Raw genomic sequence first — 94,771 nt, 5'->3', positions numbered from 1 at the left:
GACGCCCTCGGCACGGTCGATTACCGGCTGATCGGCGTGCCGGCCTCGGTCACCTACGATTCCACCGACAGCCTCCTCGACCCGACGCGGGGCGTCCGGGCCATCGCGTCGCTGGCGGTCTATCCCGGCGCGATCTCCTCGCCCGGCATCGTCGTGGCCAAGGCGCAGGGATCGACATACTACGCCCTCGACGACGAGGCCCGCATGATCCTGGCCGGCCGCATCGGCTTCGGTTCGGTCTCGGGCGCGCCGCTGGGGGAGATCCCCGACAATTTCAGGTTCTTCGCGGGCGGCGGCGGCTCGGTGCGGGGCTACCCGTATCGCACCCTCGGACCGATCGGCCCCTTCAACCTGCCGATCGGCGGCCGCAGCCTGCTGGAGGCCTCGCTCGAGGCGCGCATCAAGGTCACCGACACGATCGGCGTGGTGCCGTTCTTCGACGCGGGCACCGCCTTCGCCTCGGCGACGCCGGATTTCGACGAGAAGATCCGCAAATCCGTGGGCATCGGCCTGCGCTACTACACCGGCATCGGCCCGATCCGCGCGGACGTCGCCTTCCCGCTCGACCCCTACAAGGGCGGACACGTGCGTCCCGCCGTCCTGTATCTCAGCCTGGGGCAGGCTTTCTGAATGGCGTTCCGAACCGGACCGACGCAGCGCGCCGCGCATCCGACCGCCCGTCACGGCCGGTGGGACCTGGTGCTCGTCCTGGTCGGCCTCGCCCTGCTGCTGCCCTGCACCCTCGCGGCGACGCGCGCCGACGAGGGCGACAAGTCCGTGCTGGGCGGCCTCCTGTCCCGCGCCCTGTCGACGCCCTCCTCGCGGGTGGCGATCGGTGCCGTCGACGGCGCCCTGTCCTCCGACGCCACCATCCGGGACGTGGCGATCAGCGACCGCGACGGCGTCTGGCTGAAACTCGACCGGGCCCGCATCGTCTGGCGGCGGCTCGCCCTCCTGTCGGGCCGGCTGGAGGTCGACAGCCTCGAGATCGGGCATCTCGACGTCCTGCGCCGGCCGGTCCCCGGCCCGCCGCCGCCCGAGGCCAAGCCCGACGGGCGGCTCCTCCCGGACCTCCCGGTCAAGGTCGAGATCAAGGGATTCAAGCTGGCCGAGCTGACGCTGGGCGAGGCGGTGGCCGGGCAGCCGGCGCGGCTCTCGGCCGAGGGCCGGGCGAAGCTCGGCGCCGCCAGCGAGGGGCTCGACCTCCAGGCCCGGGCGCAGCGCCTCGACGCGCCGGGCCGCTTCCTGCTGTCGCTGCTGTTCGTGCCGAACGGCGAGCGGCTGGAGTTGAAGGCGAACCTCGTCGAGCCGGCCGGCGGCCTGCTCTCGAAGGCCGCCAACCTGCCCGGCACCCCGCCGATCGACTTCGAGCTCGACGGAACGGGCACGCTGGACGCCTGGGGCGCCAAGCTGGACTTCACGGCGGGACCCGACATCGGCGCCAAGGGCGGGGCGAAGATCTCCCGGATCGGGGCCGAGCGGCGGCTCGCCCTCGACCTCGCGGCGCGAATCGAGGGGCTGATGCCCGGTCCGGCGGCGGCGATCTTCGCCGGCACCACCAAGCTCGACGGCGGCCTGTCCTTCGCGGACAGCGGCGCCTTCCGGATTGACCGGCTGGAACTGACCTCCCGCACGGCGCGCCTGGCGGCCGGCGGCAGCCTCACCCGCGACCGGGTCGCCGACCTGACCCTGCAGGCGCGTGCCCTGCCGACGGAGGGCGACGTCACCCGGGCCGGAGAGGCCGAGATTGGCAAGCTCGTCTTCGACGGCAGCCTCAAGGGGCCTCTGGCGGCGCCCACCGTCCGGGGCCACCTCGACGCGGCCGCCCTGCGCAGCCGCGATTCCAGCCTGGACCGGATCGAGGCGAGCCTCGGCATCGACCCGCAGGGCGAGCCGTCGGCGCAGCGCTTCGCCGTCACGGCGGACGGCCGGATCGACGGGCTGACGCTCTCCGACCCGGCCCTGCGCCGGGCCATCGGCAGCCGGGCGACCGTGACGCTCCGGGCCTCGGCCGGTGCCGACGGCGTGGTCGACGTCGCGGCGCTCAAGCTCGATTCCGACACGGCGCGGGCCGCCTATGCCGGCCGGGTCGGCCAGAACACCCTGACCGGCACCCTCGACGCGGCGCTGCCGGACCTGTCCGTCTTCTCGGGCCTCGCGGGCCAGGGCCTCGCGGGCAGCCTCGACGCCAAGGCGCGGCTCAGCGGCGATCCGGCGCGCAAGGCCGTCGCCGCCGACCTCGCCGTGACGACGAGCGGTCTCGTCACCGGCATCCGGGCGGCGGACCGCGCCCTCGGCCGCGCGCCGAGCCTTCAGGGACGCGTGTCCCAGACCTTCGACGGGTACGGCTTCGACCATCTGCGCCTGGAAGGCTCCGGCGTCACCGCCACCCTGCAGGGCGAGGCGACGACGACCCGTGCCGACGTCGCCGGACGGGTCGACCTCAAGAGCCTCGCGGATCTCGACGGGCGCCTCACCGGCAAGGCCGGCGTCGACGCGCGCCTGACCGGATCCCTGGAGCATCCGGACGTGACCGCGACCCTGACGGCGCCCGCCGCCACCGCGGCCGGCAAGCCGATCCGGGATCTGCGCGTCGAGGCCGTCCTGCGGGACGCGCTCCTCGCGCCGGACGGCACGGTCCGGCTCGGCGGCGACGTCGGCGGCAAGGCGCTGACCGGCGGCGCGCACCTCGCGCGCGTCGGCCCGGACTGGGTCCTCGACCGGCTCGGCCTCGATCTCGGTTCGGTCTCCGTCGCCGGCCAGGCGACGGTCGCGGCCGACACGTGGCTGTCGGCGGGCGCGCTCACCGTGCGGGCCGGCGACCTGACGGACATCGCGCCCCTGGTCCCGGAACCGGTCTCGGGCCGCCTCGACGCCGCGCTGACTCTCGCCCGCGACGGCGGGCGCCAGGACGTGACCGTCCGCGCCACCGGGGCCGGTCTCCGCTACGGCGATACGGCCCTCGCGCGGCTCGACGCCGACCTCTCGGGACGGGACCTGCGCGCCCACCCCGTCCTCGACGGGCGCGTCGAGGCCGACCGGCTCGTGGCCGCCGGCCAGCAGGTCGACACGATCCGGCTCCTCGCGAACGGCACGCCCGCCTTCAGCGACGTGAGCCTCACCGCCCGGGCGCGCGGCTTCACCCTCGACGGTGCCGCGCGGGTCGTCCCGGCCGCGGACACGCGGATCGAGATCCAGCGCCTGTCGGCGGCCCGCGGCAACGACCGCTTCGCCCTCACCGGGCCGGCGGCGATCACCCTCCGGGACGGCGGCGCGGTGATCGACGGCCTGTCGATCGCGGCGGGCTCCGGCCGCGTCACGGTCGCGGGCCGCGCCGGGCGGGATCTCGACCTCAGAGTGGCGATCCGGTCCCTGCCCCTGTCGCTCGCCCGGATCGCCGCGCCGGATCTGGCCCTCTCGGGGACCCTGGACGGCGAGGCGGACCTCCGCGGCCCCGCGACGCGACCGGAGGGGCGCTACGCGGTCAGCGTCGCCAAGCTGGTCGCTCCGCAGACGCGGCAGGCCGGGCTGCCGGCGATCGACGCGGCCGCGAAGGGCACGCTGTCCGACGGACAGGCGAGCCTGGACGGCCGGGTGACGGCGGGGCGCGGCGTCGCCCTGACGGTCTCCGGGTCGCTGCCCGTGGAGGCCGGGGGGCCGCTCGACCTGCGCGCGCGCGGGACGCTCGACGCCGCCCTCGCCAATTCCCTCCTGAGCGTCGGCGGCCAGAGCGTGACCGGCAAGGTCGCCATCGACGGCGGCGTCACCGGCACCCTGGCGGCGCCGCGGGCGCAGGGCGCGGCGGTGCTGAGCGGCGGGAGCTTCACCGATCCGCTGAACGGGCTCCGCTTCACCGGGATCGAGGGTCGGGTCACCGGCCGCGGCGACAGCGTCGTGGTCGAGCGCCTGACCGCGACCGCCCGCAACGGCGGCCAGGTCTCCGTCACCGGCCGCGTCTCCCTCGCGCCCGACTTCCCGGGCAATTTCCACGTCGTCGCCGACAAGGCCGAGCTCGTGTCGAGTCCGCTGATGACGGCCGTGTCGAGCCTCGACATCACGCTGGCGGGGCCGCTGGCGCGGACGCCGCGGATCGGCGGCCGGGTGAACGTCGTGTCGATCGACGTCGCGGTTCCGGACCGGCTGCCGGCCACGATCCGGCCGCTGCCGGGTGTCCGGCACGTCAACACGCCGCCGGCCCTGCGGGCGCGCCTGGCGCAGCGGGCGGAGCGGAAGGCCGCGACCCGGCATGGGCGGCGGGGCGGGAAGCCGGCCGTGCCGTTCGACGCCACCCTCGACGTGACGATCGACGCGCCGAGCCGCATCTTCGTGCGCGGGCGCGGCATCGACGCCGAACTCGGCGGGGCGCTGCGCGTCACCGGCACCTCCGCGTCGCCCATCGCCAACGGCGCCTTCTCGCTGCGCCGCGGACAGTTCGAGCTCGTCGGCCAGCGCCTGGATTTCAGCCGCGGCCGGCTGACCTTCGCCGGCAGCCTGACCACGCCGGAACTCGATTTCGTCGCGGAGACCAAGGCCACCGACGTGACCGCCCGCATCGCCGTCTCGGGCTTCGCGGACGCCCCGCAATTCTCCCTGACTTCGGACCCGGTCCTGCCGCAGGACGAGATCCTGTCGCGGATCCTGTTCAAGAAGGCGTCGGCCGGCCTGTCGCCGTTCCAGGCGCTGCAGCTCGCCCAGGCGGTCGCCCAGCTCTCCGGGGGCGCCGCCGGTCCGGACATGTTCGAGCAGGCGCGCAAGAGCCTCGGCCTCGACAGCCTCGACGTCTCCACCGGCGCGAGCGGCGGGCCGGCGATCGGCGCCTCGCGCTACATCTCGGATCGGGTCAGCGTCGGCGTGAAGGCCGGGGCGAAGCCCGCCGACACCGCCGTCGGCGTCGACGTCGACGTCACCCGCCGGATCAAGCTGAAGGGCGAGGCCGGGAGCGACGGCCGCACCAGCCTCGGCGTCGGCGCCGAGTACGAGTGGTAGCCGGCGAGGGCACACGGCCGCCCGCTCGCCCGCGCCCCGGGCACTGCGGGATCGACATGCCCGGTCAATGGTTTAGGTTCAGCGCAGGCGGCCGCCAGGGCCGCCGTTCGGGCGGGAAACACCACGGGCGATGGACGAGCTTTTCGAGACCGATGACGATCCGCCGGTTCCGGAGGGCGGCCTTCTCCGCAAGCTCCCGATCATCAACCGGCGCGGCCTCCACGCCCGCGCCTCCGCGAAGTTCGTGCAGACCGTCGAGCGCTACGACGCCGCCGTGACGGTCACCCGGGCCGGCGAGACGGTCGGCGGGCGCTCGATCATGGGCCTGCTGACGCTCGGGGCCGCCATGGGCACGCACGTCGCCGTCACCGCCGTCGGCCCGGACGCGGAGAGCTGCCTCGACGCCATCGAGGCCCTGCTGGCCAACCGCTTCGGCGAGGACGAGTAGCGTCTAGGCCGTCGCCTTGCTCGGCCACGCGCACAGGTCCGAGACGGGGCATCGGGGGCAGGCGGGATTCCGCGCCGTGCAGATGTCGCGCCCGTGCCGGAACAGCCAGACATGGGCGTTGTCCTTGAACGCGTCGGGCACGATCCGGGCGAGACCGTCGGCCACCGCGTCGACCGTCGGGCCCGGGGCGAGCGGGATCCGGTTCGAGATCCGGAAGATGTGGGTATCGACCGCGATCACCGGTTCGTGGAAGGCGAAGTTCGCCGTGACCTCGGCGCTCTTGCGGCCGATCCCCGGCAGGCGACGCATCTCCGCGGCGCTGCACGGGACGGCGCCGCCGTGTTCCGCGAGCAGGACCGCCGACAGCTTGACGATGTTGCGCGCCTTGGATGGCCCGAGACCGACCGGCCGGACGATCTCCGTGATCCGGGCCTCCCCCAGCGCCGCCATGCCGGCGGGATCGCGGGCCTCGGAGAACAGCGCCTCCGCGATCCGCGAGACGGTCGGGCCGGTGGACTGGGCCGAGAGCAGCACGGTCACGAGCAGGCGGAACGGGTCGGTGCGGTCGAATCCGGCCTTCGGATCCGGGTCCCTCTCGGCGAGGCGCGCGAGGATCGTGGCCACCCGGTCGGCCTCGCCTGCCTCGCGCGGCCGCCGTGCCGTCCGTGCGGCCGCCTTCCGGCGCGGAGCGGGTCGAACGCCGTGGGGCAGGTCGCGGGTCATGGAGGCCAGCTAGGGCCGCCCGCCCCCGTCGACAGGCGTACCGGACGCGGCGGATTGACCGCTCGTCGACCGCTCGTTGACCGCCCGTCGACCGCTCAGGCCCGAACGCGGCGCCAGGGCACAGCGTTGGCGCCGGCGCAGAGGTGGAGCGTTCCGGCGACGACCGCGCCGGCCCGGCGGCGGAACTCGACCCGCAGCGCGCCGCGGCGGGCGAACAGCCGGGTGACCACCCGGACCAGCGACGCCTCGGCCGGGTCGGCGATGATCGGCCGCGCGGCGGTGCGGGCGTCGAGGGCGAGGAAGGTCTCGACCGCGTCGCGGACCGCTCCCGGCTCGGTGACGGCGAGCATCTCGGTCTCCGCCGGCTCCCAGCCGTCGGGACGCACGCCGATCAGGTTCCCGGCCGGGATCGGCCGCGCGCGCGCCGGGCGGCCGGCCGCCAGGACGGGGCGCCGCGGCTGCGGATCCCGGGCGGGCGCGGGATCGCCGACCAGTCGGACCGGGCGGCGCAGCGCCCCGAGCCGCTCCCGCAGCGCCCGGTCGACGGCCTCCGCGGCGGCGCGCTCCACGAGGGCGGCCGCGTCGGGCTCCGCGGGCTGCCAGGGCCGGGCGCGGCTGCCCCAGACCGGATGCGGCATCGCCAGCGGGACGACGCCGCGCAGAGTCTCGTGGCCGTCGCGCGCGTCCCGGCTCCAGGCGAGGGCGACCGCGACGGGACGACCGGACGGGCGGTGCTGGGCGAGCGGGAGGAGGTGGTCCGGGTCGCGCAGCGGGTCGGTGACCGCGTTCCGCACCAGCAGGGCCCGCCACGCGGCGACGGAGGCCCCGTCGACCGCGCCGGGTCGCCGCAGATCGACCCGCCAGGTCCCGGCCTCGGGGCCGGCATCGGGCTCCGGCGCGGCCGCGAGGTCCGGCCGCTCGGACAGCCCGCCCTGTATCACGGTGAAGCGTCGCACCATCCGCCTGTCCTGCCTCTCGACGATCCGTCCCGATCCGGGACGACCCGGCGCCTCCGGGGCGCCCTTCGCGTCGAGGGCTTCAAGGACGGTGCCGACCGCCGGCGTCAGGGGCCGGGGATCGCCAGGGGGTTGTCGGTGAGGGCGGCGGCATCCGGCGCGTCGACCCGGGGGCGGCCGAGGAAGGCGTCCCAGAGCTGGCGCACGAAGGCGGGATCGAGATCGCGCAGGATCAGGACGAGCCGCGACGTGTGGTCGGGATCCGGCCATTCCGGCAGGGTGACCGGGGCGTGGAACACGTGCTGGACCCCGTGGACGACGAGGGGACGCCCGGGATCGTCGGCGAGGGCGACCAGGCCCTTGAGCCGGAGCAGCTTCGGCCCGTGGCCGGAGCGCAGGAGATCCATGAACATCTCGAAGGCGGGGCGCGGGATGGGCGCCGCGCTGGTCAGGCAGATCGCCCGGATCGACGCGTCGTGGCGGTTCACGTCGGCGTGGTGATGGTCCGCCTGCGCCAGCGCCGCGTCGCCGAGCCACGCGCGCACGTCGGCGGTCTTGCCGTCGAGGCCGAACAGGCCGCCGAGGAGCGTCTCCGCGGGGGCATCCGGGGCGACGATCGGGGCGGCCGGATTGAGCGCCGTCAGGCGCGCGCGGATCCCCGACAGGTCACCCGCGAGGTCGGCCTTGGTCAGCACGATCCGGTCGGCGACCGCGGCCTGCCGCAGGGCCTCCGGATGGGCGTCGAGGGTCGCGGCGCCGTTAGCCGCGTCCACCACCGTCACCACGGCCTGGAGGCGGTACCGCAGCACGAGGTAGGGGTGGTAGATCAGCGCGTGCAGGATCGGCGCCGGATCGGCGAGGCCCGTCGTCTCGATGACGACCCGCCGGAACGGCCGGATCCGGCCGTTGTCGCGCTTGCGCAGCAGATCCTCGAGGGTCGCGATCAGGTCGCCGCGCACCGTGCAGCACAGGCAGCCGGCGCCGAGCAGGATCATGTCCTCGTCGACGGTCTCGATCAGCAGGTGGTCCAGGCCGATCTCGCCGAACTCGTTGACGATCACCACCGTGTCGGCGAGGGCGGGATCGCGCAGCAGCCGGTTCAGCAGGGTGGTCTTCCCGGCTCCGAGGAAGCCGGTGAGCACGGTCAGCGGGATCGGCTCCGGGCGGCGCGGGTCCGTAGTGGGGGCGGAAGACTCTGACATAGGCGGCGAAGTGGGGTGTGCCGGCGTCCGCGGCAACGCGGCGGGCGGCCGGACACCCGCGCGGGCCTACTCGTCGGCCGCCGCCTTCTTGGCGGCCGGCTTCCTGGCCGGAGCCTTCGCGGCCGCCTTGTCGGACTTCGTCTCGGGCTTCGTCTCGGCCTTGGCGGGCGCCGGCTTGTGGGCGGCCGCCTTCGGCGGCGGCTTGGTCAGGCCCTTCCCGGGCTTCGCCTCCGGCATCCCGGGCGTGACGTCCGACGTGTAGGCGCTGGCGTTCCGGGGCACGCCGTGGGCCGGCTTCGCGGCGACCTTCGGGGCGGTCTTGGCGGCGGCCTTCGCGGCCTCGGCCCGCTCCAGGCGCGCCGCGCGCGCCTGCTTGGCCGCCTCCAGGGCCGCCGCGCGCTTGGCCTTGGCGGCCTCGAGCTTGGCGGCGCGGGTGTTGGCGGCGGCGGCCTTCTGCTCGGCCTCCTGCGCCTCGAGGATCTGCTGGCCCTCGGCCGGGTTGCGGCCGACCCACACGGCGATCGGCTGGAGCGGCGCCCGCGGCGGCAGGGACCGCGCCCGCAGGGCCGGGTTGGAGAACGCGGCGAGCGCCAGGGCCGGCGAGTTCGCCGCCGAGCCGCCGATCAGCTGCGCGGCCGAGCCGGGGGTGCTCAGCGCGCCGGGACCGTCCTCGATGGCCGGGGGCTTCTTGCCGCCGCACACGAAGGGACGCATGTCCGGGGGCGCCGGGATCGCGGAGGCCGGGAGCGCGTCGAGGGTGGGGCTCGACCAGCCGGCGCTCTGGCCGAAGGCGTAGTCGAACAGGTCGGCGGTCTTCACGTCGCGCTCGCGCGGGCTCGGCTGCCCCATCACGATGGTGACGATCCGCCGGCCGTTGCGCGTGGCGGTCGCCACGACGTTGAAGCCGCCCGAGCAGATGAAGCCCGTCTTCATCCCGTCCGTGCCGGGATAGCGCCCGAGCAGGCCGTTGTGATTCGCCATGACGGCGCGGCCGAACTGGATCGCCGAGATCGAGAACAGGTCGTGGGAATCCGGGAAGTCGCGGATCAGCGCCCGGGCGAGGACCGCCATGTCGCGGGCCGAGGTCCACTGGCGCGGGTCGGGCAGGCCGTTGGGATTGTACCAGCGGCTGTCGTGCATGCCGATCCGCTGCGCGGTCTCGTTCATCAGGGCGGCGAAGTTCTCGACGGATCCCCCGAGCGACTCGCCGATCGCGTAGGCGACGTCGTTCGCCGACTTGACCATGATGATCTTCAGGGCGTTGTCGAGGGTGAGCTGCGTCCCCGGCTTGAAGCCCATCTTCGAGGGCGGCTCGGCCGCGGCGGCGGCCGAGATGGTGATCATCGAGTCGAGCGAGACCTTGCCCTGCCGGACGAGGTCCAGGGCGACGTAGGTCGTCATCAGCTTCGTGATCGAGGCCGGGTACCAGGGATCGGTCGGCGCCTGCGCGTAGATGACCTTGCCGGAATTCACGTCGGCCACGAGGATCGGCACGGTCACGGCGTTCGCTGCGCCGATCCCGACCAGGCCCGCCCCGAGCAGACCCGTCAGCGCCGCAAGCCCGACGGTGAGGCGTCGGTAGAGAGAAGAGGACATTCGAGCCCGACTCGTCAGAGGATCGCCTGGATCGACGCCGGGGGGCGTCGGATTTCCGGCCGGCCAGCCGGAGAGCGGCGCAACCCGGTCGGCCTGAGGCGGTCGCCGGACTGCATCTCGGCATGAACGAGCCCACCGTGGCAAGAGCAAGGCGAGATCACATCGCGGGTCTGCACGGCGCGGTTGTCGGTGGCCCGCGGGCGCGGCACGGCTTATGTGCAGGCCGAGCGCGCGGGCCGGATCGCGCGCGGCGGTGACTGGGACGGTTGTGGCTTACGCGGTCAAGGAGATCTTCCACACGCTCCAGGGGGAGGGCGCGCAGGCGGGCCGTGCCGCCGTGTTCTGCCGCTTCACCGGATGCAACCTCTGGTCCGGGCGCGAGGCCGATCGCGCCGCCGCGGCCTGCCGGTTCTGCGACACCGACTTCGTCGGGATGGACGGGGAGGGCGGCGGGCGGTTCGCGGACGCGGCCTCCCTCGCCGACGCGATCGCCGCCACCTGGGCGGGCGGCGCCGAGAATCGCTACGTCGTCTTCACCGGCGGCGAGCCGCTGCTGCAGCTCGACACGCCGCTGATCGAGGCCGTCCACGCGGCCGGGTTCGAGATCGCGATCGAGACCAACGGCACGCTGCCGGCCCCGCCGGGGATCGACTGGATCTGCGTCAGCCCCAAGGGGAGCAACGCCCTCGCGCAGGTTTCCGGCCACGAGTTGAAGCTCGTCTACCCGCAGGCGGACGCCGATCCGGCGGCCTTCGTGGGTCTCGCCTTCCAGCACCGCTTCCTCCAGCCCATGGACGGCCCGGACCGGGCCGCCAGCACCGAGGCGGCGATCGCCTATTGCCGCCGGGACGCCCGCTGGCGGCTCTCGCTGCAGACCCACAAGATGATCGGCATTCCCTGAGCGGCCCGGATTCGGTCCCGGGATCGGGTTCGGACGACGTGATCGCCGAGCCGGTGCCGCACGAGGCGCCGGTCCCCTCTCCCGTGCGGGAGAGGGACAGGGTGAGGGATCAGGGCCATCCGGACGAGTCGCGGCCTGTCGGCAACCCGAGAGCGCGCCTGATCCTGAAGCTTCTCGTCCCTCACCCCGACCCTCTCCCGCACGGGAGAGGGGATTACGGCGCGGTTGTCTCGACCAGGATCGCCGTCTCTCCGAACCGTCAGGACGCGATCGGGGACGGCACTACCTGACGACAGCCCTCAGCTGGGCGCGCGCCGCGCGGATCGCCGAGCGCGCGAACCGTCCGTCCGCCCGCGGCGGATCGGGATCCTGGCCGTCCAGCACTGCGCGGCGCAGGGCCACCAACGCGGGATCACCCCATCGGTCGAGGACGCGTCCGAACGCGGCGTGGCGCCCGGCATCGAACGGGACCGGTCGCCCTGTCCCGTCCCGCGCGGGATGGGCCGGATGCAGCGTCCCGCAGGGTATCCAACCCGGCGGGATCGGCGCGGTGGCCGCATGCGTGCGTGCGAGCCGCAGGAGTTGCGGCAGCGCGTGGCACCGCGGCCCGGGCCCCGCGGCGGCCCGATCGGCCTCCGGCGCGAACACTTCGACGCGACCGATGCGGGTGATGACGATCTGGTCCAGGCCCGAGATGACAGCGGACGGCATCGCCGCGGCGCCGGCGGCGAGGAGCGGTCGGCCCGCCAGCGCCCGCAAGCGGGCGATCCGCGCGGGGTCGGCGGTCCGGATGCAGGCATCCGCGGCGCGCAGACCAAGTCCGAGATCGAACAGGCGCGCGGCGCGGTCCTCCGGCCGGATTGCCGCCCCGTCGGGACCCAGCTCGGTCAGGACGGCGCGCCGGCCCATCGCGCAGGCGGCCTCGGGAAGGCAGAGCGCGACCGCCTGGCTCCAGCCATCGGCGAAGCCGGTCTCGTAGGCGAACGGCCTGAGATCCGGATACGCCCGGATCGCGAGCGCGCCGCGGGCCGTGACGAGGCCGACCGCTTCGTCCCCGAGGGGCCACGCCGGCTCGTCGGGCTCCCGCGCGAAGACGGCGCCGGCGCCGTAGCCGCCGAGGCTCCACGCGCAGGCCGGATCGGCCAGCTGGGCGCGCAGCAGGCCGTCCACAGCGGGTCCGGCTCCGCCCGTCATCGGTCCCTCTCGTGAACGCCACCGCAGCCGGCACGCCTTGACACGGACGGCGAATGACCGGAAGTCGCGGGGCATCACCGAGGTTGTGGTCGGCGAGGCGGGCGCGCGACCCGGAACGACCGACGCGGAGACGTCCGCTGGACCTCCCGACGGGATCCGCAAGAGGGGCGCTGGCATGGACGTCATCGAGACCGAGATCCCGGACGTGAAGCGCATCGTCCTGAAGCGCTTCGGCGACGCGCGGGGCTGGTTCTCGGAGACCTTCCGGGCCGACACCCTGGCGCGGGCCGGGATCACCACGCCGTTCATCCAGGACAACCAGTCCTTCTCGGCCCCGCAGGGGACGGTCCGCGGCCTGCACTTCCAGATCGCCCCCCGCGCGCAGGCCAAGCTGATCCGCGTGCTGCAGGGCGCGATCCTCGACGTGGCGGTCGATATCCGCAGCGACTCGCCGACCTACGGGAAGTACGTCGCCGTCACCCTCGACGCCGAGAAGGGCGAGCAACTCTACATCCCGCACGGCTTCGCGCACGGCTTCTGCACCCTGACCCCCGACGTGATGGTCGCCTACAAGGTCGACGACTACTACAGCCCCGAGCACGACCGCGCGCTGTTCTGGAACGATCCGGCGATCGGGATCCCGTGGCCGGTCTCGGGAGAGGCGGCGATCCTGTCCGACAAGGATCGCCGGGCGCCCAAGCTCGCCGATCTCGGCCGCGTCTTCTGAAGAGCGCGGCCCGGCCGCAATTTTGTCACGTCGGCCGGTCTTAGGCTGCCCCGGCTTTCTCAGTTCTCGATCGATCCGAAGAGGTAACCCGCCATGCGCATCCTGGTGACCGGAGGCTGCGGCTTCATCGGCTCGGCGCTGGTGCTGCACCTCGTCAACGATCTCGGCCACGACGTCTGCACCCTCGACGCGATGACCTACGCGGCCAACCCGGTCTCGCTGGCGCCGCTCGCCGACAACCCGCGCCATCGCCTGGTCGAGGCCGACATCTGCGACCGCGCCGCCGTGCAGAAGGCTTACGCGGACTTCAAGCCCGAGGCGGTGATGCACCTGGCCGCCGAGAGCCACGTCGACCGCTCGATCACCGACCCGGGCGCCTTCGTGCGCACCAACGTGATCGGCACGCAGACCATGCTGGACGGCGCCCGCGGCCATTACGAGACCCTGCCGGAGGCCGAGAAGAGGACCTTCCGCTTCCTCCACGTCTCCACCGACGAGGTCTACGGCTCGCTGCCGCCCGACGCGTTCTTCACGGAGGAGAGCCGCTACGATCCGCGCTCGCCCTACTCGGCCTCGAAGGCGGCCTCCGACCACCTCGCCCGCGCCTGGCACGAGACCTACGGGCTGCCGGTCCTGGTGACCAACTGCTCGAACAATTACGGGCCGCGCCACTTCCCCGAGAAGCTGATCCCGCTGATGATCCTCAACGCCCTCGAGGGCAAGAAGCTGCCCGTCTACGGCGACGGCCTGAACGAGCGCGACTGGATCCACGTGGAGGACCACGCCAAGGGCCTCGTCGCCGTGCTGGAGCGCGGGCGGATCGGCGAGACCTACCTGCTCGGCGGCCGCGCGGTGCGCAACAACCTCGCGGTGGTCAAGGCGCTGTGCGCGGCCTTCGACCGGCTGCGCCCGCAGGGCGCCCCGCACGAGCAGCTGATCAGCTTCGTGGCCGACCGCCCGGGCCACGACCGGCGCTACGCGATCGACTGCACCAAGGCCGAGACCGAGCTCGGCTGGCGCCCGCAGAAGACCTTCGAGCAGGCGCTTGAGGAGACCGTTGCGTGGTACCTCGGGAACGAGGGCTGGTGGCGCCCGATCCGCGAGGGCCGCTACAAGGGCGAGCGCCTGGGGCTCAACGGCTGATGGACGTCCTCGTCCTCGGCGGCGCCGGGCAGGTCGGCACCGAGCTGCAGGCCCTGGCTTGGCCGGACGGCGTCACCGTCCACGCGCCCGGCCGCGCGGAGCTCGACATCACCGACGCGGACGCCGTCGCGGCGGCGCTCGCGGCCCGCGCCTACCGGGCGGTGATCAACACCGCCGCCTACACGGCGGTCGACAAGGCCGAGTCCGACGTGGTGGCGGCGTGGCGCCTCAACGCCCTCGCCCCGGCGATCCTGGCGGCCGCCACGGCGGCCCGATCCATCCCGCTGGTGCACGTCTCGACCGACTACGTCTTCGCCGGGACCAAGCCCGACGGGGCCTACGCGCCCGACGCTCCGATCGACCCGCAGAGCGTCTACGGCGCCAGCAAGGCCGCCGGCGAGCTGGCGGTGCGCACCGGCAACCCGCGCCACGCCGTCGTCCGGACCGCCTGGGTGGTGAGCCCGCACCGGGGCAACTTCGTCAAGACGATGCTGCGGCTCGCGGCCGAGCGCGACGCCCTGACCGTGGTGAACGACCAGCACGGCTGCCCGACCTCGGCCGCCGACCTCGCCGCCGCCCTCGCGACGATCGCGCAGGCCATGGCGGCGGATCCGGAGACGCCCGCCGGCACGTTCCACTGCGTGAACCGGGGCGACACCACGTGGTGCGGCTTCGCCGAGGCGATCGTGGCGGGCTCGGCCCGGCGCGGCGGCCGCGCCGTGCCGGTCAAGGGCATCCCGACCTCCGCCTACCCGACACCGGCCCGGCGGCCGGCCAATTCGCGCCTGTCCACCGACAGCCTCACGGCCGCCTACGGCATCGCGCCGCGGCCCTGGCAGGCGGCGCTCGACGACATCCTGGACCGGCTCGTCGGGCCGGTCTCAGAGGGAGTTTCCAAGCCATGAAGGGCATCGTCCTGGCCGGCGGATCCGGCACGCGCCTGCACCCGGCCACGCTGTCGATCAACAAGCAGCTCCTGCCGGTCTACGACAAGCCGATGATCTACTACCCGGTCTCGGTGCTGATGCTCGCCGGCATCCGCGAGATCCTGATCATCTCGTCGCCGGAGCACCTCGACAACTACAAGCGCCTGTTCGGCACCGGCGAGCAGTTCGGCCTCAAGTTCTCCTACGCCCTGCAGCCGCGGCCGGAGGGCCTCGCCCAGGCCTTCGTGATCGGGCGCGACTTCGTCGGCGACGACGACGTGGCGCTGATCCTCGGCGACAACCTGTTCTTCGGCGCCGGCATGGGCGAGCTCCTGGAGCGCGCGTCGAGCCGCAAGCAGGGCGCGACGGTCTTCGCCTACCACGTCGACAACCCGCAGGCCTACGGCGTCGTCAACCTCGACAAGTCGGGGCGGCCGACGAAGATCGTCGAGAAGCCGCAGAACCCGGAATCGACCTGGGCGGTGACCGGCCTGTACTTCTACGACAACCAGGTGCTCGACATCGCCGCCGACGTGAAGCCCTCGGCCCGCGGCGAGCTGGAGATCACCAGCGTCAACGAGGCCTACCTGCAGCGCGGCCAGCTGCACGTGGAGCGCATGTCGCGCGGCTACGCGTGGCTCGACACCGGGACCCACGACAGCCTGCTCGAGGCGAGCGAGTTCGTCCGCACCCTGCAGAACCGGCAGGGCCTTCAGGTGGCCTGCCTGGAGGAGATCGCCTACCTGCAGAAGTTCATCACCCGCGACCAGCTCGTGGCCCGCGGCGAGATGTTCGCCAAGACCGCCTACGGGCAGAACCTGCTGCGCCTCTCCCGCGAGAGCGAGGACGATCTGCGCCTGCGCCGGGGCAAGTAGTCCCGCCGGCGGCGCTCGGTCGCCGCCCCTCTAGCGGGGGGCGCAGCCGATGCAGATGCCGCGCATGAGCCTGTCGTTCTTCGCCTCGCGCGGCGTGCGCACGCGCCGGTCGTCCGGCGTCGCCGCGCCGGCCCCGCGGCTCGGCATCACGCGGCCGACCGACGAGGTGTTCGGCGCCGTCGCGGTCGAGGCGGGGCCGCCGCCGGTGCCGGTCTGGGCCTGCGCCGCCGCGGCGGTGGCCGCCAGGAGCGGAAGGACGAGCGCGAGGCCGAGGGTCGTGAGCGGGCGGATCATCGGTCGGGAACTCCGTGCCGGGCCATAACGCGGGTGTGACCCTCCGGTTCGATCGGGCCGCGCGATCCCCACCTTTGTTCGCCTTTGCAGAACCGATGCGGCGCCGTATCAGGGGCCGCGTTCCCGCCGCCGCCATCCTGAAGCGTCGAAACCCGGAGCCGCCGCGACGATGCGGGACCCCAACGCGATCGACTTCTGGCGCGGCTTCGCCCTGATCACGATCTTCATCAACCACATCCCGGGCAACACCTTCGAGCGCTACACCTTCTCGCAGTACGGCATCTCGGACGCGGCCGAGCTGTTCGTGTTCCTGGCCGGCTGGTCGATCGGGATCGCCACCCGCGGGCGCGACGGCACCCCCGAGCCGCCGGGCCGGAGCGTGGTGCGGCTCCTCGCCCGCACCGTCGAGGTCTACCGGGCGCAGCTCACCGTGATGCTGCTGGCGCTCGCCATCATCGCCGGCGCGGCGCTGCTGCTCGACAACCCGCTGATCCTCGAGTGGCACAACGCCGGCGGTTTCTTCGCGGACCCGATCCAGTCGGTCTGCGGGATGGCGCTGCTGACCTACCAGCTCGGCTACTTCAACATCCTGCCGCTCTACGTGCTGCTGATCGGCATCGCGCCGGTCTTCGTTCTGGTCGGCCGCTTCAGCCTCCTCGCGGCCCTGGGGCTGTCGGTCAGCCTCTATCTCGCGAGCCTCGTCTTCGGGTGGAACGTGCCGTCCTGGCCGGGCGAGGGCGACTGGTTCTTCGACCCGCTGTGCTGGCAGCTCCTGCTGGTGCTGGGCTTCGTCCTGCAGGGCTGGAACCTGCGCTCCGACGCCCTGCGCCGCTGGTCGCGGCGCCTGTTCCCGGCGGGCGTCGTCATCGTCCTCCTCGGGATCGTGCTCGCGGTGACGGAGATCCGCCCGGATCCGATGCTCGTTCCGGAGCCGCGGCTGCTCTTCACGTTCGAGAAGACCTACCTGACCCCGGCGCGACTGCTTCATTTTCTGGGGGTATTGTTAGCGTTTGCACCGCTTTACGCAGGGCTGGCCCCCCGAATCGGCCGCGTCGTCGGCTATCTGACTCAGATGGGCCGGAATTCACTGGCTGTCTTCTCGATGGGCTCGATCCTGAGCCTGATCGGGCAGCTCGTGCGTTTCCAGACGGGCGGCGGCGCGCTGATCGATATGCTGGTCGCCGGCTCGGGCCTGGTCGGGCTGGGGTTTACGGCATGGTTCGTCGAATGGCGCAGCCGCAGCAGATCGGCGCGACCCCGCGCATGACGCGGACCCGGCTCGCCGCGGCGCTGGCCGCTGTGCTGCTGTCGGGCACCGCCGGCGGAGCGGCCGAGCAGGCGGCCGTCCCGGCGGCGGACGATCCGGCCCTGTCGCAGGAATGCCGGGTCCCCGGCGCGCAGCTCTACACCGTCGCCCAGCTCGGCGCCGTCAAGGCGGCGCTGGCGGAGAACCGTCCCCTCAGGATCCTGGCGATCGGCGGCAGCGCGGCCCCCGGGGCCTCGGCCTCCTACCCGGCCAAGCTCGAGGCCGCCCTGGAGCACGCCCTGCCGAGGGTCGACGTGGTGATCGACCACCGCGGCCTGCCGGGCGAGATCGCCTCCGGGGCCGCCGAGCGCCTGCGCACCATGGTGGCCGAGGCCGAGCCCGACCTCGTCGTGTGGCAGGTCGGCACCCACGACGCCATCGCCCGCGTCGACGTCGACGCCTTCGCGAGCGCGCTCACCGAGGCCGTGGGCTGGATGCGGTCCCACGGGATCGACGTGGTGCTGGTCGACCCGATCTACACGGCCAGCATGGCGGCCGACGTCGACTACAACCGGATCGTCGAGGCGGTGCGGAGCGTCGCGACCCAGCAGGGCGTTCCGCTGGTCCGCCGCTACGAGGCGCTGCAGTACCTGTCGCGCCGCAGCGACAAGGGCGAGGGCCACATGCTCGGCCGCCAGTTCCGGCTCAACGACCTCGGCCTGCGCTGCATGGCCGAGCACGTGGCCCTGACGATCGCCACCTCGCTGACGCGGACGGAGGCGCCCAAGGAGCCGAAGGCGGCCCCGGCCCAGCCGCCCTTAACCGAGCCGCAACGCGCCCCGGGCTAGACCGGACGGCCAGAGATCGGCTTCCCGCCGAGTTCAGGACCGGCGCGGAGCGCGTAGTGTCAGCCACGGCCCTCCCTGTCCTCGCGTTCCGGCACCTCCGGGCGCTGCGCGGCGGTCCGCAGCGGGCTGCCCTGACGGTCTTCGCGATCCGCGTCGGCTCGGCCGGTTTCGCCTACGGCGCCCAGGTGCTCGCGGCGCGGCTGATGGGCTGGGACGCCTACGGGATCTTCGCGTCGGTCTGGGTCTGGACCGCGATGCTCGGCCACACCCTGACCCTCGGCCTGTCGCAGGGCGCCTGCCGGTTCGTGCCGGGCGACCAGGCGCAGGGCGACCTCGACCTCGCGCGGGGCTACATCCGGGCCGGCGCCCTGGTGACCGGCGGCGCCGCGCTCGCCGTCGCCTGCCTCGGCGCGGCGCTGCTCGCGCTCGAGCCCGACCTGTTCGCCCCAGCCTACCGGGCACCGATCGTGGTCGCACTCTGCGTGATGCCGCTGTTCGCGCTCCAGGATTACCTCGAGGGCGTGGCGCGCAGCCAGAACTGGGTCGGGCTCGCCATCGCGCCGCCCTACCTCCTGCGCCAGACCCTGATGATGGCCTGCATGGTCGCGGCGATCCTGCTCGGCGCGCCGCCCCGGGCCGAGGTCGCGATGGCCTGCATGCTGATCGCCGCCGCCGTGGCGACCGCCCTGCAGGCCGGCCTGCTCGCCGCCCGGCTCCGGCGGGACCTGCCGCCCGGGCCGCACCGCTACCGGTGGCGCACGTGGCTCGGCACGGGCCTGCCGATCGCCGCGATCGACCTCGCCAATGCCGGCTTCACCTTCGTCGACGTGGTCGTGCTCGGCGCCCTGGTGAGTCCGGCGGAGGTCGGGGTCTACTTCGCGGCGACGCGCATCCAGCAGTTCGTCGTGTTCGTCCACTACGCGGTCAGCGCGGCGACGCTCCAGCGCTACAGCGCCGCCCAGGCGCGGGCCAACCGCTTCCTCCTCGCCGAACTGGTCCGGCGCCAGGGCCGCCTGACGGCGGCCGCGACGCTCGTGGTCGGCGGCGCGATCCTGGCCGTCAGCCCCCTGCTGCTGGCCATGTTCGGACCGGGGCTCGGCGACAGCGTCCCGATCCTGTGCATCCTGATCGCCGGCAGCGTCGGGGCGAGCCTGTTCGGTCCGGGCGAGGATCTCCTGACCATGCTGGGCGGAGAGCGGCTCTGCGCCGGCCTCACGGCGGGGAGCCTCCTCGCCGCCGCCGGCCTGTGCCTCGCCCTGGTCCCGGCCCTCGGGACCCTCGGCGCGGCCGTGGCGGTGGCGGTGGCGAGCGTGGGCCGGGCCGGCCTCCTGGCGCGGGCCGCGGGGCGGATCCACGGGCTGCCGACGCCGGTCTGGGCCGCCGGGACCGTCCGATGATCCCGGCGAGCCCCCCCCGCGCGCCGTCCGGAGGCGCGATCACCCTCGGCGACGCGCCGGAGCCGGAGGCCTGGGACGCGCTGGTCGCGGCGAGCGCCGCGCCGCACCCGCATTTCTCGCGGCACGTCATCGAGGCCCATCGGGCCGCCGGGCTGCTGCCGGCGGCCCTCCGCTACGTCACGGTCCGCGAGGGCGGCCGGCTGGTCGCGCTGCTGCCGTACCGGACGGCCCGGGACCTGTCGGGACTCGGTGGCCGGATCCTGCGGCCCTTCCTCTCGCCCTACGTGACCGCCACGGCGCCCCTGATCGCCGACGGCCCGGACCGGGCCGCCCACGCGCTTGCCCTGGTGGCCGGCCTCGAAGCCGCCGCCGGCGGATCCGCCTGGCGCTGGCCGCTGCTGCCGACCGGGGAGGGCGCCGTGCCGGAGATGCTGGCGGCGATGCGCGCGCGCGGCTGGGCCATCGGCACGGTGGCGGGCTTCGACCGCCCGGTCATGGACCGGCGCGCCGATCACGCGGCGTTCCTCGCCGATCACCCCGATCGGGCGCGGTTCAAGGATCTGCGCCGCCGGGCGCGCCGCCTGGCGGAGGCCGGAACCGTCGCCCACGCGTGCGCCACGGCCGGCGCCGACCTCGCCCGCCTCGTGACTTCCTTCCTCGACCTGGAGCGCGCCGGGTGGAAGGGGCGGGCCGGCACCGCCATGGCCTGCCGGCCCGAGAGCGCCGCGCTGGCCCGGGCGCTGTTCACAGCGGCTCCGGGTCCGGTCGGCGTCCGGGCCGACGCGCTGACCCTCGACGGCCGGCCGGTCGCCGTCAGCCTCGCCCTGGTCCACGGCGGCACCGCGACCCTGCTGAAGACCGCCTACGACGAGGACCTGCGCAGCCACGCCCCGGGCCTGCTGCTGGAAGCCGAGATCGTGCGCGCCTGCCACGAGACCGCCTTCGCCGACCGGCTCGACTCGGCGACGTCGGAGGGATCGGCCCTGGAAGGTCTCTACCGCGACCGGGTTCCGGTCGCCGAGATCATCGCCGTCCCGCCCGGTCGGCAGGTGATCGCGCTGGAGCGGCGCCTCCGGCTCGCACGGTTCGAGCGGGACGCGCGGGCGGCCGCGAGGCGGGCCCTGCGGCGGCGCTAGCGCCGTTCCCGACCGCATCGCGACGGTTTGGAAGGACGCGATTCCGGTCGCGGCAGACGCGCCGCGCGCCATCTCTCCCGTGCGGGAGACGGGACCCGCGCCCCGCTCGGCACCGGACCGACCATCGCCCCCGCCGCGATCCGAGCGGAAGCGGCACTAGCGGCCCCGGTACGGACCGTCGCCCTGCACCTGGTCGTAGACGCCTTGGCCAGTCCGGGCACGGTAGGCGCGACCCGCGATCGCGCCTGGGGTCGGCGGCGTGCCGGGCTGGGCGAAGCTCGTCTCCGGCCGGTAGGCCGGCCCCCAGCCGATCTCCTCGTCGCCGGCGGGATCCTTGCCCGGGAAGCCGGTGACGTAGCCCGTGCTCTGCGCGAGGGCGGGTCCGGCGGCGAGCCCGAGCAGGAGCGCCAGGGCGCAGCGGTACGTTGTTCTGGATCGCATCGGCCGTATTCTCCACCTCCGGTCCGCCGAGCGGACCACCTGCGGAGCAAACCCGGGTCCGGACCGGAGGGTTTTCCGGCGTGTACTCATGCCGCGGGAGAGACGGTGAGGGGGCTGCTAGGGATACCGGCAGCCGGCGCGGGGCGCGCGATGATCGCGGAGGCGGGCATCATGGACGATTGGAAGGCGGGGCTCCGGGCGGAGATGCGGGCCATCGACATCGCCACGGGCGACGCAGCCTCGGCGCAGCTGCCGGACCTGCTGCGACGCCTCAGCCGCCATCAGGCCGGCCTCGGCGGCAACCCGATCCTGTCGCTCTACCGGCGCTGGCGCATCCGGCGCCTCGCGCGCGCTGTCGCCGATGCGCGCTGGCACGCGGAACAGGGGCGTCTCGCACGCCGCGGCGGGCTCGATCCGCGACCCTGAGCGGCTCTGCTCAGGGTTCCGCTCAGGCGACGGCGGTGCGGCCCGCCGCGGTCCGGCCCGCCCGCGGCGCCTCGCGCGTCGGCGACGCGGAACCGGCCGTCGCAGGATTGGCTGACGCGGCCGGAACGTGGGCGTCCGGACGCTCGGCCGGCGTGGCCGGCAGCCGCACGAGCACGATGGTGCCCACCGTCTCCTCGGAGCGGATTCGGAGCGAGCCGCCGTGCAGCTCGACCATCGAGCGGGTGATGGCGAGGCCGAGGCCCGAACCCTTGTGGCAGCGGGTCATCTGTCGCTCGACCTGCGTGAAGGGCCGGCCAAGGCGGGCGAGGTCGGTGCGCGGGATGCCGATGCCGTTGTCCTCGATGTAGAGGTGTGTGCAGGCGCCGGCGCGGCGGCCGCGGACCGCGACGCGGCCGCCGGCCGGCGTGAACTTCACGGCGTTCTGCACGAGATTGGCGAGGATCTGCCCGATCGCCTGCGGGTCGGCCAGCAGCTCGAGCCCCGGCACGACGTCGACGCTGACGGTGATCGCCTTCTCGCGGGCGGCCGCCTCGACGGGCGCGAGGGCCGCGCTGACGGCGGTCTCGGCGGAGATCGCCCGCGGGCTCAGGCGCACGCGCCGGGCCTCGAGCCGGGCCATGTCGAGGATGTCGTCGATCATGGACAGCAGGTGCGAACCGCTCTCGCGGATGTCGCGGCAGTACTCGGTGTAGCGCGGGGTGCCGAGCGGGCCGAGCACGGCGTTCTCCATCACGTCGGCGAAGCCGATGATGGCGTTGAGCGGCGTGCGTAGCTCGTGGCTCATATTGGCCAGGAACTCGGCCTTGGCCTGGTTGGCCGCCTCGGCGGCCGCCTTCTGGTCGAGGTAGCGCTCGGCGAGGTCCGCGAGCTGCTGGGTCTGGAGCTCGAGGGTGCGGCGGGACCGTTTGAGGTCCTTCACGGTCTCGATGAGCTCGCGCTCGGAGGCGAGGAGCTGTTCCTGATTCCGCTTCAGGCTGGTGATGTCGGTCCCGACCGAGACGTAACCCCCGTCCTTGGTGCGCCGCTCGCTGATCTGCAGCCAGCGGCCGTCGCTGAGCTCGGCCTCGAAGGTGCGGGCCGCCATGCCGGTCAGCGCCATCCCGGCCTCGGGCGATTCCCGCCGGACCTGGGGCAGCACGCCGCGGCCCATGACGTCGGTGTAGCTCCGGCCGGCCTGCGCATCCTCGGGGCTCAGCGCGTGGAGGTGGCGGAACTTCGAATTGCACAGGACCAGGCGGTTGCCGGTATCCCAGAGCACGAAGGCCTCCGAGATCGCCTCGACGGCGTCGCGCAGACGCATGTCGGCCGCGGCGTTGGTCTCCTCCAGGGCCCGCTGCTCGCTGATGTCGTTGGCGATGCCGACGAGGTGGCGGCCGCCGTCGGCGGCGTCGGCCACGACCTCGGCGCGGGCGCGCAACCAGACATAGGCCCCGTCGGCGCCGCGCATGCGGAAGGCGTGGTCGACATGCGTCTGGTTGGCCGCGAGCCCCCGGGCGAGGCTGTACAGGTCGCCGTCGTCGGGATGGACGAGGCCGTTGACGTCCCCGAACGAGAGGTACTCGTGCTGCCGCCTGTAGCCGAGAAGGGTGTACATCGAATCCGACCAGTAGATCCGGCCGCGCGCGATGTCCCAGTCCCACAGTCCGCAGGCGCCCCGGCGCAGGGCGGTCTCCAGGCGACCGCGGATCTGCTCGCGGGCGCGGTCGGCGCGGGCGGCTTGGCGGGTCTGGAGGCCGTAGGCGAGCCCGACGCCGACGATGACGATCGCGGCGGCGGCGATCAGGACGATCTGGTCGCGGGTGCGCGCGCTCCAGCCGCGCAGCAGCGGCTCGACGGGCTGGAGCACCGCCACCTGTCCCGCGCCGCCGGGCAGGCTGTGCATGGCGGCGAGCACGCTCTCGCCGCCGGGAAGTTCGAGGGCCATGGCGCCGGCGCGCTCGCCGAGGCCGGAGAGCGGCTCGCTGTCGCCGAGCACCGCCGCGAGGGTCGTCCGGTCGGCGGGCAGCGGCGGATGAGCGGCGACGATCCGGGTATCGGGGCGGACCACCAGCAGGCGGCGGCCGGGATGCCGCTCGCTCTCGGGCATCAGGGCGCGCAGGTCCTCGGCCACGGTGCCGGCCGGACCCACCGCCCGGGCGGCCAGCCGGGCGAAGCCCTCGACCTCGGCCTTCGCGCCCGCCAGGATCTCGGCCCGCTGGCCCTGGATGTGGAGCGCGGCCAGCCCGACGAGACAGGCCAGGAACACCGCGAGCGTTCCCGGCACGGCGTAGCGCAGCCAGCGCTCGGCTTGGCCGAGACGCGGGTCCGGGCTCCGCATGGGCCAGGAGATCGTGAGACTCGAATCCGCACGCGCGGAGAAGGAAGCGGAAGCCGCCTCCGGCATGGCCGAACCTCGCCCGTGGGAACTGTGATCCGGTGCGGGCACCCGGCCCCCGAAGGCCCCCCGAATCTGACTGAATACAATCACTTCGGGGGGCAGTTTGTCCACGGATTTTTTACCATAAGGGCTTGACGAAAGCCGGGTGTTGCCCGGCCGCCCGAGAATCGATTTCTACCGCAGGTTCAGACGCTTAGCCGTCTCCGAGGGTGCGCGCGAGGATGTCGGCCGTGTCCCGGGAAAGCCCCGGGATCGCCTTGATCCCATTCAGCATTTCGACCGCTCTGGCGCCGCGTGATTTTTCCAGCCGGCGCCAGGATCCGAAGGCCGTGAGGAGCCTCGCGGCAACCTGTGGGTTGGTCGAATCGAGCGCCGCGACCGTGTCGGTCACGCGGGCGAACCCCGCCCCGTCGCGCCGGGCGAACTGGGTCGGATTGCCGAACGCGAAGCTCCCGATCAGCGCCCGCACGCGGTTCGGGTTGGTCATGGTGAAGGCCGGGTGTTCCTGCAGCCGCGCGATCCGGTCGAGGGTGCCGGGCTCCGGGATCTGGGCCTGGATGGCGAACCACTTGTCGAGGACGAGGGGCTCGTCGGCGTAGCGGGCCGCGAACGCCGCGAAGGCGGCCTCGCGGGTCTCCCCCGGGATCAGCGCCAGCGTGCCGAGGGCGGCGAGCCGGTCGGTCATGTTGGTGGCCTCGGCCAGGCGCTCGGCGGCGCGGGCGGCGCCCGCCCGGGGATCGCCGGCGGCGATCAGGTCGAGGGCCGCGTTGCGGAGCGACCGGCGTCCCGCCGAGGCGGCGTCGGGGCTGTAGGGCGCGCCGGCCTCCGGCGCGAGCGCCGCGTCGATCGATTCGAGTCGCGGCCGCAGGGCCTGGCCGAGACGCGCCCGCAGGTCGAACCGCGCGCGGTGGATCGCGTCGGGATCGACGTCGGCCGGGACCGCGTCGGCGGCCTCGCCCTCGCTCGGCAGCGCCAGGACCAGGGCGGCGAAGGCCGGGTCGGCCAGGGCCTCGGCGTCGAGGAACCGGCCGAGGGCCGCGGCGAAAGCCTCGATCCGGTCGGCGTCGGGCTCGAGGATCAGCCGCAATGCCACGTCCTGCGCGGCCTGCCAGCGGTTGAACGGATCGCTGTCCTGCGCGAGGAGCCGCATCCGCTCCGCGTCGGTCAGGGTGAGGTCGAGCCGCACCGGCGCCGAGAAGTCGCGCAGGAGCGAGGGGACCGGCTCCTCGGCGACCGCGTCGAACACGATCTCGGCCTCCGGGCGGTCGAGAACGTAGACGCCGTCCCGGACGTCCGGGCAGGTCGCGCCGTCCAGCGGCCCGGACGCCCCGACGAGACCGAGGGCCACGGGGATCACCAGGGGCGGCCCGTCGGGCTCCGCGCTCCCGCCGGGCAGGCTCTGGGCGAACCGGAGCGTGTAGCGCGCGGCGGCCGGATCGTACGCGGTCGTGACGGCGAGGCGGGGCGTGCCGGGACGCTCGTACCAGCGGGCGAAGGCGTCGAGACCGCGCCCGGTCACCGCCGCGAAGGCGGCGAGGAAGTCCTCCACGGTGGCGGCGCGCCCGTCATTGTCGGCGTAGTACCGGTCCATGCCGGCCCGGAAGGCCTCGGGACCGATCAGCGTCCGCAGCATCCGGACGATCTCGGCACCCTTGTCGTAGACGGTCGCCGTGTAGAAGTTGTTGATCTCGGCATAGGCCCGCGGCCGCACCGGGTGCCGCAGCGGCCCGGCATCCTCGGGGAACTGGCGCGCCCGCAGGGAGCGCACCTCGGCGATGCGGTGCACCGGCCGGGAGCGCATGTCGGAGGAGAATTCCTGGTCGCGGAAGACCGTGAGCCCTTCCTTCAGGCAGAGCTGGAACCAGTCCCGGCACGTGACGCGGTTGCCGGACCAGTTGTGGAAGTACTCGTGGGCGATGATCGCCTCGATGGCGGCGTAGTCGCCGTCTGTCGCGGTCTCGGGACTCGCCAGGACGTATTTGTCGTTGAAGATGTTGAGACCCTTGTTCTCCATGGCGCCCATGTTGAAGTCGGACACCGCGACGACGTTGAACACGTCGAGGTCGTAGGCGCGGCCGAAGGCGGTCTCGTCCCAGGCCATGGAGCGGATGACGGCGTCGAGGGCGTAGCCCGCCCGATCTTCCTTGCCGGGCTCGACGTAGACCGCGCAGGTGACGGGGCGGCCCTCCATCGTGGTGAAGCGCGTCTCGACCTTCCCGAGCCGGCCGCCCACGAGGGCGAACAGGTAGGCGGGCTTCGGGTGGGGATCGTGCCAGATCGCGAAGTGGCGGTCCGGCCCGGCCTCGCCGGTCTCGACGGGATTGCCGTTGCCGAGCAGGACCGGCGCGTCGGCCCGGTCGGCCTCGATGCGCGTGGTGTAGACCGACAACACGTCCGGCCGATCGAGGAAGTATGTGATCCGCCGGAAACCGTCGGCCTCGCACTGGGTGCAGTAGACGCCGTTCGACCGGTAGAGGCCCATCAGCTTCGTGTTGGCGGTCGGGTCCACCTCCGTGACGAGACGCAGCGCGAAGGGCCGCCGCGGCGGATCGCGGAGGATGAGGCCGGACGGCGTCGCCGCGTAGGCGTCGGGCGGCAGCGGCGCGCCGTCGAGTTCGGCCGAGACCAGGCGGAGATCGTCGCCGTCGAGAGTGAGCGGCGCCGCCGGCACACCGGCCGGGTTCGGCCGCAGCGTCAGCGTCGCGTCGATGCGGGTCGCGTGCGGATCGAGACGGATGTCGAGGTCGACGCGATCGATCAGGTAGTCGCTGGGCCGGTATTCCTCGAGGCGGATCAGCGGCGGCGTCTCGGTGCGCATTCGGCTCACTCCGGGTGCGGGACGAGCCCGTTCTGGTCCCTCGGAGCGCGCGGCGCAACGATCGGAGCCGTCGAAGCGGCGCGGGTGGGGCGGTCTTCGGTCGGCTCAGAGCCCCGGGGCGTGGCGGCCCTCCGCGAGGAGAGGGCGATCGAGGCCGATCCTGTCGAGCGCGGCGGACAGGCAGCCCCGGACGAACGGCTCGGCCCAGCGCATGACGGCGAAGCTCGTGAGAAGCATGGCGCAGCAGGCGACCACGAGCGCCGCGTGGGGCGGAACCCCGGCGCCGACGAGGCGATGGATCAGGGCGGCACCGTCGACGTTGTGCAGGAGGTAGAGCGGGTAGGTCATCAGCCCGAGCCGCCGGGCCAGCGCGCAGCCCCGCTCGCCGAGCCGCGCGCGGAGCCACGCGTTGCCGCGCACGCTGGCGACGATCATCAGGACGCAGGCCGCGAAGACGAGGCGCGGGAGGAGCGGAGACTCGCTCCGGCTCATCTGGAACAGGAACGACTCGGCCGCGTCGCCGATCTCGATGAGTGTCCCGACCGCGCAGGCGGCGATCACGCAGAGGCGTCCAGCCGTCGGGCCCTTGACCAGCGACAGCCACAGGAAGACGCCGAGCGCGAAGAAGCAGCCGTGGCGCAGGAGCGTCAGCTCGGCCACGCGGCTCGCCGCGACGGTGCCGAGACTCGGCACAGCCAGGGTCGCGACCCAGAAGAGAGTGCTGGCTCCGCCGACCGCCGCGCAGACCGGGCCGACGCTCCGGAATCGCCCGAGCCGCAGCAGCGCGAAGACGAGCGCGTAGAACGCGATCTCCACGCCGAGGGTCCAGTAGACCCCGTCCAGCCACGGCTCGACCGGAACGAACAGCACGCAGTCGAGATAGGCCCGCAGCACGTGCGGGACGGATCCCATGCGGCCGATGGCGAGCGAGACGAGGGCGGTGAGCGTGGCGCAGATCCAGACCGCGGGCACGAGGCGCAGGAGGCGGCTGCGCAGGAAGGCGCGCGCGGTCGCATGCTCGGCCGAGTAGGCGATCACGAAGCCCGAGATGACGAAGAACAGCTCGACCCCGATCCATCCGAACCACGTCCAGGCGAACAGGCCGGGGTAGGCCGCGGCGGAGTCGAAGGCGCGCCCGGCCGTCGAGAGCGGCGCCTGCCAAGCGTAGGCGCCAAGATGAAACGTCATGACCAGCATTGCGGCGATAAATCGCGCCGCATCGAGACCGATCATCTGTGCATCATGCCTGCCGCGCCGAGAATTCTGGGTTATCATCGCGGGCTCCGACGTTCGAAACCGCTCTCATCATCCCACCGAATAGATCGAATCCGTCGCGGCGGGGCTACATCTTGCTGAGTAAGACGCGCACCATCGTTCGGCTTAAGGATCTCTCCACCGACGGATCCGGAGAGTGCGGCCGGGCCGATCAGAAACAGACGGCCGTCCGGCGGCTGCCTCCGGGGCCTGCCGCCGAAGCGGCAACGTGGGCTCGACAGATCCCGATCCGCGCGAACGCCCGGGCCGTTTTGTCCCGAGTCTGCACCGGGCGGCCTTCTCACCGCGGGAGTGGCCGCTAGCTAGCGGGACGAGTCAGCCGGGGACGGGCCAGCGGTCCGTTTTCGAAGATCACAGGACAGGTCCCGATGGAATTTCTGCACACCATGGTCCGCGTCGCCGACCTCGACCGGGCGCTCGCCTTCTACGTCGACACGTTCGGCCTGAAGGAGGTGCGCCGGGTCGAGAACGAGAAGGGCCGCTTCACCCTCGTGTTCCTCGCCGCGCCCGGTGATGTCGAGCGGGCCGCGGCGACCAAGTCGCCGCTGATCGAGCTCACGTACAACTGGGATCCGGAGACCTACTCGGGCGGGCGCAATTTCGGCCATCTCGCCTATCAGGTCGACGACATCTACGGCTTCTGCGCCAGGCTGCAGGAGAAGGGCGTCACCATCAACCGGCCACCGCGCGACGGCTACATGGCCTTCGTGAAGTCGCCGGACGGCATTTCCATCGAGATCCTCCAGAAGGGCGGCGCCAAGGAGCCGCAGGAGCCGTGGAAGTCGATGGAGAACACCGGCACCTGGTAGCGGGCCCGCACCCTTGACCCGGACGGCCCCGCGGGCGCATCTGCCCGCGGATCAGCCGGCCGGGCAGCCGCTCCGGACGCGCGAGCGTTCGGGGAGGAAAGTCCGGGCTCCATGGAGAGACGGTGCCGGATAACCTCCGGCGGGGGCGACCCCAGGGACAGTGCCACAGAGAGCAGACCGCCCCGGATCCGTCCGGGGTCAGGGTGAAAGGGTGCGGTAAGAGCGCACCGCGGACGCGGCAACGCGGACGGCACGGCAAACCCCACCGGGAGCAAGACCGAATAGGGGCGGCGCGCCCTTCGCGAGAAGGGCAGGCCGGCTCTCCAGGCCAGTCGCCCGGGTTGGTTGCTCGAGGCGGTCGGCAACGATCGTCCCAGAGGAATGGCTGCCACGTCGGCGCGCGCGAGCGCTCCGGCCCTACAGAACCCGGCTTACAGGCCGGCTGATCCACCGCCCGATAAGACCTGCTTCTTCAACGCCTTATCGATCCGGCGCCCGTCCGCGGCCGCCGGGCGCGCGCCGAAAATTCCGGTGCGGCAAAAACCTTCGGTTAACCTTGCCGGGTTCAGATCGGTCCGCGCGGCAGTGCCAAGCTTGTGCGTTGACGATCCTCCGAGGCCCATGATACCCGGCATCCTCCCGTCAACGGCGTGTATCGGATCGCCGGGCGCACCCTGCCATCGCGCAGGTCCCGTCCGTGCGCGGCGTGTTGCGCGCTCAGCATCCGGTGCCGTTCCCGTCACGCGCGCCGCGCTCGCGCGGCCCGGCACAGGGCACCATGAGACGCACGAGCCGCATCCGCGCCCGGATTTCCGGGACGCGCCGACAATCCGCCCGTCCTCGCGCGCCGCGCCGCGCCGCCCCCCTGAGGCGGTCATGAGCCGGCGCCGCCCCGCTCCCGAGAGTTCGCCCCGTCACGACGGCGCCGATGCGCCGCCCGAGCCGCACGTGCCCGTCCTCCTCGCGGAGGTCGTTGAGGCGCTCGGCACCGAGGGCGGGACCGCGGTCGACGGCACGTTCGGTGCCGGCGGCTACACCCGCGCGCTGCTCGCGGCCGATCCGGCCCTGCAGGTCGTCGCGATCGATCGCGACCCCACGGCGATCGCGGGCGGGCAGGCGCTCGTCGCCGAGTCCGGCGGGCGCCTGCGCCTCCTGCCCGGCCGCTTCGGCGACCTCGACGGCCTCCTCGCGGAGGCCGGTATCGCGCAGGTCGACCGGGTCGTCCTCGATATCGGGGTCTCGTCGATGCAGCTCGACGCGCCGGAGCGGGGCTTCTCGTTCCGCAGCGACGGCCCCCTCGACATGCGCATGGCCTGCGACGGGCCGAGCGCCGCCGACCTCGTGAACGAGGCCGACGAGACCGTTCTGGCCGACATCATCTACCATTTCGGCGAGGAGCGGCGCTCGCGGGCGGTCGCGCGGACGATCCTCGAGGCGCGCCGCCGGGGGCGGATCGAGACCACCGCGCAGCTGGCCGAGCTCGTCGCCGGCGTGGTGCGGACCGAGCCCGGCAGCCACATCCACCCGGCGACGCGGACCTTCCAGGGCCTGCGGATCGCCGTCAACGACGAGCTCGGCGAGCTGGTCCGTGCCCTGCACGCGGCCGAGCGCGTGCTCAGGCCCGGCGGCCGGCTCGCCGTCGTGACGTTCCACTCGCTCGAGGATCGGATCGTCAAGCAGTTCTTCGCGGCGCGCAGCGGCCGCTCAGCGCAGGGCTCGCGCCATCTGCCCGGCGGCCCCGTCGAGACCGTCCGCAGCTTCCGCCCCGTCACCAAGGGTCCGGTCCTGCCGGGCGAGGCCGAGACTGCCCGGAACCCGCGCGCCCGCTCGGCCAAGCTCCGGGCCGCGGAGCGCACCGAATCCGACGTTCCCGAACCGCTGGCCGCGCTGACCGCGCTGGCGAGCCTGCCCGACGCGGCCCGAGGCCATCGCCGATGATCCGCCTCCTGAACCTGCTGGCGGTGGCCGGCCTCGTCGCCTCGGCGATCTACGCCTACTCGATCAAGTACGACACGCTCTACCAGGGCGGCCAGGTCTCGAAGCTGCAGACGGCCCTGCACAAGGAGCGGCAGGCGATCGCCGTGCTGCGCGCCGAGTGGCAGCTCCTGACGCGGCCGGATCGCCTCCAGGCGGCCGTCGACAAGCACCTCGCCCTGGAGCCGATCGGCACCAGCCACTTGGCGCGCCTCTCGGACCTGCCCGCCCGGCCGGAGCGCGGGGACGAGATCGGCCGCCTGCTCGCCGCCACGGCGACGCCCAAGGACAAGGGTGCGATCGAGCCGCGCACGACCGGTTCGATCACCCGCACCGTCACCACGACCCGCACCCCGACGACGGCTTCGAGGTAAATCCCCGTGTCCGATGACGCCGACCAGACCCTAGACCCGGCGGTCGAGCCCGCCGTGTCGGACCACGAGGCGGCGCTGCTCGAAGCCGCCGCGCTGGCGCATGCCGCCGGCGCGCCACGCCCCCTGGAAGAGGAGGCGCGCGTGCCCGAGCCGCGCGCCGAGCGCGCCAAGGCGCTCCTGCGCAGCATGTTCCGGCTGGCGATCGAGCGCTCGCATATGCGCGTCGCGATGGTCGGGTTGGTCTTCGTCGGCGTGTTCGGGACGATCTCGGCCAAACTCCTGATGATGGCGATCTTCGGGGAGCCGCCCAGCCAGGAGCACCGGGTCGCGGCGGCGTCCTCGACCGCCTTCCGGCCCGACATCATCGACCGCAACGGCGAGATCCTGGCCACCGACATCCGTACGGTCTCGGTCTTCGCCGAGCCGGGCAACATCTACGACAAGGACGAGGCGGTCGAGCTGCTCACCGCCGTCCTGCCGGAACTCAACGCGTCCGAGCTGCGCGCGAAGCTGACGCAACGCAAGGACAAGAAGGGCGCGGGCTTCGTCTGGGTGAAGCGCGAGCTCACGCCGAAGCAGCAGGCCGAGGTTCACCGGCTCGGCATCCCGGGCATCGGCTTCCTGCCCGACCACAAGCGGGTCTACCCGAACGGCGTCGCCGCCGCCCACATCCTGGGCGCGACGAACCTCGACGGCGTCGGCATCGCCGGCATGGAGAAATACATCGACTCCACCGGCCTGCAGGCCCTCAACAGCTTCGGGCTGATCAACAAGCAGGCCGACCTGAAGCCGGTGCAGCTGTCGATCGACCTGCGGGCGCAGTTCGCCGTGCGCGACGAGCTGGCCTGGGGCATCGACCACTTCAAGGCCAAGGCCGGCGCCTCGATGATCCTCGACGTGAAGACCGGCGAAGTCATCGCCCTCGTCTCCATGCCGGATTTCGACCCGAACGATCCGAAGGACGCGCTCTCGCCCGACCGGATCAACCGGATGAATGTCGGCGTCTACGAGATGGGCTCGACCTTCAAGGCGATGACCCTCGCCATGGCGCTCGATTCGGGCAAGTACAACGTCAACTCGACCTTCGACACCCGGGGCGGCGTGCTGAACTGGGGCCGGCAGAAGATCCACGAGTACCACGGCACCAACCGCGTCATCACCATGCCGGAGGTCTTCACGCACTCCTCCAACATCGGCTCCGCCAAGATGGCGCTCGGCGTGGGCGTGCCCGGCCACAAGGCCTTCCTGAAGAAGATGGGCCTGCTCGACCGGCTGCGCACCGAGCTGCCCGAGAGCGCGGCGCCGATCGTCCCGTCGCGCTGGACCGAGATCAACACCATCACCATCGCGTTCGGCCACGGCATCGCGGTGGCGCCGATCCAGGCGGCGGCCGCGGTGGCGGCCATCGCCAACGGCGGCGACCTGATGACGCCGACCTTCCTCAAGACGACGCCCGAGGCGGCGAAGGCCCGCGCCGCGCACGTGCTCTCCGGCCAGACCTCCGAGGCGATGCGCTACATCATGCGGCTCAACGCCTCCGAGGGGTCGGCCAAGAAGGCGGCGATCCCGTACTACTTCGTCGGCGGCAAGACCGGCACCGCCGAGAAGGTCATCGGCGGCCGCTACATCCACAACCGCCTGTTCACGACCTTCATGGCGGCCGCGCCGATGAACGATCCGAAGTACCTGTTCGTCACGATCATGGACGAGCCGCAGGGCCTGCCGGAATCGGGCGGCTACGCCACGGCGGCCTGGAATTCCGGCGTGGTCACCGGCAAGGTGATCGAGCGCGTGGCGCCGATCCTCGGCCTGCCGCCGCAATTCGAGCCGCCGGTGAGGCCGTTCCCGCAGATGGTCAAGCTCAACGCCTACCACGTCAACCAGCTCGGCGGCCCGTGAGATTGGATCGATGAGAGTGGATCGATGAGGGTGGATCGATGAGCGCGCGGCTCGCCGACCTCTTCCCCGAGGCCGCCGGCCCCGCCGCGGACCTGACCGTCTCGGACCTCACGGCCGACAGCCGGCAGGTCGCGACCGGCACGGTGTTCGTCGCCGTGCCGGGCACGAAGGCCGACGGCCGCCGCTTCGCCGCGCAGGCCGCCCAGCGCGGCGCCGCCGCGGTGGCCGGTGAGGGGACCCGTCCCGCCGACCTGCCGGACGCGGTCGCCTGGATCCCGGTCGCCGACGCGCGCCGGGCGCTCGCCCTGGCCGCGGCCCGTCTCGCGGGTCCGCAGCCCGAGACCGTCGTAGCGGTGACCGGCACCGCCGGGAAGAGCTCGGTGGCGGACTTCGTCCGCCAGATCCTGGCGCGCCTCGGCCGCGACGCCGCGAGCCTCGGCACCGTCGGCATCGTCACCGGTCGCGGCGCGCAGTACGGCTCCCTCACCACCCCGGACCCGGTGACGCTGCACCGGACGCTGGCGCGGCTCGCCGCGGAAGGCGTCACCGACCTCGCCATGGAGGCGTCCTCCCACGGGATCGAGCAGCGCCGGCTCGACGGCGTGCGGCTGGACGCGGCCGGCTTCACCAATCTCGGCCGCGATCATCTCGACTATCACGCGAGCATCGAGGAGTACCTCGCGGCCAAGCTGCGCCTGTTCACCGACCTGCTGCCGCCGGGACGCCCCGCCATCGTCAACGCCGACGGCGCCTATGCCGAGCGGGTGATCGCCGCGGCCGGGGCCGCCGGCCGGCCGGTCCGCACGGTCGGGCGCGGCGGCCGGGACCTGCGCGTCGAGGCGGTCCGCACGGAGGGGTTCGCGCAGGCCGCCCGCGTCCTGTTCGCGGGCCGGGCTCGGGACCTGCGTCTGCCGCTCGTCGGCGAGTTCCAGGTCGAGAACGCCCTGGTGGCGGCCGGCCTCGCGCTGGCCACCCCGGCGGGGGCGGCCGATCCCGACGGGGTCTTCGCGGCCCTCGACCACCTCACGGGCGTCCCCGGCCGCATGGAGCGGATCGGCGAGGCGCGGGGCGGACTCTGTCTCGTCGACTACGCGCACAAGCCCGAGGCCCTGGAGAGCGTCCTGACCGCCCTGCGGCCCTTCGCGACCGGCCGGCTGGTCGCGGTGTTCGGCTGCGGCGGCGACCGCGACCGGGGCAAGCGGCCCCTGATGGGCGCCATCGCGCAGCGGCTCGCCGACGTCGTGATCGTCACGGACGACAACCCGCGCACAGAGGACGCGGCCGCCATCCGCCGGGCCATCCTGGACGCGGCGCCGGGCGCGGAGGAGATCGGCGACCGGTCGGAGGCGATTCACAGCGCCGTCAGCCGGCTCGGACCGGGCGACGTGCTGGTCGTGGCCGGCAAGGGTCATGAAACCGGCCAGATCGTGGGAGATCGCACGCTGCCGTTCTCGGACCACGCGGTCCTGCGCGCCGCGATCGCCGCGGCGGCCTGAGGACGACGGGGGACCGACGATGACCGCACTCTGGACGCGGGAGGAGCTGGAATCCGCGACGGGCGGCTGCCTGACCGGCGCCGAGCGCGCCATCTCGGGCGCCTCGATCGACACCCGCACGCTCCAGCCCGGCGACCTGTTCTTCGCGATCCGCGGCGATGCCCGCGACGGCCACGACTTCGTCCCCGACGCCCTGGGGCGCGGGGCCGGTGCCGCGGTGGTGAGCGCCGCGCGCGCCGAGGCGCTCGCCGCCCACGGCCCCGTCCTGGCGGTGCCCGAGGGGGGCGCCGACCCGGTCCTGACCGCCATGGTGCGGCTCGGCGCCGCCGCCCGGGCCCGGACGTCCGCGCAGGTCGTGGCGGTCACCGGCTCGGTCGGCAAGACCGGGACCAAGGAAGCGTTGCGCCACGTCCTGTCCGAGCAGGGCGAGACTCACGCCTCGGCGGCCTCCTACAACAACCACTGGGGCGTGCCCCTGACCCTGACGCGGATGCCGCGCTCCGCGCGCTACGGCGTGTTCGAGATCGGCATGAACCACGGCGCCGAGATCGTGCCGCTGACCGCCCAGGTCCGGCCGGACATCGCGCTGATCACCACGATCGCGCCCGCCCATATCGAGCACTTCGCCTCGCTCGCCGCGATCGCGGACGCCAAGGGCGAGATCTTCTCCGGCCTCCGGCCCGGCGGGGTGGCGATCCTGAACCGCGACGCCCCGCATTTCGACCGGCTGGCCGCCCACGCCCAAGCCTCCCGGGCGGGCCGGGTGGTGACCTTCGGCGAGCACCCGGATGCCGATGTCCGCGCCCTGAAGATCGTGCTCCGGCCCGACCTGTCGGTGATCGACGCGGCGGTGATGGGCCAGCCCGTCACCTACAAGCTCGGCACGGCCGGCCGGCACGCGGCGCTGAACTCGCTGGGCGTCATGGCGGTGGTCCACAGCCTCGGGGCCGACCTCGCCCGCGCGGCCCTGTCGCTCGGCGGGCTGACACCGCCGGCGGGGCGCGGCGAGCGCACCGCCCTCGAGATCGGCGGCGGCACCGCCTACCTCGTGGACGAGAGCTACAACGCCAATCCCGTCGCGGTCCGCGCGGCGCTGGCGACCCTGGCGGGGATCGAGACCGGGCCCCGCGGCCGCCGGATCGCGGTGCTGGGCGACATGCTGGAGCTCGGCGCCGCCGCGCCCGACCTGCATCGCGGCCTGGCGGAGGCGATCGAGGCGGCCCGGGTCGACCTGGTCTTCACGGCCGGTCCGCTCATGCGCCACCTGTTCGAGGCCCTTCCGGTGAGCCGCCGCGGCGCGGTGGCCGACACCGCGGCCGACCTGCTCGAGCCGCTCGCCCGGACCCTGCGGTCCGGCGACGCCGTCATGGTGAAGGGATCGAACGGCAGCCGCATGGGCCGGATTGTCGAGGCGCTGAAAGCCCGCTACGCGGTCGATCCGGCCCAGCGGACCCAGGCCGCCCCGTGACCGGCACGCCTGCGCGTTCGGCGCCGTCCCCCGAAACCTGAGCCTGAACAAGGGGGCCGAGCGCCCGGATGCTGTACCTTCTCTCGGACCTGAGCAGCAGCTTCACGCCGCTCAACGTGTTCCGCTACATCACCTTCCGCACCGGCGGCGCGCTGTTCACGGCGGGCCTGTTCGTGTTCTGGTTCGGACCCTGGATCATCTCGCTGCTGCGGATCCGCCAGGGCAAGGGCCAGCCGATCCGCGAGGACGGGCCGCAGACCCATCTGCTGACCAAGCGCGGCACGCCGACCATGGGCGGCCTGATGATCCTGGCCGGTGCCGTGGTGGCGATCCTGCTCTGGGCCAACCCGCGCAACCACTATGTCTGGGTGACGCTGACCGTCACCCTCGGCTTCGGCGCGATCGGCTTCTACGACGATTACCTCAAGGTCACGAAGCAGTCGCACAAGGGCTTCTCGGGCAAGTTCCGCCTCGCCCTCGAGGCGGTGATCGCCATGGCGGCCTGCGTGACCATCGCGGTCTACTCGCCCGCCGCGCTCCAGAACCAGCTCGCCTTCCCGGTGTTCAAGGACGCGCTCCTCAATCTGGGCTGGTTCTACCCGCTGTTCGGCGCCTTCGTGATCGTCGGGGCGGGCAATTCCGTGAATATGACCGACGGCCTCGACGGCCTCGCGATCGTGCCGGTGATGATCGCCTGCGGTACGTTCGGCTTCATCGCCTACCTCGTCGGCAACTCGTTCACCGCCAGCTATCTGCAGGTGAACTACGTCCGCGACACGGGCGAGCTCGCTGTGGTCTGCGGCGCGGTCATCGGCGCCGGGCTCGGCTTCCTCTGGTTCAACGCGCCGCCGGCCCAGATCTTCATGGGCGACACCGGCTCGCTGGCGCTGGGCGGCCTGCTGGGCTCCATCGCGGTGGCGACGAAGCACGAGATCGTCCTGGCGATCGTCGGCGGCCTGTTCGTGCTGGAGATGATGTCGGTGATCATCCAGGTCGCGTCGTTCAAGCTGACGGGCAAGCGCGTCTTCCGCATGGCGCCGATCCACCACCATTTCGAGCAGAAGGGCTGGAAGGAGCCGCAGGTCGTGATCCGCTTCTGGATCATCGCGGTGATCCTGGCGATGGCCGGTCTGGCGACGCTGAAGCTGCGCTGAGAATCTGTGCTAGAGGGGCGACCTGAGAGGTCGATCCGACCCTCGCCCTCACCCTGAGGTGCGGCCGCGGAGCGCGGGCCTCGAAGGAGGCTCCGGGTCGGCCGCGCGATCCCTGGAGCCCGCCTTCGGGGTCCGCCGACGCGGTCACCTCGGGATGACGGTCCGGTTCGGATCGGCCGGGTTCGGCCGCCGCATCCAGAGTTCCGCATGACCCCCGTCACCGTCTTCCAGGACAAGACCGTCGCCCTGTTCGGACTCGGCGGCTCGGGGCTCGCCACGGCGCTGGCGCTGAAGGCGGGTGGCGCGGCCGTGCAGGCCTGGGACGACAATGCCGACAGCCTCGCCCGCGCGCGGGAGGCCGGCATCGAGACGCGGGACCTCCGGGAGGCCGACTGGTCCGGCGTCGCCGCCTTCGTGCTGAGCCCGGGCGTGCCGCTGACCCATCCCGAGCCGCACTGGAGCGTCCGGCTCGCCCGGGACGCCCGCGTCGCGATCATCGGCGACATCGAGCTGTTCTGCCGGGAGCGGCGGGCGCAGGCGCCGGGGGCGCCGTTCGTGGCGATCACCGGCACGAACGGCAAGTCGACCACCACGGCGCTGATCGCCCACGTGCTCGCGCAGGGGGGCCGCGACGTGCAGATGGGTGGCAATATCGGCACGGCGATCCTGTCGCTGGAGCCGCCGGCCGCCGACCGCGTCCACGTGATCGAGATGTCGTCGTTCCAGATCGACCTGACGCCGAGCCTCGACCCGAGCGTCGGCGTGCTGATGAACATCACGCCGGACCATCTCGACCGGCACGGCACGATGGAGCAGTACGCGGCCATCAAGGAGCGCCTGATCCAGGGCGCGGGCCTCGCGGTGGTCGGCGTCGACGACGCCCCGAGCCGCGCCATCGCCGATCGGCGCGGCGCCGACCTCGTGCGCGTCCACGTGCCCCACGGCGACGTGCTGTGCACCGACGCGCTCACGGTGCGCGACGGGATCGTCCGGGAGCCGGACGGCACGGCGCTCGCCGACGTCAACGGGATCGGATCGCTCCGGGGAGCTCACAACTGGCAGAACGCGGCGGTAGCGGTGGCCGTCGCGCGGGCCCTCGGCCTGTCGCCGGAGCAGATCCAGGCCGGTCTGACCTCGTTCCCGGGCCTGCCGCACCGCATGGAGGAGGTCGGGCGGCGCGGCCACGTGCTGTTCGTCAACGACTCCAAGGCGACGAACGCGGACTCAACCGAGAAGGCCCTCACCGCCTTCCGCGACATCCACTGGATCCTCGGCGGCAAGGCCAAGGAGGGCGGCATCTTCCCGCTGGTGCCGTATTTCGAGCGGGTCGCCCACGCCTACCTGATCGGCGCGGCCTCGGACGCCTTCGCGGCGACCCTGGAGGGCGCCGTGCCCTATACCCGCTGCGAGACCCTCGAGAACGCTGTCCCGAAGGCCGCCGAGAACGCCGCCGCCTCGGGCGCGCCGGAGCCGGTGGTGCTGCTGTCGCCGGCCTGCGCGTCCTACGATCAGTTCCGGAACTTCGAGATCCGCGGCAACCGCTTCCGCGAGCTGGTGCAGGCGCTGCCCTGAGGCAGCGCCGGCCTCAGCGCGCCAGAACCTTGGCGGCGTCGCGGGTGGTGTCGACCGCCTGCGAGACGTTGGCCACCGACTGGACGATCGACCCGATATTCCCGGTGATCGCCGTGACGGCGCCCGCGGCGCTCTGCATGCTCTCGGCGAGGTCCCGGGTCACGGCGCTCTGCTCCTCGATGGCGGCGGCGGTCGCCACCACCGTCTCGCGCATCACCGCGACCGAGGACCCGATCGAGCTGAGAGCCTGCACGACCTCCTGCGAGACGCGCTGCACGCTGGCGATCTCGCCGTTGATCTGGCCGGTGGCGCGCGCCGCCTGGTCGGCCAGAGCCTTCACCTCCGAGGCGACGACCGCGAAGCCGCGGCCCGCCGCGCCCGCGCGGGCGGCCTCGATCGTGGCGTTCAGCGCCAGCAGGTTGATCTGGCCGGCGATGTCCTGGATCAGGCCGACGATGCCGGTCATGGCGGTGGCGGTCTCGGCGAGCCGCTTGGTGTGGCCGTCCGCGTCCTGGACGCAGGCATAGGCGGTGTCGGTGGCGCTCTGGGAGCGCACGATGCTCTGGGACATCTCGGCCACCGAGGCCGCCAGCTCCTCGGCCGCCGCCGCCACGGTCTGGACGTTGCCGGAGGTCGAGTCCGCCGCCGAGGAGGCCAGAGCGGCCGCCTTGGTCGAGTGCGTCACCGCCTGCTCGATCTCGCCGAAGTTCCGGTCGATGAGCGTCCGCAGGTTGGCGAACAGCCGGACCTGATCGCTGATGTCGGTGGCGAATTTCACGACCTTGTAGGGCCGGCCGGCGGCGTCGAGGATCGGGTTGTAGGAGGCCTGGATCCAGACCTCGCGCCCGTCCTTGCCGATCCGCCGGAACTGGGCCGCCTGATAGGTGCCGTTCCGCAGGGCGGCCCAGAAGGCCCGGTAGGCCTCGCTCTCGCGGTAGGCGGGCTCCACGAACAGGCTGTGATGCTGCCCGATCACCTCGGCGCGGCTGTAGCCCATCGCGGCGAGGAAATTGTCGTTCACCGCGATCACCGTGCCGTCGAGGTCGAAGGCGATGACCGCCTGCACCTTGTCGATCGCGGCGATCTGCCCGGCGCGCTCGGCCTCCTCGGTGCGCTGCTGCGTGATGTCGGTGGCGAATTTCACGACCTTGTAGGGCCGCCCGCGGACGTCGAGCATCGGGTTGTAGGAGGCCTGGATCCAGATCTGCCGGCCACCCCGGCCGACCCGCTGGAACTGGCCCGATTCGAACGCGCCGGAGCGCAGGCGCTCCCAGAAGGCCCGGTAGTCCGGGGCGTCCCGCTCGGCCGGCTCCACGAACATGCTGTGGTGCTGGCCGACGATCTCCGGCAGCGTGTACCCGACCGCGTCGAGGAAATTCTGGTTCGCCGACAGGATCCGCCCCGCGAGATCGAACTCGATCACGCCCTGAACCCGGTCGAGGGCCGCGAGCTTGGCATTCGCTTCACGGACGTTCAGGGAAGAAAACATGGCGCATCGGCTTCCGCTGGGCGGATCGGGCGCGGCGCACCGGGACCCGCCGGGGGGATACATCCGGAAGTTGCAGTAGGAAGATTAACATAGAGTATCTTTTTACTAGTATCTCGCCGGCCTAATACAGCATTCCCGCAGTTGCCGGTGACGCGGCCGGCGCGCACGGATGCGTCGGCCATAAGGCTCCGTTTACCATTCCTGCCGAGGATCCGGGCCGACCCGCGCGGATCGGCATCCGCGCGGCCTGGAGTCGTTGCCCGGCATGATGTCACGCGCGGAACGCACCCCCCTGACGGACTGGTGGTGGACGGTGGACCGCGGCCTGCTCGCGGCGCTGTTCGCGCTGATGGTCGCGGGCCTCGTCTTCCTGATGGGCGGCGGCCCGCCCGTCGCCGAGCGGATCGGCCTGCCGACCTTCTACTTCCTCAACCGACAGGCGATGTACCTCGCGCCGACCATCCTGCTGATCTGCGCGGTCTCGTTCCTGTCGCTGCGCGGCATCCGGCGGCTCGCGCTCGTCACGTGGATCCTGGGCGTCGTCCTGTGCCTGCTCGCCGGCAAGTTCGGGCCCGAGATCAAGGGCGCGCACCGCTGGATCCAGTTCGGCTCCTTCGGCCTGCAGCCCTCGGAGTTCGTGAAGCCGGCCTTCGTGGTCGTCGCCGCCTGGGCCTTCTCGGAGGGCGCCCAGCGCCGCGACATGCCCGGCGGCATCCTGGCGCTGCTGCTCCTGCCGATCACCATCGTGCCGCTGCTGCTCCAGCCCGATTTCGGCCAGACCATGTTGATTACCATGGTGTGGTGCGCGCTGTTCTTCGTGGCCGGCCTCCACCTGATCTGGGTGGCCGTCCTGGGCGTGCTGGGCCTCGGAGGTGTGTTCGCTGCCTACCTGTTCTTCCACCACGTCCGCGAGCGCTTCAACAAGTTCCTCGACCGGGATTCCGGCGGCGGCTTCCAGGACTTCTGGTCGCGCGAGTCGTTCCGCTCGGGCGGCTGGTTCGGAACCGGGCCGGGCGAGGGCGTGGCCAAGCGCCACCTGCCGGACGCGCATACCGACTTCATCTTCTCGGTCACCGGCGAGGAGTTCGGCGTGATCGTCTGCCTGTGCCTCGTGGCCCTCTTCGCCTTCATCGTGCTGCGCGGCCTCAAGCTCGCGCGGCGCACGGACGACACCTTCTCGCGGCTGGCGATCACCGGGCTGACCACGCTGTTCGGCCTCCAGGCCTGCATCAACATGGCGGTGAACACCCAGCTTATGCCCGCCAAGGGCATGACCCTGCCGTTCGTCTCCTACGGCGGCTCCTCGCTGATCTCGCTGGCGCTCGGCACCGGCTTCCTCGTCGCCCTGACCCGCAAGCGCCCCCGCACCGTGATGCTCAGCCAGAAGCCCCCCGGCACCGCGCCCGCCACCGTCGCCGGAGTGATGCGGTGACGGTCTTCACGCCCACGATCCTGCTCTGTGCCGGCGGCACCGGCGGCCATCTCTTCCCCGCCGAGAGTCTCGCCCACGCGCTGCGGGCCCGCGGCGTCCGGGTGGCCCTCGCCACCGACGCCCGGGTCGATTCCATCGCGTCCGAGTTCCCGGCCTCCGAGGTGGTGACCATCGCCTCGGCGACGCCGTCCGGCCGCTCGCCGCTCAAGCGGGCCGGCGCCGTGCTGACCCTCGGCCGCGGGTTCGGCGTGGCCGCGAAGGAGATCCGCCGGATCAACCCGGCCGCCATCGTGGGTTTCGGTGGCTACCCGACAGTCCCACCGGTGCTCGCCGGCCAGATCCTGCGCGTGCCGACGATCCTGCACGAGCAGAACGCCGTGATGGGCCGGGCCAACGCTTTCCTGGCGCGGGGCGCCCGCACCATCGCCACCGGCTTCAAGGTCGTGCGCGGCGTGCCCGACAAGGCGAGAGCTCCGCGGATCCACACCGGCAACCCGCTCCGCCCGGCGGTGATTGAGGCGGCGAAGGTCCCGTATCCCGCTTTCGGACCGGACGACGCCCTGCGGCTCCTGGTGTTCGGCGGCAGCCAGGGCGCCCGGGTCATGGGCGAGGTCGTGCCCGAGGCGATCGCCCGCCTGCCCGACGCACTGCGCGCCCGGCTGCACCTCGTCCAGCAGGTCCGCCCCGAGGACCTGACGGCGGTGCAGAACCGCTACCTCGCCATGGGGCTCGCCGGGATCGAGGCGGCGCCGTTCTTCAAGGACCTGCCGGCACGGATGGCCGCGAGCCACCTCGTGGTCTCGCGCTCGGGCGCCTCGACGGTCTCGGAACTGGCGGCGATCGGCCGCCCGGCGATCCTCGTGCCGCTGCCCGGCTCCCTCGACCAGGACCAGGCCACCAACGCCGCGACCCTCGACGCGATCGGCGCGGCGCTGGCCGTGAAGCAGCCGGATTTCACGCCGGAGCGCCTCGCCGCGGAGCTGACCGCCTGCTTCGCGACGCCGGCAAAATTGACCGCGGCGGCCGATGCGGCCAGAAGCGCGGGCATCCACGACGCCGCCGAGCGGCTGGCCGAGGTCGTCGTCGAGACGGCCGCCCGCACCTGATCCTCAAGGGATTCCGCACCGGCGGTCCCGCCACCAGACGGTTCGACCCATGAAGCTGCCCGACAAGCTCGGCCCCATCCACTTCATCGGCATCGGCGGCATCGGCATGTCCGGCATCGCCGAGGTGATGCACAACCTCGGCTACACGGTGCAGGGCTCGGACGCGTCCGACAACGCCAATGTCCGCCGTCTCGCCGAGAAGGGCATGCGCACCTTCGTGGGCCACGACGCCAAGAACGTCGAGGAGGCCGCCCTCGTCGTCGTCTCGACCGCGATCCGGCGCGACAACCCCGAGTTGCAGGCCGCCCGCGAGCGACGCCTGCCCGTGGTGCGACGGGCCGAGATGCTGGCCGAGCTGATGCGCTTCAAGTCCTGCGTGGCGATCGCCGGCACGCACGGGAAGACCACGACCACGTCGCTCGTCGCCACCCTGCTCGACGCCGGCAACCTCGACCCGACCGTGATCAACGGCGGCATCATCAACGCCTACGGCACCAACGCCCGCATGGGCGCGGGCGAGTGGATGGTGGTGGAGGCCGACGAGTCCGACGGCACCTTCCTGAAGCTGCCGGCCGACGTCGCGATCGTCACCAACATCGACCCCGAGCACCTCGACCATTTCGGCTCGTTCGACGCGATCAAGGACGCGTTCCGGCGCTTCATCGACAACATCCCGTTCTACGGCTTCGCGGTGATGTGCATCGACCACCCGGTGGTGCAGGATCTCGTCGGCCATATCGAGGACCGGCGGATCATCACCTACGGTGAGAACCCGCAGGCCGATGTGCGCCTCATCGACGTGGACCTGCGCGGCGGCCAGAGCCGCTTCCGGGTGATGATCCGCGACCGTCGCCCCGGCTACCGGATGGAGATGGAGGATCTCGTCCTGCCGATGCCCGGCAAGCACAACGCGCTCAACGCCACCGCGGCGCTCGCCGTCGCGCACGAGCTCGGCGTGAAGCCGGACGCGATCCGCCAGGCACTCGCGGGCTTCGGCGGCGTGAAGCGGCGCTTCACCCGCACCGGCGAGTGGAACGGCGCGACGATCTTCGACGATTACGGACACCACCCGGTGGAGATCAAGGCGGTGCTCAAGGCCGCCCGTGCCTCGACCGAGCACGGCGTCATCGCGGTGGTGCAGCCGCACCGCTACACCCGGCTGCAGTCGCTCTTCGACGATTTCTGCACCTGCTTCAACGATGCCGACACGGTCATCGTCGCGCCGGTCTACGCGGCCGGCGAGCAGCCGATCGAGGGGTTCGACCGCGACAGCCTCGTGGCCGGCCTGCGCTCCCGCGGCCATCGGGACGCCCGGGCCCTGGAGCGGCCGGAGGAACTGGCCGGGATCATCGCGGACCTCGCCAAGCCCGGCGATTACGTGGTCTGCCTCGGCGCCGGCACGATCACGCAGTGGGCCTACGCCCTGCCGGACGAACTCGCCGCGCGGGGACGGTAGGCGCGATGCGTGAGCCCGCCCCGGGAGGCGTCTCGGGTCGGCCACGCCGTCGGCCGTCCACACTGGGCTGCGCTCTGAGGATGAACCCGGCGGTGACTCTCCGGACCCCGGCCTCGCAGCGTCCGCTGCCACCCCGATGCGACGACACCAGGATCGCCGCATCCCTCTCCCCGCGGGCGGGGCGAGGGGAGACACACAGATGACCGCCTCTCTGCACGATCGCATCCGGGCCGCTGCGCCCGACCTCCGCGGGCGCCTGCTCGCCGACCAGCCGCTCGCCGACCTCACGTGGTTTAGGGTCGGCGGACCGGCCGAGGTCCTGTTCACCCCGGCCGACGAGGAGGATCTCGCCCGCCTTCTCGCGACCCTCGATCCGGACGTGCCAATCACGGTGATCGGGCTCGGCTCGAACCTGATCGTGCGGGACGGCGGCGTGCCGGGCGTCGTGGTCCGCCTCGGCGGCAAGGCCTTCGGCAGCATCGCGATCGACGGCGACGCGCTGACCGTCGGCACCGCGGTCCCGGACATGCGCCTCGCCAAGGCGGCCGCCGAGGCCGGGCTCGACGGGCTCGCCTTCTATCGCGGCATCCCCGGGTCGATCGGCGGCGCGCTCCGCATGAACGCGGGCGCGCATGGCGGCGAGACCACCGACGTGCTGGTGGAAGCCCGCGGGATCGACCGCGGGGGCGCGCTGCGCACCTTCAGCCACGCCGACATGGGCTTCTCCTACCGGCATTCGGACGCCCCAGAGGACGTGATCTTCACGCGCGCCGTCTTCCGCGGCCGGACCGGCGACCGCAGGGCGATCGAGGCCGAGATGGAACGGGTCACGGCCGCCCGGGAGGCCGCGCAGCCGATCCGCGAGCGGACCGGCGGCTCGACCTTCGCCAACCCGGACGGCGGCAAGGCGTGGCAGCTGATCGACGCCGCCGGCTGCCGCGGGCTGAGGCGGGGGGGCGCCCAGGTCAGCGAGATGCACTGCAACTTCCTGATCAATACCGGTGACGCGACCGCGGCCGACATCGAGGGGCTGGGCGAGGAGGTTCGCCGCCGCGTCCGCGACACCAGCGGGGTCGAGCTGCGCTGGGAGATCCGGCGCATCGGCCGGCCCACCGGCGCCGAGTGAGAGCGGTCTTCCGGACGCGCCGACGCGGCCGAGATACGATGCTCGGCCGGCGCAGCGACCGTTCGGGTGCGTTCAGATCCTGATTGAAGCCGACCTTTTCGAGGTGCCCTGATGTCCAAGCACGTCGCCGTCCTCCTGGGCGGCACCTCCGCCGAGCGCGAGGTCTCCCTCAATTCCGGCAAGGCCTGCGCCGACGCGCTCGAAGGGGAGGGCTACCGGGTCACCCGGGTCGATGTCGGCCCCGACATCGCCTCCGTGCTGACGGCGCTCCGGCCGGACGCGGCGTTCAACGCGCTCCACGGACCTGACGGCGAGGACGGCACGATCCAGGGCCTGCTGGAGATCCTCAAGATCCCCTACACCCATTCCGGCGTCCTCGCCTCGGCGCTGGCCATGAACAAGGAGCGGGCCAAGACCGTCATGCGCGCCGCCGGCGTCGACGTGCCGGAGGGCCGGATCGTTAACCGTCGTGAGGCCGCCAGGACACACCCCCTGCCGCCACCCTACGTGGTGAAACCGATCGCCGAAGGCTCATCGGTGGGTGTGATCATCGTGCGCGACGGCCGCTCGCACCCGCCCCAGATCCTCGCCTCCGAGGAATGGACGTTCGGCGAGCAAGTCCTTGCAGAACCTTACATTGCTGGCCGCGAACTCACCTGCGGCGTGATGGGCGACAAGGCCCTCGGGGTGATCGAGGTGAAGGCCGCCACGGGGGATTGGTACGATTACGACGCCAAGTACGCTCCGGGGGGCTCGGTTCACGTGCTCCCGGCCGAACTTAAACCAAATGTTTACCAGCGTGTCCAAGAACTGTCGTTAACGGCGCATCAAGCACTGGGCTGTCGGGGCGTCAGCCGTGCCGACCTTCGCTACGACGACACACCGGGTGGAACCGGTCTGCTCGTGGTGCTGGAGGTCAACACGCAACCCGGCATGACCCAGACGAGCCTTGTGCCGGAGATGGCGGCCCATGCGGGCCTGAGTTTCGGTGAGCTCGTCCGATGGATGGTGGAGGACGCTTCCCTGAATCGCTGAGCGGCGACGCCGCCGGCCGGAGCGGTCCCGCGCGCCTCGCCGGCGCGATCCTGGGCCGGCTCGCCGGCCGCGCCACGTCCCGGTCGCTCTCGGTTCGTCGGGCCCGCCCGAGTCAGCGGCTGAGCGAGCGCCTGCCCCGCGGCGCCGGAATCGTGGCGGTCGCCGTGTCCGCCGCCGCCGTGGCGCTCGCCGGCTTCGTGGCGAGCGGCCGCTACGACGCGTTCGTGGCCGAGCAGGGCCGCCCCCTCGACATCGCCGCGCGCATCGCCGGCTTCGGCGTCGAGCGCGTCACCATCTCGGGCATCTCCCGCATGTACGAGCGCGAGGTCCTGGCGGCCGCCGGGATCGACTGGCGCTCCTCCGTTCCCTTCCTCGACGTCAACGACGTGCGCGAGCGGCTGCTCCGCGTGCCGCTGATCGCGCAGGCCTCGGTCCGGAAGATCTACCCCAACGAGATCGCCATCACCCAGGTGGAGCGCGAGCCCGCGGCCCTATGGCAGAAGAACGGCGAGATCAACGTGATCGCCGCCGACGGCACCGTCATCGACGCCATGCGCGACGACCGTTACGCGAGCCTGCCCCTGGTGGTCGGCGAAGACGCCAACACCAAGCTTCCGGAATATCTCGCCCTCATCGCCGCCGCCGGGCCGCTCGCCGAGCGGATCAAGGCCGGCACCTACGTGTCCGGCCGGCGCTGGACCCTCAAGTTCGACGGCATCGACGTGCGCCTGCCCGAGGCCGACCCGGCCGCGGCGCTCGCCCGCCTCGTGCGGTTCGAGCGCGAGGCCCACCTGCTCGAGAAGGACATCATCGCGGTGGACCTGCGCATGCCGGACCGCCTGGTGGTGCGCCTGACCGAGGAGGCCGCCGCCGCCCGCGCGGAAGCCCAGAAGGCGAAGAAGAAGGGCGCGGCCAGCTGATGCCCTTCCTGTCGATCTCCGCTCGTCCCGCATCCCGCGCCCGGTAGCGTCAATGCACAGCCAACACGGCCTCACGCCGCGCTTGAAGCCGCTCTCCGCCCGGCGCTCGACCACCCTCTCGGTGCTCGACATCGGCACGAGCAAGGTGGTCTGCCTCATCGCCGAGCTGCAGCCCGCCGAGGCGCTCACGACGCTCCGCGGCCGCACGCACCTCGCGCGCATCATCGGCATCGGCCACCAGCGCTCCCTGGGCCTGAAGGGCGGCGCCATCGTCGATCTCGCCGCGGCCGAGAGCGCGATCCGCCAGGCGGTGCACGCCGCCGAGCGGATGGCCAAGGTCGAGGTCCAGTCGGTCATCGTCAACATGTCGGGCGGCCGGCTCGCCTCGCAGCATTTCCAGGCGCGGGTGAACGTCCGCTCGGGCACCGTCACGGGCAGCGACGTCGAGCGGGTGCTCGAGACCGCGAGCGCCCACGGCGTCAGCCCCGGCCGGGCCGTGCTGCACGCCCTGCCCACCGGCTACGCCCTGGACGGGCAGGGCGCCGTCATCGACCCGTCGGGCATGATCGGCGAGGCGCTCAGCGTCGACCTGCACGTCGTCACCAGCGAGCTCGCGGCCGCCCGCAACGTCATGCTGGCGGTGGAGCACTGCCACCTCGGCGTCGAGGCGGTGATCGCCACGCCCTACGCGGCCGGCCTCTCGGCGCTGGTCGACGACGAGGCCGAGATGGGTGTCTGCGTCGTCGACATGGGCGGCGGCACCACCAGCGTCGGCGTGTTCTCCGGCGGCCACCTCGTGCACGTGGACGCCCTGGCGGTCGGCGGCCACCACGTCACCATGGACATCGCCCGCGGCCTCTCCACCCGCATGGCGGCGGCCGAGCGGCTGAAGACCCTCTACGGCTCGGCCCTCTCCACCCCCTCCGACGACCGCGACATGATCGCCGTGCACGGCGTCGGCGAGGACGAGGGCGAGGCGCCGGCCCACATCCCGCGCTCGCAGCTCGTGCGGATCATCAAGCCGCGCGTCGAGGAGGTGGTCGAGCTGGTGCGGGACCGCCTGCGCGACGCGGGCTTCGCCGCCCAGGCCGGGCGGCGGGTGGTCCTCACCGGCGGCGCCAGCCAGCTCGTCGGCCTGCCCGAGGTCGCCCGCCGCGTCCTCCAGGGTCAGGTGCGGATCGGACGGCCCCTCGGCATCCGGGGCCTGCCGGAGGCCGCCAAGGGTCCGGCCTTCTCGGCGGCGGTCGGCCTGCTCGTCTACCCGCAGGTGGCCCATGCCGAGCATTTCGAGCCGCGCGGGCACGGCGCCTTCGCGGCGACCGGGACCGACAACTACCTGAACCGGGTCGGCCGCTGGCTCCGGGACAGCTTCTAGGTTTCACGCCCGCCCGCTCGCGCGGGGGGATCGAAGGGAATCCGGCGCCCAGGCGTCGCACGGACAGCACAGTTAGCGAGAGGCTCGACACCATGGCCATCACCCTCCAGGCGCCGGACATCCGGGAACTCAAGCCCCGCATCACCGTCTTCGGCGTCGGTGGCGCCGGCGGCAACGCCGTCAACAACATGATCGAGTCGGGCCTGCTGGGCTGCGAGTTCGTCGTCGCCAACACCGACGCGCAGGCGCTCACCTCCTCGAAGGCCGAGCGGGTGATCCAGATGGGCCTGGGCGTGACCCAGGGCCTCGGCGCCGGCTCGCACCCGGAGGTCGGCTCGGCCGCCGCCGACGAGGTGATCGACGAGATCCGCGACCAGCTCTCCGGCGCCCACATGTGCTTCATCACCGCCGGCATGGGCGGCGGCACCGGCACCGGCGCCGCCCCGGTCATCGCCCGCGCAGCCCGCGACATGGGCATCCTGACGGTCGGCGTCGTGACGAAGCCGTTCCAGTTCGAGGGCATGCGCCGCATGCGCACCGCCGAGTCCGGCATCCAGGAGCTGCAGGCCGCGGTCGACACCCTGATCGTGATCCCGAACCAGAACCTGTTCCGGGTCGCCAACGAGAAGACCACCTTCGCCGACGCCTTCGCGATGGCCGACCAGGTGCTCTACTCGGGCGTCGCCTGCATCACCGACCTGATGGTGAAGGAGGGCCTCATCAACCTCGACTTCGCCGACGTGCGGGCGATCATGCGCGGCATGGGCAAGGCCATGATGGGTACCGGCGAGGCCTCCGGCGAGAAGCGCGCCAACCGCGCTGCCGAGGCCGCCATCGCCAATCCGCTCCTCGACGACGTGTCGATGAAGGGCGCCCGCGGCCTGCTGATCTCGATCACCGGCGGCTCGGACCTGACCCTGTACGAGCTCGACGAGGCCGCCACCCGCATCCGCGAGGAGGTCGATCAGGACGCCAACATCATCCTGGGCGCCACCTTCGACGAGAGCCTGGACGGCATCATCCGCGTGTCGGTGGTCGCCACCGGCATCGAGCCGGCCCTGATCTCGGCGAACTCGCCGAACAACCCGGCCATCGCCGAGACCGAGCAGCGCATCGCCGAGGTTGCCGAGCGCCTGCGCGCCGAGGCCCGCTCGCGCGCCGCCTCGCCGGTGCCGAGCATCCGCACCGAGTCGGTCGCCCCGGCGCCGAGCTCCGCCCCGGCCCCCGCGCCGCTCTCGGCCCCCGAGATGCGCCCCGAGTCGCGGATGGAGACCCGCATCGAGGCCGCCGCCCCGGTGACCCGCGACGACGTCGTGCTCGCCCCGGTCCAGGCCCGCGCCGCGGCGCCGTTCGTCCCGGCCCCCGCGCCGCAGCGCGTCGAGGCGGCGCCCGCCGTCGAGGCCGGCCCGTTCGTGCCGCCGCGTCCGGCCGCCCCGACGGGCACGCCGCTCGCCCGCGCCCCGCGCATGCCGCAGATCCACGAGCTGCCGCCGATCGCCCAGACGCAGATCATGGCGAACCGCGCTGCCGAGGAGACTGCCCCGGAATCCAAGCGGACCTCGCTGCTGCGCCGGCTCGCGACCGTGGGCTTCGGCGGCCGCCGCGAGGACATGGACGGCGCCCCGGCGGCCCGTCCGGCCTCGGCCGTCGCCCCGCAGCCGCACATGGGTCAGCCGCACATGGGTCAGCCTCACGTGCCGCCGGCCCCGCGCGCTCCGGCCGCGCCCGCGGTCCCGCAGTACCGCCCGGCCCAGGGCAACCTCGACGCGCAGGGCCGGGTCGCGCCTCAGCCGCGGATGATGGACGACGATCAGCTCGAGATCCCGGCCTTCCTCCGCCGCCAGGCGAACTGACCGGTCCGGGTCTCCAACACGGCCTGGGGCTGGCGGGAAACCGCCGGCCCCTTCGCGCTGCAGCAAAGCAACTCATGGTTGTTGCAGTGGTATGGTGACTTCGACAAGGCTGTGCACCGCGCCTCCCGAGCCGGGGCGCATGGTGCATCCGCGCCACAGAACGGCCGCGGGTTAGTCACGTATTAACCAACCTTTAAGCCATTGGTGAAGCAGCGCTTTGCGGTGACGGACCGCTAAGCGTGTCTGTAACAGACCGTAAGAATCCGTGATTTGGCTGCCCTGTGCGGCGCAGCTATAGAAACCATGTGATCGAGACGACACGCGGCAGGACACAACCTGATCGCGTGGGCTAGGGCATCAAGCAGCGGACGGATCAGTCAGTTTCTCCTCACCTCCAGTCGGGGTGACGGGATCTGGTCGCGCCCGGGGGCTAAGGAATGCGAACGCATAAACAGACGACCCTCAAAGGGCCGGCGACTCTCTCGGGGATCGGAGTTCACTCCGGCAACCCCGCCGAGATCACCATTCGACCCGCTCCGGCCAATCACGGCATCGCCTTCCTCCGCACCGGTACCACCCACGGCAACGATCGCCTGATCAAGGCGCATCACGCCCTCGTCTCCGCCACCGAACTCTGCACTGTCCTGGGCGACGTCGAGACCGGCGCCGTCGCCACCGTCGAGCACCTGATGTCCGCCCTCTACGGCCTGGGCGTCGACAATGCTCTGATCGAGATCGACGGCCCCGAGATGCCGATCCTCGACGGATCCGCGCTCCCCTTCGTCCAGGCGATCGACCAGATCGGGATCGCCACCTGCGACACGCCGCGCCGCTGGCTCAAGATCCTCCGACACGTCCGCATCGAGGCCGGGACCTCCTTCGCGGAGCTGCGCCCGATCGATCGCGGTTTCCGCCTCGACGTCGAGATCGATTTCGAGAGCCCGGTGATCGGCCGCTCCCGCAAGGCGATGGACCTGTCGCCCGCCACCTATCGCCGCGAGATCGCCGGCGCCCGCACCTTCGGGATGATGCGGGACGTGGAGCGCTACTGGAAGGCCGGCTTCGCCCTCGGCGCCTCGCTGGAGAACACCGTGGCGGTCGGCGAGACCGCGGTGGTCAATCCCGAGGGCCTGCGCTTCCAGGACGAGTTCGTCCGCCACAAGATCCTCGACGCCATCGGCGACCTCGCCCTGGCCGGCCTGCCGATCCAGGGCGCCTACCGCTCCTATTGCGGCGGCCATCGGATGAATGTCGGGGTGCTGTCCGCCCTCTTCGCCGACCGGGCGAACTACGCCGTCGTCGAGGCGCAGGGCTCGCGCCGCGAGACCGTGCTGTCCGAGCTCGGCGTCGGCCTCGGCATCGCCGCCTTCGCGGGCGACCTGTAGCCCCTGTGACCGGCGGGACACAGCCCGCGACCGATCCTGGCCGCCGCAGCCTTGCCGCTTTCGTGCCCGAATCGAACGGCAGGGTTTAACGGTCCGTGAACGGCGGGCACGGCCCGGGGCGGGCCGGATCCACCCACGCGATGGCATGACGGCGCGAAACGGCGCCGGTTCCGGGAAAGAGCGCCAGATGCCTGTCACCATTCGTCATCGCCGGGCAGCGGCCTTCGCGGTGCCCTTCGTGGCCGTCCTCGGCCTGGGCCTCGGCGGCTGCGACTTCGACCCGACCAGCATCTTCGCCGAGAAGTACAAGCCCGAGGTCGTGCCGGACGTCCCGGCCGACAAGCTGTACAGCGACGGTCTGGCGAAGCTCGAGGACAGCGACTACGAGGGCGCGGTCAAGAAATTCGACAATCTGGACAAGCAGTACCAGTATTCCGAGTGGTCCCGGAAGGCGCTGCTGATGACGGCCTACGCCAATTACGAGGGCCAGAAGTACGACGACGCGATCAGCGCCTCGAAGCGCTACCTGCAGCGCCACCCGGCCAGCAAAGATGCCGCCTACGCGCAGTATCTGATGGCGATGTCGAACTACAAGCAGATCCCGGACGTCACCCGCGACCAGGAACGCTCCGAGAAGGCGCTCGTCGCGCTGCAGGAGCTGGTCCAGAAGTACCCGACGTCGGAATACGCCGCGGACGCGAAGGCGAAGATCCAGATCACCCGCGACCAGCTCGCCGGCAAGGAGATGGAGATCGGCCGCTTCTACCTCGAGAAGCGCAATTTCCCGGCGGCGATCAACCGCTTCCGCGACGTGGTCGCCAAGTATCAGACCACGCGGCACGCCGAGGAGGCGCTCGAGCGCCTGACCGAGGCCTACTGGGCGCTCGGCATCACCCAGGAGGCGCAGAACGCCGCCGCGGTGCTCGGCCACAACTTCCCGGAGAGCCCCTGGTACAAGGACGCGCACGCGCTCCTGGCCCAGAACGGGGTCGAGCCCCGCGAGGAGAAGAGCTCGTTCCTCTCGAAGATCTTCCGCACCGTCACCGGCAAGACCGCCTCGGCCGAGTAGGCCGCCCGGCCCGCCCGGGGCCGGGACGCGAGAGATCGAGGCCCGGAGCCGCCGCTCCGGGCCTTTCCCATTGCGGCCCCCGGCGCGTTGCACCATCCGCGCGGTGCGACGCATTTTTGGGGTGAATCCGAGCCGCGGCGGCCTTATGTCTGCGGTCCCATCCTGAGGAATCCCCGTCGCCGCATGCTGGCGCAGCTCGCGATCCGCGACATCGTCCTGATCGACAGGCTCGAACTGAATTTCCGATCGGGGCTCAGCGTCCTGACCGGAGAGACGGGCGCGGGTAAATCGATCCTGCTCGACGCCTTCGCCCTGGCGCTCGGCGGCCGCGGCGACGGCCGTCTGGTCCGCCACGGCGAGGCGCAGGGCGCGGTCACGGCCGTGTTCGATCTGCCCCTCGATCATCCGGCGCGCCGGATCGCGGCCGAGGCCGAGATCGACACCGAGGGTGACCTGATCCTGCGCCGGACCCAGATGGCGGACGGCCGGACCCGCGCCTTCGTCAACGACCAGCCCGTGGGCGTGCAGGTCCTGCGGGCGATCGGCGCGGCCCTGGTGGAGATCCACGGGCAGCACGACGACCGGGCGCTGGCCGACCCCGCCTCGCACCGGGCGATCCTCGATGCCTTCGGCGGGCTTCAGAGCCAGCTCGCCAAGGTCGCGGCCGCGTCGCGGGCCGTGCGGACGGCCCGCACCGAGCTCGCCGAGCACCGCGCCCGCGTGGAGGCCGCCCGCAAGGAATCCGACTTCCTGCGCCACGCCGTGGAGGAGCTCGCCGCCCTCGCGCCGCTCGCGGGCGAGGAGGCCCAGCTCGCCGAGCGCCGCACGATCATGCAGCAATCCGAGAAGGTCGCGCGCGAGCTCAACGAGGCGCTCGAGGCCGTCGGCGGCCCCCATTCCGGCGTGCCGCACCTCTCGGCCGCTTTGCGCAAGCTGGAGCGGCGCGCCGCGCAGCTGCCGGCCCTGGTCGACCCGTGCGTGAACGCCCTCGACGCCGCCATGGTCGCCCTCGACGAGGCCCGCGCGGTCCTCGAGGCGGCGGTGGCCGAGACGGAGTTCGACCCCCGCGACCTGGAGCGCGTCGAGGAGCGGCTCTTCGCCCTGCGCGCCGCGTCGCGCAAGTACGATGTCCCGGCCGACGACCTCGCGGCCCTGGCGGAGCGCTACGCCGGCGACGTGGCGGCGATCGATGCCGGCGAGGCGGCGCTGGCCGGACTGGAGCAGGCGCTCGCGACGGCGGAGGCCGCCTATACCGAGGCGGCCGAGAAGCTCAGCGCCGGCCGGCGCCGGGCGGCCAAGCAGCTCGACGCGGCCGTGAAGGCCGAGCTGCCGCCGCTCAAGCTGGAGCGGGCCCGCTTCATCACCGAGATCGCCACGGACCCGGACTCCCGCGATCCGGCGGGAACCGACCGGGTCGAGTTCTGGGCCCAGACCAATCCCGGGACCAAGCCCGGCCCGATGATGAAGGTCGCCTCGGGCGGCGAGCTGTCGCGCTTCATGCTGGCGCTGAAGGTCGTGCTGGCCGACAAGGGCTCGGCTCCGACGCTCATCTTCGACGAGATCGATACCGGCGTGGGCGGCGCGGTGGCGGACGCCATCGGGATGCGGCTCGCGCGGCTGGCGGCCACCGTGCAGGTGGTGGCGGTGACCCACGCCCCCCAGGTCGCCGCGCGGGCCGAGACGCATTTCCTGATCGCCAAGGCGCCGGTGAAAGGGGCCAGCCGCGTCGCCACGCGCGTGGCGAGCCTGCCGGTCGCCGAGCGCCGGGAGGAGATCGCCCGGATGCTGGCGGGCGCCACCGTCACCGACGAGGCCCGGGCGGCCGCGGCGCGGCTCCTGCAGGGCGCCGACGCGTAGTCGGGCGACAACCTTAACCGTTGGTTGAAGGTAATGATTCGTTAACCATTCATCGTGAGAGTACGGCCATCCCGGTACCGCGGCAGGTTTGGGCGGTGGAAGGGCGGGAGGGAGCCATGAAGCCGTCAGTCGTCGAGTCCGATGGGTCTCTGCCTGCGGGACAGCCTCTGAAGCGGGCGGTCGACACCCGCCAGCTCGGCCTCACGCTCCGCACGGTCTACGAGGGCAGCGTCGACACGCAGCCGATCACCGACACGCATGTCGAGCTGCTCCTGCGCCTGCGCCAGAAGGAGCGGGAGCTGCGCCGGGCGGTCTGACCCGGCACCGCGGGCGCTACCAGCGGCGCGCGCCCGGCCGCCGACGATACTCGGCCGCGCGAATCAGCGTCAGCACCCGGTCGAGGCTCACCAGCAGCTCCGCCTCCTCGACGCGCGCCGCCGAGGCCGCCTCCGGATCGCGGCTGAATTTCTGACGGGCCTGCGCCAGCGCCAGGGCCCGCTCCACGGCTTCCCGCTCGGCGTGCAGGGCCTGCCAGGCCGGATCGGATTCCGTCGCTGCACCCACCTCGTCGCCGCCCACGATCCGCGCGTCCTTCTGCTGCCGGCTGCCGCTCCTGGCAGAGAGGAACGCGCGAGAGCCCGGAACCGTGCCGCGCCCGGGCGGAGCGCCGTGTCACCCCGCGTGTCATCCGGGTGTCATCTACTTGTCGTAACCGCCCGGCCATCGGGCGGCCGGCGCTGGGTCTCTTCGGAAGATCGGCCGCAGGGCTCTGCCGCGGGCATGGGCTTGCCGGCGGGGCAGCGCAGGCTCTTGCCCGACGGCAACGGAGATTCCTTTGAGACCCTTCGCTTACGCGCTCGCCGTCGGCCTCGCGACGGTTCAGCTGGCGTCCGCGGCGCTCGCCGCCGATATCACCGGCGCCGGCGCCACGTTCCCCTTCCCGGTCTACTCCAAGTGGGCCGAGGCCTATCGCAAGGAGACCGGCTCGGGCCTCAACTACCAGTCGATCGGCTCCGGCGGCGGCATCAAGCAGATCCAGGCCAAGACGGTCGATTTCGGCGCCACGGACGCGCCCCTGAAAGCCGAGCAGCTGTCCAAGGACGGCCTCGTCCAGTTCCCGACCGTGATGGGCGGCGTCGTGCCGGTCGTGAACATCCCGGGGATCGAGCCGGGCAAGCTCAAGCTCACCGGCGACGTGCTGGCCGACATCTACGCCGGCAAGATCGCGAAGTGGAGCGATCCGCGGATCGCCAAGCTCAATGACGGGCTGAAGCTCCCCGACGCCAACATCACCCCGGTCTACCGCTCCGACGCGTCGGGCACGACCAACATCTTCACCACCTACCTGTCCCAGGTCTCCGAGCCCTGGAAGAAGGAGTACGGCGCGGCCACGACGATCTCCTGGCCGGTGGGTCAGGGCGGCAAGGGCAACGAGGGCGTCACCGCCACCGTGAAGCAGGTGCCGAACGCGATCGGCTACGTCGAGTCGGCCTACGCCAAGCAGAACAAGCTCTCCTACGCCCTGCTGCAGAACAAGGCCGGCAAGTACCCGCAGCCCGACGACAAGGCGTTCCAGGCCGCGGCCGCCAGCGCCGACTGGAAGGCCGCCCCGGGCTTCGGCATCTCGCTGACCAACCAGCCGGGTGAGGAGGCGTGGCCGATCACGGCGGCGACCTTCATCCTGGTCCACAAGGACGCCGCCGATCCGGCCAAGTCCGCCGCCGTGCTGAAGTTCTTCGACTGGGCCTACAAGAACGGCGACAAGCTCGCCACCGACCTCGACTACGTCCCGCTGCCGGACAACGTCGTCGAACTGATCCACCAGGAGTGGAAGGACGTGAAGGGCAAGGACGGCAAGCCTGTCCTCAACATGTGAGCGTGGCCGGGAGGAGGTGAGAACCTCCTCCCTCGCTTCCGGGAACGCAGCGCGCTACCACGCCCCCCTTCGCAGAGAACCGCGGATGCCCGCTTTGACCGAATCGATCGCCCTCGGCCGAACCCGTACCGCGACCGCGCGGAAGGCGCCGAGCCGGAGCCTCGACACGCTGTTCCGGACCTGCTCGTACGGCGCGGCCCTGCTGGTGCTGCTCGTGCTCGCCGGCATCCTCGGCTCGATCCTGTACGGCGGCTGGCCCGCCTTCCGCGAGTTCGGCTTCGGCTTCCTGACCTCCAGCGCCTGGAACGTCGGGACCGAGCAGTACGGCGCCCTGGTCGCGGTGATCGGGACCGTCGCCTCCGCCTTCCTGGCCCTGCTGATCGGCGTGCCGGTCTCGCTGGGCATCGCGGTCTACCTCACCCAGCTCTGCCCGGGCTGGGCCCGCAAGCCGGTCGCCATGACGATCGAGCTGCTCGCCGCCGTGCCGAGCATCATCTACGGCATGTGGGGCCTGTTCGTGTTCGCGCCGCTCTTCGCGCGCTACGTCCAGATCCCGGTCTCGAACCTCGTGGAGGGCATGCCGATCGTCGGCACGCTGTTCTACGCCCGGGTACCGTCGGGCGTCGGCGTGTTCACCGCCGGGATCATCCTGGCGATCATGATCGTGCCGTTCATCGCCTCGATCGCCCGGGACATGCTCGACCAGATCCCGACCGTGCTGCGCGAGAGCGCCTACGGCATCGGCTGCACCACCTGGGAGGTCGTGCGCCACGTGCTGGTGCCGCAGGCGGCGGTCTCGATCATCGGCGCGATCATGCTCGGCCTCGGCCGGGCGCTCGGCGAGACGATGGCGGTGACCTTCGTGGTCGGCAACGCCAACCGGCTCTCGGCCTCGATCTTCGACCCGAGCTCGACCATCGCGTCGCGCATCGCCAACGAGTTCAACGAGGCGGACGGCCTCCAGCTGAACGCGCTGATGGCCCTGGGCTGCATCCTGTTCGTGATCACCTTCGTGGTGCTCATCATCGCCCGGCTGCTGACGCGCCGCGTCAAGGCCGCCTGAGGAGCACGCGCGATGGTTTCCTCCAGCACGATCGCCCCGGCCGCCCAACGCCGCCCCGGCCGCGTCCGCCAGGGACGCCGCGTCGCCGACCGGGCCCTGCGCGTCGCCTGCACCGCCGCGACGGTGGTGGGCGCCCTGGTCCTCGGCTCGATCCTGGTGATGCTGATCGTCCAGGGCGTGCGCGGCTTCACGCCCACCCTGTTCACCAACCCGACCCCGGGCCCGGGCTCCGAGGGCGGCGGCATCGCCAACGCGATCCTGGGCAGCCTCGTGCTGACCGGGATCGGCATCCTGATCGCCACACCGGTCGGCGTCATGGCCGGGACCTTCCTCGCCGAGTACGGGCGCGGCTCGAAGCTGGCGGCCCTGATCCGCTTCCTCAACGACGTCCTGCTCTCGGCGCCGTCGATCCTGATCGGCCTGTTCGTTTACACGCTGATGGTGCGGCCGATGGGCACCTACTCGGGCTGGGCCGGCGGCGTGGCCCTGGCGATCATCGCCGTGCCGGTGATCGTGCGCACCACCGAGGACATGCTGCGCCTCGTCCCCGGAACCCTGCGGGAGGCCGGCGCGGCGCTCGGCGCGCCGCCCTCGACGGTGATCATGAGCGTGACCTGGCGGGCGGCCTCGGCCGGCATCGTCACCGGCATCATCCTGGCGCTCGCCCGCATCGCCGGCGAGACCGCGCCGCTGCTGTTCACCGCGCTCAACAACAATTCCTGGTTCTCGGCCAACCTGATGGGCGGCGTCGCGAACCTGCCGGTGATGATCTACCAGTTCGCCCTCTCGCCCTACCCGAACTGGCAGGGCCTCGCCTGGGCGGGCGCGCTCCTGATCACCGCGACCATCCTGGCGCTGTCGATCATCGCGCGCCTCGTGATCAAGCCGCAGGCCTCGCGCTGAGCCCCCTTTCGAGGACACGACGATGAACGCCGCCTCCGCGATCCCGACGGTCGAGCTGAACCGCAACCGCGCCGAAGAGGGCGGCCCCGTGCGGATCGCCGTCAAGGACCTGAACTTCTACTACGGCAGCTTCCACGGGCTGAAGGACGTCAACCTCAACTTCCACGACCGGCAGGTGACGGCGCTGATCGGCCCCTCCGGCTGCGGCAAGTCCACCCTGCTGCGCTGCTTCAACCGGATCTACAGCCTCTACCCGGAGCAGCGCGCGGAGGGCGAGATCCTGCTCGACGGCGAGAACATCCTCAGCCCCTCCGTCGACCTGAACGAGCTGCGCTCGCGCATCGGCATGGTGTTCCAGAAGCCGACGCCGTTCCCGATGTCGATCTACGACAACGTGGCCTTCGGCCTGCGCCTCTACGAGAAGCTGCCGAAATCCGAGCTTGACGGCCGGATCGAGGAATCGCTGCGCAAGGCCGCCCTCTGGGACGAGGTGAAGGACAAGCTCCGGCAGCCGGGGACCGGCCTGTCGGGCGGCCAGCAGCAGCGCCTGTGCATCGCCCGGACGGTGGCGCAGCGTCCGGAGGTGATCCTGTTCGACGAGCCGACCTCGGCCCTCGACCCGATCTCCACCGGCCGCATCGAGGAGCTGATCGAGCAGCTGCGCGACGAGTTCACCATCGTGATCGTCACCCACAACATGCAGCAGGCGGCGCGCATCTCGCAGTTCACCGCCTTCATGTATCTGGGGCAGCTCGTCGAGTTCGGTCCGACCAACCGGATGTTCATGAATCCGACGGAGCGCCGCACGCAGGACTACATCACCGGCCGCTTCGGCTAGTCTGCCGGGCCGCTCCGGTCCCGGGACCGCCGCTCGCGTCTCCGGCGCGTCGGCGGATCCGCAAACCTCCCGGAGGGCCGTCCCCGGGACCCCATCGAAGGATCCGCCATGCCCGGCCATATCGTCACCTCCTACGACACCGACTTGGAGAACCTGCGTCGCTCGATCTCGGAGATGGGCGGCGTCGCCGAGAAGATGACCGCGGAGGCGACCGATGCCCTCGTGCGCCGGGACGACACGCTCGCCCAGGCGGTGATCCTCGCCGACAAGCGCCTCGACGCGCTGCAGCGGGACATCGAGGAGCGCGCCGTGCTGCTGATCGCCCGGCGCCAGCCGCTGGCGATCGACCTGCGCGAGACCATCTCGGCGATCCGCGTCTCCGGCGATCTCGAGCGGATCGGCGACCTCGCCAAGAACGTCGCCAAGCGCGTGGTGGCGATCTCCGACCAGGCTCCGGCCCAGAAGATCGTGCTCGGCGTGCGCCACATGAGCGACCTCGCCGAGGGCCAGCTCAAGGACGTGCTCGACGCCTACGCGAGCCGCGACGTCCAGGCGGCCCACGACGTCTGGGAGCGCGACGGTGAGATCGACGCCCTGTACAATTCCCTGTTCCGCGAGCTCCTGACCTACATGATGGAGGACCCGCGCAACATCTCGTTCTGCACGCACCTGCTGTTCTGCGCCAAGAACGTCGAGCGCATCGGCGACCACACCACCAACATCGCCGAGACGATCCACTACCTCGCCACGGGCGAGACCCTGGCGGGCGACCGGCCGAAGAACGACGCGTCGAACTACGCGACGGTGGACGGACTCCAGGCGCCGTGAGCCCCCGACCCCGGCCTTCCTGCGGGCATGGCCGGGGCCAGTAACCGTGCAGGTTGAGGCCGGGCGGCGCCTCCTGCACCATCCGCGGGACCGCCGGTAGAACGAGTCGTCGAACGTGAGCATGCAAGTCCTGATCGTCGAGGACGAGGAGGCGCTGACCACGCTGCTGCGCTACAACCTGGAGGCCGAGGGCTTCCTGGTGGATTCGGCGGCGCGCGGCGACGACGCCGAGCTGCTCCTGGCGGAGCGGATCCCGGACCTCGTCCTGCTCGACTGGATGCTGCCCGGCCTCTCCGGGATCGAGCTGTGCCGCCGGATCCGGGCGCGCCGGGAGACCGAGCGCCTGCCGGTGATCATGCTCACCGCCCGGGGCGAGGAGGGCGACCGCGTCCGCGGTCTCGGCACGGGCGCCGACGACTACATCGTCAAGCCGTTCTCGGTGCCGGAACTGCTCGCCCGGATCCGCGCGCTGCTGCGCCGGGCCAAGCCCGCCCACGTCTCGGACCGGCTGGCGGCGGGCGATTTGGAGCTCGACCGCACCGGCCACCGCGTCCGTCGCGGCGGCGAGGAGCTGCATCTGGGCCCGACAGAGTTCCGGCTGCTGGAATTCCTGATGCTGGCGCCGGGCCGGGTCTTCTCCCGCGAGCAGCTCCTCGACGGGGTCTGGGGCCACGACGTCTACATCGACGAGCGCACGGTGGACGTGCATGTCGGGCGGCTGCGCAAGGCGCTGAACGGCCCGCGCCAGGCCGACCCGATCCGCACGGTCCGCGGCTCGGGCTACGCCTTCGACGAGACCTTCTCGCTCGAGGCCTGAGGCGGCCCCAAGGCGCGTCGGAGCGACAGATCGCTCCGGCGCGCCGTCTCTGCTCAGGCGCCGGGGACCGCGGACGGGTTCAGCGCGCCAGCGCCGCGCTCCGTCCCGCGGCGGCCGGCACCGCCTCCAGCGCCGCCAGGACCGTCCCCTCGGTCAGGATCTGCGGGAGCACCTGGGGCTCCCCCGTCCCGGTGTAGAGCAGGTAGAGCGGGACGCCGCTGCGCCCGTGCTTCTCCAGGAGGCGGGTGATCTCGGGGTTCTGGTTGGTCCAGTCGCCCTTCATGTAGGTCACGCCGCGCTCGGCCATCGCGGACCGCACCGCCCTGGTGTTGAGCGAGGTCGCCTCGTTGACCGCGCAGGTGATGCACCAGGCGGCGGTCATGTCGACGAAGACGGGGCGGTGCGCGTCGAGAAGGGCGTCGAGGCGCGCCTGCGTGAACGGCTCGACCCCGTCGGCGGCGGCCTGCGCCGCCGGCGCGGCGCTGCTCCGGGGCAGGGTGACGGCGAGGGAGGCGACCGCGATCAGCGCCAGCGCCGCGGCGGCCTGCGCGATCCGACCCGTCCGCGGCGCGGCGGCGCGGCCGTGCTCCCAGGCCCAGGCGGCGAAGCCCACGAGCACGAGGCCGATCAGCGCCGCCAGCTGCCCGCGCGGGTCGACCTGCTGCGCCAGCACCCAGATCAGCCACGCGACGGTGGCGTAGACCGGGAAGGCCAGCACCTGCTTGAGGGTCTCCATCCAGGCGCCCGGCCGCGGCAGTGCCCGCAGGGCCGGCGGCCAGAGGGTCAGGAGCAGGAAGGGCAGGGCGAGGCCGAGGCCGAGGCTGGCGAAGACGGCGAGCGCCACGCCGGCGCTCTGGGTCAGCGCGAAGCCCACCGCCGAGCCCATGAACGGCGCCGTGCAGGGCGTCGCCACCAGGGTGGCGAGCACGCCCGTGAAGAACGAGCCGCTCAGGCCGGCGCGCCGGGTGAGGCCGTCGCCGAGGCCGGCGAGCCGCCCGCCGACATGGACCGCGCCGGAGAGGCTCAGGCCCATCGCGAACAGCAGGTAGGCGAGCCCCGCGACCACGGCGGGCGATTGGAGCTGGAACCCCCAGCCGATCGCGGCCCCGCCGCTCTTCAGGCCGATCAGCGCGGCGGCGAGCGCCAGGAAGCTCGCCAGGACGCCGGCCGTGTAGGCGAGGCCGTGGAGCCGCAGCCGGGCCGGCCCCTCGCCCGCGTGCCGCACGAGGCTCAGGACCTTGATCGACAGGACCGGGAAGACGCAGGGCATCAGGTTGAGGATCAGGCCGCCGAGGAAGGCGAAGGCCGCGGCGGTCGCGAGGGTCAGCGCGTCGAAGTCGGAGGTTGCCGGCGCGGTCGAGGCCGGGTTCGGCGCGGTCGGGGCCTGCGCCGCGGCGGCCGGGAGCACCGGCTCGTCCCCGTACGCGAAGGCGAGCCGGCGGGTCCCGGCGGCGTCGACCTCGTCGACCGTCAGGACGCCGGGCAGCGCGGTGGGCACCGGATCGGTCGGGCTGCTCCGCGCGAGGGTCAGGTGCAGGCCGGTCTCGTCGACGGTCATCACCTGGGCGGCGGCGTTGTCGATCGCGGTCTCGGCGTAGGGGAAGTACGCGGCGTTGCGGAGCGCCTCGGGCTTGAGACCGGTCGCGGCGAAATCGAGGCGCAGGGTGTCGCCCTGGCTCGACAGGCGCAGGGGCCAGAGCGCCGGCACGGGCAGCGCGGCGCGCGCGCGCGCGAACAGCGCGGCGCTGGCCGGGTCCGGCTCGGCCTTGCCCACGGGCAGGGTCAGGGCGAGGTCGGCCGAGCCGGGCACGCACTCGGTCTCGCAGACGAGATAGGTCAGTTTCGCCTGGATCCGCACCGGGTCCGCCGGGTCGAGGCTCGGCGGCGGCGTCACCGGCACGAGGAGCGTGACCTCGCCCTCGTAGCCGTAATTCATGAGGGTCGCGATCGGGATGCGCTCCGGCGCCGGCCACCGGATCGCGCCGGCGTTGAAGCCGGCCGGCAGGGTCCAGGTCACCTCCGGGGGCAGGCCGGAATCGCCCGGATTGCGCCAGTAGACGTGCCAGCCGGGCTTGATCTGCATCCGCACGGCCAGCGTGAAGGGCTGCGCGCCGGCGACCGCGGCGGGCTCGGCCACGAGGCTCGCGCGCACGAGGTCCGCGGGCGTGCGGAAGCCCTGCGGAAACCCCTGCGCCGCGGCGGCCGAGAGGCTCGCGGCGAGGGCCAGGATCAGGATGGCGAGGCGGCGGATCATGCTGTCCCTTCGCGCGCGGGGCGGTCGCGGTTTCACGCGCGGCGTCTCTCGCCCGGCGCGGGCGTTTCCGTGGCGCCGGGTCTTACCATGGACCGCGTCCGGGGTCCCGTCCGGGGTCCCGTGCGGGGTCCCGTGCGGCCGGCTCACCCCTCCAGCGGCGCCGTCGCCCGCTCCAGCCAGTCGCGCGCGGCGGTGTCGAGCCCGGGCGCCAGGGTCTCGCGCACCCGGGCATGGTAGGCGTCGATCCAGGCCCGCTCCCCGGGTTCGAGCAGGTCCGGCCGGATCAGCCGGCGGTCGTAGGGGGCGAGCGTCAGCGTCTCGAAGCCGAGCATCGGGCGCTCGCCGCCCGCGATCGCGCGGGACTCGACCAGGACGAGGTTCTCGATCCGGATGCCGTAGGCGCCGCGGGCGTAGTAGCCCGGCTCGTTCGACAGGATCATGCCGGGCTCCAGCGCCACCGTGCCGGTCTTGGCGATCCGCTGCGGCCCCTCGTGCACCGACAGGAAGGCGCCGACGCCGTGACCGGTGCCGTGGTCGAAGTCGAGACCGGCCTGCCAGAGCGGCGCCCGCGCGAAGGCGTCGATCTGGGCGCCGGTCGTGCCGACCGGGAACACCGCCCGCGCGATGGCGACGTGCCCCTTCAGCACGCGCGTGAAGCGGTCGCGCATCTCGGGGCTCGGCGCGCCGACCGCGACCGTGCGGGTGATGTCGGTGGTCCCGTCCGGGTACTGCGCCCCGGAATCGATCAGGAACAGCTCGCCCGGCCGGACCGTCCGGTCGGTGGCGCGGCTCACCCGGTAGTGGACGATCGCCCCGTTCGGTCCGGATCCCGAGATGGTGGGGAAGGAGACCTCGCGCAGGTCGCCGCCCGCGGCCCGGAAATCCTCCAGGGCCTCGACGGCGGCGATCTCGGTGAGGCCGCCGGCCGCGGCCGCCCCGTCGAGCCAGGCGAGGAAGCGCACGACGCTCGCCCCGTCCCGGACATGGGCGGCGCGGGCGCCCGCGATCTCGGCGGCGTTCTTGACCGCCTTCATGCCGGTGATCGGGTCCTTGCCGACATCGGCCGTGCCGCCGGCGGCCTCGATCTTCTCCTTCAGGGCGACGGCGCCGGTCGACGCGTCGAGGCGGACGCGCACGCCCGCCAGGGACGCCAACCCGTCGTCCAGGTCCGCCCGCGGCAGGATCTCGGCGACCGGCGCGAGCGCGGCCCGCAGGGCCGGATCGACGTTCGGCGAGACGAGGAACAGCCGGGCCGGCCCCTCGCGCGGAAGGATCGCGTAGCCCAGCGCCAGGGGCGTGTGGCCGACGTCGGCCCCGCGCAGGTTGAAGGCCCAGGCGAGATTGTGCGGGTCGGAGATCACCAGGGCGTCGCAGCCGCCCTCGGCGAGCGCCGCCCGGATCCGGCCGAGCTTGTCGGCGGACGCCTCGCCGCACAGCGCGTCCGGGTGGACCACCACCGGTCCGGCCGGCGGCCGCGGCCGCCCGGCCCAGACCGCGTCGACGAGGTTCGGCACCGCCCGCACCGCGCCGCCGGCGCGGGTCACGGCCCGCTCCAGGCGCGCCAGACCGTCCGGCGTGTGCAGCCACGGATCGTAGCCGAGCACCTGATCGCGCCGCAGGTTGGCGCCGATCCAGGCCTCCGGCGTCGTTTCGGCGAGCGGTACCACCGTGACGAGGCCGGTATCGACCTGCTCGGGCGCCTGCAGGGTGTAGCGCCCGTCGACGACCAGCGCCGCCGACTCCATCAGGATCACGGCCGTCCCGGCCGAGCCGGTGAAGCCGGTGAGCCAGGCGAGCCGTTCGGCGTCGGCGGGAACGTATTCGGACTGGTGCTCGTCGGCCCGCGGCACGACGAAGCCGTCGAGCCCGGTCGCGCGCAGGGCCGCCCGCAGCGCCTCGATCCGCTCGGCGCCCTTCCGGTGGCTCGGGTCGTCGAAGCTCTGGAAGCGCTGACGCGGTCGGGACGTGCGGGTCTCGGTCATCCGCGGAGCCTAGCGCCCGCCGCTCCCGCGTCGCAACACCCTGTTCTCACGACAAAGAGTCGGTCGGAGGTCGGTTGCGGTGCTTAAAAATCGTTAGCAATCTTATCACGCCGCGGATTTTCGCTTATTACTCAGACATGCCCCGCCGCGTTTACTACCGGATCAGCGACAGACCCGACGGCCGCTTCGACGCCGTCGTGACGATCGAGCCCGACACGGTGGTCCGCCGCGACGGTTTCGACTCGCTCGCCGAACTCGAGGAGTGGATCGACGGCCTGCGCGCGCTGATGGCGGCGCTCGGCGCGCCCGTGTCACAGGTGGACACGGCGGGGGCGCCGGCCGAGACCGCGGACGAGCCGGATCGGCCGGGCCGGCTGCGCACCGCGCGCTGATCAGCCGTTCGTGACCGGCAGGTCCGGCGCGCGATCCGCGGGCGCGCCGTCGTAGCCCTCGATCCACGCTCGGCGCGCGGGCGAATCGGCCGGATAGGGGCAGGCATCCTTGGGACGGCCCCACGCCCGGGCGCGGGCGCCCTCGGCGATCGGGTCCGCGGGCGGATCGTGGAGCGACGTCTGGCTCATGGCCGGACAACACGCCGGCGCGCGCGGAGTTCTGGGCGGTTCCGCGCGGTTCAGCGCCGCGGACGCGGTGCCGCACCGCCGCGCGTCAGGACAAGGGCGACCCACCCCTCGATCACGCCGCGCCGCACGAGGGAGAAGCCCTGGAGGCGGTAGGCGGAGAGCACGCCGGGCACGTCGCGCTCGATCAGGCCCGACAGGACCAGCACACCCTCGGTGGCGACGACCCGCGCCAGCGTCGGCGCGAGGAGCCTGAGGGGCCGGGCCAGGATGTTGGCGAAGACGAGATCGAAATGGCGCGACCGGTCGGCGAGGCGGTGGCGGACCCCGGGCCCCTCGTAGAGCTTGAGATAGGGGCCGAGCCCGTTGGCGCGGGCGTTCTCGCGGGCCGTGCGCACGGCCTCCGCGTCGAGGTCGCCGGCCACCACGGGTTGCCGCAGGGCCCTGGCGGCCGCGAAGGCGAGGATCCCGGTCCCGGTACCGACGTCGAGGACGTGGACCGGGCGCCGGCGCTTGAGCTCCGAGACCAGGGCGCGGAGGCAGCCCAGGGTCGTCCCGTGATGCCCGGTGCCGAAGGCGAGGGCGGCCTCGATCTCGATGGCCAGATCATTGCCCCGGACGGAGTCGCGGTCGTGCGCGCCGTGGACGAGGAACCGGCCGGCCCGGACCGGCTTCAGGCCCTCCAGCGACGCGCGCACCCAGTCCTGCTGCGCGATCGTGCGGAATTCCGCCGCGTCGGCCGCGTCGCCGATGACCGGGCGGATCAGCGCGCGGATGTAGTCCTCGTCGGGCGCGTCCGCGAAATAGGCCTCCAGGCGCCACGTGCGCCCGTCCTCGTCCTCGAAGGCCGCCACCGCGGTCTCCGTGGGATCGAACATCTCGCCCAGCAGGTCGGTCATCGCGCGGGCCGAGCGTTCGTCGGTCAGCAGACGCAGGACGTGGGACGGGCGGTGGGGCGGCAGGCCTTCGAGCATGGTGCCCGGCTGTAACGCCGGGCCGGGCCGCAGCCCAGGGGCTGACGCGAAAAAATACGGGCCCGGCAGGGGCGGGGCGGCGGAGCGGACCGGCGGCCCGACCCGTTGTTGCCGGACAGTCACAAGCGCCAATACTTATCTTTCCCGCGACCCAAAGCAGTGTCCACAGCCACTGCGTGTGCTTAAACAATCTCGGCTTCCCCAAGGCCAGACCCTCAACTCGGGCGCGCCGCTCGTTCCGGAGCGGCGCGCCGGTTTTGACAGACGATCGTGCCGCCATGACCGCGCCTCTCCTCATCAGCGTCGCCTTCGCGGCCGTGACCACGGCCGCGGCCACGCTCTGGGCGGTGCTGGTCGCGAACGGCATGAACGGCCTGCCGGAGACGCGCCCGACCGAGCGGCACGACATCCGCACCTGGTGAGGTCGCGCCCTCAGATTCGCGCGAGCGGGTGCCCAGGAATGCGGCAGGATGGTCGCGCGTTAACCAAATGATGTACCGCAGCCGCGGAACCGGCCGCTGACAGCGGCGTTTTTGCCGGCTTTTTACGTGAATCACGATTGAGCAGGGTGCGTACAGCGTGACCAAGTCCCGGCGTTCCGGCCCCCGCGGGCCCGTGGTCGTCAACGGTGCGGCCGTGCCTGCCCGACCGCGCGAGCGGATCTTCGGCGGCCCCGCACCGGACGGGCCCATCCCGGGCCATCTCCTCGTCCTGCTGAGCCGCCTGCATCGGGCAGAGGCCGAGCCCAAGGACCGGCAAGAGGCCGAGCTCGGCTGACGTGACGGGAGCCGCGCCACCCCTCGGGGCGGCCGGCCCTTGGCCCAGTGTCCGCGCGCGCCTATGATCCCCGTCGTTCCCCGCCGTATATAGCGGGTCGCGACCGGGAGTTCCCACCGATGCCCCTGACCCGACGGATCCTGGTCGCCGGCGCGCTCGCGGCCCTGACCCTCGCGCCGACGGACAGGGCCGCGCGAGCGGACGCGCCGGTCGTCGTGTTCGCGGCCGCGAGTCTCAAGAACGCCCTCGACGACGCCGCCGCCGCCTGGACGAAGGCGACCGGCAAGACCGCGCGGATCTCCTACGCCGGCTCGAACGCCCTCGCGAAGCAGATCGAGGCGGGAGCGCCGGCGGACCTGTTCATCTCGGCCGACCTCGCGTGGATGGATTACGTCGACCGGGCCGGGCTGCTGAAGGCCGGCTCGCGGATCGACCTCCTGCGCAACGCCCTGGTGCTGATCGCCCCGGGGCCGAAGGACAGCGCCTCGGATCCGCAGGTGGCCCTGGCGCCGAACCTCGGCACCACGCTGACGCGGATACTCGGCGGCGGGCGGCTGGCGATGGCGACGATCGACGCCGTTCCCGCCGGCAAGTACGGCAAGGCCGCCCTAGAGAAGCTCGGCGCCTGGGACGCCGTGAAGGGGCAGGTCGCCCAAGCCGAGAACGTGCGCGCCGCCCTCCTGCTGGTCGCCCGGGGCGAGGCGCCGCTCGGCATCGTCTACGCCACCGACGCGGCCGCGGACCCGAGCGTCCACGTGGTCGCGACCTTCCCGGCCGACAGCCACCCGCCGATCGTCTATCCGGCGGCGGTGACCCGGGAGTCGCGCAACCCGGATGCCGGGACGCTGCTCGGCTACCTGCGCGGCCCGGAGGCCCGGGGCTCCTTCGAGCGCCAGGGCTTCACGGTGGTCGCGCAGCCCGGCGCCAGCCAGTAGCGGCGCGCCGCCCCCTTGCTCGGCCTCACGCCGGACGAGTGGACCGCCGTCGGCCTGAGCCTGCGGGTGGCGACGGTGGCGACGCTCGCGAGCCTCGTGCCCGGGCTCGCCGTGGCGTGGCTGCTGGCGCGGCGCCGGTTTCCCGGCCGCGCCCTGCTGGACGGGCTGGTCCACCTGCCGCTGATCCTGCCCCCGGTCGTGACCGGCTACCTGCTGTTGCTGGCCTTCGGCCGGCGCGGCCCGCTCGGCGCGCCCCTCGCCGAGATCGGCGTGGTCTTCTCCTTCCGCTGGACCGGGGCGGCGCTGGCCTGCGCGGTGATGGGTTTCCCGCTCATGGTGCGGGCGATGCGGCTGTCGATCGAGGCCGTGGACCGGCGCCTGGAGCAGGCGGCCGGGACCTTGGGCGCGAACCCCTTCGCGGTGTTCCTGACGATCACGCTGCCGCTCAGCCTGCCCGGCTGCCTCGCGGGGGCCGTGCTGGCCTTCGCCAAGGCGATGGGGGAGTTCGGCGCGACCATCACGTTCGTGTCGAACATCCCGGGCGAGACCCAGACGCTGCCGTCGGCGATCTACACGCTGACGCAGGTCCCCGGCGGAGAGGGGCCGGCCCTGCGCCTCACCCTGATCTCGATCGCGCTGTCGGTCACGGCGCTGCTGGTCTCGGAATTCCTGGCGCGGCGGGCCGGTCGGCGCCTGGGGGCGGGCTGAATGGCGACCGATCCGGGGCGGGACGCCCGCTCAGGCATACGCGTAGGGACCGCCCTGCTGCAGCGCCCGCCGGTAGGCCGGCCGGGCGTGGATGCGCGCGAGCCAGTCCGCGACGCGCGGGCCCGCGCCCGTGCCGCGCGCCGCGAAGGCCTCCAGCGGGAAGCTCATCAGGATGTCGGCCGCGGTGAAGTCGGCGCCGCAGAAATAGGGTCGGCCGGCGAGCTCCGCCTCCCAGAAGGCCGCGTGCCGGCGCAGGTCCGGATCGACGAAGCCCCGCAGCACCGTGTCGGCGATCCGGCGGACGAGGGGCCGCAGCGGCCAGGGGCTACCCGGCGCCAGCCGCCCGAAGACGAGCTTCAGCAGCAGCGGCGGCATCGCCGAGCCCTCGGCGTAATGCGACCAGTAGACGTAGCGCCGCCGCTCCTCCGTCCCGGGTCCGGGCACCAGCCGCGCGCCGGCGAGATCCGTCAGGTAGGCGACGATCGCGCCGGTCTCGGCGACCACCGTCCCGCCGTCGGTGATCACCGGCGCCTTGCCCAGCGGGTGGACAGCCAGGAGTTCGGGGGGCGCGCGCAGGGTCCGCGGATCGCGGGCGTAGCGGATCACGCGGTAGGGCAGCTCCAGTTCCTCCAGCAGCCAGAGCACGCGCTGCGAGCGGCTGTTCTCGAGGTGGTGGACCGTGATCATCGCGGGCAAGTCCGGGCCGGCGCCGGGACGCGCCGGGGCTCCTGTTACGCGAGTCTGTCCGCGTGAGCATCCAGGTCGACGTCCAGCTCCGGCGCGGCGCCTTCGCGCTCGCGGCCGCCTTCGAGGCCGGGCCGGGGCTGACCGCCCTGTTCGGGCGCTCGGGCTCGGGGAAGACCACGCTGATCGACCTGATCGCCGGCCTCGCGCGGCCGGACCGGGGCCGGATCGTCGTCGGCGGCACCCCGTGGGTCGACACCGCGTCCGGCCTGGTCCTGCCGTCGCACCGGCGCCAGGTCGGCGTGGTGTTCCAGGACGCGCGGCTGTTCCCGCATCTCAGCGTCCGGACCAATCTCGGCTACGGCCGGGTCTTCGCGCGGCGCGGCGCCGACCCGGCGGCCTTCGCGGCCGTGACCGACATGCTCGGCATCGACCATCTCCTCGACCGGCGGCCCGCGGGACTCTCGGGCGGCGAGCGCCAGCGGGTGGCGATCGGTCGCGCGCTGCTGGCGAGGCCGCGCCTCCTGCTGATGGACGAGCCCCTCGCGGCCCTGGACGAGGCCCGCAAGGCCGAGATCCTCCCCTACATCGAGCGCCTGCGCGACGAGGCCGGCGTGCCGATCCTCTACGTCAGCCACGCCGTGTCCGAGGTGGCCCGGCTCGCCAACACGGTGATCGTGCTGGAGGCCGGGCGGGTGGCCGCAGCCGGTCCCGCGGAGACGATCCTGCGCCGCGCCGATCTCGTGCCGATCCACGAGGCCGAGGCCGGCGCGCTCCTCGACATGGTCGTCGAGGCCCTCGACGCCGCCACCGGGCTCACGCGCCTGACGGGCGCCGCCGGGCGCCTGCTGGTGCCGGGCCTGTCGCGCCCGGCCGGGACGCGGCTGCGGGTCCGCATCCCCGCGCGGGACGTGCTCGTCGCCACCGAGCCTCCCCGCGGCCTCAGCGCGCGCAACGTGCTGGCCGGCCGGATCTGCGGCCTGACGGCCGCGGGTGCCGAGACGGCGGTGGAGATCGACTGCAACGGCGCCCGTCTCGTGGCGCGCGTGACCGGCGCGGCCGTCCGCGACCTCGGCCTCGCGCCGGGACGCGAGGTCCACGCCATCATCAAGAGCGCGTCCTTCGACCCCGCCGGGATCGGCCTGCTGCGGCCGCCGCGGGCGATCTGAGACCGCGACGATGCGCAGCGGCAACGGGCAGGCCGCGCGAGACGCGGCCGCGGCGTGCTGTGCTCGCTTTGGTTGCATAGTCTAGTATCAAAACAACCATTAGTTAGAACATCGCCGTCACGATGGGCCGTGCAGTGGTCGTGCTGCGCGAGTCGCGGAGGGCGATGCGATGGGCATGCGGCGCTTGCGTCGGCGGAGCGCGCCGAGCGGTTGGACCTGCCGGCGCGGCAGTTCCGCGGTGGAGTTCGCCCTGGTGGCGCCCGTGCTGTTCCTGCTCTTCGCCGGGATCGCGGTGTTCGGGATCTGCCTCGGGGCCGCCCACAACCTCCGCCAGATCGCCGCCGAGGCGGCCCGCGCCTCCGTGGCGGGCGTCACCGATGCCGAGCGCGCGAACCTCGCCCAGACCATGGTGAACCGGAGCCTGAGCGCCGGCGCGATGTTCCGGCCGGGCAGCGTCGTCGTGCAGGTCGGGCCGGATCCCAGCGACGCGACGGTGTACACGGTCACCGTCACCCTCGACGCCTCGACGCTCGGCATCAACGTCTTCGCGCGCCTGCTGCCGATGCTCCCGACGGTGCTGCGCAGCAGCGTCAGCGTCCGGAAGGGCGGCCTGTGACCGGCCCGGGCGGGCGCCTGCTGCGCTTCGGGGCCGCGCGCGGCGGCAACGTCGCGATCCTGGTGGCGCTCGGCAGCGCCATGCTGATGGGGGCGGGCGCGGTCGGGATCGATCTCGGGCTGGTCTTCCAGGCGCGGCGCAAGGCGCAAGGGGCGGCGGACATCGCCGCCATGCTGGCGGCCGTCGATCCGAGCCAAGCCGACACGGTCGCCCGCCGGTCGCTCAGCGACAACGGCTACGGTGCCGCGACCGCCACGGTCGCGCCCGGCAGCTACGACGCCAGCACCAGGGGCGTCGCTCCGGGCGGCCGGTTCAGCGCCGGCGGAAGCCCCGCGAACGCGGTGCGGGTCGGCCTCTCGACCTCGGTCCCGGTGACCTTCGGCCGGGCGATCGGCCTGCCCGCGGCGGTGCCACTGCGGGTGACCGGCACCGCCGCGAGCGCGCAATTCGCGGCCTTCACGATCGGATCCGGCACCCTGAGGCTCGAGGGCGGCATCGCCAACGCCCTGCTCGGTGCCTTGCTCGGGGCCAGGCTGTCGCTCAGCGTCAGCGACTACGATGCCCTGGCCAGCGCCCGCGTCGACGGGCTGCGCGTCCTGGACTCGCTCGGGGCGAGCCTCAACATGCAGGCCGCGAACTATACCGACATCGTCCAGGCGAATGCCAGCGTCGGTCAGCTGCTGATGGCGATCCGGGCCGCCGCGTCGGACAATGGCAGCGCGGCGTCGGCCCTGTCGGGGATCCTCAACGCCCTGCCGAACGCCGGAAACCTCGTCGCGATCGGTCAAGTGGACGGGCTCGGCGACGCCGCCGCGCTGGCGCCGCCCCGGGGCTTCGCCGGCCCCTCCCTCAACGTGCTGAACCTCCTGGGCGCCGCCGCCTCCCTGGCGAACGGCCAGAACCAGGTGGCGGTCGATCTCGGAGCCACCGTGCCGGGACTGCTCTCGACCCGGCTGACCCTGGCGATCGGCGAGCGCAAGCGCAGCTCGGGCTGGGTCCGGCCGGGCAGCCAGAACGCCACCGTTCAGACGGCGCAGACCCGGCTGCTGATCGAGACCACCGTCACGGCGCCGCTCGGGCTCGGGACGCTCTCCCTGCCGGTCTACGCGGAAGTCGCACCGGCGCAGGCGACCCTGCGGTCGCTCAGCTGCGCCGGGTCCGGAGGACGCAAGGTCACCCTCGACGCGCAGACCGGACTGGCGACGCTGGCCGTCGCCCAGATCCCGCGCGCCGCGATCACGGGGGGCAGCGCGGGCCCCGACCTGTCGCAGCCGGCCTCCCTGATCGCCCTGCCGCTGGTCAACGTCTCCGGGCGGGCCCACGCGACGCTCGGCACCGCGTCGCAGACCCTCGTGTTCTCGGACGCCGACATCGCCAACCACACCGTGCGCACGGTCGCCTCGGGCAACTTGACCCAGTCGCTCACCGGCAGCCTGCTGCGCAACCTCGTGCTGAACATCGACGGCCTCGGCGTGCCGCCGCTGCTCCAGTCGGCCCTGACGACGACGCTGGGCACTGTGACCCCGGGGATCGACCTCGTGCTCGACACCGTCCTGCGCAGCCTCGGCCTGCGTCTGGGCTACGCCGATCTCGGCGTCGACGGCACCCTCTGCAACCAGGCCGTGCTGGTGCAGTGAGCCGGGCCGGACGGTCCGGCGGGACGCGGCAGCCCCGCTCAGTGGCCGCCGCGGCGCGCGCCGGTCGCGGAGGCCTTGGCGATGCGCCGGCCGAGGTGCAGCAGCAGCATGTCGATGAGGAGTTGAAGCTCGGAATCCGCCACGCCCTCGAGGGCGTCGCGGCATTCGAGGGCGCGGTCCACCGCCCGCGCGAGCGGGTCCGCGGGCTCGGCCGCCGCGTGCGCAGCCGCGTGCGCCGCCGACGGCTCGTCGGTCACGTCGATGATGACGCCGTGCCCGAGGCGCCGGCTCGACGCGCCCGTCGGGATCCGGCCGCGGTCGAGGATCCGGCGGACCTGACCCGAGGGCGACAGCGTCCGGTACTCGGCCACGAACAGGCCGCCGCGCTCGCGCACCGCCTTGAACTGCCGCACCACGGCCGGCCGATCCTCGGGATGGACGCAGGCCTTGGCGACCGAGAGCGGGAGGGGGCGTCCGGCCAGTCCGGGATCGCCGGCCAGCACCTCGGCGGCGCCGGCGTCGAGGACGCAGCGCTCGGCGCGCGGCGACCACGACCACGTGCCGATGATCCCGGAGGCGTCGAGGGCGGCCGAGAGATCGACTGGCCGGGGGCGGGGGCCCTGGATTGCATCGGCAATCATGGGCGAACTCCGGTTGCAGCGCGCACCATGCCCGCCTTCGTCGGAGACATACAACCGCTGATGGAATTAATGAGCAGTTAACTCAACTCGATGGTCCGCCACGTATCGACGGCATTGCCCTGCGCGGATAGCGGAATCCCGTTCTTCGGGCGGCCGCACCGGGTCGATATGACCCGGAACCAACCCGTTCAGGTTGTAATCGCGGTCGCGCCTCAGCCGAGCTGGGTGAGCAGCGTGAAGGCGCCGAAAATCAGGACCGCGCCGACCGAGGCGGCGAGCAGGATGAGCGCCGCGCGCGATTCCCGCATCTCCGATGACATGGCGCCCTCCCGTCGCGGCCCGCGTCGGCGCGCGGGCGAGTTCCGTCAGGATTCGCACCGATCGGCCGCGCTGTCGACGGCCGACCGGGCGCGCGCGGCGACATCGCCCGCCATCCGGAAAGTCCCGGACGGCGGCGACGGCCCGGCCTCAGGCCGCGGTGCGGCGCTCCACCATCCGCGCCAGGAAGGCGCTGCCGATCGGGATGATCGAGTCGTCGAAGTTGTAGCCGGCATTGTGCAGGCCGGGGCCCGGATTGGCGCCGAGCCAGACATAGGCGCCGGGGACCGCCATGGTCATGTCGGCGAAGTCCTCGCTGCCCATCTTGGGCACGACGTTCGATTCGACCTTGTCGGCGCCCAGGAGCTCGGTGGCGACCTCCGTGGCGGCGGCCGCCTGCTCGGGGGCGTTCTCCAGGACGGAGAACACGTCCTGCAGGTCGACGGTGACCTCGGCGCCGTAGGCCGCGCCGAAGCCCGCCGCCAGCTCACGCATGCGGGTGCCGGCCAGCGCCCGGATCTCCTTGTCGAAGGTGCGGATCGTGCCGGCGAGATGGGCCGTCTCCGGGATCACGTTGTAGGCGGAGCCCGCCTCGATCCGGGTGATCGACAGGACGATGGACTTCAGCGGATCGGCGTTGCGCGACACGATCGACTGGAGGGCCTGGGCGAGGCCGGTGGCGATGATGATCGGGTCGACGCCCCGGTGCGGCTGGGCGGCGTGGATGCCCTTGCCGCGGATGTGGATGTCGAAGAAGTCCGCCGCCGCCATGATCGGTCCCGGCCGCAGCTTGATCATGCCGTGGCCGCCGCCGGGCTGGTTGTGCAGCCCGTAGATCTCGTCGCAGGGGAAGCGCTCGAACAGGCCGTCCTTCAGCATGGCCCGGGCGCCGCCGCGGCCCTCCTCGGCCGGCTGGAACACGAACACCGCGGTGCCGTCGAAATCGCGGGTCTCGGCGAGGTAGCGCGCCGCGCCGACCAGCATCGTGGTGTGCCCGTCATGGCCGCAGGCGTGCATCTTGCCCGCGTAGGTCGAGCGGTAGGGGAGGTTGGTCTCCTCTTCGATGGGCAGGGCGTCCATGTCGGCGCGCAGGCCGATGCGCTTGCCGTTGTCGGTGCGGCCCTTGAGCAGGCCCACCACCCCGGTGCCGCCGACGCCGCGATGCACCTCGCAGCCGAATTTCTCGAGGAGATCGGCCACGATGCCGGCGGTGCGCACCTCCTCGAAGCCGAGTTCCGGATGGGCGTGCAGGTCGCGGCGCAGGGCCGTCAACTCGTCGGCGTAGGTCTTGATGCGGTCGATCGGGCTCATGACTCGGCACTCTCGGGGGGGGACGTGTTGGGGGACGGGGATCCGGACGGCGTCGCGCCCTCGCGGGCGCCGCCCTGGTCCGCGCGCCGGAACGGCGTCAGCGTGTCGAGGACATCGACCGCCTCGGCGACGTGGGCGCGCTCCCGCTGCAAGTAATCGGCCACCGCGCGGCGCAGCGCCGGGTCGGCGATGTCGTGGGCCGAGTGCATCAGGACCGGCCGGTAGCCGCGGGCGAGCTTGTGCTCCCCCTGGGCGCCCGCCTCCACGCGCTTCAGGCCGCGGGCGATCGCGAAATCGATCGCCTGGTAGTAGCAGACCTCGAAATGCAGGAAGGGGTGGTCCTCGATGCAGCCCCAGTTGCGCCCGTAGAGCGCCGTGTCGCCGATCAGGTTGATGGCCCCGGCGATGTAGGCGTCGCCGCGCTTGGCCATCACGAGCAGCACCCGGTCGGCCATGCGCTCGGACAGGAGCGAGAAGAACCGGCGGTTGAGGTAGGGCCGGCCCCATTTCCGGGAGCCCGTGTCCATGTAGAAGGCGTAGAACGCGTCCCAGTGGGCCTCGGTGATGTCCGCGCCGGTCAGGTGCTCCACCGTGATGCCGGGCGCCAGGGCGTCACGGCGCTCCTTGCGGATGGTCTTGCGCTTGCGCGAGGCGAGGGCGGACAGGAAATCGTCGAAGGTCGCGTAGCCGTCGTTCTGCCAGTGGAACTGCTGGTCGGTGCGCTGCAGGAAGCCGGCCGCGCCGGCCCGCTCCCACTCCGCCTCGCGCATGAAGGTGACGTGGATCGAGGAGGCCTTGGTCTCGCCCCGCAGCGCCCGCAGGCCCGCGACGAGGCCGGCCGTGGCCTCGTCGGGATCGGCCCCCGGGGCGATCAGGAAGCGCGGCCCGGTCACCGGCGTGAACGGCACGCTGACCTGGAGCTTGGGGTAGTAGGCGCCGCCGGCCCGCTCGTAGGCGTCGGCCCAGCCGTGGTCGAAGACGTACTCGCCCTGGCTGTGCGATTTCAGGTAGCAGGGCGCCACGCCGAGGCGCGCGCCGTCGCGCTCGACGGAGACGTGGAGCGGCAGCCAGCCGGTCCTGCGCGAGACGCAGCCCGAATCCTCCAGCGCCGACAGGAAGGCGTACGACAGGAAGGGGTTGTGGGTCTCGTCGCCCGCCGCCAGGGTCTCGGACGAGAAGGCGCAGGCATCCCATTCCGCCGCGCCGATCTCCTTCAATCCGGGAAGCGCTCGCACGGTCAGTGCGGCGGTCTCCGGCGTCGGCCCGGGTGCTTGCTTCATGGGCCGGAGTCTAGCCCGTGACCGGCCGGGAGCAAGCGGGCGGATGCGCACGGCACCCGCGGCAGCGTTGTCAGACGGCCGCCGACGTCACCCGCCGCGGGCCGGACCCGTCGTCGCGCCGGACGCCCGAACCGGACGTCACGGTCGCGGCGCGCGCTCACTCGCCGAGGCGGCCGACGCAGGAGACGTCGTCCGCCTTGCAGTCGAGGTATCCCTTCAGGACCTTGATCCGCGCGTCGGTCAGCCCCTTCAGGCAGCCGTTGTACGCCATCGCGTAGGCCGAGCCCCCCTCGAGGCCCAGGGTCTCGAGGAAGCAGGTCGCGTCCCGGTACGACAGCCAGGCCTTCTGGGCGCCCCGCAGGGCGTCCTTCGTCTTCGGGCCGATCTTCTTCGTCAGCTGCCCGTAGACGGCGTTCAGCGCGGTGTCGGCGGCCCGGTAATCGGCGCCCGCGCAGGCGTTGAGATCCGCCTGGGTCGTGCCCTCGCACGGGTCGGCCGCCGCAGCGGGTGCCGGGGAGAGCAGGGTCGCGGCGAGGGCGAGGCCCCGGCAGAGCCGCGCGAACCGCGCGCGCGCGTCACTCGTAACGGTCATGGCGATCTTGGTCGGACGGAATCGGACAGGGCGTAGGAAAATTTACGGGACGAACCCCTCGAACACCATCTGATCCGCGTGCGCGGCCGCGCGGGCGCGTTGCTCCGCGGTCCGGACCGTCCAGGTCATGACGGGGATCTGACCGAGCAGCCGGCAGAGGTAGGTCGGCGCGCAGGGCAGGTCGTCCACCCGCCAGGACAGGAAGTCGGGCCGCGTCTCGGCGAGGTGCAGCAGGTCGGAGAGCGACCGGCGGAGCGAGGGCGTCAGGGCCGCGTAGACCGGATCGTCCTGCGTCGTCTCCGCCACGATGCCCCGCGGGATCGTGGCGGGGCAGAGGTCGCGCAGGGCCGCGACCACCTGCGGGTCGAAGGATTTCAGCGCCACCGGCCCGGCGCAGGCCGCGGCGATCTCGGCGGTGCGGGTCGCGAGCCGCAGGTCGCCGTCGTAGCGGGACTTCACCTCGATCACCACCGGCACCGCCCCGGCCACCGCCGCCAGGAAGGCCGGCAGCGTCGGGATCGTCTCCGCGGACCCGGCGACGGCGAGCGTCCCGAGTTCGGCGGCCGACCGGTCGGCCAGAGCCGCGCCCGTCCCCGTCAGGCGCCCGAGGGCGGCGTCGTGGAAGACCATCGCCTCGCCGTCGGCGCTGAGCTGGACGTCGCACTCGATGGCGAAGCCGCCCGCGACCGCCGCCCGGGCCGCCGCCAGCGTGTTCTCCGGCCGGCCCGCCGCGCGGTCGTGCAGGCCGCGATGGGCGATCGGCCGCGCGGTGAGCCAGTCGGGGGCGGCCACCGTCAGCGGACCTCGAACATCGCCTCGACCTCGACGGCGGCGTCGAGGGGCAGCTCGGCCACGCCGACGGTGGAGCGGGCGTGGCGCCCGCGGTCGCCGAGCAGCTCGACCATCAGGTCGGAGGCGCCGTTCATCACGCCGGCCACGGCCGAGAAGCCCGGCGCCGCGTTGATGAAGCCGCCGAGCCGGACGCACTGGACCACCGCGCGGTCGAGGTCGCCCACCGCGGCCTCGAGCTGGGCGAGGACGTTGAGGGCGCACAGGCGGGCGGCCGCCTTGCCGGCCTCGGCCGAGACGCCGCCGCCGACCTTGCCCTTGTGCTCGGCCGCGATGGCGCCGTCCGCGCCGAAGCAGACCTGGCCGGAGATCACCACCAAGTTGCCGGTGCGCACGAACGGCACGTAGTTGGCGACCGGCGCCGCCGCCCTCGGCAGGGTCAGGCCCAGCGCCGCCAGGCGTTCCTTGATCGAGCTCATCGGGTTCTCCCTGGTTCCTGCGAATCCGCGGGAGCAGGAGCACGGCCGCCCCCCGCGGCGCAAGGGCCGGTTCCGCAGACCTTCGATTCTCCGTCGGCCCGGGGCGAGACCGCCGCCGCTTGACCGTCGAGATCAGCCCTATCGGTGCCGCGTGCAGGGCTGCCCGGCGGGTCCGCCGGGCACTGAAACGTTGACAGGCGGCGGCTCTTTCATAGTAATCGCGCGCGTGCCGCCCAGGACTGAGGCGGCACTTTCATTTGGAGCCGGCTCAACGCTCGCTCCGGGATCCTGCGTGAAACGGAGATGGGACCCGTGACGTCAGCCCTTCTGCCGACCTACGTCCGCGCGCCGCTCGCCTTCGAGCGCGGCGAGGGCGCCTGGCTCGTGACGGAGGGCGGGGAGCGATACCTCGACTTCGGCGCCGGCATCGCGGTGAACGGCCTCGGCCACGCGCACCCGCACCTCGTCGGCGCGCTGACCGAGCAGGCGAGCAAGATCTGGCACACCTCGAACCTGTTCCAGATTCCGGGCGGCGAGCGCCTCGGGCAACGCCTCGTCGACACGACCTTCGCGGACGTGGTGTTCTTCTGCAACTCGGGCGCGGAGGCGAACGAGGCGGCGATCAAGATCGCCCGCAAGTACCACGCGGCCGGTGGGCAGCCGGAGCGCTACCGGATCGTCACCTTCGCGGGCGCCTTCCACGGGCGGACGCTGGCGACGCTCGCGGCCGGCGGCCAGCAGAAGTACATCGAGGGCTTCGGTCCGAAGGTCGAGGGCTTCGACCAGGTCCCGGCCGGCGACTGGGCGGCGCTCGAGGCGGCGATCGGGCCGGAGACGGCGGCGCTGATGATCGAGCCGATCCAGGGCGAGGGCGGCGTTCGGGAGATCCCCCACGCGGACCTGCGCCGGCTGCGCGAGATCTGCGACGCCAACGGCCTCCTGCTGATCATGGACGAGGTCCAGACCGGCGTCGGCCGCACGGGCCGGCTGTTCGCGCACGAATGGTCCGGCATCACCCCGGACATCATGAGCGTCGCCAAGGGCATCGGCGGCGGCTTCCCGCTCGGCGCCTGCCTCGCGACCCGCGAGGCCGCCCGCGGCATGACCGCCGGCACGCACGGGACCACCTTCGGCGGCAACCCGCTCGCCATGGCGGTGGGCAACGCCGTGCTGGACGTGGTGCTGGAGGAGGGCTTCCTCGCGCGCGTCGCCCGGTCCGGCCTGCTGCTCAAGCAGAAGCTCGCGGCCCTGCGCGACCGCCACCCGCACGTCATCCAGGAGATCCGCGGCGAGGGGCTGATGCTCGGCCTCAAGCTCGGCGTGCCGAACACCGACTTCGCCGCCGCCGCGCGGGACGCCCACCTGCTGGTCATCCCGGCGGGCGACAACATCGTCCGCCTGCTGCCGCCGCTGACCATCGGCGAGGCCGAGATCGACGAGGCGGTCCGCCGCCTGGACGCGGCGGCGTCCGGCTTCGAGGCCGTGCGCGGCGCGGCCGAGTAGGATCGATCCGCGCGATTGAGAACACCGCCCCCCGGATCCCGGAGGGCGGCCCGAAGCATTTCCGGGCGCGGTCGATCCCGCCGCGCGTGACGGAGATGCCCCTGCCAGGAGGTAGAGTGCGGTTCATGATCAGGTGATCGTTGAGCAGACTCTAGTATTGTGACGCGATGAAAGCCCAGATTGACGGCCGGGCACACGCCCCGGCCAGGCACCTGAACGGTGCCGGCCCTCGTCATTTCCTCGATCTCAAGGATTTCTCCGGGGCGGAGCTGCGCCGGGTCCTCGATGCCAGCGCCGCCATCAAGGCGCGCCGCCGCAAGGGCGAGCTGGCTGCCGAGCGCCCGCTCACCGGCAAGACCCTCGCCATGGTGTTCGACCGGCCCTCGACCCGCACCCGCGTCTCCTTCGACGTGGCGATGCGCGAGCTCGGCGGCGAGACCCTGATGCTCACCGGCTCCGAGATGCAGCTCGGCCGCGGCGAGACCATCGGCGACACCGCGCAGGTGCTCTCGCGCTTCGTCGACGCGATCATGATCCGCATCCTCGACCACGGTCAGATGCTGGAGCTGGCCGAGTACGCCACCGTCCCGGTGATCAACGCGCTGACCAAGGTCTCGCACCCGTGCCAGATCATGGCCGACGTGCTGACCTTCGAGGAGCATCGCGGGCCGATCCGGGGCCGCAAGGTCGCGTGGTCGGGCGATGCGAACAACGTGCTGGCGAGCTGGGTTCACGCCGCCGCCCGGTTCGACTTCACCCTGAACATCGCGAGCCCGCCGGAACTCGCGCCGCCGCCGGCGCTCCTCGCCTGGGCGCAGCAGGAGGGTGCCGACGTCCACGTCACCACCGACGCCTTCGCGGCCGTGGACGGCGTCGATGCGGTGGTCACCGATTGCTGGGTGTCGATGGGCGACGACGACGAGGCGCACCGGCACAACCTGCTGAGCCCCTATCAGGTCAACGACGCGCTGATGGCGGCGGCGAACCCGGACGCGATCTTCATGCACTGCCTCCCGGCCCACCGCGGCGAGGAGGTGACGGCCGAGGTGATGGACGGCCCGCGCTCCGTGGTGTTCGACGAGGCCGAGAACCGCCTGCACGCGCAGAAGGGCATCCTGGCCTGGTGCCTGGGCGCCAGCGGGCTCTGAGCCCGCGGTCGCCACGTCCGGCCTCGCGCTCGCGGGGTCGGGGCACCATATAGGCGTGAGCGGGCGGCCCGTGCCGTCCGTCTCCCCATCGCGGCCGCCGGAAGGCGGCATCCCGGCGACGAACGGGGCGCGCTGCGCCGCCGCTCCCGCTCCGGGCTGGACGGGGTGAGGGATCCGATCGCTCCGCCAAGGTCATCGCCTCACGCCGCCCGGCCCCCGGGAGGACGGATCCACGCTCTGCCGGCACGAGAGGCCGGACGCATCGATCGGAGAGGGCATGACCTCAGGAACGCAGTCGCACCCCCAGTCGCCATCCCAGTCGCGGGCCGAGAATGCCGGCAACGGCCACGCCGGCGCGGACGACGCCGTGCTGCCCTTCGCCGTCGAGGCGCTGGACGTGCGCGGGCGCGTCGTCCGGCTCGGTCCCGCCGTGGACACGATCCTGCGCCGCCACGGCTACCCGGACCCGGTGGCGCGCCTCCTCGGCGAGGCGGCGGCGCTGACGGTGCTGCTCGGCTCCTCGCTCAAGTTCGAGGGCCGGTTCCAGCTCCAGACCAAGACCGACGGTCCGGTCGCGATGATCGTGGTCGATTTCGAGGCCCCGGACCGGCTGCGCGCCACCGCGCGGTTCGAGCCGGAGCGGGTCGCCGCCCTCGGCGCCGGGCCGCTCAAGGATGCCGAGCTGATCGGCACCGGCCATCTCGCCATGACCATCGACCAGGGCACCGCCGCGAGCCGCTACCAGGGCGTCGTCGCCCTCGAGGGCCAGAGCCTGGAGGAGGCCGCGCACCAGTATTTCCGCCAGTCGGAGCAGATCCCCACGCAGGTGCGCCTCGCCGTGGCCGAGGCCGTGGAGGAGGGGGCCGGGCGCTGGCGGGCCGGCGGCCTGCTCGTGCAGTTCCTGCCCCAGTCGGTGGACCGGGCGCGCCTCGCCGACCTGCCCCCGGGCGACATCCCGGAGGGCCACGCGCATCTCTCGGGGGAGGCGCCGGAGGACGATGCCTGGGTCGAGGCCCGCTCGCTGGTCGCGACCATCGAGGACCACGAGCTGGTCGATCCGCACGTGTCCAGCGAGCGGCTGCTTTACCGGCTGTTCCACGAGCGCGGCGTGCGGGTGTTCGACCGTCAGCCGGTCCAGGAGACATGCCGCTGCTCGCGGGAGCGCGTGATGGGCATGATCCGCTCGTTCTCGCCGCAGGAACGGCACGACATGGTGGCGGATGACGGGCGCATCGTCATCACCTGCGAGTTCTGCTCCCGGCGCTACGACCTCGATCCCCAGGAGGTCGAGGCCGAGATCGCCGGACAGCCGAGCCAGTAGAGCGCAGGACAGCGGGCCTGCGGACCAGCATGCCCGCGTCTACGGCCAAGCTTTTCCGCGCGAAACGCACGAAGATCGGTATTCGTTGCGTAAATTTTTGAGCCCTCCAGGCTGAACCGTTTCGCGACCTTTGACGTTGCGTGGCAGATTCAACATTGGAGGGTACGCCATGCGGAAATTGTCGATCGGATTGGCCGCGCTGCTGATCAGCACCTCGGCCTATGCCCAGCAGGGTGGCGCCGATCGCGGCGCCGGGATGGGCGGTCGCGGCGGTCAGGGTGGCGCCGAGTCCGGCATGAAGGCCGGTGGCGGCGACCGCGGCGGCATGCAGGGCGGCGCGCAGGGTGGCATGCAGGGCGACATGAAGGGCGGTCGCCAGGCGGCGTCCGACCGCTCCGGCGCCGAGGCGGGTCGGTCCGCGCAGGGCCGCGAGGCCGGCGGCGAGGGCCGCTCGGGCCAGGATCGCATGGCCCAGGATCGCACGGCTCAGGACAGGGCCGGCGCCGAGCGGGGCGACCGCCGCGGCGATCGCGCCGACCGCGACGAGCGCGGGGATCGCGACGGCGCGCGTGCCGATCGCGGCGACCGCCGCGGTGACCGTCGCGCCGACCGCACCGACTTCCGCGGCCGGACGGACGTGAGCCGGACGGATGTCCGGTCCGAGCGGGTCGAGGGCGGCTTCCGCCGCGAGGGCCGCTACGTGTTCATCGGCGGCCGCCGGGTCGTGTACGGCTCGCCGGAGTATCGCCGCCTCGTCGTCACCGAGAACCGCGGCCCGCGCGCGCGCTACGTCGTGATCCGCGGCCAGCGGGTGCTCTACGGCTCGCCCGAGTACCGCCGCCTGGTCAGCGTCCGCGAGACCGGCCCGCGCGCGCGCTACGTCGTGATCCGGGGCCAGCGGGTGCTCTACGGCTCGCCCGAGTACCGCCGCCTCGTCTCGGTCCAGGAGGACCGCTACGTGACGATCCGCGGCCAGCGGGTGCGCTACGGGTCGGCCGAGTACCGGCGCCTCAGCGGCGGCGGCGCGGTCAGCGCGAGCTTCCGCTCCGAGCAGCGCGCCGGGGCGCGCTTCGACAATCGCGGCGAGCGGGACGGCATCCGCAACGCGTCGCGCAACGAGGGCCGCAACGACGGCCGGACGGACCGCAACGACCGCGGCCAGGATCGCGGGATGGACAAGGCGTCCCGTCAGGAGGGCAAGAACGACGGCGTGCGCAACAGCGACATGCGCGGCGGCCAGCAGGACGGCATCCGCAACGCGTCGGATCGCGGCGGCCAGCAGGGCGGCATGAAGTCCGGCGCCGAGGGCGGCCGGACCGGCGGCGCGGAGCGCGGCGGCATGAGCGGCAGCACGGGCGGCAACGGCGCCATGGGCGGCGCCCAGGGCGCCGGCCGGGCCGGCGGCCAGGCGGGCGGTGCCGGCCGCAACTGAAAAGCGTGAGCTTGGGGGGGGGAGCCGACCGGCTCCTCCCCCTCGTCGTCTCGGGTCGACGGCGCCCGCGGGCGGCGGACGGGACCCGGTTCAGGCCTTCAAGACGGGCTCCGCGATGTCGCCGCCGCCGCCGCGGGCCCTGAGATATTCGGGCTGGAACAGGCACATCCGCACGGCGTCGCGATACCGCCCGTTCACGAAGAACTCGTCCTTCAGCACGCCCTCCGGGTGGAAGCCGCAGCGCTCGTAGATCCGCACGGCCCGGGCGTTGTCCCGGTCGACGTGCAGGTAGAGCTTGTGGATGTTGAGCACGCTGAAGGCGTAATCCATGGCGATCCGGGTGGCCTGCCACGCGTAGCCGCGGCCCTGGAAGCTCGGGTGGATCGCGATCTGGAACTCGCAGCGCCGGTGCAGGTGGTTGATCTCGACGAGCTCGATCAGCCCGGCCGGCTCCCCGCTCGGGTCGGCCACGATGAAGCGCCGCTCGGTCTGATTGTGGATGTTGCGCTCGTAGAGCTGCTGCAGTTCGGCGAAGGACTCGTAGGCCTCCTCGAACCAGTAGCGCATGATGCTGTCGTTGTTGTTGAGCTGGTGGACGAAGCGCAGGTCCTCCCGCTCCAGCGGGCGCAGCTTGATGGTGATACCGGTCACCGCATTCATGACGCACCCACCTCGATCAGCTTGCGCAGGAAGTGCTCACCCTGGCCCAGGGCATCGAGGGTGATGAACTCGTCGGGCTGGTGCGCCTGGGCGATGTCGCCGGGGCCGCAGACCACCGTCGGGAGACCCGCCGCCTGGAAGCGCCCGGCCTCCGTGGCGTAGGGGACCGCGACGGTGCGGTTGCGTCCCGCGAGGCGCAGGCAGAGGCGCTCGGCCTCCGAGCCCGGCTCCGGAGCGAGGCCCGGAATGTCGACCTCCTCCAGCGTCTCGATCCGCCCGTACGCGCCGTAGCGGTTGAGGCGCTCGCGGGTGACCCGCTCGACCTCGGCCGCGAAGAGCCGCGGGATCTCGGCCGGGTCGAGATCGGGCAGGCCGCGATACTCCCAGAGGAAGCGGCACTCCTTGGCGAGGATGTTGCGCGCGGTGCCGCCCTGGATCGTCCCGACATGGACCGTGGTCGAGGCGGGATCGAACCGCCCGGACGGGTCGCCGCGCTCGATCATCAGGTCGGCGATCCGGTTGAGGCCGGCGACGAGGTCGCAGGCGGCCGACACGGCGTTCGCGCCGAGGGCCGGGCGGGCGGAATGGGCCTCGTGGCCGTGGACCGTGGTGAGGCAGGTGACGATGCTCTTGTGGGCGTCCGCCACCTCCATCCCGGTGGGCTCGCCGACGATCACCGCGGCCGGGCGGGGCAGGCCGTCGCCGAACCGCGCGATCCCGTCCATCGAGCCGAGGCAGGTCGTCTCCTCGTCGTAGGAGAGCAGGATGTGGATCGGCCGCTTCAGGCCGGCGGCGATCATGTCGGGCACCAGGGCTAGGGCCAGCGCGTCGAAGCCCTTCATGTCGACCGCGCCCCGTCCGTAGGCCCGGCCGTCGGCGACGCGCAGGGTGAACGGGTCGCTGGTCCAGGCCTGGCCCGTCACCGGCACCACGTCGGTATGGCCGGACAGGACGACGCCGCCGTCGACCATCGGGCCGACCGTCGCGAGGATGGCGGCCTTGTCGCCCGCCGCGTTCGGGAGACGCAGGTACGGGACGTCCCAGCCGTCGAGATAGGCGCTGACGGCGTCGATCAGGGCGAGGTTGGACTTGTCGCTCTCCGTATCGAAGGACACGAGGCGGGCGAGCATGTCGAGCGGGCTCAGCCGCTCGCCGGTCGCGGACATGGATTCCTCCGGGGCGAGGCCCCGGCCGGGACCTCAGTGCAGGCTGCGGCGGACGTGCGGGCTGTCGAGGGAGAAGGCGGGGATCTCGGCCTCGAAGCTCTCGCCGGCCACCGTCGCCATGGTGTAGCTGCCGGCCATCAACCCGTCGGGCGTGTTGAGCGGACAGCCGCTGGTGTAGCAGAAGGACTCGCCCGGCTCCAGCACCGGCTGCTTGCCGACCACCCCGGTGCCGCGCACCTCCTGGCAGGCGCCGTGGCCGTCGATGATCCGCCAGTGGCGCGAGCGCAGCTGGACCTGCTCGCTGCCGTTGTTCACGATCTCGACCGTGTAGGCGAAGAAGTAGCGGCTCTCGGTCGGCGAGGACTCCTCCTCGACGAAACGAGACTGAACCGTCACACTTATTCCCCGCGTCTCGGCCTTGTACATCGCCCTGTTTGGCCCTTCTTCGGACGGTACGACTCGCTGAAGCCGAATGGAACGCGCTTCCCGGCCGGTGGTAGTGGGCGGCGGAATCGTCGTCAATTGCGGCGGACTACCTCGCGCGACGCCGGCCCCCCGGCGGGGCGCGGCGCCGGCATGACGCGGCCTGCGGAAGCGGTTAAGCCCGCGTTAGCGGGTCCCGACGGACAACGCTGATCGGAGTGACGCGGACCGGCCGGGGCGCGCGAAGGAGTCAGGGGCGCGATGAACGCGGGCGCAGCCACGGGAGCCGCCGAGTCGAGCGCGGACGGCCGATCCGGCATTCTGCCGGCCCAGGCGATCGCCGCCCTGGCCCAGGCGGGCGGCATCCGGACCGCGAGCCCCTTCGCACCCGACCAGATCCAGCCCGCGAGCCTCGACCTGCGCCTCGGCGCCAAGGCCTACCGGGTTCGGACGAGCTTCCTGCCCGGCTCGGGACGGACGGTCCAGGCCTGCGTCGACCGGCTGTCGCTGCACGCCGTCGACCTGCGCCCGGGCGCCGTCCTGGAGACGGGCTGCGTCTACATCGCGGAGCTCCAGGAGAGCCTCGCCCTGCCGGCCGATCTCGCGGCGGCCGCGAACCCGAAGAGCTCGACCGGGCGCATCGACGTCTTCACCCGCGTGATCACCGACCGCGGCGAGGCCTTCGACCAGGTCGAGCCCGGCTACGACGGGCCGCTCTACGCGGAGATCTCGCCGCGCACCTTCCCGGTCCTCGTGCGCAGCGGCTCGCGGCTGTCGCAGATCCGCTTCCGCCGCGGGGCGCCGCGGCTGACCGAGGTCGAGCTCGGCCTGCTGCACGCCCGCTCGGCCCTGGTCGACGCCGGCAGCCCGTCCTTCCAGGGCGGCGTCGCGGTCTCGGTGGACCTCGCCGGCTTCGACGGCCTCGTGGGTTACCGGGCGAAGCGCCACACCGGCCTCGTCGACGTGGACGCCCCCGGCCGCCACCGGGCCGCGGATTTCTGGGAGCCCCTCGCCGCCGACGGGTCGGGCAGCCTGATCCTCGACCCCGGCCAGTTCTACATCCTGGCGTCGAAGGAGGCCGTGCAGGTCCCGCCGGACCACGCCGCCGAGATGGTGCCGTTCGATCCCCTGGTGGGCGAGTTCCGGGTCCACTACGCGGGCTTCTTCGACCCGGGCTTCGGCTATGCCGGGGCGGGCGGGGCGGGCGCGCGGGCCGTGCTGGAGGTCCGCTCCCGCGACGTGCCGTTCCTCCTGGAGGACGGGCAGATCGTCGGCCGCCTCGTCTACGAGCGGATGCTCGACCTGCCGGAGACGCTCTACGGGGCCGGGGCCGGCTCGAACTACCAGGCCCAGGGGCTCAAGCTCTCGAAGCATTTCGCCCTGTAGTCCGGCCCGGACCCGCAGACGGGAGCAGCGATCGCATGGACGCCGTCGACCGGAAGATCCTCGATCTCCTCCAGCAGGACGCGACGCTCCCGGTGGCCGAGCTCGCCGAGCAGGTCGGCATCAGCGCGGCGCCGTGCTGGCGGCGGGTGAAGAAGCTGGAGGCGTCCGGAGTGATCCGTCGCCGGGTCGCCCTGGTGGATCGCCGCAAGGTCAACGTCCCCACCACGGTGTTCGTGGCCGTGAAGGCGCCGCGCCACGCCGCAGACTGGTCGGACGCCTTCCGGCGGGTGGTCGCCGGCTTCCCGGAGATCGTCGAGGCGTGGCGCCTGACCGGCGAGATCGACTACCTGCTGCGGATCGTCGTGCCCGACATCGAGGCCTACGACGCGGTCTACCAGCGCCTCATCGCCAAGCTCGACTTCTCGAATCTGTCCTCCTCCATCGCCATGGAGGAGATGAAGTACACGACCGCCGTCCCGACGATCTACGTGGCGTGAGGCGACCGCGCTGCGGCGGGGCTCAGCCCGCCGCCACCGCGTAGGTCCGGTGGATCGACGAGTCCTGCGCCCGGTGGTCGTAGCCGTAGACGTGGATCGAGACGGCCGCTTCCGGCCCGTCATTGGCGATCCGGTGCAGGTTCGGCCCCGTGGGCATCATGCAGGCGACGAAGCCGGGCTCGCGGACGGCGTCCATGGTCGCCACGGCGTGGGTCTCGCTGATCGGGCGGTACCACGTCTCCCGGAGGCTGCCGCGCAACAGGCCGAAGCAGCACGAGCAGTGGTGGTCGTGGACCGGCGTCACCGTGCCGGGCGCCCAGACCATCGCCCAGACGCTGATCGCCTCGGTGCCGAACAGGAGGTTCCGGCTCAGGCCGGGCCCCTGGCCGACCAGCCGCGACGGGTCGAGCAGGTCCGGCTGCGCCAGGATGCGGACCAGGGTGGACCGGGCCGAGGCCAGGTAGGCCTCCGGCGACCGGCCCGCGGAGCGGGCGAGGTTCGCCAGCATCGCCTCGACGTCGTTCGGGGTCGCGGTCTGCGGCATCGGCCAGTCTCCTTCGGTGCCCTTCACGAGGCTGCGCGAAGAGTACCCAAGGTCCTGCGTGGGCGGGTTGCGTTCTCGCACCCGATATCGCCCGGTGCGGCAAAGTCATTGCGCGAAAGCGCGGCCGCGAGAAACCGCGTTGCGCGAGGGCGGAGAACCCCGCGAGCCCGACGCCGGCGCGTCCACCCGGACGACGCGGCGGGACCCGCGCGGAGGGTCCCGCCGCGGGACGCGGGAGCGGCAGCCGGCCTCAGCCGGCCGCGGCCTCGTCCAGCAACCACGCCACGGCGCCGGTGCTGGTCACGCGGCCGGCGGGCAGCGCCTCGCCCGCGGCGAGCCGGGCCAGCGGGGTCCGCTTGCCGGCACCGGTGACGAGGAACAGCACGTGCCGGGAAGACGCGAGCGCCGGCAACGTCAGGCTGATCCGGGGGACGAACGGCTCCAGGCCGGCCTCCGGCACGGCGACGACGAGCCGCCGGGTCTCGTCGACGGCGGGCTTGCCGGGAAACAGCGAGGCGGTGTGGCCGTCCTCGCCCAGGCCGAGCAGCACGAGATCGAACAGCGGGCGGGCCGGATCGAGGCTGTCGGCGCCGTAGAAGTCGAGGAGCGTCCGCTCGTAGGCGCGGGCGCCCGCCTCGGGGCCCGCGTCCGAGGGGATGAAGTGGAGATGCGTCGGCGGGATCCGGGATCCGCGGCCGAACGCTTCCCGGACCATCCGGACATTGCTGCGCGGGTCGTCCCACGGCACCGCGCGGTCGTCCCCGAAGAACCAGTGGATCCGCTCCCACGGCACCCGGGCCGCGTAATCCGGCCCGGCGAGCAGGCCGTACAGCACCTTGGGGGTCGAGCCGCCCGAGAGGCAGAGCGCGATCCGCTCGGACCGAGTCTCGCCGCAGGCCACGATGATCCGCTCGGCCGCCTCGCGGGCGACCGCCTCCGGATCCTTCAGGACGTGCGTTCCGACGGGAAGGCTCATGGGTTCGGGCCCTGCGGCTTCGGGGGTCGGACGGGGCGGTCCGCGGGCGTCCCGCTCAGCCCTTCGGCTCCTGGTGACCGCCGAAGCCCTTGCGCATCGCCGAGAGCAGCTTGTCGGCGTAGCTCGCGTGCTCGCGGGAGCGGAAGCGGCGGTAGAGGGCGGCCGAGAGCACCGTCGCGGGGACGCCCTCCTCGACGGCGGCGTTGATGGTCCAGCGGCCCTCGCCCGAATCCTCGACGTAGCCGGAGAAGTCGGTGAGCTGCTCGTCGCCCGCGAGCGCCTGGGCGGTCAGGTCGAGGAGCCAGGACGAGACGACGCTGCCGCGGCGCCAGACCTCGGCGATGTCGCCCATGTTGAGATCGAAGCGGCGCTCGGCCGGCAGGTCCGCGGAATTCGCATGGCGGAGGATGTCGAAACCCTCCGCGTAGGCCTGCATCAGGCCGTACTCGATGCCGTTATGGACCATCTTCACGAAGTGGCCGGCGCCGGTCGGACCCGCGTGGATGTAGCCCTGCTCGGCGCGGGGGTCGCGCCCCTCGCGGTTCGGCGTCTTCGGGATGTCACCGACGCCGGGCGCCAGGGTCTTGAAGATCGGGTCGAGGCGGTCGACGGCTTCCTTGTCCCCGCCGATCATCATGCAGTAGCCGCGCTCCAGGCCCCAGACGCCGCCCGAGGTGCCGACATCCACGTAGTGCAGGCCCTTCTCCCTCAGGGCGACCCCGCGGCGGACATCGTCGCCGTAGAACGAGTTGCCGCCGTCGATGATGCAGTCGTCCGCCTGCATCAGCCCCGAGAGCGCCTGGACGGTCTGCTCGGTGATCGCCCCGGCCGGCAGCATCACCCAGGCCGCGCGCGGCACCTCCAGCTTCGAGACCAGGTTCTCCAGGCTCGACGCGCCGACCGCGCCGGCCTCGACCAGGGCGGCGACGGCCGCCGGGTTCTGGTCGAACACCACGGCCGTGTGCCCGTCGCGCAGGAGGCGCCGGACGATGTTGCCGCCCATCCGGCCGAGGCCGATCATGCCGAGTTGCATTGCCGATCTCCTCAGAGTCTCCCCTCCCTGAAACCGGGGAGGGGGAAAGGTGCGCCTACGCCACCGCGGCCTTGAGGGCGGCCGCGACGCGCTTCAGCCCGGCCTCGAGGTCGCCCTTGATGTGGACCCGCAGCGCCCGCCGGCCGCGCTCGGCCAGCACGGCGAAATCGCCCCGTGCCTGCGCGGCCACCACCGTGGCGAAGCCGAGGGACCGGCCCGGGATCGGGAGATCCTGCGACGGATCCGCGGTGATCTGCAGGAACACGCCGGTATCCGGGCCGCCCTTGTAGGCCTGGCCGGTGGAGTGCAGGAACCGCGGCCCGAACTCGAGGCAGGTCGCCACCTTGCGGGCGTCGCGCACGGCGATCCGCGCCTCCTGGAGGATGCCGGCGGCCTCGGCATCGCGCGGCACGTAGGCGAGCAGGCCGAGGTAATCGCCGTCCTTGAGCCGCGCGACCTGCGCCCTGAGCGCGGCCTCCAGGCCGTCGGTCGCCTGCGGCAGACCCTCGGCATTGCGCGGATCGGCGTAGAGCGCGATCGCGTCGTCGGAGAAGAGCGGCGTCTCGGCGGGGAGGGCGCCCTTCGCCTCGGCCTCGGCGAACAGCTTCTTGGTCTCGACCTTGCTGGCCTCGACGTCGGGCTGGTCGAACGGGTTGATCCCGATCACCGCGCCGGCCACCGCGGTCGCCATCTCCAGGCGGTAGAATTCCTGCGGCAGCTGCTCGATCGAGTCGAGGGTGATGCGGGCGATCGGGTGGCCGTCCCGCTCCAGGGCGCGCAGGGCCTCGTCCTGCGAGGCCTCGGCGTTGCCGTCGAGGCGGAGGTAGACGAAGAACCGGTCGTGGCCGTAGACCGCCGGAACGCCGACCGGCTCGCCGTCCACCGGCACGAGGCCCTTGCCCTGCTTGCCGGTCGATTCCGCGATCAGCTGCTCGGCCCAGGCGCCGAAGCTCGCGATCGCCGGGGAGGCGACGATCGTCACCTTGTCGCGGCCGGCGAGCGCCGCAGCGCCGATGGCCGTGCCCAGCAGGACGCCCGGATTCACGGCCGGCGGCACGGCCGGGCCGCAGGAGCGGACCATGATGCGGGCGGTCTCGAGGAGCGCCTTCACGTCGAGGCCCATGGCGGCGGCCGGCACGAGGCCGAAGGCCGAGAGCACCGAGTAGCGCCCGCCGATCTGCTTCACGCCGTAGAAGATCTTCTTGAACTTATCGCTCTGCGCGGCGCGCTCCATGTCGGAGCCGGGATCGGTCACGGCCACGAAATGGTCGCCGGCCCGGTCGCCGAGCACGTCCTTGGCGCGGGCCAGGAAGTAGTCGCGGAAGACGTTCGGCTCCAGCGTCGAGCCGGACTTGGAGGCGACGATGAACAGGGTCTTGCCCAGGTCGATGCTCGCCTCGAGGGCGCGCACCTGATCCGGGTGGGTCGAGTCGAGGATCTGGAGCTTGGGGAAGCCCTCGCGCTGGCCGTAGGTCAGGCTCAGGACCTCCGGGCCGAGGCTCGACCCGCCCATGCCGAGCACGACGGCGTCGGTGAAGCCCTGCGCCTTCACCCAGTCGGAGAAGGCGGCGTAGTCGGCGGCCTTCTCCAGCTCCTCCTCGACGATGTGCAGCCAGCCGAGCCAGTTCGCCTCGTCGTGGCCGGACCAGACCGAGGCGTCGCCCGCCCAGAGCCGGCGGATCGACCCGCTGGCGCGCCAGGACTCGACGGCCTTCTTCGCCTCGGCCGCCAGGGTGTCGTCCATGGCGAGGCTCTGGCCGTCGAGCCGGTGCCCCAGCAGCGCGGCGCGCTTGCCGGCGACGGCGCCCAGCAGGTTGTCGGCGGCGTCGATGAAGAGCTGCACGCCCTCGCGAACCAGCTGCTCGGCGATCGTCTCGATGTCGATGCCGGTCCGCGCGAGCTTGGCCATCACGGCCTCGGCGCCCGGCACGTCCTCCTCGATCGTCGCCCGCACCACGCCGTGGTCGCGGAACGCGTCCATGGTGGCGGGCGGCATGGTGTTGACGGTGTTCGGGCCGATCAGCTCCTCGACGTAGAGGACGTCGGAATAGGCCTTGTTCTTCACACCCGTGGAGGCCCAGAGCAGCCGCTGCGCCTTGGCGCCCTTCTCGGCGAGCGCCGTCCACTTGGATTCGGCGAAGATGCGCTTGTAGCGCTGGTAGGCGAGCTTGGCGTTGGCGATCGCGACCTTGCCCTTGAGCTGCTCCAGGGCGATCTTCTCGTCGGGGTCGTTGGCCTCCGCGATCTTCTCGTCCAGCAGCTTGTCGACCAGCACGTCGATGCGGCTGATGAAGAAGCTCGCCACGCTGGCGATGCGCGAGACGTCGTGGCCGGCCTTCGCGCGCTCGTCCAGCCCGTCGATGAACGCGCGCGCCACGGCCTCGTAGGCCTCCTGCGAGAACAGCAGGGTGACGTTGATCGAGATGCCCTCGCTGGTCAGCTGCCGGATCGCCGGGATGCCCTGCGGTGTCGCCGGGACTTTGACCATCAGGTTGTCGCGGGACACCGCCTTGTGCAGGCGCCGCGCCTCGGCCAACGTCTCCTCGGTGTCGAGGGCGAGGTAGGGCGAGACCTCCAGGCTGACGTAGCCGTCCGCGCCGTCGCTCGCCTCGTAGACCGGGCGGAGCACGTCGGCGGCCGCCTGGATGTCGGCGATGGCGAGCCCCTCGTAGAGGTCGATGACGCGGCTGTCGCCGGTCGCCTGCACCGCCTTGAGGCTGTCGTCGTACTCGTCCGAGTGGCCGATCGCCTTCTCGAAGATCGACGGGTTGGAGGTGACGCCCCGCAGGCCGTCGCGCTCCACGAGCTGCTTCAGCTCGCCCTTCGCGATGAAGCCGCGGGCCACGAAGTCGAGCCAGACCGCCTGATCCTGTTCGTCGTGCAGGGCCTTGAGCGCGTTCATGTCGATTCCTCGTCTCGCGTACCGCGTACTCGCGCCCGAACGCGCTCTCCCGCCCCGACTGGGCGGGAGAGCAGGCCCCCGGGCTACTTCTTATGCTTGGCCACCTGCGCCTTCGCGGCGTCCAGGACCTTCTCGGGGGTAAAGCCGAACTTGGTCTGGAGATCCTTGATCGGCGCCGAGGCGCCGAAGGTGTGCATGCCGATCACCGCGCCCTCGGAGCCGGCGTAGCGGTCCCAGCCGATGACGCTGCCCTGCTCGACGGCGACCCGCGCCTTGACGGCGGGGGGCAGCACCGCGTCGCGGTAGGCTCGGTCCTGCCGCTCGAACAGGTCCCAGGACGGCATCGACACGACCCGGGCCTTCACGCCCTCGGCCTTCAGCGCCTCGTAGGCGCCGACGCAGAGCTGCACCTCGGAACCCGAGGCGAGCAGGATCACGTCGGGCGTGCCGTCGCAGTCGGCGAGCACGTAGCCGCCCTTGGCGGTGCCCGAGGCCGCGCCGTACTTCGTACGGTCGAGCGTGGGCAGCGGCTGGCGGGACAGCGCGAGCACGGCCGGCTGGTTCCGGAGCGTGAAGATCACCCGGTAGGCCTCGGCGACCTCGTTGGCGTCGGCCGGGCGTAGGGTGACGAGGCCGGGGATGCAGCGCAGCGACAGGAGCTGCTCCACCGGCTGGTGGGTCGGCCCGTCCTCGCCCACGCCGATCGAGTCGTGGGTGAAGATGTGGAAGACCGGCAGCTCCATGAGCGAGGCCAGCCGGATCGGCGGGCGCATGTAGTCGGCGAAGACCAGGAAGGTCGCGCCGTAGGCCCGCAGCCCGGAGAGGCCGAGCCCGTTCACGATCGAGCCCATGGCGTGCTCGCGGACGCCGAAATGCAGGTTGCGGCCGCCCGGCGAGAACGGGCCGAACGAGCCCGCGCCCTCGAA

84 protein-coding genes and 1 other RNA gene (2 of these 85 only partly in view) are annotated in these 94,771 nt (G+C 72.5%); 54 read left to right on the top strand and 31 right to left on the bottom strand.

What is annotated here, in order from left to right; translation table 11 throughout:
* The 3 genes from J3A75_RS17440 to J3A75_RS17430 form a co-directional block, all read left to right on the top strand.
* Nucleotides 1–630, top strand: partial view of an autotransporter assembly complex protein TamA gene (locus J3A75_RS17440; RefSeq protein WP_083374350.1) — the final stretch only. It extends 1,329 nt beyond the left edge of the window; only the last 630 of its 1,959 coding nucleotides appear in the window; its start codon lies off the left edge, out of view; it ends in the stop codon at nucleotides 628–630.
* Nucleotides 631–4,986, top strand: a complete 4,356-nt coding sequence (locus tag J3A75_RS17435) for a translocation/assembly module TamB domain-containing protein (RefSeq protein WP_070999546.1) — start codon at nucleotides 631–633, stop codon at nucleotides 4,984–4,986.
* Nucleotides 4,987–5,116: 130 nt separating this feature from the next.
* On the top strand, nucleotides 5,117–5,434 hold the full coding sequence (locus J3A75_RS17430; protein WP_012319355.1) for an HPr family phosphocarrier protein: 318 nt from the start codon (nucleotides 5,117–5,119) through the stop codon (nucleotides 5,432–5,434).
* Between the two features lie 3 nt (nucleotides 5,435–5,437).
* Here J3A75_RS17430 and nth read toward each other — a convergent pair whose 3' ends face one another.
* The 4 genes from nth to J3A75_RS17410 form a co-directional block, all read right to left on the bottom strand.
* Nucleotides 5,438–6,157: an endonuclease III domain-containing protein gene (gene nth / locus J3A75_RS17425; protein WP_070999545.1), complete on the bottom strand. Its 720-nt coding sequence runs from the start codon at nucleotides 6,155–6,157 to the stop codon at nucleotides 5,438–5,440.
* A 95-nt stretch (nucleotides 6,158–6,252) separates the two neighbouring features.
* Complete coding sequence (locus tag J3A75_RS17420; protein ID WP_024830002.1) at nucleotides 6,253–7,116, bottom strand: hypothetical protein; 864 nt, start codon at nucleotides 7,114–7,116, stop codon at nucleotides 6,253–6,255.
* 104 nt (nucleotides 7,117–7,220) lie between these two features.
* Nucleotides 7,221–8,315 carry a CobW family GTP-binding protein gene (locus tag J3A75_RS17415; protein ID WP_209650529.1) on the bottom strand — a complete coding sequence of 365 codons (1,095 nt, stop codon included), beginning with the start codon at nucleotides 8,313–8,315 and terminating at the stop codon, nucleotides 7,221–7,223.
* A gap of 66 nt (nucleotides 8,316–8,381) precedes the next feature.
* A complete protein-coding gene (locus J3A75_RS17410) occupies nucleotides 8,382–9,911 on the bottom strand; it encodes a D-alanyl-D-alanine carboxypeptidase family protein (RefSeq protein ID WP_209650528.1) in 1,530 nt (509 codons plus the stop codon).
* A 268-nt stretch (nucleotides 9,912–10,179) separates the two neighbouring features.
* Here J3A75_RS17410 and queE point away from each other — a divergent pair, with 268 nt between their 5' ends.
* Nucleotides 10,180–10,812 carry a 7-carboxy-7-deazaguanine synthase gene (queE, locus tag J3A75_RS17405; RefSeq protein WP_209650935.1) on the top strand — a complete coding sequence of 211 codons (633 nt, stop codon included), beginning with the start codon at nucleotides 10,180–10,182 and terminating at the stop codon, nucleotides 10,810–10,812.
* Between the two features lie 282 nt (nucleotides 10,813–11,094).
* Here queE and J3A75_RS17400 read toward each other — a convergent pair whose 3' ends face one another.
* Nucleotides 11,095–12,006: a DUF6925 family protein gene (locus J3A75_RS17400; RefSeq protein WP_012319349.1), complete on the bottom strand. Its 912-nt coding sequence runs from the start codon at nucleotides 12,004–12,006 to the stop codon at nucleotides 11,095–11,097.
* 175 nt (nucleotides 12,007–12,181) lie between these two features.
* On the opposite strand from J3A75_RS17400, the gene rfbC reads away from it, so the two are divergent.
* From rfbC to rfbA, 4 genes are all read left to right on the top strand, one after another.
* Nucleotides 12,182–12,733 (top strand): dTDP-4-dehydrorhamnose 3,5-epimerase, encoded by a 552-nt coding sequence (gene rfbC, locus J3A75_RS17395; protein WP_127991057.1) that lies wholly within the window; start codon nucleotides 12,182–12,184, stop codon nucleotides 12,731–12,733.
* A 93-nt stretch (nucleotides 12,734–12,826) separates the two neighbouring features.
* Entirely contained in the window at nucleotides 12,827–13,876 is a 1,050-nt protein-coding gene (rfbB, locus tag J3A75_RS17390; protein WP_012319347.1) for a dTDP-glucose 4,6-dehydratase, read from the top strand.
* Nucleotides 13,876–14,781 (top strand): dTDP-4-dehydrorhamnose reductase, encoded by a 906-nt coding sequence (rfbD, locus tag J3A75_RS17385; RefSeq protein WP_209650527.1) that lies wholly within the window; start codon nucleotides 13,876–13,878, stop codon nucleotides 14,779–14,781. The genes rfbB and rfbD overlap by 1 nt, the downstream gene beginning before the upstream one ends.
* Nucleotides 14,778–15,677 (top strand): glucose-1-phosphate thymidylyltransferase RfbA, encoded by a 900-nt coding sequence (gene rfbA / locus J3A75_RS17380; RefSeq protein ID WP_056534087.1) that lies wholly within the window; start codon nucleotides 14,778–14,780, stop codon nucleotides 15,675–15,677. The genes rfbD and rfbA overlap by 4 nt, the downstream gene beginning before the upstream one ends.
* A gap of 30 nt (nucleotides 15,678–15,707) precedes the next feature.
* Here rfbA and J3A75_RS17375 read toward each other — a convergent pair whose 3' ends face one another.
* Nucleotides 15,708–15,971, bottom strand: coding sequence for a hypothetical protein (locus tag J3A75_RS17375; RefSeq protein WP_070999542.1), 264 nt, complete (start codon nucleotides 15,969–15,971; stop codon nucleotides 15,708–15,710).
* 169 nt (nucleotides 15,972–16,140) lie between these two features.
* Here J3A75_RS17375 and J3A75_RS17370 point away from each other — a divergent pair, with 169 nt between their 5' ends.
* From J3A75_RS17370 to J3A75_RS17355, 4 genes are read left to right on the top strand one after another with little or no spacing between them, the layout of a single operon-like run.
* Nucleotides 16,141–17,238 carry an OpgC family protein gene (locus J3A75_RS17370; protein ID WP_070999541.1) on the top strand — a complete coding sequence of 366 codons (1,098 nt, stop codon included), beginning with the start codon at nucleotides 16,141–16,143 and terminating at the stop codon, nucleotides 17,236–17,238.
* Nucleotides 17,199–18,065, top strand: a complete 867-nt coding sequence (locus J3A75_RS17365) for an SGNH/GDSL hydrolase family protein (RefSeq protein WP_024830010.1) — start codon at nucleotides 17,199–17,201, stop codon at nucleotides 18,063–18,065. Before J3A75_RS17370 ends, J3A75_RS17365 begins: the two co-directional genes overlap by 40 nt.
* Before the next feature lie 56 nt (nucleotides 18,066–18,121).
* Nucleotides 18,122–19,462, top strand: coding sequence for a lipopolysaccharide biosynthesis protein (locus J3A75_RS17360; protein WP_029360276.1), 1,341 nt, complete (start codon nucleotides 18,122–18,124; stop codon nucleotides 19,460–19,462).
* The gene (locus J3A75_RS17355; RefSeq protein WP_029360275.1) at nucleotides 19,459–20,598 is read left to right on the top strand and encodes a GNAT family N-acetyltransferase; all 1,140 of its coding nucleotides are present in this window, start codon (nucleotides 19,459–19,461) and stop codon (nucleotides 20,596–20,598) included. The genes J3A75_RS17360 and J3A75_RS17355 overlap by 4 nt, the downstream gene beginning before the upstream one ends.
* Nucleotides 20,599–20,754: 156 nt before the next feature.
* On the opposite strand, the gene J3A75_RS17350 is transcribed toward J3A75_RS17355, so the two are convergent.
* Nucleotides 20,755–21,039, bottom strand: a complete 285-nt coding sequence (locus tag J3A75_RS17350) for a hypothetical protein (protein ID WP_029360272.1) — start codon at nucleotides 21,037–21,039, stop codon at nucleotides 20,755–20,757.
* Between the two features lie 171 nt (nucleotides 21,040–21,210).
* On the opposite strand from J3A75_RS17350, the gene J3A75_RS17345 reads away from it, so the two are divergent.
* Nucleotides 21,211–21,465: a hypothetical protein gene (locus J3A75_RS17345; protein ID WP_012319338.1), complete on the top strand. Its 255-nt coding sequence runs from the start codon at nucleotides 21,211–21,213 to the stop codon at nucleotides 21,463–21,465.
* Nucleotides 21,466–21,487: 22 nt separating this feature from the next.
* Here the strand turns inward: J3A75_RS17345 and J3A75_RS17340 are convergent, their stop codons facing one another.
* The 3 genes from J3A75_RS17340 to J3A75_RS17330 all read right to left on the bottom strand — a co-directional run bounded on the left by J3A75_RS17340 (nucleotide 21,488) and on the right by J3A75_RS17330 (nucleotide 27,914).
* A complete protein-coding gene (locus J3A75_RS17340) occupies nucleotides 21,488–23,869 on the bottom strand; it encodes a PAS domain-containing sensor histidine kinase (RefSeq protein ID WP_070999539.1) in 2,382 nt (793 codons plus the stop codon).
* A 187-nt stretch (nucleotides 23,870–24,056) separates the two neighbouring features.
* Nucleotides 24,057–26,681 carry an aminopeptidase N gene (gene pepN / locus J3A75_RS17335; RefSeq protein ID WP_070999538.1) on the bottom strand — a complete coding sequence of 875 codons (2,625 nt, stop codon included), beginning with the start codon at nucleotides 26,679–26,681 and terminating at the stop codon, nucleotides 24,057–24,059.
* A 105-nt stretch (nucleotides 26,682–26,786) separates the two neighbouring features.
* The gene (locus J3A75_RS17330) at nucleotides 26,787–27,914 is read right to left on the bottom strand and encodes an acyltransferase family protein (RefSeq protein WP_280517589.1); all 1,128 of its coding nucleotides are present in this window, start codon (nucleotides 27,912–27,914) and stop codon (nucleotides 26,787–26,789) included.
* A 410-nt stretch (nucleotides 27,915–28,324) separates the two neighbouring features.
* On the opposite strand from J3A75_RS17330, the gene J3A75_RS17325 reads away from it, so the two are divergent.
* The 9 genes from J3A75_RS17325 (at nucleotide 28,325) to murD (ending at nucleotide 38,702) form a co-directional block, all read left to right on the top strand.
* Entirely contained in the window at nucleotides 28,325–28,765 is a 441-nt protein-coding gene (locus J3A75_RS17325; RefSeq protein WP_012319334.1) for a VOC family protein, read from the top strand.
* 51 nt (nucleotides 28,766–28,816) lie between these two features.
* Nucleotides 28,817–29,215, top strand: an RNA gene (gene rnpB, locus J3A75_RS17320) — RNase P RNA component class A.
* A gap of 426 nt (nucleotides 29,216–29,641) precedes the next feature.
* Nucleotides 29,642–30,703 carry a 16S rRNA (cytosine(1402)-N(4))-methyltransferase RsmH gene (gene rsmH / locus J3A75_RS17315; protein ID WP_012319333.1) on the top strand — a complete coding sequence of 354 codons (1,062 nt, stop codon included), beginning with the start codon at nucleotides 29,642–29,644 and terminating at the stop codon, nucleotides 30,701–30,703.
* A complete protein-coding gene (locus tag J3A75_RS17310) occupies nucleotides 30,700–31,113 on the top strand; it encodes a hypothetical protein (RefSeq protein ID WP_012319332.1) in 414 nt (137 codons plus the stop codon). The genes rsmH and J3A75_RS17310 overlap by 4 nt, the downstream gene beginning before the upstream one ends.
* Before the next feature lie 6 nt (nucleotides 31,114–31,119).
* The gene (locus J3A75_RS17305) at nucleotides 31,120–33,012 is read left to right on the top strand and encodes a peptidoglycan D,D-transpeptidase FtsI family protein (RefSeq protein WP_024830013.1); all 1,893 of its coding nucleotides are present in this window, start codon (nucleotides 31,120–31,122) and stop codon (nucleotides 33,010–33,012) included.
* A gap of 38 nt (nucleotides 33,013–33,050) precedes the next feature.
* Nucleotides 33,051–34,508, top strand: coding sequence for a UDP-N-acetylmuramoyl-L-alanyl-D-glutamate--2,6-diaminopimelate ligase (locus J3A75_RS17300; protein ID WP_127991061.1), 1,458 nt, complete (start codon nucleotides 33,051–33,053; stop codon nucleotides 34,506–34,508).
* 19 nt (nucleotides 34,509–34,527) lie between these two features.
* Entirely contained in the window at nucleotides 34,528–35,976 is a 1,449-nt protein-coding gene (locus J3A75_RS17295; RefSeq protein ID WP_053620761.1) for a UDP-N-acetylmuramoylalanyl-D-glutamyl-2,6-diaminopimelate--D-alanyl-D-alanine ligase, read from the top strand.
* A 68-nt stretch (nucleotides 35,977–36,044) separates the two neighbouring features.
* Complete coding sequence (gene mraY, locus J3A75_RS17290; protein WP_012319328.1) at nucleotides 36,045–37,130, top strand: phospho-N-acetylmuramoyl-pentapeptide-transferase; 1,086 nt, start codon at nucleotides 36,045–36,047, stop codon at nucleotides 37,128–37,130.
* Nucleotides 37,131–37,337: 207 nt separating this feature from the next.
* Complete coding sequence (gene murD / locus J3A75_RS17285; RefSeq protein WP_070999529.1) at nucleotides 37,338–38,702, top strand: UDP-N-acetylmuramoyl-L-alanine--D-glutamate ligase; 1,365 nt, start codon at nucleotides 37,338–37,340, stop codon at nucleotides 38,700–38,702.
* 13 nt (nucleotides 38,703–38,715) lie between these two features.
* On the opposite strand, the gene J3A75_RS17280 is transcribed toward murD, so the two are convergent.
* The gene (locus J3A75_RS17280) at nucleotides 38,716–40,191 is read right to left on the bottom strand and encodes a PAS domain-containing methyl-accepting chemotaxis protein (RefSeq protein WP_012319326.1); all 1,476 of its coding nucleotides are present in this window, start codon (nucleotides 40,189–40,191) and stop codon (nucleotides 38,716–38,718) included.
* Nucleotides 40,192–40,456: 265 nt separating this feature from the next.
* Here J3A75_RS17280 and J3A75_RS17275 point away from each other — a divergent pair, with 265 nt between their 5' ends.
* The 12 genes from J3A75_RS17275 to J3A75_RS17220 all read left to right on the top strand — a co-directional run bounded on the left by J3A75_RS17275 (nucleotide 40,457) and on the right by J3A75_RS17220 (nucleotide 55,122).
* Nucleotides 40,457–41,623 (top strand): FtsW/RodA/SpoVE family cell cycle protein, encoded by a 1,167-nt coding sequence (locus tag J3A75_RS17275; RefSeq protein ID WP_012319325.1) that lies wholly within the window; start codon nucleotides 40,457–40,459, stop codon nucleotides 41,621–41,623.
* The gene (gene murG, locus J3A75_RS17270) at nucleotides 41,620–42,729 is read left to right on the top strand and encodes an undecaprenyldiphospho-muramoylpentapeptide beta-N-acetylglucosaminyltransferase (protein WP_070999524.1); all 1,110 of its coding nucleotides are present in this window, start codon (nucleotides 41,620–41,622) and stop codon (nucleotides 42,727–42,729) included. The genes J3A75_RS17275 and murG overlap by 4 nt, the downstream gene beginning before the upstream one ends.
* A gap of 49 nt (nucleotides 42,730–42,778) precedes the next feature.
* Nucleotides 42,779–44,185 carry a UDP-N-acetylmuramate--L-alanine ligase gene (murC, locus tag J3A75_RS17265; RefSeq protein WP_024830018.1) on the top strand — a complete coding sequence of 469 codons (1,407 nt, stop codon included), beginning with the start codon at nucleotides 42,779–42,781 and terminating at the stop codon, nucleotides 44,183–44,185.
* A 199-nt stretch (nucleotides 44,186–44,384) separates the two neighbouring features.
* Nucleotides 44,385–45,311 carry a UDP-N-acetylmuramate dehydrogenase gene (gene murB, locus J3A75_RS17260; protein ID WP_070999520.1) on the top strand — a complete coding sequence of 309 codons (927 nt, stop codon included), beginning with the start codon at nucleotides 44,385–44,387 and terminating at the stop codon, nucleotides 45,309–45,311.
* 111 nt (nucleotides 45,312–45,422) lie between these two features.
* Nucleotides 45,423–46,346, top strand: coding sequence for a D-alanine--D-alanine ligase (locus J3A75_RS17255; RefSeq protein ID WP_012319321.1), 924 nt, complete (start codon nucleotides 45,423–45,425; stop codon nucleotides 46,344–46,346).
* Nucleotides 46,313–47,266 (top strand): cell division protein FtsQ/DivIB, encoded by a 954-nt coding sequence (locus J3A75_RS17250; RefSeq protein ID WP_024830021.1) that lies wholly within the window; start codon nucleotides 46,313–46,315, stop codon nucleotides 47,264–47,266. The genes J3A75_RS17255 and J3A75_RS17250 overlap by 34 nt, the downstream gene beginning before the upstream one ends.
* Nucleotides 47,267–47,318: 52 nt before the next feature.
* Nucleotides 47,319–48,641, top strand: a complete 1,323-nt coding sequence (ftsA, locus tag J3A75_RS17245) for a cell division protein FtsA (RefSeq protein ID WP_012319319.1) — start codon at nucleotides 47,319–47,321, stop codon at nucleotides 48,639–48,641.
* Between the two features lie 92 nt (nucleotides 48,642–48,733).
* Nucleotides 48,734–50,494, top strand: a complete 1,761-nt coding sequence (gene ftsZ / locus J3A75_RS17240) for a cell division protein FtsZ (RefSeq protein ID WP_209650526.1) — start codon at nucleotides 48,734–48,736, stop codon at nucleotides 50,492–50,494.
* A 437-nt stretch (nucleotides 50,495–50,931) separates the two neighbouring features.
* On the top strand, nucleotides 50,932–51,879 hold the full coding sequence (lpxC, locus tag J3A75_RS17235) for a UDP-3-O-acyl-N-acetylglucosamine deacetylase (protein ID WP_012319317.1): 948 nt from the start codon (nucleotides 50,932–50,934) through the stop codon (nucleotides 51,877–51,879).
* A 187-nt stretch (nucleotides 51,880–52,066) separates the two neighbouring features.
* Nucleotides 52,067–52,948, top strand: coding sequence for an outer membrane protein assembly factor BamD (locus tag J3A75_RS17230; RefSeq protein ID WP_012319316.1), 882 nt, complete (start codon nucleotides 52,067–52,069; stop codon nucleotides 52,946–52,948).
* 183 nt (nucleotides 52,949–53,131) lie between these two features.
* Complete coding sequence (gene recN / locus J3A75_RS17225) at nucleotides 53,132–54,805, top strand: DNA repair protein RecN (RefSeq protein ID WP_024830023.1); 1,674 nt, start codon at nucleotides 53,132–53,134, stop codon at nucleotides 54,803–54,805.
* Between the two features lie 116 nt (nucleotides 54,806–54,921).
* Nucleotides 54,922–55,122: a hypothetical protein gene (locus J3A75_RS17220; RefSeq protein ID WP_024830024.1), complete on the top strand. Its 201-nt coding sequence runs from the start codon at nucleotides 54,922–54,924 to the stop codon at nucleotides 55,120–55,122.
* A gap of 16 nt (nucleotides 55,123–55,138) precedes the next feature.
* Here J3A75_RS17220 and J3A75_RS17215 read toward each other — a convergent pair whose 3' ends face one another.
* On the bottom strand, nucleotides 55,139–55,384 hold the full coding sequence (locus J3A75_RS17215; protein WP_024830025.1) for a hypothetical protein: 246 nt from the start codon (nucleotides 55,382–55,384) through the stop codon (nucleotides 55,139–55,141).
* A 256-nt stretch (nucleotides 55,385–55,640) separates the two neighbouring features.
* On the opposite strand from J3A75_RS17215, the gene pstS reads away from it, so the two are divergent.
* The 6 genes from pstS (at nucleotide 55,641) to phoB (ending at nucleotide 61,130) form a co-directional block, all read left to right on the top strand.
* On the top strand, nucleotides 55,641–56,681 hold the full coding sequence (gene pstS, locus J3A75_RS17210) for a phosphate ABC transporter substrate-binding protein PstS (protein WP_012319312.1): 1,041 nt from the start codon (nucleotides 55,641–55,643) through the stop codon (nucleotides 56,679–56,681).
* 85 nt (nucleotides 56,682–56,766) lie between these two features.
* Nucleotides 56,767–57,744 carry a phosphate ABC transporter permease subunit PstC gene (gene pstC, locus J3A75_RS17205; protein ID WP_012319311.1) on the top strand — a complete coding sequence of 326 codons (978 nt, stop codon included), beginning with the start codon at nucleotides 56,767–56,769 and terminating at the stop codon, nucleotides 57,742–57,744.
* Nucleotides 57,745–57,756: 12 nt separating this feature from the next.
* Nucleotides 57,757–58,647, top strand: coding sequence for a phosphate ABC transporter permease PstA (pstA, locus tag J3A75_RS17200; protein ID WP_012319310.1), 891 nt, complete (start codon nucleotides 57,757–57,759; stop codon nucleotides 58,645–58,647).
* A 22-nt stretch (nucleotides 58,648–58,669) separates the two neighbouring features.
* A complete protein-coding gene (gene pstB / locus J3A75_RS17195) occupies nucleotides 58,670–59,485 on the top strand; it encodes a phosphate ABC transporter ATP-binding protein PstB (RefSeq protein WP_012319309.1) in 816 nt (271 codons plus the stop codon).
* Between the two features lie 108 nt (nucleotides 59,486–59,593).
* Nucleotides 59,594–60,313, top strand: a complete 720-nt coding sequence (gene phoU / locus J3A75_RS17190) for a phosphate signaling complex protein PhoU (protein WP_012319308.1) — start codon at nucleotides 59,594–59,596, stop codon at nucleotides 60,311–60,313.
* Nucleotides 60,314–60,434: 121 nt separating this feature from the next.
* The gene (gene phoB, locus J3A75_RS17185) at nucleotides 60,435–61,130 is read left to right on the top strand and encodes a phosphate regulon transcriptional regulator PhoB (RefSeq protein ID WP_012319307.1); all 696 of its coding nucleotides are present in this window, start codon (nucleotides 60,435–60,437) and stop codon (nucleotides 61,128–61,130) included.
* 79 nt (nucleotides 61,131–61,209) lie between these two features.
* On the opposite strand, the gene J3A75_RS17180 is transcribed toward phoB, so the two are convergent.
* Nucleotides 61,210–63,384 (bottom strand): protein-disulfide reductase DsbD family protein, encoded by a 2,175-nt coding sequence (locus tag J3A75_RS17180; RefSeq protein WP_199825841.1) that lies wholly within the window; start codon nucleotides 63,382–63,384, stop codon nucleotides 61,210–61,212.
* A 143-nt stretch (nucleotides 63,385–63,527) separates the two neighbouring features.
* Nucleotides 63,528–65,366 (bottom strand): aminopeptidase P family protein, encoded by a 1,839-nt coding sequence (locus tag J3A75_RS17175; protein WP_209650525.1) that lies wholly within the window; start codon nucleotides 65,364–65,366, stop codon nucleotides 63,528–63,530.
* Between the two features lie 137 nt (nucleotides 65,367–65,503).
* Between J3A75_RS17175 and J3A75_RS17170 the strand changes: the two genes are divergently transcribed.
* Entirely contained in the window at nucleotides 65,504–65,758 is a 255-nt protein-coding gene (locus tag J3A75_RS17170) for a hypothetical protein (RefSeq protein ID WP_070999511.1), read from the top strand.
* Here the strand turns inward: J3A75_RS17170 and J3A75_RS17165 are convergent, their stop codons facing one another.
* Both J3A75_RS17165 and J3A75_RS17160 read right to left on the bottom strand, forming a co-directional pair.
* Nucleotides 65,759–65,947 (bottom strand): Rmf/CrpP family protein, encoded by a 189-nt coding sequence (locus J3A75_RS17165; RefSeq protein WP_070999510.1) that lies wholly within the window; start codon nucleotides 65,945–65,947, stop codon nucleotides 65,759–65,761.
* Nucleotides 65,948–65,997: 50 nt separating this feature from the next.
* Nucleotides 65,998–66,918: a 50S ribosomal protein L11 methyltransferase gene (locus J3A75_RS17160; protein WP_024830030.1), complete on the bottom strand. Its 921-nt coding sequence runs from the start codon at nucleotides 66,916–66,918 to the stop codon at nucleotides 65,998–66,000.
* 278 nt (nucleotides 66,919–67,196) lie between these two features.
* Here J3A75_RS17160 and J3A75_RS17155 point away from each other — a divergent pair, with 278 nt between their 5' ends.
* From J3A75_RS17155 to modB, 4 genes are all read left to right on the top strand, one after another.
* On the top strand, nucleotides 67,197–67,340 hold the full coding sequence (locus J3A75_RS17155) for a hypothetical protein (protein WP_164891278.1): 144 nt from the start codon (nucleotides 67,197–67,199) through the stop codon (nucleotides 67,338–67,340).
* Between the two features lie 214 nt (nucleotides 67,341–67,554).
* Complete coding sequence (locus J3A75_RS17150) at nucleotides 67,555–67,695, top strand: hypothetical protein (RefSeq protein WP_244633107.1); 141 nt, start codon at nucleotides 67,555–67,557, stop codon at nucleotides 67,693–67,695.
* Between the two features lie 119 nt (nucleotides 67,696–67,814).
* Complete coding sequence (gene modA, locus J3A75_RS17145; protein WP_070999509.1) at nucleotides 67,815–68,630, top strand: molybdate ABC transporter substrate-binding protein; 816 nt, start codon at nucleotides 67,815–67,817, stop codon at nucleotides 68,628–68,630.
* A gap of 15 nt (nucleotides 68,631–68,645) precedes the next feature.
* Nucleotides 68,646–69,338, top strand: coding sequence for a molybdate ABC transporter permease subunit (gene modB, locus J3A75_RS17140; protein WP_012319298.1), 693 nt, complete (start codon nucleotides 68,646–68,648; stop codon nucleotides 69,336–69,338).
* A 30-nt stretch (nucleotides 69,339–69,368) separates the two neighbouring features.
* Here the strand turns inward: modB and J3A75_RS17135 are convergent, their stop codons facing one another.
* On the bottom strand, nucleotides 69,369–70,025 hold the full coding sequence (locus J3A75_RS17135) for a glutathione S-transferase (RefSeq protein ID WP_043073738.1): 657 nt from the start codon (nucleotides 70,023–70,025) through the stop codon (nucleotides 69,369–69,371).
* Between the two features lie 62 nt (nucleotides 70,026–70,087).
* Between J3A75_RS17135 and modC the strand changes: the two genes are divergently transcribed.
* From modC to J3A75_RS17120, 3 genes are all read left to right on the top strand, one after another.
* On the top strand, nucleotides 70,088–71,191 hold the full coding sequence (gene modC / locus J3A75_RS17130) for a molybdenum ABC transporter ATP-binding protein (protein WP_070999508.1): 1,104 nt from the start codon (nucleotides 70,088–70,090) through the stop codon (nucleotides 71,189–71,191).
* A 175-nt stretch (nucleotides 71,192–71,366) separates the two neighbouring features.
* Nucleotides 71,367–71,807: a TadE/TadG family type IV pilus assembly protein gene (locus J3A75_RS17125; RefSeq protein WP_244413241.1), complete on the top strand. Its 441-nt coding sequence runs from the start codon at nucleotides 71,367–71,369 to the stop codon at nucleotides 71,805–71,807.
* Nucleotides 71,804–73,444 (top strand): TadG family pilus assembly protein, encoded by a 1,641-nt coding sequence (locus J3A75_RS17120; RefSeq protein ID WP_070999506.1) that lies wholly within the window; start codon nucleotides 71,804–71,806, stop codon nucleotides 73,442–73,444. The genes J3A75_RS17125 and J3A75_RS17120 overlap by 4 nt, the downstream gene beginning before the upstream one ends.
* A 38-nt stretch (nucleotides 73,445–73,482) precedes the next feature.
* On the opposite strand, the gene J3A75_RS17115 is transcribed toward J3A75_RS17120, so the two are convergent.
* The 6 genes from J3A75_RS17115 to J3A75_RS17090 form a co-directional block, all read right to left on the bottom strand.
* The gene (locus J3A75_RS17115; RefSeq protein WP_029360635.1) at nucleotides 73,483–74,085 is read right to left on the bottom strand and encodes a PAS domain-containing protein; all 603 of its coding nucleotides are present in this window, start codon (nucleotides 74,083–74,085) and stop codon (nucleotides 73,483–73,485) included.
* 468 nt (nucleotides 74,086–74,553) lie between these two features.
* Entirely contained in the window at nucleotides 74,554–75,714 is a 1,161-nt protein-coding gene (locus J3A75_RS17110) for a M20 aminoacylase family protein (RefSeq protein ID WP_012319291.1), read from the bottom strand.
* Nucleotides 75,711–76,994, bottom strand: a complete 1,284-nt coding sequence (locus J3A75_RS17105) for a GNAT family N-acetyltransferase (protein WP_012319290.1) — start codon at nucleotides 76,992–76,994, stop codon at nucleotides 75,711–75,713. The genes J3A75_RS17110 and J3A75_RS17105 overlap by 4 nt, the downstream gene beginning before the upstream one ends.
* Nucleotides 76,995–77,151: 157 nt before the next feature.
* The gene (locus J3A75_RS17100; RefSeq protein WP_070999504.1) at nucleotides 77,152–77,586 is read right to left on the bottom strand and encodes a lysozyme inhibitor LprI family protein; all 435 of its coding nucleotides are present in this window, start codon (nucleotides 77,584–77,586) and stop codon (nucleotides 77,152–77,154) included.
* 42 nt (nucleotides 77,587–77,628) lie between these two features.
* Nucleotides 77,629–78,378, bottom strand: coding sequence for a glycerophosphodiester phosphodiesterase family protein (locus J3A75_RS17095; protein ID WP_012319288.1), 750 nt, complete (start codon nucleotides 78,376–78,378; stop codon nucleotides 77,629–77,631).
* Nucleotides 78,379–78,380: 2 nt separating this feature from the next.
* A complete protein-coding gene (locus J3A75_RS17090; RefSeq protein ID WP_012319287.1) occupies nucleotides 78,381–78,854 on the bottom strand; it encodes a RidA family protein in 474 nt (157 codons plus the stop codon).
* 312 nt (nucleotides 78,855–79,166) lie between these two features.
* Between J3A75_RS17090 and J3A75_RS17085 the strand changes: the two genes are divergently transcribed.
* From J3A75_RS17085 to J3A75_RS17070, 4 genes are all read left to right on the top strand, one after another.
* A complete protein-coding gene (locus J3A75_RS17085; RefSeq protein WP_063110169.1) occupies nucleotides 79,167–80,357 on the top strand; it encodes an aspartate aminotransferase family protein in 1,191 nt (396 codons plus the stop codon).
* Between the two features lie 167 nt (nucleotides 80,358–80,524).
* Nucleotides 80,525–81,505, top strand: a complete 981-nt coding sequence (gene argF, locus J3A75_RS17080; protein ID WP_012319285.1) for an ornithine carbamoyltransferase — start codon at nucleotides 80,525–80,527, stop codon at nucleotides 81,503–81,505.
* A 277-nt stretch (nucleotides 81,506–81,782) separates the two neighbouring features.
* Nucleotides 81,783–82,826 carry an Hsp33 family molecular chaperone gene (locus tag J3A75_RS17075; RefSeq protein WP_012319284.1) on the top strand — a complete coding sequence of 348 codons (1,044 nt, stop codon included), beginning with the start codon at nucleotides 81,783–81,785 and terminating at the stop codon, nucleotides 82,824–82,826.
* 169 nt (nucleotides 82,827–82,995) lie between these two features.
* Nucleotides 82,996–84,258 carry a hypothetical protein gene (locus tag J3A75_RS17070; protein WP_024830041.1) on the top strand — a complete coding sequence of 421 codons (1,263 nt, stop codon included), beginning with the start codon at nucleotides 82,996–82,998 and terminating at the stop codon, nucleotides 84,256–84,258.
* A gap of 90 nt (nucleotides 84,259–84,348) precedes the next feature.
* On the opposite strand, the gene speG is transcribed toward J3A75_RS17070, so the two are convergent.
* The 3 genes from speG to apaG are packed head-to-tail and all read right to left on the bottom strand — an operon-like array spanning nucleotide 84,349 to nucleotide 86,510.
* The gene (speG, locus tag J3A75_RS17065) at nucleotides 84,349–84,900 is read right to left on the bottom strand and encodes a spermidine N1-acetyltransferase (RefSeq protein ID WP_024830042.1); all 552 of its coding nucleotides are present in this window, start codon (nucleotides 84,898–84,900) and stop codon (nucleotides 84,349–84,351) included.
* Nucleotides 84,901–84,914: 14 nt separating this feature from the next.
* Entirely contained in the window at nucleotides 84,915–86,084 is a 1,170-nt protein-coding gene (argE, locus tag J3A75_RS17060; protein ID WP_012319281.1) for an acetylornithine deacetylase, read from the bottom strand.
* A 33-nt stretch (nucleotides 86,085–86,117) separates the two neighbouring features.
* A complete protein-coding gene (apaG, locus tag J3A75_RS17055) occupies nucleotides 86,118–86,510 on the bottom strand; it encodes a Co2+/Mg2+ efflux protein ApaG (RefSeq protein WP_012319280.1) in 393 nt (130 codons plus the stop codon).
* Between the two features lie 258 nt (nucleotides 86,511–86,768).
* Here apaG and J3A75_RS17050 point away from each other — a divergent pair, with 258 nt between their 5' ends.
* Together J3A75_RS17050 and J3A75_RS17045 are read left to right on the top strand one after the other, a co-directional pair.
* Complete coding sequence (locus tag J3A75_RS17050; RefSeq protein ID WP_012319279.1) at nucleotides 86,769–87,893, top strand: 2'-deoxycytidine 5'-triphosphate deaminase; 1,125 nt, start codon at nucleotides 86,769–86,771, stop codon at nucleotides 87,891–87,893.
* 35 nt (nucleotides 87,894–87,928) lie between these two features.
* The gene (locus J3A75_RS17045; protein WP_012319278.1) at nucleotides 87,929–88,390 is read left to right on the top strand and encodes an Lrp/AsnC family transcriptional regulator; all 462 of its coding nucleotides are present in this window, start codon (nucleotides 87,929–87,931) and stop codon (nucleotides 88,388–88,390) included.
* 22 nt (nucleotides 88,391–88,412) lie between these two features.
* Here J3A75_RS17045 and J3A75_RS17040 read toward each other — a convergent pair whose 3' ends face one another.
* The 5 genes from J3A75_RS17040 to tkt all read right to left on the bottom strand — a co-directional run.
* On the bottom strand, nucleotides 88,413–88,934 hold the full coding sequence (locus J3A75_RS17040) for a cysteine dioxygenase (protein WP_012319277.1): 522 nt from the start codon (nucleotides 88,932–88,934) through the stop codon (nucleotides 88,413–88,415).
* A gap of 250 nt (nucleotides 88,935–89,184) precedes the next feature.
* Nucleotides 89,185–89,910, bottom strand: coding sequence for a 6-phosphogluconolactonase (gene pgl / locus J3A75_RS17035; protein WP_012319276.1), 726 nt, complete (start codon nucleotides 89,908–89,910; stop codon nucleotides 89,185–89,187).
* 55 nt (nucleotides 89,911–89,965) lie between these two features.
* On the bottom strand, nucleotides 89,966–90,943 hold the full coding sequence (gene gnd, locus J3A75_RS17030) for a phosphogluconate dehydrogenase (NAD(+)-dependent, decarboxylating) (protein ID WP_070999501.1): 978 nt from the start codon (nucleotides 90,941–90,943) through the stop codon (nucleotides 89,966–89,968).
* A 55-nt stretch (nucleotides 90,944–90,998) separates the two neighbouring features.
* The gene (locus J3A75_RS17025) at nucleotides 90,999–93,845 is read right to left on the bottom strand and encodes a bifunctional transaldolase/phosoglucose isomerase (protein WP_070999500.1); all 2,847 of its coding nucleotides are present in this window, start codon (nucleotides 93,843–93,845) and stop codon (nucleotides 90,999–91,001) included.
* Nucleotides 93,846–93,928: 83 nt separating this feature from the next.
* A protein-coding gene (gene tkt, locus J3A75_RS17020) for a transketolase (RefSeq protein WP_209650524.1) crosses the window boundary here: on the bottom strand, nucleotides 93,929–94,771 show its 3' portion. The gene runs 1,233 nt beyond the window's last position; 843 of the gene's 2,076 nt are visible here — the last part of the coding sequence; its start codon lies beyond the right edge, outside the window — the gene reads right to left on this strand; the stop codon is at nucleotides 93,929–93,931.

Source organism: Methylobacterium sp. PvP105, assembly GCF_017876975.1.
Classification (GTDB): Bacteria; Pseudomonadota; Alphaproteobacteria; order Rhizobiales; family Beijerinckiaceae; genus Methylobacterium; species Methylobacterium radiotolerans.
The sequence above is the reverse complement of the archived record's forward strand: the minus strand, read 5'-3'. Positions and strand labels throughout refer to the sequence as shown.

Bases quoted from the DNA above. Each gene is read 5' to 3' on its own strand.
- J3A75_RS17435 (WP_070999546.1), top strand. From the start codon at position 631: ATGGCGTTCCGAACCGGACCGACGCAGCGCGCCGCGCATCCGACCGCC.
- J3A75_RS17430 (WP_012319355.1), top strand. From the start codon at position 5,117: ATGGACGAGCTTTTCGAGACCGATGACGATCCGCCGGTTCCGGAGGGC.
- nth (WP_070999545.1), bottom strand. From the start codon at position 6,157: ATGACCCGCGACCTGCCCCACGGCGTTCGACCCGCTCCGCGCCGGAAG.
- J3A75_RS17420 (WP_024830002.1), bottom strand. From the start codon at position 7,116: ATGGTGCGACGCTTCACCGTGATACAGGGCGGGCTGTCCGAGCGGCCG.
- J3A75_RS17415 (WP_209650529.1), bottom strand. From the start codon at position 8,315: ATGTCAGAGTCTTCCGCCCCCACTACGGACCCGCGCCGCCCGGAGCCG.
- J3A75_RS17410 (WP_209650528.1), bottom strand. From the start codon at position 9,911: ATGTCCTCTTCTCTCTACCGACGCCTCACCGTCGGGCTTGCGGCGCTG.
- J3A75_RS17400 (WP_012319349.1), bottom strand. From the start codon at position 12,006: ATGACGGGCGGAGCCGGACCCGCTGTGGACGGCCTGCTGCGCGCCCAG.
- rfbC (WP_127991057.1), top strand. From the start codon at position 12,182: ATGGACGTCATCGAGACCGAGATCCCGGACGTGAAGCGCATCGTCCTG.
- rfbB (WP_012319347.1), top strand. From the start codon at position 12,827: ATGCGCATCCTGGTGACCGGAGGCTGCGGCTTCATCGGCTCGGCGCTG.
- rfbD (WP_209650527.1), top strand. From the start codon at position 13,876: ATGGACGTCCTCGTCCTCGGCGGCGCCGGGCAGGTCGGCACCGAGCTG.
- rfbA (WP_056534087.1), top strand. From the start codon at position 14,778: ATGAAGGGCATCGTCCTGGCCGGCGGATCCGGCACGCGCCTGCACCCG.
- J3A75_RS17375 (WP_070999542.1), bottom strand. From the start codon at position 15,971: ATGATCCGCCCGCTCACGACCCTCGGCCTCGCGCTCGTCCTTCCGCTC.
- J3A75_RS17370 (WP_070999541.1), top strand. From the start codon at position 16,141: ATGCGGGACCCCAACGCGATCGACTTCTGGCGCGGCTTCGCCCTGATC.
- J3A75_RS17365 (WP_024830010.1), top strand. From the start codon at position 17,199: ATGGCGCAGCCGCAGCAGATCGGCGCGACCCCGCGCATGACGCGGACC.
- J3A75_RS17355 (WP_029360275.1), top strand. From the start codon at position 19,459: ATGATCCCGGCGAGCCCCCCCCGCGCGCCGTCCGGAGGCGCGATCACC.
- J3A75_RS17350 (WP_029360272.1), bottom strand. From the start codon at position 21,039: ATGCGATCCAGAACAACGTACCGCTGCGCCCTGGCGCTCCTGCTCGGG.
- J3A75_RS17345 (WP_012319338.1), top strand. From the start codon at position 21,211: ATGGACGATTGGAAGGCGGGGCTCCGGGCGGAGATGCGGGCCATCGAC.
- J3A75_RS17340 (WP_070999539.1), bottom strand. From the start codon at position 23,869: ATGCCGGAGGCGGCTTCCGCTTCCTTCTCCGCGCGTGCGGATTCGAGT.
- pepN (WP_070999538.1), bottom strand. From the start codon at position 26,681: ATGCGCACCGAGACGCCGCCGCTGATCCGCCTCGAGGAATACCGGCCC.
- J3A75_RS17330 (WP_280517589.1), bottom strand. From the start codon at position 27,914: ATGATCGGTCTCGATGCGGCGCGATTTATCGCCGCAATGCTGGTCATG.
- J3A75_RS17325 (WP_012319334.1), top strand. From the start codon at position 28,325: ATGGAATTTCTGCACACCATGGTCCGCGTCGCCGACCTCGACCGGGCG.
- rsmH (WP_012319333.1), top strand. From the start codon at position 29,642: ATGAGCCGGCGCCGCCCCGCTCCCGAGAGTTCGCCCCGTCACGACGGC.
- J3A75_RS17310 (WP_012319332.1), top strand. From the start codon at position 30,700: ATGATCCGCCTCCTGAACCTGCTGGCGGTGGCCGGCCTCGTCGCCTCG.
- J3A75_RS17300 (WP_127991061.1), top strand. From the start codon at position 33,051: ATGAGCGCGCGGCTCGCCGACCTCTTCCCCGAGGCCGCCGGCCCCGCC.
- J3A75_RS17295 (WP_053620761.1), top strand. From the start codon at position 34,528: ATGACCGCACTCTGGACGCGGGAGGAGCTGGAATCCGCGACGGGCGGC.
- mraY (WP_012319328.1), top strand. From the start codon at position 36,045: ATGCTGTACCTTCTCTCGGACCTGAGCAGCAGCTTCACGCCGCTCAAC.
- murD (WP_070999529.1), top strand. From the start codon at position 37,338: ATGACCCCCGTCACCGTCTTCCAGGACAAGACCGTCGCCCTGTTCGGA.
- J3A75_RS17280 (WP_012319326.1), bottom strand. From the start codon at position 40,191: ATGTTTTCTTCCCTGAACGTCCGTGAAGCGAATGCCAAGCTCGCGGCC.
- J3A75_RS17275 (WP_012319325.1), top strand. From the start codon at position 40,457: ATGATGTCACGCGCGGAACGCACCCCCCTGACGGACTGGTGGTGGACG.
- murC (WP_024830018.1), top strand. From the start codon at position 42,779: ATGAAGCTGCCCGACAAGCTCGGCCCCATCCACTTCATCGGCATCGGC.
- murB (WP_070999520.1), top strand. From the start codon at position 44,385: ATGACCGCCTCTCTGCACGATCGCATCCGGGCCGCTGCGCCCGACCTC.
- J3A75_RS17255 (WP_012319321.1), top strand. From the start codon at position 45,423: ATGTCCAAGCACGTCGCCGTCCTCCTGGGCGGCACCTCCGCCGAGCGC.
- J3A75_RS17250 (WP_024830021.1), top strand. From the start codon at position 46,313: ATGGATGGTGGAGGACGCTTCCCTGAATCGCTGAGCGGCGACGCCGCC.
- ftsA (WP_012319319.1), top strand. From the start codon at position 47,319: ATGCACAGCCAACACGGCCTCACGCCGCGCTTGAAGCCGCTCTCCGCC.
- ftsZ (WP_209650526.1), top strand. From the start codon at position 48,734: ATGGCCATCACCCTCCAGGCGCCGGACATCCGGGAACTCAAGCCCCGC.
- lpxC (WP_012319317.1), top strand. From the start codon at position 50,932: ATGCGAACGCATAAACAGACGACCCTCAAAGGGCCGGCGACTCTCTCG.
- J3A75_RS17230 (WP_012319316.1), top strand. From the start codon at position 52,067: ATGCCTGTCACCATTCGTCATCGCCGGGCAGCGGCCTTCGCGGTGCCC.
- recN (WP_024830023.1), top strand. From the start codon at position 53,132: ATGCTGGCGCAGCTCGCGATCCGCGACATCGTCCTGATCGACAGGCTC.
- J3A75_RS17220 (WP_024830024.1), top strand. From the start codon at position 54,922: ATGAAGCCGTCAGTCGTCGAGTCCGATGGGTCTCTGCCTGCGGGACAG.
- pstC (WP_012319311.1), top strand. From the start codon at position 56,767: ATGCCCGCTTTGACCGAATCGATCGCCCTCGGCCGAACCCGTACCGCG.
- pstA (WP_012319310.1), top strand. From the start codon at position 57,757: ATGGTTTCCTCCAGCACGATCGCCCCGGCCGCCCAACGCCGCCCCGGC.
- pstB (WP_012319309.1), top strand. From the start codon at position 58,670: ATGAACGCCGCCTCCGCGATCCCGACGGTCGAGCTGAACCGCAACCGC.
- phoU (WP_012319308.1), top strand. From the start codon at position 59,594: ATGCCCGGCCATATCGTCACCTCCTACGACACCGACTTGGAGAACCTG.
- phoB (WP_012319307.1), top strand. From the start codon at position 60,435: ATGCAAGTCCTGATCGTCGAGGACGAGGAGGCGCTGACCACGCTGCTG.
- J3A75_RS17180 (WP_199825841.1), bottom strand. From the start codon at position 63,384: ATGATCCGCCGCCTCGCCATCCTGATCCTGGCCCTCGCCGCGAGCCTC.
- J3A75_RS17175 (WP_209650525.1), bottom strand. From the start codon at position 65,366: ATGACCGAGACCCGCACGTCCCGACCGCGTCAGCGCTTCCAGAGCTTC.
- J3A75_RS17170 (WP_070999511.1), top strand. From the start codon at position 65,504: ATGCCCCGCCGCGTTTACTACCGGATCAGCGACAGACCCGACGGCCGC.
- J3A75_RS17165 (WP_070999510.1), bottom strand. From the start codon at position 65,947: ATGAGCCAGACGTCGCTCCACGATCCGCCCGCGGACCCGATCGCCGAG.
- J3A75_RS17160 (WP_024830030.1), bottom strand. From the start codon at position 66,918: ATGCTCGAAGGCCTGCCGCCCCACCGCCCGTCCCACGTCCTGCGTCTG.
- J3A75_RS17155 (WP_164891278.1), top strand. From the start codon at position 67,197: ATGACCGCGCCTCTCCTCATCAGCGTCGCCTTCGCGGCCGTGACCACG.
- modA (WP_070999509.1), top strand. From the start codon at position 67,815: ATGCCCCTGACCCGACGGATCCTGGTCGCCGGCGCGCTCGCGGCCCTG.
- J3A75_RS17135 (WP_043073738.1), bottom strand. From the start codon at position 70,025: ATGATCACGGTCCACCACCTCGAGAACAGCCGCTCGCAGCGCGTGCTC.
- J3A75_RS17125 (WP_244413241.1), top strand. From the start codon at position 71,367: ATGCGGCGCTTGCGTCGGCGGAGCGCGCCGAGCGGTTGGACCTGCCGG.
- J3A75_RS17115 (WP_029360635.1), bottom strand. From the start codon at position 74,085: ATGATTGCCGATGCAATCCAGGGCCCCCGCCCCCGGCCAGTCGATCTC.
- J3A75_RS17110 (WP_012319291.1), bottom strand. From the start codon at position 75,714: ATGAGCCCGATCGACCGCATCAAGACCTACGCCGACGAGTTGACGGCC.
- J3A75_RS17105 (WP_012319290.1), bottom strand. From the start codon at position 76,994: ATGAAGCAAGCACCCGGGCCGACGCCGGAGACCGCCGCACTGACCGTG.
- J3A75_RS17100 (WP_070999504.1), bottom strand. From the start codon at position 77,586: ATGACCGTTACGAGTGACGCGCGCGCGCGGTTCGCGCGGCTCTGCCGG.
- J3A75_RS17090 (WP_012319287.1), bottom strand. From the start codon at position 78,854: ATGAGCTCGATCAAGGAACGCCTGGCGGCGCTGGGCCTGACCCTGCCG.
- argF (WP_012319285.1), top strand. From the start codon at position 80,525: ATGAAAGCCCAGATTGACGGCCGGGCACACGCCCCGGCCAGGCACCTG.
- J3A75_RS17075 (WP_012319284.1), top strand. From the start codon at position 81,783: ATGACCTCAGGAACGCAGTCGCACCCCCAGTCGCCATCCCAGTCGCGG.
- J3A75_RS17070 (WP_024830041.1), top strand. From the start codon at position 82,996: ATGCGGAAATTGTCGATCGGATTGGCCGCGCTGCTGATCAGCACCTCG.
- argE (WP_012319281.1), bottom strand. From the start codon at position 86,084: ATGTCCGCGACCGGCGAGCGGCTGAGCCCGCTCGACATGCTCGCCCGC.
- apaG (WP_012319280.1), bottom strand. From the start codon at position 86,510: ATGTACAAGGCCGAGACGCGGGGAATAAGTGTGACGGTTCAGTCTCGT.
- J3A75_RS17050 (WP_012319279.1), top strand. From the start codon at position 86,769: ATGAACGCGGGCGCAGCCACGGGAGCCGCCGAGTCGAGCGCGGACGGC.
- J3A75_RS17045 (WP_012319278.1), top strand. From the start codon at position 87,929: ATGGACGCCGTCGACCGGAAGATCCTCGATCTCCTCCAGCAGGACGCG.
- J3A75_RS17040 (WP_012319277.1), bottom strand. From the start codon at position 88,934: ATGCCGCAGACCGCGACCCCGAACGACGTCGAGGCGATGCTGGCGAAC.
- pgl (WP_012319276.1), bottom strand. From the start codon at position 89,910: ATGAGCCTTCCCGTCGGAACGCACGTCCTGAAGGATCCGGAGGCGGTC.
- gnd (WP_070999501.1), bottom strand. From the start codon at position 90,943: ATGCAACTCGGCATGATCGGCCTCGGCCGGATGGGCGGCAACATCGTC.
- J3A75_RS17025 (WP_070999500.1), bottom strand. From the start codon at position 93,845: ATGAACGCGCTCAAGGCCCTGCACGACGAACAGGATCAGGCGGTCTGG.